Genomic DNA, 97,371 nt, shown 5'->3' with positions numbered 1-97,371 from the left:
TCTCCGAACGCGCTGGTACCTTCTCCAACTTCGCGGGCACCCCCATCAAGGATCCGATGGCACATTACCCGCACCGATTCAACGGACCGAGTCAACCCTTCAAGGACTGAAGACATGCCCCAGGCAAGCGGACTGCAGTTCACCGCCCGTGTCGGTGACTTCCCCTCTGATCATTTCGCCGTGGTCGCCTTCGCGCTGACCGAGAGCCTTTCCGAGCTGTTCCAGGGTCGGCTGGAACTGGCCAGCACCGACCCCGACGTCTCTGCCGAATCCATGCTGGAACACCCTGTGGACCTGGTGGTCTGGCAGGACGGCCAGCCCCTGCGCCGCTTCACCGGCGTGGTCAACGAATTCGCCCGGGGTGACACCGGCCATCGCCGCACCCGTTACGAAGTCATCTTCCAGCCCCCGCTGTGGCGTCTGGGCCTGATGCACAACAGCCGCATCTTTCAGGGCCAGAGTCCCGAGGCCATTATTCGCACCCTGCTGGAAGAGCGGGGCATCGTGGATACGATTTTCGATCTCAAGCGAGCTCCGGAAGAGCGGGAATACTGCGTCCAGCACCGGGAAAGCGACCTGGCTTTTGTCGAGCGCCTGGCGGCGGAAGAAGGTTGGCATTGCCGCTACCAGCACGGGAGCGTGGACGGGGAAGAACAACCGGCGTTGGTGTTTGCCGATCACCACGGTGATGCCCCGAAGCTGGAGCCGGCCCCCTACAACGGCCGGGGCGGGGGCAGTACCCGCGAGCCCTGCATCTTTCGTTTCCGATATGAGGAACGGGTGAGGGCTGCGTCTGTCGCGCTCAAGGATTACACTTTCAAGAATCCCGCCTACGCCCTGATGCACGAGCACAATGCGGGTGACATCCATCACCGCGGAGACTACCAGCACTACGACTACCCAGGCCGCTACAAGGCCGATGCCAGTGGCCAGCCGTTCACCCGGGCCCGTCTGGATGCCCTGAGGAATGATGCCAGTGCCGGCCACGGCGAAAGCAACCGGCCGGACTTCACACCCGGCGCCAAACTCTTGCTCACCGACCACGACAATGAAGCCCTGAACCGGGACTGGTTGCTCACCGCCGTCACCCACACCGGCAAACAGCCCCAGGCCCTGGAGGAGGAGGGTGGTCAGGAACCGACCACCTACCACAATTTCCTCAACGTGGTTCCGGCAGACAGAACCAGGCGCCCGAAGTGCGAGCAAAAGCCCCTCATGGACGGCCCCCAGATCGCCCTTGTCACCGGCCCGGAGGGTGAGGAAATCCACTGCGATGAACACGGCCGGGTGAAGGTTCGTTTCCCGTGGGATCGCTACTCGGAAAACAACGAACACAGCAGCGCCTGGTTAAGGGTCAGCCAGGGCTGGGCCGGCGGCCAGTATGGCTTCATGGCACTACCCCGGATCGGCCATGAAGTCATTGTCAGCTTTCTGGACGGGGATCCTGACCAACCCATCATCACGGGCCGAACCCACCACGCCACTAACACACCACCGTATTCACTGCCGGAGCATAAGACCCGCACCACCCTGAAAACCAAAACCCACAAGGGGGAGGGCAGCAACGAACTGCGCTTCGAAGACGAGGCCGAAGAAGAACAGATCTATTTTCATGCCCAGAAAGACCTGGACCTGCTCATCGAGCATAACCGCACCGAGGTCATCCGGAACGACAGTCACCTGACCGTGGAAAAAAACTTTCATAGCCACACCAAAGGCAGCAGTCATCACATCGTGGATGGGGAAAAGCGCGAACAGTCCGGAAAGGATCGCAGTTTCAACGTGACCGGTAACCTGCACCTGAAAGCGGGCACCGCCTGGCTCAGTGAATCCGGCACCGAGATGCACATCAAGGCCGGTCAGAAGGCGGTGATCGAGGCCGGTGCCGAGATCACGTTAAAGGCCGCAGGCAGCTTTGTGACGATCGACCCCGGTGGCGTTGCCATGGGAGGCGCAAGTATCAGAGTGAACGCAGGAGGTTCGCCGGGCAGGGGCAGCGGGCAAAAGGTGCAGATGCCGGATATGCCGGGATTGGTCAGGGATGGTGGCGTCGTCGTGGCGCCTGCTCAGCTTGCCACTATGGGCCAGCGACCGGGCGGGGTTGCCTCGACCAGCCACAGGGCTGCGCTGCTGACGGCTGCGTCGGAGCGAGCGCCTGCGCAGCAACTGTGTCAGAAGAAACTCGATGGAACCTGCGATGTCCGCGACTGCCCCTGTACCCCACATGCGTGAAACGGCCCCGGGTTTCCAGCACATCGTTGACCGTCATCGGATTGCCCGGGACCAACGCTGTCTGCTGATCATCGACGCCGCCCGGTATGAGGAGGGTGAAGTGCTCCGTGAGATTTATACTCTGGAGGATGACCCGGACTGGTACTGGCTGTTTGATCAGACGCCTTTTGAACGGGACAGAGACGCCGGTCCCATTGTGGTGGAGACCGGTCTCGAGAGCATGCTCTGTCAGCATGGTGTCACCCGATGGGTGGCGGATGAAGCCGTGTTGGTACTTGTGTCCGGCCGGGAACCGGATGCGGGACTGGCCGGCTTCCGAAAAAGCCTGATGGTTCAGCTGGAGCATTACGGGCCGTGTTTTCTGCGCCCCTACGATAGCCATTTTCTTGAGATGATGGCCACGTGCCGGCCTGAAGAGCTCGTCAGCCTGATTGAAAAAGGTGATCTGCTGATGTGGAGTATTGATCGCGGAGGCGGGCCTGATTGGTCGAGTATGGTCGGTATCAAGACAGACTTCCGTGGCCTTACCTATGAGCAGGATGCCTCCTTCGAACGCCTCTTGACCTCGGTGCGCGGGTTTTCCCGATAATCGCCAGGATCGGCCTGCGCAGGATAGTGCGGGCCCGAAGAAAAGGAACTTCAGCAATGTCAGCCATCAAGGCACCACCCTGTACACCGTCCAGGACGTTCTGGCTTGAACTCACCGGAGAGCAATCTCTGGCAGGCCATCACTACTGTCTCGAGGAGCGCAACGGCGATCAGGTAAACGTGATCCCCATGGAACCCTGCGCCGATCGTAGCGGTCGAAAGGGCCCCATCCTCGCTGGCCATCTGGAAGCAACCGGAAAGCGTTCACTTGTGCTGGAACTCCAGGATGCCAGCGAACGGATCGTCATTCCGGTTATCGAGAATGAAGAGTTTGGCCCGCTAACCCTGAGGCCACCTCAACGGGAATATCAGGACAATCTGATGGTTTCCGTCCATCCGACCCTGTTTTGCGATGCCGGCGAGCTCACCCGGCCCCGGCCGGTTAGTGGCTTTGATGAAGCCATCCCGGCGCCCATGCGCACCGGCTGGATCTATGTCTTCTTCCGCGGCCGACTGTGGCGTGAATTGGCCGTCATGGCTGTCGACAATGGATCGCCAGTCATGCGTGACGCGGATCTCGCCGCAGTGCGGGCGAGTGATGCCGATGGGGCGAACAACCGTGTGCCGGTCGGGCCGGAAATCGACGTGATCCACGTGCCCGCTCGACTGCTTGGCCGTGATGTTTACGATGAGGTGCAACTGGCGTTCAGTGAGACGCAGTGGTCCTGGAAATATGTCCTGGCTCTGGAGGAGGATCAGTCACTTCGAAACCAGCGATGTCGTGACGCCCGAGCGGTTCGGGCATTTCTGAGGCGTTATCCGGGACATCCCGGTACCGACTGGTGCCGGATGGATGACATGCCGCCCATGCGCTCTCGAGAGGATGCGATCGAGCGCGACCACACCTGCCCCGGACACTGGCTGGGTGATGTAAGGGGCCGGAAAACCGGCGCGGCTCAGCAGGCGTTGGTGGCACAACGAGACGCCATTGAGTCGGACGAGACGAGCGTTGACGCTGATTATTTCATTGAGACGCCGTCCCTGTTCCCGAAATGGCGCCATGACCATCTCCGGGGCATCGCCCTGCTTGAGATAATTGAAGGTGTCGACGCGTTCGAAGCACTCCGGAACCGTCACCTGCTTACCCTTCACCTGAGGGATCCTCTGCAGGCTGCCCGTCATCTCGTGAGTCAGATCAATGCCTCCCTCGCACTGTTGCTGGCTCTGGTGGATAACATCAAGAAACGCCCCTTTGGCGTCACCGCGGAGCTGTTCCACAACAACTTCCGGCGCAGCATGCTGCCAGACGGTCGTGATAATCCGCTCTACATCGACGGTGGCTGGTTCGACAACCGGCTGGATGACAGCGAGGAGGGGCGGCTCTGTCGAACCATGTATGACGTCGAACGCAGAGCGATCCGCGACTTTGTGAAAGAGGCACAGACGGCGTTGGTTCGCATGCTTGAAAATGAGCAACCTCAGGGCCTGACCGCGGTTCTCCGCGATCTGTTTGCCCTGGAGTCCGGCAATGCCGTGGCTGGTTTCTATCACGCAGTGCCCCTGCTTCAGGTGCTGTCTTTGCCCGCAGGGCGCATTGATCCGTTGCTCTTGCCTCAGGAGGCTGATGACGAAGTGGGGCAGAAAGCTGAGGTATTGGCGCTCAGTATCGCCCTCGGAGAGCACCCAATAGGAGCGATGTTGCTCCCGTTCACCAATAACACCCGGGCGTGTGTGGTGGGCAATGCGACTTCGGAAACTTTGGAAGCAATCGTTACTGCCCTGGATGATCGAGGTCAGGCTCTTCGGGTGCTGGAAGCCAACGTTGTCCGGGAAATTCACGATCATCAGCAGGATAGCCGAGCGCCTGAGGCTGCCGCCGTTCTTGCTTCGACAGGATCGGCAGCCAGTGCTTTTTCAGGTATCGCTGGTGGAATCGCCCAATGGTGGCTAGGCACGATCCAGAAAGCGCTCCAACAGAAAGGCGCCACATTCACTGCGGAAGTCACCCGGATCCAGGGAGCTTTCGAAGGGTTTGCCCAGACGGTGATTCCAGGCCACACCCGGGTTCAGTTGGAGGGCTCTGAGGAAGGCCGGGCGTTTGTGGTGCTCGAAGTTGTGGATGAAAGCGGTCAGACCCTGACGTCCGGAGCAGCTGTGGGTGCGTCTTTGAGACTGGCCGAGGCTGATGTTTTTGACGGCACGGTCAAGGACCAGAGAGTACGGCACTGGCTGCACCAAAGTACCACCAGTCCGGTGGGGCTGCCGGGCATTCTGGTGGTGTTTGATTTGTGGAATCTCTATCAGGCAGTGATCAGTGAGCCGAGGTCACTGCGCACACTCTTGGGTTCGGTGAGTGCCTTCACTGATTTAGCTTTGAGCTCTGCTCAACTGGTGACCCTCTTGCCGAATCAAACTACTCGTATAGCATCAGAAATATCCGAGTGGAAAAAAGAGGCTAAGTGGTTCACGAGCTTGGCAGCACAATTCAGTTCGAATGACCGTTTCGCCAATTCGGTTGTTCGTAACCACCTGGAAGCAGGTAGCTGGCTTGCCGGTATGTTTACCACCGCCCTGATTTTGGGTGATGCGGTGGCCTCATTCGTGAACCGTCGTTGGGGAATTGGAGCCGCCCACTTAATCCAGGCGTCTGGTGTGGCTACTATGACCAGCGCAGATATCATTGCGGCCCGCATATTGACCCCGGCGGGTCGTCGTGCCGTTGAACGGTCGTCGCTTCAGACCATTCAGGCTGCGTTAGGACGGTTGCTACCGGTTGCGGCGAGATGGGGTGGGACAGTCGCCTCTGGATATGTCACCGCAATGGGGTTTGCGATCTATGTCTTGGGAGAGGCCGTCTACTATCGACTCAAGGATGATGCCGTCAGCCAATGGCTCAGGGCAGGCCCCTTTTCGGGCGACCCTGAGGAAAGGGATGATGTGCTTGAGGATGAGGGCATTGCCTATATCGAACTGGTCAAGGCGATGACTCCCGTGGCCCTTCGAAGGATTGAAAACGAACGCATGTCCGAATGGCTGAGTGCGCATAGGCTAAACGCATGGGAGGGGCATGCACAGAGTGTCCTGACTTTTGCCAGTCCCGCCCTGGCGATAACCGGTGAGCCCGCCGACATTGAGCTGGATATCATCTTTGAATAGGAGTTGTATCGCATCCTCGGCCCGAATCCGGCCGGTGGGTGGCAAACTGAGACCCTGGCCACCCGTTCTGGTCGAATTGGCCGGGGAATTGAAGAGCGTTACGATCCTGATCGTCAGGCTATCGACTTCCTCATAGCTGATACCCAGTTGTCGGCTTTGACACCTGGAGGGCATTACGAGCGGCTAACTACCCGCTACCGCGTCAATCGGTTGTCATTCACCTTTACCCTGGATGTCTGGCATCAAGAAGCACAGAAGTACACAACCCGGAGAGTGACCCACACGATGGAGGACCTGGATGTCGAGTGGCAAAAGTAGTTTGTCGGAGCGGGTGGATGAGTATAACGACAACGCCTTCCGATCCGATGCCATCCCGTTACAAAAGCCACTTGAGGACCCTGGTGGTTTCGCCAAGGCATTGGAAGGCGGCGATTTCATAGAGCGTTTGCCTTGGGGGCATTACGCTGGACTCGATATTCATCTCAAGCCCAGCTCAGTCGCGATTTACCAGAAGAGATCAAAAGGCAATGGGCCCAAACAGCTCGCTGGGCCAACCTGGTCCCACCGGGTCATGCCAACGGATTTCATTAAAACCCGGTGGCAGATATTACTGATGTTTGCAGGAGGCTTCGCAGATTCGCGGATGTTTAAGTTTTGGCTCTTCTGCGCCCTTGGGTCCGGTGTGTTGGTTGCACTTGTCCATGGTTGGTATAACTATGTGCCATTCCTCTATGTCGGTCTTGGGATCTGTGGTCTACATATCTTCTTCCGCTACCCCTTCACCTGGTTCCTCGAACGCCACCCCGACTTCATCGTCAAGGATCTGGGTTGCGGCTTCTTTCGCCCGACCGGGATGGTGAAGTTCCGAACCTGGCGGGAGGAAACCTTCGAGGCGCCGTTTATCGAGTTTGATCCCTACATCTCCTTTCATGTGAACCCCAAGGGCCCCACCAGCTGCAAGCTCCAGTTGCGCCACCGGTACACCGGCTGGCAGACGGCGGTGGCGTCTGTGCATTCGACTCTCAAGCATGAACTCCATGCCCACTGGGACGAGTTGCAGCGTTATATGGATGTGAGCCAGCCGCTGCCCGATATTCCGGCTCTGGAACCATATCGGCGTCTGGATCCCACCACCGCAGAGTATGATGCCGCTGGCAACCGTGGTCGCCCGGCAGAGTACTGGGCCACGCTGGATCTTGAGTGGTGGGAGAAGGAAGGCTATCCGGCTCATCTCAACGCTATCCGGGAATTCCCGTGGCACCAGTTGCGGGACCGGATGCAGGACAGCGTACCTAACCTGAACGCCGGAGCCCTGGTGTGAGATCTGTTGCAAGCTGTGCCTGCCGCTGAGCTTTGTGGCAGTCAACGCCCACCCGGAGCCTCGGGTACTGCCGCTGGCAAACGTCTGCCAACAGGTTGCCACGCAGTGATGTTGACCGACGTCAAGATGGCACGGGACATGGTTTCCTAGACTGATCATGAGAACGTTATTCCACCATGGCAGGAGCCAAACATGTCCCTCGAAAAACACGATCTGGTGAGTGAGTTACCCGAATCCCGCGAAGCGATCCACGTGCTCAAGACCGGTAGCACGCACTTCGCCAAGCTCTTTGACGAGTACCACGAGCTGGATCATGAGATTCATCGTATCGAGAGCGGTGCGGAGAACACCTCGGATGAATACCTAGAGGACAGAAAGAAGCAGCGTCTGCATCTGAAGGACGAGCTTTATTCAATGGTTCGGGAGTATGAGGCCTCTTTGGCCAGTTGAATCGAACGGCGCTGAATCGGTCCAAACATGGGGTCAGAAGAACGCTTTCATCTGACCCCGGAGGGGGGCTTGTCCCTTTCGCTGTTTCTAGGGTTCTACTACATACATGGCGAGGTTGTCCGCCACGCAGGCGGGCTTGTCCTCGCCGCGGATTTCGATGGTGGTGTGGTAGGTTGCGAGCACTCGCCTGTTGTCGATCCGTGTCAGGTCCTTCAATTCCATTTTGCTGCGGATTTCTGCGCCGGCTTTCACCGCCGACGGGAATCGGAGCTTGTCCAGGCCGGAGTTGATGGTCGCAGCAGTGCCGGTGACCTTCAGGATCTGGCTGTTGAGCATGGGAGGCAGTGAGGTAGCCGTGAGCCACCGGACTTTTCCAGGCCGACTCCCGCTTTGCCCGTTCGACATCCACGTGGATCCACTGGTGATCACCGGTGGCGTCGGCGAATGCGTTGATCATGTCCTGGCTGATGGCGGTCCAGGGGCTATGGCCGATGACCATGCCTTTGTAGCTCTCCAGATCGTTGATCGCGACTGAAACCATTGGGCTCTCCTGGCAATCGGTTGAGGGTCTGGCTTACACCCCGTGACCAGGATTCTTGCTGTCCAGCAGGCGCACCAGCGCCGGCCAGGTCAGGCGGGCCGCCATGCCCAGGGACTGGGACTGTTCGGCGGTGGTCCGGATGGCTGCCTCCGAGGGCAGGTAAACCGGGCCGCAGCTTTGCGCCTTGACCTGGATCTCGCAGGCCTTCATCAGGAAATACAGGTAAGTGAAGGTTTCGGCCACATCCTTGCCGGCAGTCAGCACGCAGTGGTTGCGCAGTAGCATCATCGATTTGTCACCCAGGTCCCGGATCAGGCGCTCCCGTTCATCCAGGTTCAGGGCGACGCCTTCGTAGTCGTGGTAACTCAGGTGTTCCAGACACAGCATCGCCGTCTGGCTCAAGGGCAGAAGTCCGTCCCGGTGTGCCGAGACGGCCACGCCATCGGCGGCGTGCAGATGCATGACGGCACCGGCGTCCTCACGTCCCATGTGGACGGCACTGTGAATGGTGAAGCCCGCCGGATTGACGCGGCTGATACTGCCGGACTCCACCACCTCTCCATTCTGATCGACCTTCACCAGTGACGATGCGGTAATCTCGTGGAACAGAAGTCCATAGGGATTGATCAGGAAATGGTGGTCGGGGCCAGGAACCCGCGCGGACAGATGGGTAAAGACCAGATCATCCCAGCCAAACAGGGCAACCAGCCGGTAGGCGGCCGCGAGTTCGGTTCTTACGTTCCATTCGGCTTTTTTCAGGTCTGTGGTGTCTTGGGGTGCGGTGTCTGTTGTCATGGTTGACACCTCTGCAAGAGGACAGCAGTGTAAAGGCCTCTGACTGGTGGAGAGGCCCCAGGCTCACTGATGAAGGGTTTTAGCTGGCCTGTAACAGGGTGGCGTAACGCTCCAGGTGGAAATCGTCATCGCCGAGCTGGTGGTTGATCATGATCAGGCGCTTGGCATAGTGGGCAAAGTTGTATTCCCAGGTCATGCCGATGCCGCCGTGGGACTGGATGCCCTGCTCGGAAATGAACTGACCACTGCGACCGATCACGTTTTTGGCGGCGGCCAGGATCCGGCGCCGCTCGGCGCTCTGGGGCTCGTCCGCCATGCTGGCGGCCAGTATTGCCATGGAGCGGGCCTGCTCCAGTTCGGACATCATGTCCACCATCCGGTGCTGCAGCACCTGGAACCGGCCGATGGGTACACCAAACTGCTTGCGCTGCTTCAGGTACTCGAGGGTCAGGTCGCAGGCCATTTCCATTACGCCCACGGCTTCACCACACAGGGCGGCAATGGCACGGCCGGCCTGATACTCGATAACCTCAGAAGCCTGGCCTTCCTCGCCCAGCAGTGCGTCTTCGCCAACCGTGACGTTGTTCAGGAACAGGTCGCACCCCCTGGCGCCGTCGATGGTCGGGTAAGTGCGTCGTTCGAGGCCTTGGGCATCCGCTGGGACCAGGAACAGGCTGATGCCGTCGGCATCCCGGCTGTTTCCCGATGTGCGGGCTGAGACTACCAGTACATCCGCGCAGTGCCCGCCAATGACCACAGCCTTGCGACCGTTCAGGACATAGCCGTCACCCGATTTTTCGGCACGGGTCTCCACATCGTTCAGGTCATAGAAGCCCTGGGGCTCTTGCAAACCCACGGCCGCCCGGGTTTCGCCGCTGGCGATGCCGCCCAGCCACTGCTCCTTCTGCTGGTCGTTGCCGGCCTGGCTGATCAGCCCGCCCCCCAGGACGACCGATTGCAGGTAGGGCTCGATGCACAGACCGCGCCCCAGTTCAGTCATCACGCTCTGCACTTCAACACCGCTGCCGCCGAAGCCGCCCAGCTCTTCGGGGAAGGGTACAGCGGTGAGGCCCAGCTCACCCAGCTGTTTCCAGAAGTCCGCGCTGAAGCCCAGCTCGGATTCGCTGTACTCCAGTCGTTTTTCAAAACTGTACTCACCGCGTACCAGGCGGGCCACGGTGTCCTGCAGCATCTGCTGCTCTTCGTTGAGTCGGAAATCCATGGTCGCCTCCTTAGAGCCCCAGAATCATTTTCGACACGATGTTCTTCTGGATCTCGTTGGATCCGCCGAAAATCGACAGCTTGCGGTTGTTGAAGTACTGGGCGGTCAGCGGAGCGGCGTTCTCGTCCGAGAGGAAGTCACCGTCGTAATCGAGGTCCAGTTCTTCTTCCACGAACGGGATGGCATAGGGTCCGATCGCCCGGCGGGCCAGATCATTGATGGCCTGGCGGATTTCGGTACCGCGCACCTTGAGCATGGAACTCTCTGCCCCGGGAACACCGCCGCCCTCGACCGAGGCAACGATGCGGAGGTTGCTGATAGCGGCTGCCATCAGATCGATTTCCACCTGGGCAATGCGTTGACTGAAGGTAGTATCTTCGATCAGCGGCTTGCCGTTTTTCAGGCGGCGCGCGGCCAGCTCCTTGAGGTGCTGCAGGGCTGCCTTGGACAGACCGATCCCGGCCAGGCCGGTACGCTCGTAGGTGAGCAGATACTTGGCGTAAGTCCAGCCTTTGTCCTCCTCGCCCACCAGGTTTTCCACCGGCACTTTCACGTCTTCGAAGAAAACCTCGTTCACTTCGTGCTCGCCGTCCAGGGTAATGATCGGTCGAACGGTGATGCCTGGCGTGTTCATGTCGATCAGCAGGAAGGAGATGCCCTCCTGTGCTTTTACCTCGGTGTTGGTGCGTACCAGGCAGAAAATCATGTTGGCGTGCTGGCCCAGGGTGGTCCAGGTCTTCTGGCCATTGACGATGTAATGGTCGCCCTCGCGTACGGCGCGGGTTTTCAGGGACGCCAGGTCAGAACCGGCGCCCGGCTCGGAGTAGCCCTGACACCACCAGTCTTCGCCACTCAGAATTCGCGGGAGGTATCGCTGTTTCTGTTCTTCGTTGCCGAACTTGATGATAACTGGCGCCACCATGTTGACGCCGAATGGAATGGAGCGAGGTACCCCGTATCGGCAGGATTCTTCATCCCAGATATGTTTCTGTACCGGGGTCCACTTCACGCCGCCGTATTCCTCCGGCCAGTGGGTGGCGTACCAGCCCTGTTCGCTCAGGATTTTCTGCCAGCGCTGGTGGTCCTCTTTGGACAGCCGGCGAAAACCCTTCACCTTGGCGGCGATATCCGCCGGCAACTTCTCATCCAGGAACGCGCGCACTTCGTCACGGAAGGCCACTTCCTCGGCCGTGTAGTTCATGTTCATGGGATAACCTCTCTTGCATTACAGCAAAAATATATACCGCATAGCAGAATCGCTAAATGATCTGCAGTTTGCCGGCTTGTGTCAATGGTTGGTGGAATGTGAAAACGCCCAGCGAAATACCTATTTCATAAAAATAAGTTTCGATTCGTGTTGCCATCGAGACGTTTGTCTATATTGTCCCGCTCGGAAGCCGGCCCTGCTATGCGGAATCCAAAGTAAATACCGGTTCGCGGTGCAGAACGTTATTTGAGTTCTGCTGGTAGAGGCCGGTACCGGATAGATCAAGAACAACGACATCAACTGATTCCGATACGAGGTCAAGAGGTGACAACACTTATCTGTTGCGGGATGGTGACGGCATCAAGATCGGGGACACTACAATCTCATTCGGTGGTTTTATCAAAGCGGATGCCATCTTCGGTTCCGGCGGAAATGGCTCCCTGAACAACTACTTGATCGGCCTGCCGCGGACCTTTGCCAAAGCCGCCGCCGGAGAGGATAGCGACTGGAAGTCCGAGTTCAGTGCACGGGAATCACGAATCAGTATCGGCACGAAGATGGGGGATGTGGTTGGCCACGATCTGACCACCTACATCGAGATGGACTTCAACCAGCACCTGAACGATGGTTTCAGTGAAACCGGTAACGAAATCGTCTCCAACAGCTATGCGCCCCGCATGAGACAGGCCTACCCGGACCTGACCGCCCGTTACCAGATCCGTGGTAACCATGGCTTTTATTCCATCGCCGGTGTCCTGCGCAATATTGAAGATGATGCAGCCGATGAAACCAGGCTGACTGGTGCCGTGTCCCTGAGCGCGCGCATTCCCACCATCGGCCGCGATGACCTGCGCCTGCAATACAGCTATGGCGCACTGGGCTGCTATATGGGGCTGCTGACCTAACCGGACGTGGACCTTGGTGCTCTGGCCACTGGCGAGGTTGAGCTACTTCGACAGCTCCACGTCCGTTCACGCGAATCTGCTGTGGTCGGCCCACAAGAGCCTCACCCTGGGTGTGGAATACGCCTACTGGGACTTCGGGCGGATAGCTTCCAGTAGCAGTGGGCAGTATGAGCAGGTCATGGCCTCGGCGAAGCTGAGCTTCTGACCGCAACAAACCCCCTCTGAGGTGGACGCTGCCTCAGGTGCTTTGCAATCTCTTGCCCCGGCTCAAACTCCCCCCGAGCCGGGGTTTTTAATTGTTGCCTGAAGTCTTCCAAAAGAAAAAACCGCGATTCAATTTGGTAATCGTTCGAAAAACTCGAGGTATTGGGTCCAGAAACCCGTATTGGAGACTGTTCCTGATCGCGTGAAACTACCTACGACTTTCGTCATACCGTAGGACGCCCAAAGTAACGCCAGATTCCTCGCACCAGGATTTTTGATATTTCTGGTGCTGGTTTTCTTCTCCGGACTTTCTCTTCCCGCAGATGGTGGTCTCAACTCCGGCGCTGATCATCGAAGTCATGAAGATGGAAACTGAGGTAGAGGCAACCATTTCCGGATCGGTGAAGGGCGTGTTTATCGCCAAGGGTGATCGGGTCGCACCCGGAGAGGTACTGGTGGATATCGAGCAGGCCCACTGAGTCCCGAAGGGCTCACAGCAGCACGGTGACCCCCAGAGTGGCCGTGCTGCGCTCGTAATCGTAGCGGGGAATGTTGCTGTCATTGTGCAATCCCCGCCAACCGGCCACCACCGAGATAGTGTCGTTGATACGGTAGTCGGCATTCACGCTCAGCGATAGCCGCTTGTCGACCCGGTTGATGATCCAGGTGCCCTCGGGAATTCGCAGGCGGTGGGCGGTGCGATAGAAGCTGTAGCGGTATCCGAGTACCCCGCCGATTTCGAGGTCGGGGAGCGGGTAATAACGGGTGCTGAGTTCCAGGGTTTGGCCGAGGGGCGACACGCTGAAGTACTCCCGTTCCGTGGCCAGATTGCGGCGGTCGTCGTAATCCAGGTAATACCGCAACCCGCCGCCCCAGTCCCCGAGCCGCGCCTGATAACGGGCATCCAGGCGATAGTGCCGGCCGTCGTAAGCATCGTACCGGGAAGACGCCGACACATGCTCCGCGCGGGCCGACACCGAGCATCGGGCGCGCTCCTCTGCGATGGCGCACGCAGGTGTGCTCACTCCGCCAGAGACTCTGGCTCTTTCTTCACGGGGCTTGTCGCCGTACCACAGTTTGTCGCCGCCTATGCCGGCATACAGTCGGTAGTCATCCAGTCGGTACTCCCAATTGGTATCCAGGCGCACCAGCTGCGAGTTGAACTCATCCTCGGAGTCGTATTCACGGGCATAGGCCTGGCCCCGCAGCCTGAAACCGTGCTTGCCCTGCCGGTAGAGATAGCCAGACACGGCCGCCACCAACTCCAGAAAACTGTCCTCGATCGTGCTGGCTGCCTCATCGGGAAACAGACCGATGTTGTCTTCGTAGCCGGCCGCCAGAGAGCTCAGGGCCTGCCAGGGCGGCAGCGGCGCGCTCTCGCCCAACTTTTCCAGCTGGGCTGCGGCGAGGCGCGTGAGATTATCCGCGTCATTGGTATCTACTACCTCACGGAATGCGGCTCTGGCGCCGGCCTTATCTTCCTGTGCGAGTGCAATAAGCCCCAGATTGTAAAAGGCCAGGCTGCGTTGGCGGGTCTCGGTCAGCTGTCGGAACATGCGCTCGGCGTTATGCAAGTCACCGGTTTTGTAGTAGATGACGCCGAGGTTGTAGGTGAGGGCGCGGGATTGCAGGCCCAGATCCGCCGCTGATTCGAGAAGCGCCTGCGCCCGATCCAGGTTGCCGGCCTTGAAGGCGGCAATGCCCGCCCGCAACTGATTGGCCGCTTCCACGCCGGAATCGGCTTTAAGAGCCGGAGACAGTATGGCCAACCAGGCGACAAGCAGCAGGTTTACGGGGCGAAACAGCAAGCAGAATACCCTTGAAGCTGGAATAAAAACCGGAGCATCAAGGACAAGCTTAACTCAAGGGCGGAAAGAAAATCAGGTATTAGTTGTCAGTGCCGCTATTGAGCAGATCCCCACCTTTGTCGAGTAAATCATCTCCAGTGCCCAGCAGGTCGTCTGTCGGCTCGAGCAGATCCAGGTCGGGATCAAGTAGATCCGTCCCCGGCAGCTCTGTCTCGAGCAGATCGGTCCCATCTTCGCCGGGGAACTCGACGTCAAGGGCGTCCCGGGTTTCCCTGGACTCGGAGGCAAGTGTTTCTTCCAGTTCCCTGACTTCATTACTGATTTCGGTCACATCCAGTTCATTGACTGAGTCAGGCAGTTCCATCTCCTGAACGAACGAGGAGTCCAGGGTGTCTTCATCCTCGACCATTCTCATGGTGACTTCGAAGTCTGTCTCGGCCGCAGCCAATGTTGATGCCAGGGTAAGCCCCACGGCAAACATCAGCCGTATCAACAATAGTGATGCTTTCATGACGATGGCTCCAGCGTCGTGCCAATGTCGGTCCGGAAGGTCTTGCGTTTGCGGCCATCATCAAGATGAGCCACCAGGGTGCCTTCGCCCGGGAAAAGGATGTTCATGGGCAGCGCCAGCAGATTGTCCCCTGGTTTGAGGTTGACCTTCCAGCTTACGCGATGACGTCCGGGAAAGGGCGCCAGCTCCATGTTCGGGGGCAGCTCCAGCGTCAGAGTGACGTTGTCCACTGCCTCCTTCGAGGTGAACGCCAGCCTGACGGTTTTCTGCTCTGGCGAGACCGCAACATCCTGCACTCCGGATGTCCCGGACTGCGCCAAAGGTTCAGACTCCTGCTGCGGTCCGGAAAACTTGCTGCCGATAAAGATGCCGACAACCAGAGCTGCTGCCACAGCACCACCCCACATGGGAAGGCTCCAGTGCCGCTTGATGGAAGCCTGTTCTCCCTGCTTTGCCGCTGCCAGCATTCGGGCTTCGAAGTCTTCTCCCGGTTCGGGTGAGCGCTCCCTGGCGATTTCTTCCATCATCAACCTGGCCGAGGACAGGGCCCTGGCACAGGCTCCGCAGCGCTCGGCATGGCGGCGCATCTCAAGTTCCACCGGCTCTGCCAGTTCCCCGGCGGCCATGGCATCAACGTCTCGCAGAAAATGTTTGCAGTTCATCGCATTTACCTCATTGGAGTCCACGGAGTTGGTCTCCAAAAGGTTCCAACTCTTCCTGCAATTTTGTGCGGAGCAGGGCGCGAGTCCGGTGAAGCCGGGATTTGATGGTGCCGATGGGCACGTCGAGTACCTCTGCGATGTCTTCCTGACGCCAGCCATCGGCGTCGTGTAGCAATAAAAGGGTGCGCTGATCCGGGTGAAGCTCTCCGAGCAGCCGCTTCAGGGTCCGGCTTCGGATATCGCCTTCCACGTTCGCCAGCGGATCTGGCTCGTTACTGACTCTACTCTCCAGAAACGGTGTTTGCTCGTCATGCAGATCCAGGACGCTGGCATTGATTTCGCGTCCCGCCGGCCTTTTACGGATTGTATCGATGAAATGGCGGTAAAGCACTCGGTGTAGCCAGGGGCGGAGATGATCGACAGACTCCAGCTCTTCCAGGCGCGGATACAGCTTGACGACGACGTCCTGGACCAGATCCTCGGCATCGTGTTTGCGACCAGTCAATTGGTAGGCAAAGGAGAACATCGTCTTGAGGTGAGGCTGAACCAGACGATCGAACCGCTTCGATTTTGATTGGCGAAATGGAAGTAAGGCCAAACCAGTACCCCTGAAAACATCCTGCACGTTACTCACGCTGCATGAGCTTTGTGGTTTTTATCGCACTTTTAATGGTACCAGCGCACCTGCTCGGTAGGTATGTCTGTTTGTAAAAAAATGAAGATAAATTTTTGCTATGCCAGTCAATGGCTTGCGGGATTTTGTGGCTGAAATGACAAAAAATCGAACCCGGTTTTGGAACCTTTGCAATTAGACCTCCGTCGAGGGCAACCAAAGGCGAAGGATCGTCGAACTACAAAAAACCAGAGGTAACGAAGTATGTTGATTCGCACCGTATGCCTTGCTGCGTTGTCTGTGACGACACTGGGATTGACCGGTTGTCTGGAAGGCAGCAGCCAGACCAGCAAGAACGCCAGTCCCGACTACAACATCACCAGCAGCCTGATAGAGCGAGGTGTTCACCCGTTGTTCGATCCGCTGGCAACCGAATTCCCCATTCCGAGCGACGCCCTTTTCTATCTGAGTGAAGTGGATGATGGCACCATGCTTGATGGCACGGATCCGGCGAACCCGGTAACAACCGGTATCGGCTTCCTCGATGGTAATTCGGTCCTGGCGCCCGTCGATATCAAGATCAGCGCCAGCCTCGACAGCCAACAGATTCTGGATGCACGGGACTTCGTCGAGGTGGATGGCGAAGTCGTTCCTAACACGGACCAGAACGTGTTTTTCTTCCCGGTTGAATACGCCAGTGACGATACGATTGAGGTGCTGGATGCCGAAGTTGCCGGGCTGACACCCGCGATCCGTTACCGCCAGGCGCTCCGGCTCCGGGAACAGGGCAATATTGCCGAGGCTGACGCCATCTTCAGAGATCTGCTCCGCGAAAAGTTACGGGTGGAACTGCTGGACATCGACGGGGGGGAGAATAACCTGGTGCGGGTCCTGCCACAGGAGCCGCTCGCAGAAAAGACCCAGTACGTGCTTGTGCTCACCAACGATATCGTCGATGCCGATGGCGAGCCTCTGGTTGGTTCACCCACCTACCAGAGTGTTGTCGATCCGGAGCGGACCCTGTCCAATGCAGCCTTCCAGCCGTTCCGCGACGCTATGCTGCCGGCCCGACAGCTGGCAGCGGACTATTTCGACTTCAAGCGTGAGGTGACTGCATCGGCGGGCTTTGCCCAGACCTTTGAAGACATCACCTATTCGACCACGATTACCACGACCGCGGTCGATGACGTCCTGCTCGCCAATGCGGCACCGATTACCTTTTATCGCTCTATTTTGTCGATCGCCCAGCGCCAGCGGTCCCTGAACAGGCTGATTGAGGGTTTCTATAACCTCAGCGACCAGGCCCTCGGTGGAGATGCCACGGCTGAGGAGGAAGCACTCAACAGCCAGATTTACCAGACACTGACCGACCCCGGTTTCCGTCTTTATGACGAAGAGCTGGCCACGCTCCTCACCGAGGCTCGGGATAACGGAATGGCTGTGCTCTATACAGACCTGGTGTCCAATGCTCTGGCCGATCGCCAGCTGGCCTACACCTTGCAGGCCGCAAGCGCGCAGGCGGCGGATCTGAGTATGGATGTGGAGCCGGAAGCCGAAGCCCTTGCCTCGGCGACCGAAACCCTGGTTGATACGCCCAAGCCCCGGGCTGTGCGGGTGTTCAGTCAGCGAGATGGGGCGGACGTGAACCCGGCGCTGGCTCAGGAAATCCAGGGAACGCCTCTGAATGTCCATGTCTACGAGGGTGAAATTTCGCTGCCCTATTTCCAGTCTGTACCGGAGGGGGATAACGGTTTGGTCCTGACCTCTGGAAGCTGGTTACCGGCAGACCTCTCGGGTGACGATAGTCTCGACGGCGCGCCCTCGGACCGGATCACCTACCGCTTCCCGTTCGCCGGCAAGACCTCGGATACAACCGTGCCACTTGTGATCACGGCACCGGACACCAACAATGGAACCTTCCTGACGCTCAGTGGTGGTATTCCCGCAACTGGCTATCCGGTCATCATCTACCAGCATGCTGTGACCACAGACCGCTCCGCCACTCTGCCCCTGGCAACGGCTGCGGGCCTGTTGTGCGCGGACCCCGGCAACACCTATGACTGTTTCGTGACCATCGGGATCGATCAGCCACTGCACGGGATCTTTGGTGAAGGTTTCGTTGGCCTCAACCCGATCAGCGAGCAAGCAGGTGCGTCCCCCGATGCCACCGAGCGGCACTTTGGATTTGCGGCCGATGCCGATCTGAATCCGGTGCCCGCCAGCCAGCTGGAGGCGCCGGAATCCGGCAGCCTGTTCCTGAATTTCGCCAACTATGCGAATACCCGGGACAACATGCGCCAGGGCACCCTGGATCTGCTCAACGTGAATGCGTCGTTGCAGGCTATCGAGGATGCCATCGCCGCCTGCGCCGAGTGTCCACAGGACCTCAACCTGGACCCGGATCGTGTCTATTTCCTCAGTCATTCCCTGAGTGGCATGGGCGGTGCTGCCTTCCCCCATGTCAATAATGCTGCCATCAAGGCGGGCAACGCTGATCTCAATCCGATCCTGGCCGCCAACCTGTTCAATACCGGCGGCAGCTTCGGGCGCCTGATCGAAAACTCCCGGTCGGTGGCTCCGCAAGTGCTGTCGGGACTCGATGCCGCCTCGGATGGTCTGCTCGCCCAGGGTCGCACAGAGCTCAATATCTATTTCAATGTGTACCAGGGTTTGCTCGATTCCGCAGATCCGGTGGCGTTCGCTCCGCTCTATAAGGAAGCGCCAATCCTGCTGACCGAGATTGCTGGCGTTCCCGATGACCCCGATCGCCCGACCGATAACACCGTACCCAATGCGGCCGACGATGTGTTGTACCCGCTCGGACCGTTGTCCACCACGATCCCGGAGACCGGCTTCGTGATTGAGGGTGAGAACATGCCGCTGGCGGGAACCGATCCCCTGGCTGCAGCCATGGGTGCCGAATCCACGCCCTTGCAGACCGACGGCCTGCCGCTGATCACGCGTTACCTGGAAGGCTCCCATGGCAACCCGATTTCCGCGGGCCAGAAAGCGGCCGATCCTTTCTCCTCACGGGCTGTCTTCGACGAAATGACTGCACAGATGCTTGAGCTGTTCACTGACGGAACGGTGTCCGTCAATAACCCCTGCGTCGTCAAGGACGCCGATACCAGCGGCACTGACTGTTCCGACAGCGGTGGCAACACTGACGCCGGTGATACCCCGAGCGGTGGTGATGGCGGCGGAGATGGTGGCGGTGACGACGGTCTCCTCGGAGGGGGCGGCCTGCTCTGATCCTAATCCGATTCTGATCCAGGGCGCCGATTACGGGCGGGTGCCCTGACGCAACCATAGAGTTCAACAAAAACATGGCGTTAGCCTCGCCGTACAGGGGAGGCTACGCCTGAAACTTGCGGAGTAACACGCAATGAAAACAACAAAACCGACCTCGCTTACACCCCTGCGGCTTGTGCTGGCTATCCAACTCGCTGGCTTCTCAATGACTGCGTCGGCCTTCGATTTCAGCATCTACGAAATTGACGCCTCGTTCAGCACTACCCTGACGGCAGGTATCGCCTACCGTCTAGAGGATCAGGACAAGGACCTGATCTCCCAGGGCAACCTGGGACAGGAATTCGCGTTCAGCAACACCGGTGCCTCATCCAACAACTTTGACGACGGCAACCTGAACTTTGAAAAGGGTGAACCGTACTCCCAGATCCTGCGGGGGCGTTCCGAGCTGTTCCTCGATTACGCGCCCGACAGCGATACCCTGACCCGGGTCGGCGCTCTGGTCCGTGGCACCTACTACTACGACTTTGAGCTGAAGGATAACCCGCGGGCCGTGGATCCGGTCGGCCAGCGTCGGGAGCTCAACGAGGAAGCGCTGGATAATGCGGCCGGCGCCGACTTGCTGGATGCCTATGTCTTCACCGACTGGTATTTCGGGGAGACCCCGGTCTCGGTTCGCTATGGCCGGCAAGTGGTGAACTGGGGTGAGAGTACCTTCATCCTCGGCGGCATTAACGCGGTCAACCCCATTGACGTGCCTGCTTTTCGCGCACCGGGCGCAGAGCTGAAGGACGTGCTTCTGCCGGTGGAAATGCTCTACAGCTCGGTCGGCATTACGCCGGAGGTCACACTGGAGGCGTTCGTACAGACCGAGTGGGAGCCGTTCCGCATCGACGATTGCGGTACTTTCTTCTCCACGGCAGATGTGGCGGCTGACGGATGCGGACCGGTATTGCTGGCTGGTCAGGTGCCTGACTCCCAGGCTTTCGAGGAGGGCTTTATCGCGCCGCGCCTCGGCGATAAGGAGCCAGGTGACACCGACCAGTATGGTATGGCGGCCCGGTGGTACGTGACCGATCTGGGGGCCGAGTTGGGCTTGTTCTACACGCGTTACAACAGCCGGTTGCCCTATATCAGCGGCGTGGTGAACAATCCTTCGGATGCCGACGACACCCAAATGCGGGACCCGGACCTGCCGGATGCCCGTTTCCCCAGTTACTTCATCGAGTACCCGCAGGATATCGAGCTTTACGGTGTCAGCGTCAACACCACGCTTCCCACCGGAACCTCGCTCGGGGCCGAGTACAGCTACCGCCCCAACATGCCGATCCAGTGGAACACCTTCGAGCTGATCTATGGTGGCCTGCAGCAGCGCGGTCCGGACGGCCAGGTGATCAGCAAGCTCGAGCAGCGTGAAATCGAGAAAGGCTACAACTACGCCGGCAAGGCGGTGGAGGGATACGACCGTTTCGGGGTTTCTCAGGCCCAGGCGACCTTTATCCACTTCATTGACCGCGTGATGGGCGCGGCCCGCTTCATCATTGTTGGCGAGGTTGGCGCTACCTATGTGCACGATCTGCCCGGCAAGTCCGAAGCCCGGTACGGCCGTTCCGGCATATATGGTGTTGGTCCGGTTCCACTGGATGGCGAGAGTTTCACCGGTGATTTCTGCAGCCAGGGCACGGATGACGTCCCAAGGCTGAACATCAACCCGACGAATTGTGGCGGGGATGGTTTTACCACCAGCTTCTCCTGGGGCTACCGGACGCTGTTTGTCTGGGATTACCCCAGCGCAATGGCTGGGGTCAATCTCCGTCCCAAGCTGTTCCTGACCCACGATGTCAAGGGCTATGCGCCGGATCCGGGGGGCAACTTCAAGGAGGGAAACAAGTCCGTCGGTCTGGGACTCGATGCGACCTACCAGAACTCCTACAAGGCATCCCTTAGTTACACCACCTACTTCGGCGGTGACTACAACGAGACCAATGACCGGGATTTCGTTGCTGCCTCTGTTTCCTATTCCTTCTGAATCAACACGTGAACCCAAAGGTGAGTACCATGACTACCACAAGAACCCTTATCTACGGAGCTGTAACCGCCGCGATAATGGCGTCTGCCAATGCGGGCGCCGCGGTATCGGCTGGAGAGGCCGCCAAACTCGGCGACACACTGACCCCGGTTGGCGCCGAAAAGGCGGGCAATGGCGACGAGATCCCGGCCTGGACCGGCGGGCTGACCGAAGCCCCGGCCGGCTACAAGGGCGACGGGCGCTACGTTGACCCGTTCTCCGGTGACCAGGAACTGTTCCGGATCGATCAAAGCAACGTGGATCAGTACAGCGATAACCTGACGCCGGGTCAGGTTGCCATGATCCGGAAGTACGACGACTATTTCATTCCGGTGTTCGAAACCCGGCGCACGGCGACCTACCCGGAGTTCATCCAGGAAAAGAGCAAGGAAAACGCGACCACCGTAGATCTGGTCGAAAGCGGCAATGGCCTGCAGAACTATCAGACAGCCATTCCATTCCCGATTCCCCGGAACGGCCTCGAGGCCATCTTCAACCACATTACCCGCTATCGGGGTGGTTCCTTCACCCGCAATGTGGCCCAGGTGACACCGCAGCCCAACGGTGATTTCAGCCCCGTGAAGTTCACCGAGTCTTTCACCGAGCGGGTAACACTGAAAGACTACGATCCCTCCGAAGATCCCAACGTGATGTTCTACTTCAAACAGACTATCACCGCACCTTCCCGGCTTGCCGGTAACGTCCTGTTGGTGCATGAGACCATCAACCAGGTCAAGGAGCCCCGTCGGGCCTGGCTGTACAATTCCGGTCAGCGCCGGGTGCGCCGGGCGCCGAACGTGGCGTATGACGGTCCGGGTACCGCGGCGGATGGTCAGCGTACCTCTGACAACCTGGACCTCTATAACGGCGCACCGGACAAGTACAACTGGGAGCTGGTAGGCAAGAAGGAACTCTATATTCCCTATAACTCCTACCGCATGGCCGGTGCCGATCTGGGCTACAAGGACATCATCAAGCCGGGACATGTGGATCAGAACCTGGCCCGCTACGAGCTCCACCGTGTCTGGCATGTTCGCGCCACCCTGAAGGATGGCGAGCGCCACATCTACCAGAAACGCGATTTCTACATCGATGAAGACACATGGCAGATCGCCGTGGTCGACCACTATGACGGCAAGGGCAACCTCTGGCGGGTGGCCGAGGCCCACGCCATGCAGATCTACGATGCAAAAATCCCGGCTTACGCTTTCGAAACCCTCTATGACCTGCTCTCGGGTCGCTATCTGGTGATGGGCCTGACCAATGAAGAGGAGAATCCGTACGAGTACGCCACCGAGCGCAGTTCCCGGGAATACACACCGGCAGCGCTTCGGCGTGCGGGTGTCCGCTGAACCTGACTCGTAAACCGTCAGACCTGGCTCCCCGGCTCAATGTCGGGGAGCCTTTTCGAGAGGATCTTCGGATGATTGATGTTCTGACCCAGATAGGATTGCTCGAGATCAACAACCGACTGGTATACCGGGAAGGTAAGTGGTTCGTCAGAACCCGTGAAATCCCCGAACGGGGCCCCTACGACACCCGCCTGGAGGCCGTGGAGGGCTTATACCGCCATGTCGCCATCTGCACCGGCAGACTCAGTCATTGCGACCATGACGAAGCGGCGGCGTTCATGCAGCACTCGGTTCAGAAATGCTGCCAGCCGGCCTGCGACCTGTGCGCGGACCTGCTGGCAGTGCTTCCGGTCGAGACCGCGATTCAGCTGAACGCCTGAATGCCGGTCTGGCCGCGGCCAAGAATCAGGGCGTGAACATCGTGGGTACCCTCGTAGGTGTTCACCGCCTCCAGGTTCATGACGTGGCGGATCACATGGTACTCGTCAGCAATGCCGTTGCCGCCGTGCATGTCCCGCGCTACCCGGGCAATGTCCAGGGCCTTGCCGCAATTATTGCGCTTGAGCAGTGACACCGCGTCCGGAGTGGCGATTCCGGCATCCATCATGCGACCGAGCTGAAGTACGGATTGCAGGCCGATGGTGATCTCTGTTTGCATATCCACCAGCTTCTTCTGGATCAGCTGGTTGGCGGCCAGAGGCTTGCCGAACTGCTTGCGCTCCAGGGTGTAGTTGCGGGCCGCGTGCCAGCAGAATTCCGCCGCACCCAGGGCGCCCCAGCCGATGCCGAAGCGGGCCTTGTTCAGACAGCTCAGAGGGCCTTTCAGGCCTTCCACTTCCAGACGGTTCTCCTCGGGTACGAACACCTCATCCATGAAAATGGAGCCGGTGTCGGAGGCTCGCAGGGAAAACTTGCCCTGGATCTTCGGGGTGTCCAGTCCCTTGGCACCTTCGCGTTCGATGACAAAGCCGTTCACCTTGCCGTCCAGCTTGGCCCAGACCACGCAGATGTCGGCAATGGGTGAGTTGGTGATCCAGGTCTTGGAACCATTCAACAGGTAACCACCGTCGACCTTTTTCGCGCGGGTTTCCATGCCGCCGGGATCGGAACCATGGTTGGGTTCGGTCAGGCCGAAGCAGCCCACGTATTCCCCGGAAGCCAGCTTGGGCAGGATCCGTTGTTTCAGCGCTTCCTTGCCGTAGGAAAAGATCGGGTACATGACCAGGGAGGACTGCACACTCAGGGCCGAGCGGTAGGCGGAATCCACGCGCTCTACTTCCCGGGCAATCAGGCCGTAACAAACGTGGTTCAGACCAGGGCCGCCATATTCCTCCGGCAGGGTGGCGCCGAGCATGCCCAGTTCGCCCATCTGGTTGAAGATGTTGCGGTCGAATTTCTCGTGCCGGTTGGCTTCGATGATGCCGGGCATCAGCTGCTGGTCACAGAAGCTGCGAATGCTGTCGCGGACCTGACGCTCGGTCTCGTCCAGTTGTGAGTCAAAATTCAGCAGGTCATTCCAGGATGCGGAAGCCATTCGTTTTCTCCTGCAGGCAATGAGCGGGAAGCCCGACCATGAGATTTCCCGGCAATGTGTGTTAATATAGTTTCGGTACGCGAAACTAAGTTTTGTAACTGAATGCAAAAGACTAATCCGGGTATTATGGAAATGCAAGTAGTGATCAAGCGTCGTCGCTCAGGGCGGCCATGAACGCGGTTCTGCAATGGCTCGTATCGCTGGCGGTGTTGACTGAACTGGTCGCCATCTGCCTTGGTAACCGGGAATTGAGCGCGTTTGCCGGGGGTATCTTTGTTGCTGCCTTCCTGATCGGCGCCGGGCGTCTGCAGGGCTATGCCCGCATGCTGCTGGTGCTCTCCCTTGCGGTACTGGGTGGCCTTGCCGCCTTTGGCGCTCTGGGAACCGGGCAGTTGGTAAAGGCCGCGTCGGATGCGGCGTTCTATTCGGCGTTCCTGGGCAGCCTGGGGATGATGCAGTGCCTGGTACGCCGGTTCGAGGTGTTACGCCGGATCCACGATGTGTTGCTGGGTGGCCGGCCTGGCTGGCTTTATCCGAAATATGCCCTGGTCAGCTGTGGCATCGCCTCGGTGTTGAGTTTCGGCATGATGAGCCTGCTCTGTGGCACTCTCTCGGAGACCCTGCGTGAGCGCGGTATTACCGGTGAATCGCGCCTGCAATGGTTGCGCAGTGTTCTGATCAGCGCCCTCAGGGGCTTTGCCCTGGTGCCACTGGTGGCGCCGACCAGTGTGGCGGTGGCCATCCTTACCCGGGAGTTGCCCCAGCTGAGCTGGTCGCTGTTGTTGCCATTCGGAGTGATTGCCGCGCTGCTGCTGGTGTCGGTCGGCTGGGTGCTGGAGCGGCACCGGTTCCGTCAGGTCAGCAGTGAACGGAAGGCGCTGGAGAGCTGGCCGGCGGGTACCGGGCGTTTACTGCTGCTCATTCTGGTGGTCTTTGCGGTGATGGCGGCTCTGGTGGCGAGCACCGGGCTCAAGGTGTCGGTGGCGGCCATGCTGACGGTGCCTTCCGTGACCCTGCTTTACATGTTCGGGCAGGAGTGGAGGTTGGTACCGGTTCTGCGGGAAAGTGCGGAGCAGGTGTGGACCATGAACAACGAAATGGCCATTTTTGCCGCCTCAGCCATTCTCGGGGTGGCCCTGTCAGCAGTGATTCCCGCCGATGCGCTCGCCGGCCTGCTCCAGAGCGGGGGCGGTGTTTTCCTGCTGGCGGTGGTGGGGATGCTGATGATGCCCATGTTTTCCATGATCGGAGTCATTCCGATCACGGTGTTGAGTGTTCAGGCAGGATTGCTGCCGGACTTGGTGGCCGGCGGGATGAATCCGCTGCCGGTTGCCGTGGCCCTGGTTATCGGCTTTTCCCTGGCCATGATGCTCTCGCCCTTCGGTCCTTCGGTGATGCTGCTTTCCCGGTTTGGACAGGTGTCGCGGTGGGTGGTGGCGTTTCGCTGGAACGGGCGGTTCGTGTTGATCGCCGTGCCCCTGCTGCTGGTACTGACGGCCCTGGTGGCCTGGCTGGCACCGACCGTGGCATGATCGGTGCCGGCCGTTCAGATCAGTAACCGCGGCTGGTATCGACGATCCCGGTAATGGCGCGGTCCTGGGCATGATCCCGGATCTTGCCGGTGATCTGTTCCAGGGTGGCATCCCGCAATGTTCGGGCGGAGATATGCGGGGTGATGGTGATTTCACTGCGTTGCCAGAACGGATGCCCTTCAGGAAGCGGCTCCTTACGGAACACGTCGAGGGAGGCCCGGACCAGTTTGCCCTCATCCAGGGCTCTTAGCAGGTCTTCCTCGACCAGGTGCTCGCCCCGACCAACATTGATCAGCACCGCGCCCGGCTGCAACTGGCTGAGCAGTTCATAGTCGATGAGATCCCGGGTTTCATCGGTCAGAGGCAGGGTGTTGACCAGAACCCGGGTGGATTTCAGGAATTCACCGAGCTGGTCCGGACCGGCATAGGTGCTGACACCTTCGAGGTTATGCTCCCCACGGGCCCAGCCATTCACCCGGTAATCCAGGTCTGCCAGGGTGCGGGCCACCCGCTTACCGATATGCCCGAGACCCATGACGCCCACCGGCCACTCGCTGCGCTTGATCGGACGATGAATCTTCCAGCTGCCCTGGCGTTGCTGTTCCCGGTAGGTTTCCATCCCGCGGCTGGATTCCAGCAATTGGTGCAGCACGTACTCGGCCATCTGCACCGACATGCCGGCGTCTTCCAGGCGTACCACTGTCAGGTCTTCGGGCAGATTGGGGACTTTCAGAAGCCCGTCTATACCGGCACCGAGGTTGAACACCGCCTTGAGCTGCTTCTCCCGCTCGAACAGTTTCGCCGGTGGCTGCCAGACGATGGCGTAGTCGGCGTCGATAGCCGGACCGTCGGGATCCCAGACGTGAACCTCCGCCTCCGGCAACAGTTCCTTGATGGGAACTGTCCAGCGTTCCGGCTTGGGGTCACCTGCTACAAATAGAACCTTCATTTGGCCTCCCGGGTCGTAACTGGATACTCAGACTGCTATTTTGTTTTGCAGTGCAGAATGAAGTATCGATTAAATATGGTAAAGGGGATATCTGGTATCGCCCTGCGAGCTTAGTTTTGAAACATAACTGGAGAGTGTTTCATACATGGCGCGGGTTATAAAAAGACTTTCTGGTACTTGATTTGCTCAGCGATTAAAATGGCGCATCTTTGATCATTCATCAGATTGATACCCCGGACACCGGAGCAGGCGACGCGGTTGGAGGACGCCCGATTATGGCAAGAACAAAACAGAGGTCACCGGAACTGAAAGTGGCATCCGGTGATGGCGAGCCCGTCAAGCCGGAAAAGGATCGCAAGTTTGTCGAGGCCCTGTCCCGTGGCCTGGATGTACTCCGCGCGTTCAGTCAGGGGTCGGTTATCCTTGGTAATCAGGATATTGCCCGCATCACCGGCCTGCCCAAGCCGACCGTGTCCCGGATGACCTACACCCTAACCAAACTCGGTTACCTGAGCTACAACACCCAACTGGAAAAGTACCAACTCAGCTCCGGGGTGCTGGCGCTGGGTTATGCCTACGTATCCAACCTCAAGGTGCGCCAGCTGGCCAAGCCGTACATGGATGAGTTTGCCCGCCAGACCAACATGTCCGTCGGCCTGACCTGCCGGGACCGCCTGCACATGATCTACGTGGAAAACCGGCTGCCGCCGGAGGCCTCCCTGCTGCGCATGGAGATCGGCCTGAAGCTGCCCATGGCGACCACCTCCGCCGGTCGCGCGTACTACTGCGCCATCAGCGACAAGGCCCGTGATTTGATCGATGAGGCCATGGCCGACAAGTACGGCGATGCCTGGCCGGAAAAGAAAGAAGGCCTGGAGCAGGCCATGAAAGACTACAATGAGCACGGCTTCTGCCTGTCCCTGGGCGAGTGGGACCGCAACATCAACTCCGCGGGCGTTCCGATCCACCTGCAGGACGGCACCATCATGGCCCTGACCTGCGCCGCGCCGTCTTACCTCGTATCCGGTGAAAAGCTCCGTGGCTCCATCGCCCACCAGTTGGCGATGCTGGCGGGTGATATTGAATCACTGGGCGTTTGATGACTGACTGCGAGGGCGCGAAGGGAGGCAGCGAGTAGGTCCTTCCGAAACCTTGCGGAGCCAGGGATGGCGGAGCAGAGCGTACATGGTCGTATTCACAGCGTGTTTCGGAAGGACCTACTCGCTGCCTCCCGACGAACTCCGAATCAAAAAACCGCAGAGGAAATTCTGCGGTTTTTTTGTGTCTGTAGTTTAATGGACGGTTGAAACCAACCAGAAACTTGTATTAAATCGTACACATGTTTCGCTAGTTAAAATGGCATTTCAATTAAGTCGAGGAGAGAGTATGTCTGAGGTCGTTAGCTATAACCGGGAAGGCAGTGTCGGCGTTATTACCGTGAATTATCCGCCGGTCAATGCCCTCGGCCATGCTGTTCGCTCTGGTCTGCTTGCAGCCCTGGAGCAAGGCCGGAAGGACACAGACGCCAAGGTACTCTTGCTGGTGTGCGAAGGACGCACTTTTATTGCCGGCGCCGATATCCGGGAATTCGGTAAGCCAATGCAGGATCCGTCCCTGCCGACGGTGGTCAATACCTATGAGAACAGTGACAAGCCCCTGATAGCCGCGATTCATGGCACCGCGCTGGGTGGCGGCCTGGAAACCGCGCTGAGCTGTCATTACCGGGTCGCCCTGAGCAGCGCCAAAGTGGGCCTGCCGGAAGTGAAACTCGGCCTGTTGCCGGGTGCGGGTGGCACCCAGCGCCTGCCGCGCCTGACCGGGGCCCAGAAAGCACTGGAAATGATCACCACCGGCGAATTTGTCGGTGCCAAAGACGCCCTGGCCCTGGGTATTGTCGATGCAGTGGAAGATGGCGACGACATCCGTGCCGTGGGTCTCGGCTTTGCCCGGAAGATCGCGGATGAAGGCAAGCCGGTACGCCGGGTGCGTGACATCACCGACAAGATCGAGGCCGAGAAGGGTAGTGATGTCTTCGACCAGTTCCGTGAAGGCCTGAAGAGGCGGGCCCGCGGTCTGTTTTCCCCGTTCAAGTGTGTTGATGCCGTGGAAGCTGCCTTCAACCTGCCCTTCGAGGAAGGCATGAAGCGCGAGCGGGAGCTGTTCATGGAGTGCATGGAATCGCCCCAGCGCGCGGGCTTGATTCACTCATTTTTCGGTGAGCGCGAGGTTTCCAAGGTCAAGGGTCTGGCCAAAGATACGCCGGTTCGTGATGTGAAGCGTGTGGGCATCATCGGTGCGGGCACCATGGGTGGCGGTATCGCCATGAACTTCGCCAACGTGGGCATTCCTGGCACCATCGTTGAGGTGAAGCAGGAAGCGCTGGACAAGGGCCTGGCCATCATCCGCCGCAACTACGAGAATTCCGCGAAGAAAGGCAAGCTGACCCAGGAGCAGGTGGAGCAGCGCATGGCGCTGATCACCCCGAGCCTGACTTACGACGATTTCCGGGACGTTGACCTGGTGATCGAGGCCGTGTTCGAGAACATGGCCATCAAGAAGGAGATCTTTGCCAAGCTGGATGAGGTCTGCAAGCCCGGCGCCATCCTGGCTTCCAACACCTCCACCCTGGACATCGACGAGATCGCTTCTGCCACCAAGCGTCCGGAAGACGTGGTGGGCATGCACTTCTTCAGCCCTGCCAACGTCATGAAGTTGCTGGAGAACGTGCGTGGCAGCAAGACCTCCGATGAGGTGAAGGCCACAGTGATGGCGGTTGCCAAGAAGATCAAGAAAGTGGGCGTCATGGTCGGCAACTGCTACGGCTTTGTTGGTAACCGGATGCTGCACAAGCGCGGCACCGAGGCCATGTCCCTGGTGGACGAAGGCGCCACTCCGCAGCAGGTGGACAAGGTACTGACTGACCTCGGTTTCCCCATGGGCCAGTTCGCCATGTCCGACCTGGCCGGTATCGACGTGGGTTACCGCATCCGTGAAGAGCGCCGCAAGGCCGGTGAGGATATCCCGGCCAGCTGGATGGACAAGCTGGCGGAGCAGGGCCGTCTTGGCCAGAAGACCCAGGCGGGCATCTATAAATATGAAGAAGGCAGCCGCAAGCCGATTCCTGATCCCGAGGTGGAAAAACTGATCGAGGAGTTCCGTAAGGAGCAGGGTATTACCCCGCGCGAGATCAGCGACCAGGAAATTCTCGAGCGCTGCATGTACGTGATGATCAACGAAGGTGCCAAGATCCTGGAAGAGGGCATCGCCGACCGTCCTATCGACATCGACATCGTCTGGATCTACGGCTACGGCTTCCCGGCCTACCGCGGCGGCCCCATGTTCTGGGCCGATCAGGAAGGTCTCTACAACATCCTGACAGCTGTCAAAAAGTACCAGGACACCGTCGGTGGTGAGCAGTGGCAGCCGGCGGCATTGCTGGAGAAGCTGGTCAGCGAAGGCAAGAAATTTGGCGATCTTTGATTTGAGTGCGGAGTCGGCTTGAAGACGGGGTCAGAAGAAGGCTTTCTTCTGACCCCAATTTCACACCTCTTCCTCGGAGTCTCATGAAAACGGGGTCGGATGAACGCTTTCATCTGACCCTACCTTAACCGGAGCAGAATCATGTCCGAAGCAGTCATCGTCTCCACCGCCCGTACCGGCCTTGGCAAATCCTACCGGGGCTCCCTCAACAATACCCACAGCGTCGATATGGCCGGCCATGTCATCAAGCACGCAGTCGAGCGAGCCGGCATTGATCCAGCCATTGTTGAAGATGTCATCATGGGGGTCGCCTACCCAGAAGGTACTCAGGGCCGGAATGTCGCCCGTCTGGCGGCTATTCGTGCCGGTCTTCCGGTCACCACCGCCGGTCTGACCATTAACCGGTTCTGTAGCTCCGGCCTGCAGTCCATCGCCATGGCAGCCCAAAGGGTTGTGTCCGAGAAAGTGCCCGCCATGGTGGCGGGGGGCGTCGAGTCCATTTCCCTGGTTCAAAACGAACATGTGAACAGCTTTCATGCGACCAATGACTGGCTCATGAAGAACAAGCCCGAGCTGTATCTGCCGATGATTGAAACGGCTGACATCGTGGCAAAGCGGTACAACGTGAGCCGGGAGTCCCAGGACGAATACTCCCTGATCTCCCAGCAGCGCACGGCGGCTGCCCAGCAGGCCGGCAAATTCGACGATGAAATCGTGCCTTTCGACACCACCATGCTGGTCAAGGACAAGGAAACCGGCGAGGTTAGCGAAAAGCAGGTCACGCTGAACCGCGACGAGTGCAACCGCCCGAACACCACTCTCGAAGGACTGGCAGGTCTGGAGCCGGTACGTGGCCCGGACCAGTTCATCACCGCCGGTAACGCCAGCCAGCTATCTGACGGCGCGTCGGTGTGTACCGTCATGAACAGCACTTACGCCGAGAAGCACAACATCGAGCCCATGGGGATCTTCCGTGGTTTCGCAGTGGCCGGCTGTGAGCCCGATGAGATGGGCATTGGTCCGGTTTTCGCCATTCCCCGCCTGCTTGAGCGCACTGGCCTGAAAATGGACGATATTGATCTTTGGGAGCTCAATGAGGCTTTTGCGTCCCAGGTTGTGTATTGCCGTGATCGCCTGGGAATCCCCATGGAGAAGCTGAACGTGAATGGCGGTTCCATCTCCATTGGTCATCCCTTCGGCGTTACCGGATCTCGCCAGACCGGCCATGCCCTGATCGAAGGTAAGCGTCGCGGAGCCAAGTACGTGGTGATCACCATGTGCATCGGTGGCGGCCAGGGCGCTGCCGGTCTGTTCGAAGTGGTGTAAACCCGGGGGAGCGTCGCCATGCAGCAGAAGATCATCAATGCCCGGGATCTGGAGTTCCAGCCCTATAAGCTGCATGACGTGGAGCAGGTGCTTGGCGGCTATGACTACACCCGGGAGTATCCGGTGGAGCAGTTCTATCGGGATAACCGTCTGAAACCGATTCAGGAGGGGACCCATGGGATTCAGGGCCTGGAAAACCCGGACCGGCAGGACCATGCGTTCTACGAGGGTAAGCTCAGGGCCTGTGAGTATTTCGCCCGATATGAATTGCCGGGTGTGGTGAGTACGGCGGAGCTTTTGAAAGCGACCAACGAGACTGCACTGAGCATGGCCGATGAGGCGTTCTAGGGCCCTAAGACGGGGTCAGAAGAAAGCTTTCTTCTGACCCCACTTTCACCTCCAGTAACCCCCGGGGTCAGATGAAAGCCTTCATCTGACCCCTCCTTAAACAAAAAGGGGAGTAAAAATGGATCGAAAAGCCAAAGCCGTGGTCTGCCGGGAATGGGGCCAGCCCGTCCAGGTCGAGACCATCACCGTGGAAGGCCCCAAGCGGGGCGAGATCACCATCAAGATTGCGGCCTGTGGTGTGTGCCACAGCGATCTGTCCGCCACCACCGGCAAGATTCCCTATCCGCCGCCCCTGGTCCTCGGCCATGAGGCTGCGGGCGTTGTGGTGGAAGTAGGTGAAGGGGTGACCCACTTTCAGGAGGGGGACCACGTGGTCAGCTCCTTCATCTCCATGTGCGGCAAGTGCCGTCAGTGTGTCCGCGGCCGGCCGGTGTTGTGTGAGAACGCCCGCAAGGCCATGTTCACCCTGCCGGATGGCACCGTGCGCACCAAAGGCGCCAGTGGCGAGTCGCTGAACGTGTTCGGGGCCTGCGGCGTGATGGCGGAATACGCCACCATGCATGTGGATAACTGCGTCAAGGTGGATAATACCGTGCCCATGCAGAACGCCGCCCTGGTCGGGTGCGCGGTAATGACTGGCGTTGGCGCCGTGTTCAACACCGCGAAACTGGAACCAGGCTCCCGGGCCGCAGTATTCGGAATCGGTGGTGTGGGTCTCAACGCGATTCAGGGCTGCGCCACTGCTGGTGCCGAGATGATCGTGGCGGTGGACAGCAACCCGAAGAAGCTAGAGATGGCCCGGGAATTCGGTGCAACCCATACGGTCAACATCAACGAGGTGGATGACGCCGCGAAGGCCGTGAAGAAACTGACCGGTGGCGTGGACTACGCCTTTGAATGCGTGGGTGCCGGTCCGGTGGTGGAACAGGCCTACAAGTGCCTCGGCCGTGGGGGCACCGCCGTGGTGGTGGGGGTGGCTGACCCGAAGGACAAGACCTCATTGACCACTCTGACGCTGCCCGCGGATGAGCGCACCCTGAAAGGCAGCTGGCTGGGTTCAGCCCGTCCGCAGCATGATTTCCCCAGGATCCTGGGGCTTTACAAGGCCGGTAAACTCAAGTTGGATGAACTGATTACCCGGACCTACCCCATTGAAGAGGCTGCCCAGGCTTTCGATGATATGGTGGCCGGCAAGAACGCCCGTGGCGTGATCGTATTTGATTAAGGGGGAGAACATGAATGAATTGAGCAAGAACTACATCAACGGTCAGTGGGTTGACTGGAACGGCGAGCTGATCGACGTCCACGAAGCCGGCACCGGTGAGGTTATTGCCCGGGTGCCCGCCTCGGGTCGTGAGGAGATGGAGCAGGCCATCGCCGCAGCGGATGCCGCTTTCGAGAGTTGGTCGGAAAGCACCCTGGAGCAGCGCCTGAAAGTGCTGGAGCAGCTGCACGCGGGGCTGAAGGAGCGGGCGCCGGAGATTTCCGAAACCGTGAGCCGGGAAGTAGGCATGCCGATCAAGCTGGCCACGCCCATCCAGGCCGGTATGCCGGCGGCTGTGACCAAGACCTACCTGAAACTGCTGCCGGAGTTCCCGTTCACCGAGCAGTCCGGCAACTCCGAGGTGCAGTACGCGCCGGTGGGTGTGGTCGGCTGTATCACTCCCTGGAACTACCCGTTGCACCAGGTGATCCTGAAGATCGTGCCGGCCATTGCCGCGGGTTGTACCGTGGTGCTCAAGCCCTCGGAAATCGCCCCCCAGACCGCCTACATCCTGGCGGAAATCCTTGACGGCACCGATCTGCCCAAGGGCGTATTCAACATGGTGTGCGGTCTTGGCCAGACCGTGGGTGATACCCTGATCAAGCATCCGGACGTGCGCATGGTGTCCTTCACCGGCTCCACCCGCACCGGTCACCTGATTGCCCATGCTGCGGCCGATGATTTCAAGCGTATTGCCCTGGAGATGGGCGGCAAGTCAGCGTCGGTCATCCTCCCGGACGCCGACCTCGCCGGCGCGGTCAAGGGCACGGTGAACAACTGCCTGCTCAACTCCGGCCAGACCTGTACCGCTCTGACCCGTATGCTGGTGCCGGCGGACAAGCACGATGAGGCCTGTGAGCTTGCAGCGGCCGCGGTGGCCAAGATGACACCGGGCAATCCACTCGAGGAAACCACCCGCCTGGGCCCGCTGTCTTCTGCCCAGCAGCGTGACCGGGTGATCGACTATATCAAGCTCGGTATCGAGGAAGGCGCCACCTTGGTGGCGGGCGGGCCGGAAGCGCCGGAGGGGTGCGATAAGGGTTACTTCGTCAAGGCCACGGTATTCGGCAATGTCCGTCCGGACAGCCGCATCGCCCAGGAAGAAATCTTCGGGCCGGTGCTGAGCATCATTCCCTATAACGACGAAGCCGAGGCGATCCGTATTGCCAATGGCACCCCTTACGGCCTGTCCGGAGCCGTCTGGTCTGCCGACGATGCTCATGCCAAGCGGGTAGCGGGCGAGCTGCGTACCGGGCAGGTGACCGTCAACGGCGGTGCCTTCAATGCCCTGGCCCCGTTCGGCGGCTTCGGTCATTCCGGTCTCGGCCGGGAGTTTGGCAAATGGGGGCTGGAGGAATTCCTGGAGGTGCGGTCGCTGCAGCTGTGAGGCGAAGTGGGCGCTGAACCTGGGGATTGAACAAGGGGGCAGATGAAAGCATTCATCTGACCCCGGACTTCACGCCAAAGCCTGGGGAATACCCCCGGGGTCAGAAGAACGCTTTCTTCTGACCCCACCTTCATCGCCAAAGCCTGGAGGATCCTTTCTCAGGCCTTGCCCCCAAGCAGAATCCTTACCGCCGTACAGGCATCCTCCAGCTCCTCATCCCGGGGTTCGCGCCCGCCGATGATGTCGCTGTAGAGGCAGGATTCCGCGAGGCGGACCATGAAGTAGGACAGGCTATCCACGCTCATGGGCGGATTGATCTTGCCCTGGGCGACCTGGTCCTTGAGGGTGCGGGTGTTTGCTTCCACGGTCCGGGCGTGCAGGGTGGACTGGGAAGAGGTCAGGATCCTCAGGGCATATTCCGGATCCTGGTTGATGAACCGCCTCAACGGCTCGAAGTGCAGGATCGTGGAATTGATTTTCCGGTAGACACCGACAATGTAATCGACTCCCTCGCCCGGGGTTGTGGCGAGAGCTTCCAGGCGCAGCGGTTCGTACAGGGACCACAGCACTTCACCGATCAACAGATCCTTGTTGCCCACCCAGCGGAACAGGGTAGCCCGGCCGATATTGAGTTCGTCCGACAGGGACGCAAGGTGGACACGCTCGCCCTTCAGCCACATTCGCCGCGCCCGTTTGAAGGCATCGGCCGGCGTCGCTCTCGTTGTTGTTCTGGCTGTCACTGGAACCTCTTATCCAAATTCGATTTCATTCTAACGACAAAAAGAGAATGCCGCTATGAAGACACGAATTACCAAACTGTTTGGCATTGAACATCCTATTATTCAGGGCGGCATGCACTGGGTTGGTTACGCCGAGTTGGCAGCGGCAGTATCCAATGCTGGCGGCCTGGGCATCCTGACGGCCCTGACCCAACCGACGCCCGAGGATCTTGCGCGCGAGATTGCCCGTTGCCGGGAGATGACGGACAAACCCTTTGGCGTCAATCTGACCTTTCTGCCCTCGTTCAAGGAACCACCCTATCCCGAGTACATTCAGACGATCATCGATGGTGGGGTGAAGATTCTGGAAACCGCTGGCCGCAGCCCGGAAAAGTATATGGAGCAGCTGAAAAGCGCGGATATCAAGGTCATTCACAAGTGCACCTCGGTTCGCCACGCGTTGAAGGCGGAGCGTATTGGCTGTGACGCGGTCAGCGTCGACGGCTTCGAATGCGCCGGTCACCCCGGCGAGGATGACATTCCCAATTTCATCCTGTTGCCCCGGGCGGCTGAGGAACTGGCCATTCCCTTGGTGGCCTCAGGGGGCATGGCCGATGGCCGCGGCCATGGCTCTGGGTGCGGAGGGTATGAACATGGCTACCCGCTTCCTGGCCACCCGCGAAGCCCCGATACACGAGCGGGTCAAACAGACTGTTGTCGACTCGGACGAATTGCAGACCCGACTCATCATGCGGCCGCTCCGGAATACCGAGCGGGTCCTTCGTAACCGTGCCGTGGATGAAATCATCCGCATTGAGGCCGAGAAGGGCGGTGAAACAACCATCGACGACATCCGCCATCTGGTGACGGGTGCCAAGGGCAAGCTGGTACTGCATGAAGGGCGAATGGACGAGGCGGCCTGGAGTTGCGGTATGGTGGCCGGACTGATCCACGATGTTCCCAGCTGTGACGAACTGATCGACCGAATCATGACTGAAGCCCATGTCATTGTTCGAGAGCGACTGGCGAACTTCCTTTAGTCATTGGCTGGCGTGATTATTTTGTGATATTTCCGCGATAGACTCTTTACCTGCGCGTGACGCTGCCGTAAAGCAGCGTTGAGAATCTGCTCCGTGAGGCGGGCCACTCGTGCCCGCGTTCCCGACAACAGCACGGAGAGATTCCCATGCAATCACTGACACGAATGTTCGTAGCCGTCATGCTTTGCCTTGGCGCATCCCTGGCCTTTGCCGACGGGATGGAGTCGTCGGCCGAGACGATGAAAGACGACGGCATGATGGCGGAAGAGTCTATGGAAAAGGGCATGGAAAAGGATGACATGACCGCTGACATGGACCAAGGTATGAAAGAGGACACCATGGGTGACATGGACGACATGGACGACATGGAGGAGGCAAACGACATGGAAACGATGCCCATGGAGGACGACACCATGAACAAGGACACCATGGAGTAACCGTTGCCGGAGCCGCCCACCCGGGCCAGGAAACCATGACGCGAACCGTACTGATCATTGAGGATAACCCCGGTATCGGCGAGCTGGTGCGTATGCAGGTGTCAGACCTGGGCATGCGTGCCATTCTCGTCGGCCGGGGCGACGAGGGGCTGGAGCGTTTCCGCCAGGGCGGGATAGATCTTGTGATCCTGGATCTGATGCTCCCCGGGATGGACGGGCTCGCGGTATGCCGGGAGATCCGTTCTGGCACCGGGTATGTTCCGGTGCTGATGCTCACGGCCAAGAGTTCCGAGCTGGACCGGGTGCTGGGCCTTGAGATGGGGGCGGATGATTATCTGACCAAGCCATTCAGCGTGGCGGAACTGGCGGCCCGCATCAAGGCTCTGTTCCGGCGCGTCGATGCCATGTCCTCGGGAACGTCAGAGCAAACCGAGGCGGAGGAGCTGGTTATCGAGGAGCTTCGCATTGATCCGGTGCGACACCGCGTCTTTGTCCGGGACCTGGAGGTTGACCTGACCGCCAGGGAATTTGATCTGCTCTGGCATTTTGCCCGCCACAGGGGCCGTGTATTCAGCCGCGCCCAGCTGCTGGATGCAGTCTGGGGGTACAATCATGAAGGCTACGAGCATACCGTAAACACTCACATCAACCGCCTTCGTAACAAGGTCGAGGCTGACCCCTCGGCGCCCCGGTATATCCAGACGGTGTGGGGTGTCGGTTACCGGTTTATGGACTGACGCATGGCCCTGTCACTGTTCCGCACACTCTACGCCCGGCTGGCGCTGGGTCTGTTTCTGCTGCTGGTTATTGTCGGTGGTCTGTTTACAGTCCTGAGTCTCTATTCCGTGCGCGAGTACACCGCTGCAGTCAATCAGGAACTCAATCGCGACCTGGCCCGGAATCTGGTTGCCGACCGCAACCTGGTGACGGGTGGCCAACTCGACCAGGAGGCCCTGAAAAGACTGTTCGACCTGTACATGACCATTAATCCCGGCATCGAGATCTACCTGCTGGGCCCGGAAGGCCGGATTCTTTCCTACTCCGCCGACCCGGACAAGATCAAGCGTAATCGGGTTTCGCTGGGGCCGATCCGGACGCTGCTTGCACAACCCGACGCATTTCCACTCCCGGGGGATGATCCCCGCAGTCATGATCGCCGAAAGGTGTTCTCGGTAACTACTGTACCTTTTGAAAATGACCGTTCGGGCTATCTGTACGTGGTACTCCGGGGTGAGGAATATGACCTGGCCGAGAGCATGGTGCATAGCAACCAGCTGTTGCAGATGGGAGCCGGTGCTCTGCTGATCAGTCTGGTCGTTGGCCTGATGGCAGGGCTGGTGTTCTTTCACCTTTTGACCCGAAGGTTGTCCCGGCTGACCGAGCGGGTGGAAAATTTCGAAATCAGCGGCGAGGTGCTGGTTCCGGAGAACAGGGAAACCCTTGTCTCCCCCGGGGACGACATCGACTACCTGGCGGCACGGTTTGAACATATGGCCAGCCGTATCGCCGCCCAGGTCGACCTGCTGAAAGAAAAGGATCACCAGCGTCGCCAGATGGTGGCCCAGGTCTCCCACGACCTGCGCACGCCGCTGGCGTCGATTCAGGGCTACCTCGAGACCCTGAAGATGAAACAGGCGGATCTGGAGCCTTCAGAGCGAGCCCGGTTCCTCGACGTGGCACTGGCGGAAACCTGGCGACTGGGCCGGCTGGTGGAGGAATTGTTCGAGCTGGCGGCGCTTGAAGCCCGGGAGAAACAGCCGTCGCCGGAACCCTTTATGATGGCTGAACTGGTACATGATGTGGTTCAGAAACACCAGCCCGAGTCGGAGCGTACATCGGTACGGCTGCGAATTACCCATGCTGACGGGGTCATGGCGCAGGCGGACATTGCCATGACGGAGCGTGTCCTCGACAACCTTATCGGCAATGCGATTGCCCATTCTCCCGCCAATGGTGACGTCAATCTCGCAGTCCGGCAGGACGAAGACGCTGTACTACTGACTGTCGCGGATGCCGGTCCCGGCATCCACCCGCAAGATCGAACCCACCTGTTCGAGCCTTTCTACCAGGGTGCCGGGGCAGTAAATGCCGGTCATGCGGGCCTGGGCCTGGCCATCGCCCGTCGTATGGTGGAACTTCAGAAAGGCCGTATCGACGTCCGTAACCTTGAGCCAACCGGTGCCGAGTTCCAGGTCTGGTTGCCGGCTGCCGATATCAGGTAATGCCCCGAAAATCCACGCTGTTATAGATTCGTAATACTCTGTGAACGGTTTCGTGAAGCCACGGGTTCAGACTGACAGCATGGTCCAGTACAGGAGAAATACCATGAAACGCAGTATTCCAGGTTTTGCCCTCGTGCTGTCGCTGGTTTTGGCAGGAGCAGCTTATACGTCTCTTGCCACGGCAGACAAGCACGATACCGAGTTTGCCCCCAACGATCCGAATCTGGCCGTGGCCACGTTCGCCGGCGGCTGCTTCTGGTGCGTGGAAGCGGGCTACGAGAAGGTGCCGGGGGTTGTCGAGGCCGTCTCCGGTTATGCCGGTGGCAGTGTGGAAAATCCCACCTATAAGCAGGTCTCTTCTGGCAGCACCGGTCACACGGAGGCGGTCCAGGTCTACTATGATCCGGATGAGATGACCTACGAGGGGCTTTTGCAGGGCCTGTGGCGGATGATGGATCCCACCGACGCCAATGGCCAGTTTGTCGATCGGGGCAAGCAGTACCGGCCGGCGATCTTCTACCACAATGACGAGCAGAAGCGTCTGGCCGAGGCCGCCACGCAGGAACTGGAGGCTTCGGGTATCTATGACAAGCCGGTGGTGATTGAAATCGTACCGTTGGAAACCTTCTATCCGGCGGAGAAGTACCACCAGGACTATTACAAGAAGAACCCGCTGCGCTACAAATTCTACACCTTCAACTCCGGCCGCTATCAGTTCATCGAGAAGGTCTATGGCGAGGATTATGAGCTGGATTTCTCGAAGTTCCGGCCCGCAGCCATGGAGTCGGATGCCGAGGACAAAGGTTTTGACCCGCAAGCCTTTGTGAAACCCGATCAGGAAACCCTGGAAAAGCGTCTCACTGATATCCAGTACGAGGTCACCCAGGAAGACGGGACCGAAAGGGCCTTTAACAATCCCTACTGGGATAATAAACAGGCCGGTCTTTACGTCGATATTGTGTCAGGGGAGCCGTTGTTCTCATCCCGGGACAAGTACAAATCGGGTACTGGCTGGCCCAGTTTCACCAGGCCGATTCACGAGGATGCGGTGGTGGAAAGGGAGGACAGGATACTGTGGATGACCCGCACCGAGATCCGTAGCCGGTATGCCGACTCGCACCTGGGGCATGTCTTCAATGACGGGCCGGCCCCTGCGGGGCTGCGCTATTGTATGAACTCTGCGGCGCTTCGGTTCATTCCCCTGGAACAGATGAAGGCCGAGGGCTACGGGGACTACATTGACGAAGTCACCGGCGGTAACTCCTGACGGTGCGGTCAGAGCCACAGGTCCTTGATCGGGGTATTCGGCCCGAAATGGTGGTGAATCTGGGCCTGGAGAAGCTCCGCGGTGGCAATGGCGTCAATCAGCGCATTGTGGGAGGCATAGTGGGGCAGGCCGTAGCGCTGTCGGCTGTCTGCCAGACGAATCGACACCGTTCTCTTGCCCAGCAAGCGCCGCCAGCGGCCGGGCCGCCGGTCAGGGTGCAGGTGGGCTTCGATGGCCATGGTATCAATGACCGGAAACCGGATGCCTTCGCCCAATCGCCACTGCAGCGCCACGTTGAGGAACGGTCGTTCAATGTCCCGGTAATGGACCACGGGAATGCGGCCTTTCAGGTAACTGAACAGCTTATCCATTACTTCGGCAAGGTCCGGGGCATTGTCGATGTCGGAGTGGGTGATGCCATGTACTTCGATGGACGTCTGGTGCAGCGGCAATTGCGGGCGCACCACCTGATGCCAGCAGCGACCCAGCTGAATGCCGCCCAGGGTGAAGGGCACCAGTCCGACGCTGACGATGGAGTGCTCGTTCGGATCAAGTCCCGTGGTCTCGAAATCCATCGCCAGCAGGGGAACGTCTGACATCGGCATGTCAGGGTCGACGCAGCCGGCTTCGTAGAAAGCCTTGAGCAGCGGCGACGTCGCCTGGTGGGCGAGCTCTCGATATTGCTCCGGCCAGGTCGCTTTGGCGCTTGTTGCGTCCTCACGTTCGGGATTATTGGGCATTGCGGCCTACCTGGGCGTTGTAGCGGAAACGCAGGAACTTCTGGGCGTTGCTGACCACCTGGAAGGCGTCCTTCAGGTGACTGCGCTCGAACGGCGACAGATCTTCAGGTTGCACGTTATTGTCGGGATTCCTGCCATCCTCAATGGCCAGGGCCTGGTGCCTGATGCGAACGATGGAGATGAACTCCAGAGCATCCCGGAGGTTGCCGAGGTCATCTTCCAATAGCAGCTTGGTCTGGCCGATGGCCTTGAGGCGCTCGAACGAGTTCTGGGCCCGGGAGCCGCAGGCCAGGGCATGGATCCGGATCAGGTCGGAAAGCGGTGCAGTGCCACGCCGTTTCAGGTTGAAGGTCTTGCGGTGCCGACCATCCTCTTCCAGTACGAAGGTGCGGAAAAAGCCCAGAGGCGGTGTCCGGTTCAGGGCGTTGCGCGCCATCAGGGTGAGGAAGCGCTGACTGTGGCTGGCCTTCTCCGCCACTAACGCCTTCAGCTCCTCGGCAAACCCGATGTTGCCGTGGATGCCGTCCAGGTCAAAGAAGATGTTGCTGTTCAGCAGCGCCTCGGCCTTGGGGTTCTCGATCCAGTCGGTGAAATAGCCCTTCCACACCCGCAACGGCTGGCGCCATTTCGGGTTGGTAGCCATGATCTCGCCGGTGCAATACTTGTAGCCGCACTCCGCCAGGCCGTCACTGACCAACTTGGCCAGCGCCAGGAAATACTCGTCGTGCTCTTCGGGTACGAAACTGTCGTCCAGGATCATCGCATTGTCCTGGTCGGTCACCACCAACTGCTCATCCCGGGCCATGGAACCCAGCGCCATAAAGCAGTAGGGAATCGGGGGCGGCCCAAGCTTTTCCTCGCCCAGCTCCAGCAACCGCTGGGTGAAACTCCGACCGATCCCTGCCATGGCACTGCCGATCATGTGGGAGTTGGCGTCCTCATTGACCATGCGTACAAACGTGTCCGGCACATCCCGGCTGATATTCTTGAGACCTTTGACGTTGTTCTGGTGGTAGATATTACTCACCAGGTAGAGGCTGCTCTGGCTTTCGTATTTCACGATGTCCGACAGGGCAATCACGCCCCGCACCTCGTCTTTATCCATGACCGGCAGGTGGTGAACGTTGTTGTGCAGCATCATGAGCATCGCCTCGAATATGTAGGCGCTGGCGCGAATGGTGATCAGACCCTCGGACATGATGTCGCTGATCGGGGTTTCCGAAGGCAGGGCCTCGGTAACGGCGCGGGTGCGCAGGTCCCGGTCGGTAATGATGCCCTTGAGTCTGGTATGGTCGTCGGTTTCATCCATCAGTAGCAGAGCTGAAACGCCCTGATCGGTCATGATCCGGGCTGCCTCCTGCAGCCGCACCGTGCAGGGTGCCGAAACCGGAGCGCGGGAAATCAACCGGGTGACCTTTGAGGTCATCAGTTCATTGGATTTCTCCCGTCGGGACAGGGCAGAACGCAGGCGGCTCCGGTCCTCTGTCTCGACAAAGTCGGCAAAACCGTCATCGTTTTCAAACAGGTACTGGAAGGTGGCCTCCGGGATGCGATAGACGAGAGTATCCTCCAGCGCTTTGGCGGGGAACCGCACACTCTTGTTCATCAACAGGCCGAACTGGCCAAAGATGTCACCCTCGCCGATCCGATTGTAAAGTTCACCGGAACGCCGGTAGATTTCCACGGCGCCACTGCGAATATAGTAGAGCCAGGAGTTGTCCTGCCCGAATTCCAGGATCTGCGTGCCGGCCCGGAAATACTGGACCTCAACGCCACCGACCACATGATCGAGCAGTTCCTCCGGCATCTCATCGAACGGGGGGAACTGGGCCATGTGGTTCCGGATATCAATGAGTTCCGCCTGCATACCGCTCCCCGCTGCGCATTGAGTGAAGTCTGAAAGTTGTTGTTAATCAAGGACTATAGCAACCGGAGGGGGAACTGGCCACGGCGGGGGAAGCGATGGCGGCCCGAAGGCCGCCATCGTTGGTGGGTAGGTCGAAGTTATTGGTTCAGGGACTGGAAGATGCTCTGGTTGCCACAGGCATCGCCGTTTTCATAGTCGGTGTCCACAACGGTGTTGATCCAGTAGTTCAGGAGTTCCACCCCTTCGGTATGGGTCACGCTGCGAGCAATGGGTGGCATGCGCCGCTGTGGATCGCTGTCGGCCGCCAGTCGGCAGGCAACAATCGAACTGTCGGCATCCCCGGGTACCACGATATGCTGGCGACCGCAGGAGCCTCCGCCGGTAGCCGTCGGTTTCTTGCAGATTCCGTAACCCGCATCCACCGCCCGGTAGTGATCGAGGTAATAGCCGGTATTGGATGCGGCGCCCCGATCGTTATGGCAATGTTGGCAGTTCACTTCCAGGTATGCCCGCAGACGGGTTTCAACATCGGCGTCGGAGCCGGCGGTTTCACCGCTGTCACCGGGCAGGTTCCAGTGGGGCAGACGCCCGATGTTGGTGGCAACCCCCCGTCCGTCAATCTGAAGATCCGGTACATTGGTGAGAATACCCTGATCCTGCCAGTATTTGAGCTGGTTGACCCGGGGGAAACCACCCTGTCCCCGGGTGCCCATGAACGCCGATTCCGGCGCGTAGGCGCGGTTCAGGTTGCGGGGTTTCGGGCCGATGGGGGCACTGCCGGATTCCACGTCATCGTTGCTGTGGCAGGTAATGCACTGGTTGGCATTGGGAATGGCATAGGCATCCGTGCTTCCGGCCAGCAGCTGGCCTGTGACCGGGTCCTGGTAATGCCAGCTCACGGCCCGGGTACCGCCACCGAGGGCCAGTTTTGCCACGGGATTGCCTTCGCTGTCCTTTTCCCAGATATAGGTGGGCCCATCCCAGAACGCCTTGCCGCTCTCGCTCACCCGTTTGATCAGCAGGCGGGTTTCCACCAGTTCCTCGTTACCCAGGCTTTCATCGGTAAAGGCGAAGGTCTTGGCAATCACCGTGCCGGTGGGGAAGTGGATAGTGCCGTTCACGTTACCCCCGTCCTGGCCGTCCATGTAGACTGCCTTGGTGCCTGGCGGTACGAACACGACCCGGTACTTGGTGGCGTAGTCGGAGAACAGTTTGCTGTTGAGTACGAACGGAACGCCACCGTCGTTGGGCATGCTGCGCGGATCATGGGGATCGGCGAACGGATTGTACTGGTCGAGCCTGGGACAATTTACTGCCAGGGCTTCCCGGTTGACGCTGCCGGGTTTGCCTTTCCTGGTGCAGAGCTTATTGATGTAGTCCTCACTCGGTGCCGGGTCAATGGTACCGCTGGGTTCGAACGGCGGGATCTCGATGCGGGGCAGCGCTGGCAGGACTTTCCCGAAACGCGCCTGGCAGTCGTGGACTGACTTGTCGGTGTCGGCCACCACACCGTCCAGCCCGTCCAGCACTGATTGCAGGCCTTCCAGGGTCAGGATGCTGGTGTCCTGCTCGGCCGCCGCCAGAACCAGTTCCAGACCCTCGGTACCATGGAAGTTCATGTAAGCCTGGCTGTCGGCAGACAGGTCGTTGTCATGGAAGCAGGAGCCCCACTGGGGCAGTTTGCGCTCGCCCTGGTTGTTGAACTTGTAGGCGTTGTAATGGCAGGACGGGTTCGGGTACTCGTTGGTGTGGATTGGCTTGCCGTTTTCATCAGCAGGCCGTGTTTCAGTTCGAAGAAACCGCAGCCGAACTCCAGGGTATCCCCCGGGCGCAGCTGGATCATGGCACTGACCATCTCGTGGGTGGCCTCTGCCCCCGGGTTTACCAGGAAGGTGCGCCCATCGCTGAAGCGTTCAACCTGATTGCCGGCAACGCTGTTGCTATCGCCAGCGCTTCCGCTGGTCGGTGCTGAATCCGATGAGCCACCGTCGCCGAAGCATCCGGCCAACAGGAAAACGATCGTCACGGCGGGCAGGAAGCGGAAACGTCGGCGTATCCGGCGGGTACCAATTGTTCTGTATGTCATGGTCTTGCTCCTGTCTTCACAGTGGCGCGTTTTCGATCCGCTCCCACATCCGCAGGTAGGCTTCGGCGGAGGTGAAAAGCTGGTTGATGGCATCGTCAATCTGCTCCGGATCGGCGGCGCTGTTGCGGATCATGTCCTCGATCTGATCCGGGTACAGGCCATAATGGGCCACCCCGCGACCGGCATAGAGGCTGAACTCCCGATCACCGGTGCGCTGGATATCGAATCGGACACGGCCATCGACAGAGGTGAACGGGTAGAGCGCGGCTTCATCCTCGGCGGTACCGGGATTGGCTGCCAGTTGCGCAATGCCGTTCACGTCCGAGGCGAAGCCGGCACCACCGAAGGGGCCGACCTTCTGGTCGTTGCTCCGGGTCCGGTTGCCATCGCGGGTCAGCTTGCGCACCCAGTCCTCGCGGGTTCCGCCGAACGAGGCGGTAATGCCACCCTGGACTGCAATGCGGTCACGGAGGGCTTCGGTGCCGCCCCAGCCGCCATGACTGTTGATCACCGGGTAGTCCAGCGGTTGTGTGATTTCCAGGATCCGGGCTGCCGCCTTGCGGCTGATGTGGTCGGTCTCGATCATCATCTTGCGACGTACCAGCTCCTCGATCAGGAAGTCCCCCAGATCACTGAGGCCGCGGCGATTACAGCGTTCGTCAGTGCCCCGGCGAGGGTCGAGTGCGGCCAGTTCCTCGGGGGTGTCCGGGAAGCGCTCGCCCAGGTAGTCCATCTGGTACAACAGCTGATCGACCAGCCCGAAGGGTTGGAGTGTGGCGTTCTGATCCGGCTCACCGCCGGTGTATTCAACGCTCTCCGGACATTGCTCGAATTCGACGGGGTGGCCGGTCTCCAGCAGGTTGCCTGCATAAAGGATCGGGCCGATACCAATGCCGGTTGAAAGGTCCGGTAGGTGCCCCCCGAAGGCATTATCAAACTTGTGGACCGGGAAGATGTTGCGCACACCCAGCTGGTACAGCTGATCCAGCCGCTCGACGATGTCCTCACGAGTGCATTCGGCTACCCCGAGGAATTCCCCGCACTTGAATACCTTGGACATCTCGATCCCTAGCACCACGGCCAGCTTGCCATCCCCGATGACCTCACGGGCCTCGCCCGGGCTGGAAACAATCCGGAACCAGCCTTCACCCGGGCCACCGTGCTGGGCATCAATGTAGTCCTGCATTTCATACATGCGCTGGATCTGCAACAGGATCGATTCCATGGGGTCGCAATCGTTCTTTTTCTGGGGATTGATGCGGCAAAGAATCTCGTTATGGACGAGGTGGTTCACCAGGATTTTCATGCCCGCCAGATGGGCCCGCTCCAGCCACCGGTAGTAGCTTTGGTGATGCTGCAGGGAGTTGTACCTCGGCCAGTCGTTGAAGGTTGGCCAGCCCTGGGTGTCGTGGAGACCGATGCCGCTGGTGGCCAGTTCGACAAACCCGGTCGCACCCCAGGGGCCGTGGACGGCCTCGCAGTCGTGCAGGGCGTGGGTGACGCCGAAGCGGTGGAAAGGCGCACCGTAGTTGACCCGGCCACCGATAAACTCATAGGCCGAGATATGGGAATGGGTGTCGACGAATCCGAATACGTCGCTTTTGTCGAGGCCCTGGACATTGCGGAAGCGATCTACCTCTTTCAGGTAGGTGGCCGGTCCCTTCTCATCAAGGATGTCGGCGTTCAGTTTCGCTTCGGGGTAGTCCTTGCACCCCTGTGCCTCCCGGAGGGTGAAGAGGCCGGACTCATCAATCATGGAAGGTGACGCAAGCGCCAGACCGTCCTCGGTGGTTGTCAGCATCAACCCGGTGACATCGGATGCCAGGGTAAACGCCGATTCCGGTCCCGGCCGCTGCAGTTGCCAGACCGCCAGATCACTGGGGGCATCGACCATGGCCAGGGCCGGATTGACCGTCACATCACCGATCTGGTCGCCGGAGAACTCCAGGCTCTCGCCAATGGAACGCAGGGCATCTCCCAAGGGCACAACCGGATCCAGGACGAGGTTGGTGGTATCCCCGAGTCCGGCCACCAGGTAGCTTATTTCACCAATGAAGTTGCCGGTCTCGTCGAGGAATTCGCCCGCCGGATCGCTGATGCCAAGCAGTTCAAAACGGCCCACTTCCCCGGTAGTGCGCTGGTAATCCGACATCAACAGGTAGGCACCAAGCCGGGTGGGGCGCAGCCTGAAAGCCGTCGCCTGACTGGCGTCGCCGGTGATGGAATACTGGCCGGATTGGACGTCGGCCTGAAGATACCGACCCTCGGCTTCCAGGGTGTAGCATCCGTTGGCAAAGTCGTAGCGGTCGAGTGTGGCGGACTTCCTGAAGGTGTCATTGTCAGGGCCAACAGCTGAGTTGCCGGGCGTTGCCGTGGGCTCCTGGCCGGGATTTGTGGTCGGGCCGTCGTCGGAGTCGCCACAGCCACTGATAAGCAGGGCACCGGCGAGAGCCCATGCCGTTCGGGTGGGCCATTGGTTGTTATACATGTGGACCCCTCTGTGAATCCTTTTGCCGGCTCTGGTCGGCAAATTGTTGTTATTGCTTGGCATGTTTCGTCGGCAGTGATTGCTGCGAACCAAACGTGAGAGGTTGTAGCATATTGCTGATAATGTGACGGGCATCACGTCAGGCCATTTTTTGATCGGCCAGGTATTTGACGGATTTCGTTGACCACTTTGTGCCGGGTTGCTAGCCTTGCCACACTTTTTTCAGGTGTCCGTCGCAAAGCGCGACGGGTGAAACGGGAAATCGGTGAGCCTGGTTCGCCAGGGCAATTCCGATGCTGCCCCCGCAACGGTAAGCAGGAAAACGGCAATCAAACGCGCCACTGTGCCTCTGGCATGGGAAGGTGATTGTCTGGGAACCGCCAGGGTTCCGCCTGCAAGCCCGGAGACCGGCCTGGAAAAACACCCGGAGTTGCGGTGGGCGGCTTGGGTGGGCGAATTCCGGTATCTCCATACGCCGTCCGTCTCCGCCTGCCCCTTGCCTTTTCCGCAACCGAAACCTGATTCCCGTGCGGGTGCGCGCGGTTCGCGGAGTAAAGTGATATGTTGAAATTCCCTTTTCCTGTTGTCCTGGCAGGTGTATCCCTCGCTGCAGTGCCATTGGCGGTTGCCGCTCAGTCTTCAGATGAAGATGCCCTGGATCCGATTGTGGTAACGGCAACGCTCGGTCCGGATACAGTGGGAGAGAGCCTGTCTTCCGTGACGGTCATTGAGCAGAAAGATATCCAGCGGCAACAACCCGCCGAGTTCCGCGACCTGCTTCAGGCGCAGCCGGGCGTCAACGTGGTCTCAGATGGCAGCTATGGCAAGACCACCAGTGTGTTCCTCCGTGGTGCGGGAAGTTCCGGAACCGTCCTGTTGCTGGATGGCATCCGTTTGCGTTCCGCTACGGCCGGCATTCCGCCCTGGCAGTTCCTGCCGCCGGAGCTGATGGGCAAGATTGAGGTGGTGCGCGGTGCCAAGAGCTCGCTTTATGGCGCCGATGCGGTTGGTGGTGTGGTCCAGGCCTTCACCCTGGAGCCCGAGGCTGCCCGACAGGGCTGGGCTGAGGTGTCCGGTGGATCCCACGATACCTTGGGAACGTCGGTTGGTGTGGCAGGCCGGGAGGGCAGTTCCTCAATTCTGGCGGGCGGTCTGTACTCGGATACCGACGGCACTGAATTGCGAGAAGGTGGTGAGGACCGGGGATTCCGCAATGCCGCCGGCCTGGCCAAAGTCAGCCATGACTTCGAGCAGGGCGGTGGCGCAGGCGTAACCATGTTCCAGTCCCAAGGCAATACCGAGTTCGAAGATGGTAACACTGACTTCATGGTCCGGGCCGCTGGCCTGTATCTGGAGGCGGTGGCCAGCGACTACTGGCGAACCCGTATCCAGTTTTCGGAATCCCGTGACGAACAGGAAACCTTTGGCACTTACCCCAGTGTCTTCGACACCGTGCACCGTTCAGCCCGCTGGGAAAATACCCTCACGGCCGGTGTGCACGAGTTGGTGCTCGGCTCTGAATTCATGGTCGACGAGGTGGACGGCAGCAGCCAGTTCGCCGAGGACAGCCGCACCAATGCCGCTGTTTTCGGCCAGGCCCGCCTCAACTTCGACGCCACCGATCTGATGTTCAGCATGCGGCTGGATGACAACGAAGCCTATGGCAAGGAAGAGACGGGTGGTATCGCCCTCGGTCACCAGTTAGACCGATCCCACCGGCTGCGCCTGAGCTACGCGACGTCGTTCCGGGCACCTACTTTCAATGACCTTTATCTGGAAGTGCCCTCCGACTTCGGCAGCTACTTCGGCAACCCGGACCTTGATCCTGAGCATGGCGAGATGGTCGAGGTCGGTTTTTCCGGTCGCTATGACATCTGGTTCTGGGACGTGGCAGTGTACCAGAATGACGTAGAGGACCTTATCACCTATGTTTATGATCCGGTCACTTACGATGGCACCATGGAGAACGTCGAAACCGCGAGAATCCGTGGTATCGAACTGGCTTCGGGATTCCAGACCGCTGACTGGGACATAAATGCGGCGATAACTTACGCCGACACTGAAAACCGGGATACCGGCAAGCGGTTGCCCCGGCGGGCCGAGAAGAACGTCCGGCTGGATGTCGACCGGCTGTTCCGCAACTGGTCGCTGGGTGCCAGCCTGATCGCCGAAAGTGATCGCTACAACGATGCCGGCAATACCAGCCTGCTGTCGGGCTACGGCACCATGGATGTCCGGGGGGCCTGGGAATTCCTGCCCGGCTGGTCCGCCGGCCTGAAAGTGGCGAACGTGTTTGACCGGCGTTACTCCACCAGTCTCGGGTACGACAGCACCACCTTCGAACCGTTTGAATATCTTGCCGCTGGCCGGACCTACATGGCATCGGTACGCTATGATTTCCGCCAGTAACAGCCTGACAGGAGCCGCGTGACGTAACAATGAGGGCATTCCGGTTTTGGGTAACCCTGGTGGTTGGTCTCGGGCTGGCGCTGGTCACGTCAGTGTCCGCGGCCGGACTGTGTGCGACCGATGCGCTCGATCGTGAAGTCTGCCTGCCGGAGCCCGCCGGTCGCGTGGCGTCCCTCTCGCCGGGTGCCACCGAGCTGCTGTTCTCGGCCGGTGCCGGCGATTCGGTGGTGGCGGTTAGCGCCTGGAGCGATTACCCGCCGCCGGCGGCTGATCTGCCCCGCGTGGGTGACAGTAACCGACTCGATCTCGAAGCCATCGTCGGCCTGGAACCGGATCTGGTGGTAGCCTGGACTGATGGCAATTCCCGGGCCCAGCTGGAGCGGATTGCCGATCTGGGCGTGCCGGTGTTCTGGCTCGCCCCCCGCACCTTCGAGGACATCGCCCGGGCCGCGGAAGTTCTGGGCCGGCTGACCGGCCACACGCCGGTTGCGGAGCGACAGGCCCGGCAGTTCCGGGACGGTGTGTCGGCGTTACGGGCGACCTACCGGGACAGGCAGGCAGTGCGGGTGTTCTACCAGGTATGGAATCAGCCGCTGATGACTGTGAACGGCGAGGAGCTGATCAGCAAGGCCATCGCCCTGTGTGGCGGCACCAACGTGTTTGCCGACCTGTCCAGGCTGGTGCCCAGGATTTCCGTGGAAACCGTGCTGGCTGCGGATCCGGAGGTCATTGTCACCGCCGGGCGCGACGACGCCGATCACGACTGGCTTGAACGCTGGCAGGCGTACCCGTCCCTGTCCGCCGTTGCCAGTGGCAACCTCTATCTGGTTTCACCCTCGCTTTTGCAACGTCCCACCTTCCGCATGTTGGAAGGCGCACGGGAGTTGTGTGGCATCCTGGAGCAGGCCCGTGGCCGTCCCTGAAATTTTCCGCCCCCTGTCCTTGCTGGCCATGCTGGGACTGGTGACCATGCTGCTGTCGGTGAGTGTCGGCAGTGCCGATCTTGGGCCCGGTGATACTCTGTCGGTATTGGCCGGCGGCGGCAGCGAGTTGCACAGGACCCTGATCCTCGACCTCAGACTTCCGCGAACACTCAGTGCCTTTGCCACCGGAGGGTTGCTGGCGGTGGCTGGCGCTCTGATGCAGGTGCTGCTTCGAAACCCCCTGGCAGATCCTTACGTACTTGGACTTTCGGGGGGTGCCGCCGTTGGCGCTTTGCTCGCCATGCTCGCCGGTGCTGCCGGTTTCCTCATTTCCGGTTCGGCCTTCGCCGGCGCCATGTTGGCCACCCTGTTGGTATTCGGTCTGGCCCATGGTAGTGGCAGCTGGACACCCTCACGCTTGCTTCTGACCGGTGTGGTGGTGGCCGCCGGCTGGGGCGCGGTGATTACCCTTATCCTGGCCATGTCACCGACCAGCCGGTTACCGGGCATGCTGTACTGGCTGATGGGAGACCTGTCCCACGCCGGCCAGCCCTGGCCCGGATTAACCGTGCTGGTTGCTGTCTGCTTGCTGGTATTTCCGCTGGGCCGCAGTCTCAATGTTCTCGCCCGTGGGTCACTACAGGCAGCTGCCCTGGGGGTGTCGGTCCGATCGCTGGAGTGGCTCATTTACCTGCTCGCCAGCCTGCTAACGGCCACCGCCGTGACCATGGCCGGCGCGGTCGGCTTCGTCGGGTTGGTGGTGCCACACATGCTCCGGCTGGCGCTGGGTAATGACCAGCGCCTGATTTTGCCGGCCTCTGCCCTGGCGGGCGGAACACTGCTGGTATTGGCGGACACTCTGGCTCGGGTGGTGATCGCTCCGGAACAGTTGCCGGTGGGGGTGATCACCGCGTTGATTGGCGTTCCCACCTTCCTGTACCTGTTGTACCGGAGCCGATGATGATCAGGCTGACCACCGACAATCTCATTATTGATATCCCCGGACGGGCGCCGGGTTCTCCCCTGAACCTGGAAGTGCAGCCCGGGCAGATCTGGGGTGTGCTCGGTCCGAACGGCGTGGGCAAGACCACACTGCTACACACCCTGGCCGGATTAAGGTCTGCCCACAGCGGCCAGGTTTTGCTGAATCATACAGCCCTGTCTACGTTGAAACGCAAGGCCATATCCCGACAGTTGGGCCTGGTGTTCCAGGACCGGCAGGATGGGTTTCCGGCGACGGTGCTGGAAACGGCCCTGATCGGCCGCCATCCCTGGTTGTCTTCCTGGCAGATGGAGACCGGAGAGGACATAGGGATGGCCGAAAGGGCGTTGCAGGCACTGGATGTCGGACACCTTCGGGACCGGCTGGTCAGTACCCTGTCCGGCGGTGAGCGCCAGCGGGTGGCCATTGCCACTCTGATGACTCAGGCGCCCGATATCTGGCTGCTGGACGAACCGAGTAACCACCTGGATCTGCATCATCAGGTGGCGGTGATGCGCCTGGTTGCCGGGCAGGCGGAAGCAGGCCGGTCGGTGTTCATGTGCCTGCACGATGTCAACCTGGCCGCCCGCTGGTGCGATCACTTGTTGCTGCTGTATCCTGATGGTGAAGCGTGTTGGGGACCTTCGGAAAACATGCTGGTTCCAGCGGCACTGGAACAACTCTATGGCCAGAAGCTGGTGACCGTCGAGGTTGATGGCGCGCCGGTTTTTGTGCCTGCCAGATAATTTTTCGGCCTTCGCAGAGGCCTCCTGAGTGTCGCGGATTACCCAGACGGGACACTAGTCCAGTCTTCACAAAAGGCACCCGGAACTTTGTGTTTCTGTCCGTTGGGCCTATATTTATAGAGTAAGGTGCACGGTAGGGATGCTGTGGCCATCGGTGGTGTATCTGAACAATTGTCACCGTTCAAACAGCATTCATAAATGAGGGGCCAATCGTTGGCGCCCACGTTGTTTTGACCCCCCCCGCAGCCGATTTCACACCCGGGATACCGATGCCAGGGACCGGGAAGGGGATATATCATGAATTGTAATTTACGCAATCTTTCTGGATTTATGATGGCGGTGACCGTCATTGCCTTCATGGCTGCTGGAAATCATGCGGTAGCAGCAACGGCTGAAGATCTGAACCGGGATGCCCGGCAGGCTTTGGAGAAGCTTACCAGTACAAACACGCTTGCCGAGACGCTTTCCGGAGAAGCCAAGGCAATCCTTGTTTTCCCCAATATTGTTAAAGCTGGCCTGGTCTTCGGCGGCAGCTATGGTGAGGGAGTTCTGATGAAAGACTCGGAGGTGGTTGACTACTACAACTCGGTTGCCGGGACTTTCGGATTTCAGGCAGGTGCCCAATCCTACGCCTATGTCATGTTTCTGATGACCGATGAGGCTGTCAGCTACCTTGAAACATCCAAGGGCTGGGAAGTTGGTGTCGGACCCACCGTTGTTCTCGTTGATGAAGGCGTGGCAAAAAACCTGTCTACGTCGTCCCTCAAGGACGATGCCTATGCTTTTATCTTCAGTCAGCAGGGGTTAATGGCTGGAGTAAGCATTGAGGGTACGAAGATTTCCCGCATCCAGCGATGAATCATTCGCCCCCAGGTAGTGGTTTGTTCCGTCAAGCCAGGCCCCGGGGGGCGGTTATGAACTGCTTTCCAGGTCCGGATTGTCTGTGGCCAGGATGTAACGATTGTCGTCCTAACCATGAGTACTATAAAGATTCCGTCATTCTCGGAGTTCCATGACCAGGCGCTGATGCGCAAGGGTGGTGAACAGACCCTGCAGGCATTGTTGCCAAAACTGCCGGAGCCTGGAGTGCTGGATGCAACCGGAGACGATCGTTACCTGTCCGAAGTGACCCGGTGCGTGTTCAAGGCCGGCTTTGTCTGGCGTGTTATCGAGAACAAATGGCCGGACTTCGAAGCTGCGTTCCACGGCTTTGTGCCGGCCTACTGGCAGCAGGTGCCGCCGGAAGTGCTGGAGGAACTGGCGGCTGATGAGCGCATCGTGCGCAACATGCAGAAAATCCGGACGGTGCCCGAGAATGCAAGGATGATCATGGACGCCGCGCGGGATCACGGCAGCTTCGGCAACTTCCTGGCCCAATGGCCCCATGACGATCAGGTCGGCCTGCTCATGTGGCTCAAACGCAACGGTGCCCGTCTGGGTGGTAATACCGCCCAGTACTTTCTCCGACGGGTTGGCTGGGACGGTTTCATTCTGTCCCGGGACGTGGTCACCGCACTGACTCGGGCTGGCATCCTGAACGCCTCGGCAACCAGCAGGAAAGGCTTGACGCAGGTACAGCAGGCGTTCAACCAGTGGCATCGGCAGACCGGTCTGCCGGTGAGTCACCTGTCCCGAATCGTGTCCTTTACAGTAGACAACTGAGCTTGCCTGAAAGGTACCTTGCCGTTTTCTGTCAGTCCATCCAGAGGCCGGGCCTTTTCGTTGTGAACTGGCGGACCTTCGCTGGCGGGCTGCAATCCGGTGCCATTTGATCCGGTCCGAGCAGCAGCCAGCGTTCACGGTGGGCAACGCCCAACTCTCTGCTGCCTTCCAGTGTAAAGCACTCCAGGTCCAGGTTGTCGGCGGTCAGTATGTAACGGTTGTCGCCCTCGCTCATCCATTTCCAGGCATTGCGCTCTTCTTCACGCAGCCCGCTGAAGAAGCTGAAATGCACGAAATCCAGTTTGGAGAACAGGATGAACTGTTCCCGGAAGTCGATCATGCCGAGTTGGGCGTCAGCGGGAAGTTGCTGTTCGGCAGCAGCCAGGATATTGCGTGGAGTGCGCAGGGGCTCAAGGATCCGGTAGCCCCAGGTGCTCAGCAGCATCCAGGTAGCCATCATCGCCACGAACAGGCGCCCCAACGCCCGTGAGCGCCAGAATCCGAACAGGCTGACCAGCCAGACCAGCCCGATGGAAAATACCAGCGTGCCGGCTTCGTGCAGACGCGCCGGGTCGCGGCTGTAGTCGCTGACCTTTTCCGCCAGCCTTGGGTGGTCGTTCCAGGCCAGCACACCAACCGTGATCAGGGCCAGAGCCAGAATCAAGTGTACGCCGGTCAGTAACGGTGGGAACCAGCCGGCGGGCCGTTGCGTGCTCAGCAGGGGCGCAAGACTCAGTGCGAGCATGGGCAGGGCCGGTAGCAGGTACACGCCCCGTTTGCCCGGGCTCAGGCTGAAGAACACAATCACCAGCGCAATCCAGACCAGTAGCACCGGAATTACAGGACGGTGGCGGAAGCTGTCGGTCAGGGGCCGCCATAGCGCCAGCAACAGTAGGGGCAGTGGAAACCACAGCGACGGAATCACGCTGGTGAGGTAGTAATACCAGGGCTGAAGATGCCCCCAGGAATCGGCGTAGCGCTCTCCGGTCTGCTTGAACAGGATGTTGTTCCGGTAAGCCAGCGCTTCGTCGGTGCCCAGCGCATTGACGTACAACACCATCGGAACCAGCCAGGCGGTAACAACCGCGAGCATGGCGGCTGGCCCGAGCGCGCTGCGCCAGGTCAACGTGTCGGCAAACAGGTTCCGGTCACGGAATTTCATGGCCGCGACAGGGATAAGCATCAGCGCTGGCAGGAATCCGACGCCCTTGGTGATAATCCCCAGGCCCATGAAGGTCCAGGCAGTGAAATACCAGCCCCAGGACGGACCGGTGAAAAAGTGTCTTAGCAGGCCATAGCAGGCCACCATGATCCAGCAGGCGACCATGGCATCGATCTGCGCCTTCTGGGCCTGGAGCAGGAACTGGGGTGCAAGTAACACCAGCATGACAGCGACGGCGCCGGTACGTTGGTTCCAGAGGCGGGTGCCGATATCAAAGACCAGCCCCAGGGTGAGCAGACTGCATAGGGCGTTCGGCAAGAGAAAGGCGACTTTCAGGTTGCCGGTGAGCCAGTAGAACAGGGCAATGCTCCACATGAAAACCGGTGGCTTGTCCGGGTAGAACTCGCCACCGCGCATGGGGATGAGCCACTGGCCCGAAGCCACCATCTCCCGGGCAACCTCGGCGAAGCGGGGTTCGTCGGCGGGCCAGGGCGAGCGGAGACCGATGCCGGTGAAAATCATGACTGCCGCGAAGCCCAAAAGCAAAAGCAAAAGCCGGTTTCGGGACTGATCGAACAGGTATGCCGGAAGGTGACGGACAAATGGTGATGCGGGCATGGTGCGTTCTCAGGACTGATCGGAAACGGAATTGGCGAGGGTGCGTGCCCTGTGGTTATGGTAGAGGAGAGCGCCAATCAACGAGGCAAGGATGAGCAGCACGACACTCAGTAACAGCTGGTATTGGTCGGCACTGCCAATGCCGGCACCGGCCAGGGCGAACACGAGCATTTGCGGGATGTAGCCAAGGGTGCTGCCAACCAGAAAGGGCGCAAAGCGGATACCGGAACAACCGGCAACGAGGTTGGTTACCAGGTTGCTCCCCACCGGCAACAACCGGACCATCAGTACTTTCATGAGGGTCTGGTCGCGGAATAGCTGGTCAAACTGACGCATGCGATGTCCAAAACGGCGTGTCAGGGATTCGCGCAGCAGCCATCGGGCAGTGAAGAAACAGCCAGCCGCACCGATCGCGGTTGCCAGGGACGATAGAATGGTGCCGTTGATGCCGCCCATGGCAAAGCCGAGCACAAACGCCAGCAGCTGGCGGGGTGCCCCGATTCCGGTAAATGCTGCACCAGCCAGGGTGACGACCAGGAGGCCGGTTATTCCTTGGCTGTGGAGATAACTGGCGACCTGGTTCTCGTTGGCCAGGAAGTCCAGCCAGCCGTAATGGATCGCCAGATAACTGACCAGTGCAAGCGCGGCAAAAAACAGCCATCGCGCCTGGTTGGGCATATCAGAGGCTCTCCGCGGTGGAAGCGACCGTATCAGCATCAGCAACCTGCGAAATGCCGGGCACCCTGGTTCGGTGCAGCAGCCACATCACTCCCAGCAGATCGAGAATGCCGGCCCAGGCCCGATTCCAGGCATTGTATTTCGAGGTGCCGGCTGTGCGGGGGCGATGATGGACCTCTACGACCGCGATCTCGCCACCGATTCCTCTCACCAGTGCTGGTATGAATCGATGGCCATGGTCAAACCAGGGCAGCCGGAGGAAGGTCTCCCGCGGGAACAGTTTGAGACCGCACCCGGTGTCCGGCACGCCATCATGCAGCAGGGCATCGCGAACGCGGTTGGCCAGTCGCGACTGGAAGCGTTTCCAGGCGGTATCCTTGCGGTTTATCCGGTAGCCTGCGATGCAGAAGTCGGGGTTCTTTATGGTATTCACCCTCTGGAGCAACGCTGGAATATCGGCGGGATCGTTCTGGCCATCGCCGTCCATGGTGGCGATGAGTGTGCCCCTGGCCCGGCGGATGCCGGTGGCCAGTGCGCCGCTCTGACCAACGCTTTGATCGTGACGAACCGTAACGAGTCGACCGCCAACCGACCGTGCGCTCCGCAGCGCGATATTCAGAGTCTGATCGCTGCTGCCATCATCCACCAGCACTACTTCAAAATCCGGGTAGTCGCGCATGACCCGGAAAATTTCGGCGATCAGTGCGGCTATATTGTCTTGTTCATCCTTGGCGGGAATGACCAGTGACAGTGTTCTTTCCTGACCCATACAGAGTTTCCCCTCGGCAGACAGAGCAGCAACAGGGCCGTCTATCCAACCCTGTTATTTCAGAGCCGGATTATCTGCCAGGAAGCTTAAACCAACCTTAAGACGTCCTGTTTCGAAGGGTGGGGCGGGCAGGGAGCCAGATGCTGACGCACAGTCCCGGGTGTCCGTCCGGCCGCCCGTTCAGGGTGAGTTGGCCACCGTGGAGTTCGGCAATTCGCCGGGCGATGGCCAACCCCAGTCCGGCGCCTCCCCCGAGTCGTTGGTCCAGGCGGACAAAGCGACTCAGGGCCCGTTCCCGTTCCTCCGGTGGAATACCCGGACCCTGATCGCACACGGTGATGTGGTAGCCGTCGCCGGAGGGGGCAAGTCGGGTTTCCACGACAGTGTGCTCGGGACTGTACTGGATGGCGTTGGCTAACAGGGATCGCATCAGGGTATTGATGAGGGCGCTGTGGCAACAGACCAGTGCCTGACTGGCGTCGTCCTGCAGCACCGGCTCGATATCCTTTTTCAGGGCCAGTGGCGCCACATCAGCAATGCTCTGCTCCAGGATAGCAGACAGGTTATGGTACTCGGGTGAAAAATCAGCCCCGGAATCAACGCGGTTCAGCAGCAGCATCTGCTCCACCAGGTGAACCATGCGATCCACCGACCGGATCAGGTCCCGATACTGCTCCGGGTTGTCCTCACAGGCTTTCTCCAGGTTCAGTCTGAGCGCCGTGAGTGGCGTGCGCAGCTCATGGGCGGCATCGGCCGAAAACCGGCGTTCCCGTTCCAGGGCCTGGTTGAGCCGTCGCAGCAAGCCGTTTACCGCCTGTACCAGCCCGGCTACTTCCTTTGGTGCCTGCCGATCATCCAGAGGGTGAATGTTCTCCGGCGCCATATTACGAACCGGCTTCTCCAGCTTTCTCAGGGGCTGGAAGCCGACCTGGATGGAGACAATTACCGCCATGGCCAGTAACGGCAGTACCACCAGAAATGGCAGTACATTACCCAGTGCGATCTCCTGACTCAGCTCATCCCTGACATCCTCCCTTTGGGCGGTGCGAATCCAGAAACCGGTGGCCGGATCCCGCAGGGTGAACGTGCGCCACTGATAACCCGTCACCTCCTGCCATGCGAACCCTGGCTCAAGACCTTGGGAATCGTTGGCGCGCAGGGTATCGAGGATGGGCTCCTTTTCGGGTGACCAGACTTCGAAAGCGATCTTCCGTTCATACTTGTGCCCCGCACCACCAGGAAGTATTTCGTCCTCTTCCTCATCGCCCCGGTAGACGCTTTCGGGAAGCTCCAGGGTTTTGGAGAGCGTGTGGGATAGCTGATCAACTGACTGTGTTGTTGACAGGTGCTCTACCAGACCCTGCACGATGCGGGTGCTCTGGGCCAGTTCGGCGTCAAACAGCTCCTCCAGTTGATGATCACTGACGTAGAATCCCCAGCCGGCCGCGATCAGGGTGATGAAAAAGACGGTGCTGGTGACGAGGATCGTGAGTTTGCGCGTCAGGCTCATTCGGTAGCCTCATGCGCAGCCGCTTCACTGTCCAGAAGGTACCCTACGCCCCGGACGGTACGGATGGTTTTCTTCCCGACCCGGCGACGGAGGTGGTGAACGTGCACCTCCAGCGCATTGCTCTCGGCACCATGCTCCCAGCCGTAAAGTTGCTCCTCCAGTCGCCGCCGTGTTGCGACCTGATCGGGATGGCGCATCAGGTAATGCAGAATCTGGAATTCGCTCCGGGGCAGGGTAACGGTGTCATTACCGACCTCGAGTTGGCCGGAATCGGTATACAGCGTCAGCCGGCCAACCTTGAGACCGGCAGTTCTGACGCCGCTGCCGCGCCGGGTGACCGCGCGGATCCGGGCTTTGAGCTCTGCCATGGCGAACGGTTTGGTGAGGTAATCGTCCGCGCCGGAGTTCAGTCCCTGCAATTTCTCATCCAGATCTGTGCGCGCCGTGAGAATGATCACGGGTGTCTCGATGCCCCGGTTACGGATGTTGCGCACGATATCCAGGCCATCGACTCGCGGCAGGGTCAGGTCGAGGATTGCGAGGTCAAAGTCCTCGTTCAGTAGCGCATTGAGGGCCTGCTGGCCATCATCCAGCCAGTCAACGGTGTTCTGGCCATCGCGAAGCATGTCCAGCATGGTATTGGCCAGCAGGTGGTCGTCTTCAATCAGCAGTATTCGCATTTAGCAGAAATCCGGTTGGTTTTCAGGTCCGTGGATGGCCTTAGCCTGGAGTGTAATCGATGCCGGCTCATTTGCTTGATCAGCAGAGTCCTCCGAAAGCGTCCGGACAACCGTATGCCACCGGATCTGACCTTACCACTCTGCCATTCAAGCATTATCCCGGTGAAACCTTAAGGCAGTCTTAAGGTTTCTGTCCCCGCGCCTTAAGGCTGACTTAAGGCTCCCTTTCTACTCTGGTAGTCGTGATTGAAGGGCCTCAGGGCCGTATTGCTGGAGAGCGCCTATGACAGACCCGCTGATGATGTCCACCTGTTGTTCCCCGGATTCGGGGGAGGTGGTTCCGGTCATCCGTTGTGCCGGTCGCTGGTTGAGTGAAATCCTTCCGGAAACGGCTATGGCTGATACCGTGGCCGGATTTATCCGCCGGCGGTTTCTGCACGCCTACGGCGCCGAACCCGCTCTGCGCATTCCGGCCCTGCTGGCCCTATCCACGGCGCAGGGTACCTTGCTGGCCGCAGTTGGAGTGCGCAATGCGGCTTTGGAACGCCTGTTTCTCGAGGATTACCTGTTGGTCCCGGTTGAGTCGGTAATGCCGGTTCCGGGTGTCGCCCGTCACAAGATCGCCGAGATCGCCCATCTGGCCGGTGTTGAGGCAGGAGTCAGCCGTTTCCTTTTTGCTTCCCTGTCGGTCTGGCTTGATAGCGCCGGATACGACTGGGTGGTGTGCACCGGCACTGATCAGTTGCGCAACAGTTTTCACCGGTTGGGAATTGCCACCGAAGTGCTGGCGGATGCGGATCCGTCCCGGCTGCCCGATCGGGGAGCCGGTTGGGGCCGTTACTACGACCACCATCCGGTGGTGATGGCGATCAAAGTTTCGGATGGCATATCAGCGCTTCGGGATGCCGGGTTGCTGCGGCTTGTTCAAACGGTAGACCGGCATGTTGCAGATGGTGACTCAACGTTGGGAGGCTGCTATGGCTGTACTGCCTGAATTGCTCCGGCGACAGGCGGCTGTCGATCCATCGCGCGTTGCCCTCCAGGGACCGGAGGCAGCCTTCAGTTATGCCCGGATGATGCAGTCGGCGCAGGCGCTGGCTGACCAGTTGAACCAGTTGGGCGTCAGGCGTGTCGGGCTGTGCGGCGATAACTCCCCGGCCTGGATCCTGGCGGATCTGGCTTGCCTTCTGGCGGACATTGTCTGCGTGCCGGTCCCGGTTTTTTTCTCTCCGTCCCAGACCGCACACCTGATCGAGAGGGCCGGGCTGGATTGTCTGCTGTCCTCTGAGAAGTGCCCTGACAGCGAGCACCTGGGCCATGGGGTCTGGTTCCGCCATCTGCCGGTGTCGGCCGCCAATGCATGGATGCCTGAGCGCACGGCCAAGATTACTTTTACCTCGGGTAGCACCGGCACACCCAAAGGTGTCTGTTTGTCAGCGGAACAGATGACGGCCACCACGCTGGCGCTGAAAGAGCGACTGGCAGACGTCGAGCTCACAGAGCATCTGTGCATCCTGCCGCTGGCGACTCTGCTCGAAAACATCGCAGGCGTGTACCTGCCGTTACTCATGGGCGGTACAGTGACCGTTGCACCTTTGCAAAGCCTGGGCATGACCGGCAGCAGCGGGCTTGATCTGGGTCGTCTGGTCGAGGGGATCAATCAATACCGGCCGCAGTCGCTGATCCTCGTACCGGAACTCGCCATGGCGCTGGTTAGCGCTGCAGAGGGCGGTCAGCTGAACAGGGCGCGATTCCGTTTTCTGGCTGTTGGTGGCGGTCGGGTCTCCTCCGAGTTGCTGACCCGGGGCTGCGCGGCCGGTCTGCCGCTTTTTGAGGGCTATGGCCTGTCCGAGTGCAGCTCGGTCGTTGCGCTGAATGTCCCCGGCCAGGAGAGCGCCGGGACGGTGGGAAAACCGCTGTCCCATGTCGACGTGCGCGTCGATGACGATGGCCACATTCTGGTACGGGGCAACACTCACCTCGGCTACCTGGGCGATGAGCCCGAGGGTGATGAGTGGCTTGATACAGGGGATCTGGGTGCGTTGGATCCGGCCGGTTTCCTGTCGGTCAATGGCCGCGCCAAGAACCTGTTGATCACCGGTTTCGGCCGTAATATCAGTCCGGAGTGGCTGGAGAGCGAACTTATCCAGGCGGTTGGCGCCCGCCAGGCCGTGGTGTTCGGAGACGGGGACCCGCATCCGTCCGCTTTGCTGGTCGTTCAGGATGGCCGCTCCCCGGACGAGCTTCGCTCTGCGCTGGCGGCAATCAATGCCAGCCTGCCCGACTATGCCCGGCTGGGGGCGGTGTACATCCGCCGCCAGCCCCTGACCCAGGCTACGGGCCACATGACCGGCAACGGTCGACCCGTGCGCCAGAAGATTCAGGCCGACCTGCCAACGCTGATGGCAGGTGCCTTTCCGATCTTCATGAATTTATCTGCAACCTCTTCAGCTCATCCAAACACGCCAGGAGACACTGTCATGACATTTTTCGATCGTCTGCAATCCGAAACCGCTGAAGCACGGGCCCATGTGACGGGCGCGCCGGTTATTGAAGCCATCCGCGAGGGCCGCTTCGATCTGACCGGCTACACCTGGTTCCTGACCCAGGCCTACCACCACGTCAAGCACACGGTGCCGTTGATGATGGCCTGCGGCAGCCGTCTGCCGGAGCGCCTGGAATTTGTCCGCAAGGCCCTGGTGGAATACATCGAGGAGGAATACGGCCACCACGAGTGGATCCTCAATGACCTCGAAGCCTGTGGCGAGGACAAGGAGGCGATCCGCAATGGTACCCCCGACACCTCCATCGAACTGATGGTCGCCTACCTGTATGACCGGATCCAGCGCGGCAACCCGGCGGCTTTCTTCGGCATGGTCCAAGTGCTGGAAGGTACCTCCATTGAGCTGGCCACGCCGCTGGGCGAAGCCATCCAGAAACAGCTGGGTCTGCCCGATGCGGCATTCAGCTACCTGTATTCCCACGGTGCGCTGGATCAGGAACACTTCGAGTTCTTCCGTAACCTGATGAACGAGATCACCGATCCGGATGACCAGCAGGCCATCATCGAGGCTGCCCGCATGGTGTACCGACTCTATGGTGACATGCTGCACAGCATTCCGCTCCCTGTCGGTCGCAAGGAGTCGCGCCATGAGGCTGCATGATCGGGTGTTCCTCCTGCTGGGAGGAACCGGAGGTATCGGCAAGGCGCTGGTGGACCCGCTGGTCCGGGCCGGCGCCAGGGTCATCGTCGCGTCCCGACAGCCGGACAGGCTGGGCCACCGGGAAGGGGTATCCGCGGTGCACCTGGATCTTGCCGCCCCGGACCTGGATCAGCAGCTGGAGCGCCTGAGCGACGCCTATCCGGATATCGATGGGGTTATTCACTGCGCGGGCCAGAACTGCTTTGCCGCTCTCGGAGCCATGGCCGTCAGTGAACTGGATGCCCAGCTGACCGTGAACCTGCGCTCTGCGATGCTGGTGGCGCGGCATTTTTCCCCCCGGTTCGAGAAGGACGGCTACGGAGCCCTGGTGTTTGTCGGCTCGACCTTCGGCAGCATCGGTTTCCCGGGCTATACCGCCTACTGTGCCAGCAAGTTCGGGCTGCGAGGCTTCACCGAGGCATTGCGCCGGGAGCTGGCGGATACGCCAGTGCAGGTGTTGTATGTCGCCCCACGGGCCACGGCAACCGACATGAACCCGGAACAGGTCAACGAACTGAACCGGGCGCTTGGCAATACCATGGATGCCCCCGAGGCAGTCGCTGCCGAGATTCTCAAGGCGATGGAAAACGACGATCGCCGGCGGTTCCTGGGCTGGCCGGAAAAACTGTTTGTGGTGATCAACGGCATCCTGCCACGGATCGTCGACAAGGCCATGTTGAAGCAACTGCCGGTGATTCGGCGTTTTCTGAATTCAGGAGTACTGTCATGAAGTGGATGATGTTTTTGCTTGCGTCGGTGATCGCAGCGCCACTCTGGGCGGGAGACATCGACTCCGACCTGGCCGGTATCCAGGCGCGCTGGGCGGAAATCCAGTACCAGTTGCCGGACGACAAAAAGGAAAAGGCCTTCGAGGACCTGGCCGGGCAGGCGCAGGGCTTTGTCGACGCCTATCCCAACCGCGCCGAACCCTTGATCTGGCAGGGCATCGTGCTCAGCACCTACGCCGGCGCCAAGGGCGGCCTGGGCGCTCTGGGTCTGGTCAAGGACGCCCGGAAATCTTTGGAAAAGGCTCTGGAAATTGATCCGGCAGCCCTGGAGGGATCGGCCTATACTTCCCTGGGCAGTCTGTATTACCAGGTGCCGGGCTGGCCCCTGGGGTTCGGAGATGATGACAAGGCCAGGCAGTACCTGCTCAGGGCCCTGAAGCTGAACCCGGACGGTATTGACCCCAATTATTTTTACGCTGACTTCCTGATTGAGCAGGATCAGCCGGAGCGGGCGAGGGAGTACCTGAACAAAGCTCTGAACGCGCCCGAACGACCGAGCCGTCCCCTCGCGGACTCAGGGCGCCGTCAGGAAATCCGGAGCAAGCTGGAGTCGCTGTGAACCGGAAATGAACAGGCCGGGCCTTCTCCCGGCCGGGTATCACGGAGGATACTGATAGAAGAAATTGGCATTTCACTCAATATTACCTTTTAATATATCCTTAGAATTAAATTTAAAGGATCGATGTTCGAGGTGAGTGTCATGAGCAATCCCGTCGTCCAGCATTTCTTCGACGAACCGACCAATACGTTCAGCTACGTGGTGCGTGATCCCGATAGTCAGGCGTGCGCAATCATGGACTCCGTCCTGGATTTCGATTATGCCGCCGGCCGCACGGATGTCCGCTCCGCGGACGAGATCATCCGCTATGTCCGGGATAACGACCTGACGGTGGAGTGGATCCTGGAGACCCACGTGCATGCCGATCACCTGTCTGCCGCGCCCTACCTGCACGAGAAGTTCGGTGGCAAGACCGGTATCGGCGAAAAGATCGTCGATGTCCAGGAGATCTTCGGCAAGGCCTTCAATGCCGGTACTGAATTTGCCCGGGACGGCAGCCAGTTCGATCGACTGTTCCGTGAGGGCGATACCTTCCGCATCGGCAACCTGGAAGGCCGGGTCCTGCACACTCCCGGCCACACCCCGGCCTGCCTGACCTACGTGATCGGCGATGCTGCTTTCGTCGGCGACACCCTGTTCATGCCGGATTTCGGCACAGCCCGCTGTGATTTCCCCGGCGGTGATGCCCGCACGCTGTACCGGTCCATCCAGAAAGTGCTGTCGCTGCCTCCGGAGACCCGGTTGTTCATGTGCCATGATTACGGTGCACCGGGCCGCGAAGAATTCCTGTTCCAGACCACCGTGGCCGAGGAGCGTGAAGCCAACATTCACGTCCACGAAGGGGTCAGTGAAGACGATTTCGTGAGGATGCGCACCGAGCGGGACGCCACCCTGGACATGCCACGGCTGATCCTGCCATCGGTGCAGGTCAACATGCGCGCCGGTCACATGCCGCCGGCCGAGGATAACGGGCAGGTTTACCTGAAAGTTCCGGTTAACCTGTTCTGAGTACTGCATGAATCAGATCAAGCGGTACCTGCCCATTCTGCAGTGGGCACCCAAGTATGGTCGTGATCAGGCCACCAGTGATCTGGTGGCCGCGGTCATCGTCACCGTCATGCTTATTCCCCAGTCCCTGGCCTATGCGCTGCTGGCGGGCCTTCCGGCCCAGGTGGGGCTTTACGCCAGTATCCTGCCGCTGGTGATCTACGCAGTGTTCGGCACCAGCCGGACCCTGTCGGTCGGCCCGGTGGCGGTAGCCTCGCTGATGACCGCCGCGGCCCTGGCGCCCATTGCCGAGGTAGGAACAGCTGCCTATGTCGCGGGTGCGGTGCTGCTGGCGGTGATGTCGGGCCTGATGCTGACCCTGATGGGTTTACTCCGACTGGGTTTCCTGGCCAACTTTCTGAGCCATCCCGTGATTTCCGGTTTTATCACCGCCTCCGGTATTGTCATTGCGGCCAGCCAGCTCAAACATATTTTCGGCATCCAGGCCTCCGGGCATAACCTGGTGGAGATCGTGGAGTCCCTGCTGGCCTCGATTGGCACCACCAACTTCCATACCCTGGCCATCGGTGTCGGTGCCCTGATGTTTCTGGTGGCGGCGCGCAAACATCTGAAACCGCTGCTGATGAAGCTGGGGATGCAGCCCAGGCTGGCGGATATCCTGACCAAAACGGCCCCGATTCTAGCGGTACTGGTGACTATGCTGGTGGCCTGGTACCTCCAGCTGGACCAGAAGGGTGTGCGCCTGGTGGGTGAGGTGCCTGCCGGGCTGCCGGAATTTACCATGCCTTCCCTGGACACCGGATTGTGGTCGCAACTGGCGGTCAGTGCCCTGCTGATCAGCATCGTGGGCTTTGTCGAGTCCGTATCGGTGGGCCAGACCCTGGCAGCGAAGCGCCGACAACGGATTGACCCGGATCAGGAGTTGATCGGACTCGGCACGGCGAATCTTGGTGCCGGATTATCGGGTGGCATGCCGGTAACCGGCGGCTTTTCCCGCTCCGTGGTCAACTTTGACGCCGGCGCGGAAACCCCGGCCGCCGGCGCCTACACCGCTGTCGGTATTGCCCTGGCGACCCTGTTTCTGACCCCGGCCATCGCCTGGCTACCCCAGGCAACCCTGGCGGCAACCATCATCGTGGCGGTGACCACCCTGATCGACCTGCCGGCCCTGTCCCGGACCTGGCGATACTCGCGCACGGATTTCGGTGCCATGCTGGCTACCATCCTGCTGACCCTTGTGCACAGTGTCGAGGCAGGTATCATCGCCGGCGTGGCGTTGTCCATCGGTCTGTTCCTGTACCGTACCAGCCGGCCGCACAGTGCCGTTGTGGGACGGGTTCCGGGCACCGAACATTTCCGCAACGTGCTGCGCCACGATGTCCAATTGTGCCCGAAAGTCACCTTTCTGCGGGTGGATGAAAGCCTGTATTTCGCCAATGCCAGGTTCCTGGAGGAAACGGTCATGGATTTGGTGACCCGGGAACCCGAACTCAGGGAGCTGGTACTGGTGTGCCCGGCGGTGAACCTCATTGATGCCTCGGCTCTGGAAAGCCTTGAGGCCATTAACGAGCGGTTGAAAGATGCGGGTGTGCGGCTGCACCTGTCCGAGGTCAAGGGCCCGGTCATGGACCGGCTCAGGGACACGGAATTCCTCACCCACCTCGGTGGTGAGGTATTCCTGAGCACCTTCGATGCCTGGACCACGCTTACCAATCACCGGCAACCGGTGGCACAGACTGCCTGAATCAAGCCCGCCTTGGTAACAGGGCGGACTTACCCGTTATCATTGTCCCAGTGTCTGTCCTGAACTGACTGTCCGGGGATGTGGTTGCCATGGGGATGACGGAAAACCTGTTATCGACCGGCCAGTGGCTGGTGACCGCAGTGCTGTTTCTGCTGATCCTGCTGGCGGCTGCCCGCACTGTCGATTGGAGGGCTTTCCGGAAGGATAACGCCCTCCAGCATTCCTTCTTCGGGGCGGCCGTGGCGTTGGGGTTCCTGTGGCAACTGAGGGCCGGAATCTCGCCCGGTCTCGCGATCCATATCTTCGGCATCACCGTCATCACCCTGATGCTGGGTTGGGCGCTGGCGGTGTTCAGTGGGCTGCTGGCGTTAGTAATCACGGTCATCACCGGGCGAGAGCCCGCGATGATGTTCGCGGCCAATGGGCTGGTGACTGTCATGGTGCCGGCACTGGTTAGCCATGCCATCATGGTGTGGGAACGCCGCCGCAACTTCAGCAATTTCTTCGCCTATATCTTTTTCTGCGGGTTTTTCGGGGCCGGGCTGGCGGTGGCTGCGGCCGGAGTCGTAATGTGCCTGATGCTTTGGTCCAGCGGGGTTTATACCTTTGACGAGCTGATCCACGAGTACCTCCGCTACCTGCCCCTGATCATGCTGCCGGAAGGCTTCGTCAACGGCACCTTCGTGACTGGCCTGATGGTGTTCCACCCGGACCGGCTCACGACCCTGGATCAGCGCCGCTATCGGCCCTAGATGCCCTCATTCTGGACGAGCCGGTCCAGCTCCGGTCGTTTCCGGGCGTGCCAGCCGCGGGCCCATTTCAGGACCTCTCCGGCCGGTATGGGTGGGGCAACGCCATAACCCTGAATCTGGTTGCAGCCCATACGGGAAAGGGTTCGGGCCTGGTCTCCGGTTTCCACCCCTTCGGCGAGTACCAGATGCTCGAAGCGCTGGGCCAGGAAGATCACGCTTTCGACGATTGCCTTGTCACTGGGACTGTCCATCATGTTGCGAACGAAACTCCGGTCGATCTTGATCATGTCGATGGGTAAGGTTCGCAGATAGCTCAGGGAGGAAAACCCGGTGCCAAAGTCATCCAGTGCCACCTGCAGGCCGAGCGCCCGGCACCGTGTCAGTACGTGATTGGCTTGCTTGGTATCCTCCAGTGCGGTTGACTCCAGCACTTCCAGGGTGACCCGGGCCGGGTCCAGCTCCGGGTGGCTGTGCAGGTAGCTCTCCAGGTAGTCGGCAAAACCACGGTCCAGTAGGTGCCGGGCGGTGATATTGATGCTGACGGTCAGGTTCTCGCCCGCCTGCTGCCAGGTATTCAGCTGGTGGATGGCTTCCTTCAGGACCCACTGGCCCAGGGGCACTTCCAGGTGGCTGTTCTCGACATAAGGCAGGAACTCCCCCGGGCTGACCAGTCCCGATTCGGGCCGATTCCAGCGGATCAGGGCCTCGAACCCGGCCAGGGAATAATCCGACATCCGGACCTGAGGCTGGAAGAACAGCTCGAATTCCTGGTTTTCCAGGGCCCGGGTGAGCTCCATCAGGTGTTGCCGGCGCTTTTGCCGGTGCTGATCAAGGTCCGGATCGAAGAAATGGAACTGGTTGCGGCCTTTTTCCTTGGCCGAATACATGGCCTGGTCGGCGTGCCGGATCAGGCCTTCGGCATCGGCCTGGTCTTCTGGATAACGGTTGATTCCCAGGCTTGCGGTCAGTTTAACCTGCTCGCCCCCGACGGCTACCGGCTCGCCGATGACGGACAGAATTCGGTGGTAAACCGCGTTGGTATCGTCGCTCTGCAACAGCAGGACGAATTCATCGCCGCCCACCCGGGCAACGGTATCGCCGCTGCGCAGGGTGTGGGTCAGCCGCTCGGCGAGGGTGCGTAATACCTGATCGCCGGCGCCGTGGCCAAGGCGGTCGTTGATTACTTTGAACCCGTCCAGGTCCAGGCAGCACACCGACAGCCGCCGGCCGTGGCGCTCGGCATGGCTGCAGGCCGAACGCAGACGCTCCTCGAGTAGCTGACGGTTGGGTAGCCCGGTCAGATCATCGTAGTTGGCGGCCCGGTCCAGTTCTCGCGCGTGATTCTTCAGGGCCGTAATGTCCGAAAAGGCTGCCACGTGATAGTACTTCCCGGGTTCTTCAAGGTGGACCCGGCTGATGGACAGCAGTTCGATGAACTCCTCGCCGCTCTTGCGTCGGTTCCAGATCTCACCCCGCCAGTGGTCGGTCTTTTCGATGGACCGCCACATGGATCGGTAGTACTCCTTCGAATGCCGGCCGGAGCTGAGAACGGTCGGGTTCAGGCCCAGGACTTCATCCCGACTGTAGCCGGTGATCCGGGAGAACGCAGGATTGACGTCGAGGATGCGGTTGTTGTGGTCAGTGATGATGATCGCTTCGTGGCTGCGGTCAAAGACACTGGCGGCGATCCGGAGCCCGCGCTCGCTGTGCTTGCGGTCGGAAATGTTATTCTGGATCACGATATAACCCGGGGCGACTCCCTGATCCCTGCCGATCGGTACGCAATAGCTGTGGACCCAGTAAGGGGTTCCGGACCGAGTGTAGTGCAGGATGTCTTGTGCAAAGGTATCGCCCCGGTGCAGGTGGCGGTTGATCCGGGCAATGGTCTCGGGATCGGTGTCCCGCCCATACAGCACGTCTCTGGGGTGCTTGCCCCGGATGTCGGCCAGCAGGTGGCCGGTGTGTTGCTCGAAGCTGGGGTTCACCCACTCGATGGTGCCGGCTTCGTCCAGAAACAGGACCAGGTTGGGGGTGGTGGCGGCCACCAGGGCCAGGCGTTCGGCATCAATACCCGTCGGGGGTTCCAGAGCATCCGTCATGTTTGGCATTTGGCAGTATTTGCTTGTCTGGCTGATTGATTATGAATACGCCTCCCTGTGACCTTCCTTCGCAAGTGTAGCAATACCGAATATGAAAGCTTCGGACACCCGACTGGATCAATCCGGGAGCATACCCGGCAGGTTGACCGGAAATTGCAAATTACGGTGCAAAGACTAGTGTCCCGTCTGGCTAATTCGTTAACCTACTGCGTGACGCTGAGGCTTCTGGCCAAGGCGACTGTCCGCAGGTGTGGTGGTTCCACATCAAGGGCAGGCAACACCGGCCAGAAGCCTCAGCGTTGCGCCCTTCGGGAGCCACTGAGAGCTTTGATAGCCGCGTTGCGCTGTCTCGATTTGGAACCACCAAACCTTCGCCACCGCGCCTAGCTCTCAAAGCTCTCAGTGGCTCAGTAGGTTAACGAATTAGCCAGACGGGACACTAGGGATGCTACCTGAAACTGAGGCCATTGGCACTGCCGCCCGCCGAAGCCCAATTGACGAAAGTCAAGTTTGATGTCGATTTACATCTGATGGTCAACTGCGCCAGCGGGAATGTTTCTGCAGTTTGCGCTGAAGGGTGCGCCGGTGCATGTTCAGGGCGCGGGCGGTGGCCGAAATATTGCCGTCGTGCTCATTGAGTACCCGCTGAATATGCTCCCACTCCATTTCTTCCACCGACGGAGGTTCCGGGCGTAACTCTGGTGGCGCGTCCAGTGGCTCGAAGCCGGTGACGAGCTGGTTTACGGTAACCGGCTTGCACAGGTAGTTGATGGCCCCCCGGCGCACGGCTTCAACCGCAGTGGCTATGCTGCCATAGCCAGTCAGAACCAGTATCTCCAGGTCCGGCCTGCGGGCCAATAGCTCTGGCAGTAACTGCAGACCGCTCTCGCCGGCCAGGTTGAGATCCAGCACGCAACGTCCGAAATCCCTTGCCTCGATCAGCGCCAGGGCTTCGGCCCCGGCGGTGGCAGGTACGGCCTCTATGTCCTGGCGTGCCAAGGAACGTTGCAGTATCTGAAGAAAGGCTGCGTCATCGTCCACAATCAACCAGAGGTTCTGTTGGCACATGCGCTGTCTCCGTTCAAGTTCGCTTCCGGCAGATCAATGACCATGGTAGTACCATTGTCATCGGCCCTGGCCCTGAGCGTGCCGCCCAGGCGCTGGATGGTGGCATTGGACAGGAACAGGCCGACACCGAGCCCGTTTCTGGAATCCACGATTTCCTCCCCCGGTGCGCCCTCAAAGGCAGCCTCCAGACCTTCGCCGTGATCCTCTACAACAATCTCGATCCGGCCGGGAGCACCGGGACGGGCTGCCACGCCAACCCAGGCCGGACTGGCGGTCAGGGCGTTGGCAAGAAGATTCAGCACCGCCTGGTCCAGGGTGGCGTCCACGGCCACCGGTACTTTCGGAAATGGTTGCCGCCAGTGGATCGGTCCGGAGGGCCATAGCAGAGTGGCGGATTCCCTCAGGCGCAACAGCCAGTTCTCCACCGTCAGTGTCTCTTGTTGCGCGGACCTGGCCTCCACCGCTGCCCGGGTGAGTTGCTGGAGATGCCGGCTGCACAGCTGAATCTGCTGTTCCATGGTGTCCAGGTCTTCCTGCAGCGCCCCGGAATCCGGGGCGGGACCGTTGTGACCGGTTTCCGAACGGATCTCGTCAAGCAGCAGTGTCATGGTGTTCAATGGCGTGCCCAGCCGGTGTCCCACAGCGGCGGCGGACAGGCCAAGCGCGATGATCTGTTCATCCCGAAGCCGGTTTTCCCGGAACTCTGCCAGCTGCAGTTGCTGGCTGCGAAGCCGCCGGGCCAGGGTGCCAACCACCAGTAACAGGATGGCCGCTGTGAGGGCAAAGGTTGCCCACATGCCAACCAGGTGTAATTGGGCCAAGTTGTCATTGTGTTGGCTGTGGGAAATCGGGGTGTGCCAGAGCACCAGTGCCGTGTAGGTGGCAATGCCACTGGCGGTAATGGCGATGCTCTGGCGTAGGGGGACCAGGATGATGGCCACCGCAATGGGAAGCAGCAGCAGGGAAACCAGGGGGTTGGTGTAGCCGCCGGTCAGGAACAGCCAACCGCCAATCAGGGCAATATCCGCCAGTAACCCGGCACTGACCGCCAGGGTGGAAGCCGGTGGTCTGCGGATAAACCAGAGCCATCCCAAGGTGGCGAGTACCCCGTAACCGAGGCACAGCAACAGGGCCTCGGCCTCGTGCGCCAGGGTAATCATGGTTTCCGCAACGGCGAGTGCAACCAGCTGGATCGCAACGATGGCCAACCGCATGGCGAGCAGGTAGCGGGCTGCCTGGCGGATACCGGTCTGAGAGTGTGTGAGCCATTCCATGATCGGAATTCTACCAACAGTGGCGGCGTCCGGCAGATTTGTTTTCAGTGGGCTTGCCGCGGATCAATCCCCGAAGTAGCAGATCAGGCGATGGCTGATGACATCCGCGCGAAGGTGCAGGGACGGATCGTCCATGGTAGTGACGAGAATGGCATTTTCCGGCCGCGCTTCCGGCTCGGTCTCCCGGGATGCAGACTCCAAAAGACCAGGCTGGTAACGGCATTGCCCGTCGTCCGGGAACAGGGTCACGTAAGCCGTACCGGTTTCCACCAAATCCCGGAAGAAGTGGGAACCATAGGAGAGATCCGGCACCATATCCCCGGCTTTCTCCGATACTTCCACCAGCACCGATACCCCCGCGATATCGGCAAAACGCACCGGCACACCCAGCTCGGGGCTGCTGGTACCCCAGCGGCCCGGGCCGATCAGCAGGGTGTGACCCTCGCCCCGGCGCACGGTCTCTCCCACCAGTCGGGCGACCTCATAGCGCTGGCCGGTGGTCAGCCGTGAGTAGACCGAGGCGTCGATGCGAATTACCCGGTCCAGGGTCAGGTTGATATTGCCGCCCATGAAATGGCCTTCGGTCCGGAACAGCACCCGCCCGGGGTCCGGCTCTTCCGCCAGGGTCACCGGGCCGGTTTCACCGATGGTGGCCAGGGGGCGACACTGCACCAGATTGAACGAGGGCTCTCCCTGGCGATTCAGTTGCAGTGTGAACTCCACGTCCACCGGATGCCGGTAGCTGGACTCGAGGGTTCTCAGCAGCCGGGACAGGCGTTCGATGAACCGGGTCCGTTTCACCAGCGGCGTGAACGTCAGCCGCCAGACCGGTACGGCGAGCCCGAGCTGTTCTGCCCGTTCGGTGGTGGGACGGTCCACCTCGGCCAGCTGCTGTATGGGCAGCGCCGGCACGTGCAGTGCTGCTCGTTGTTGGCCAGGGCCCGGCCCGCTTCCTGAAACAGTTTGTCCCAGTAATCCAGCAGTGGCTGGCGGTGCAGGTAATCCCGCTCCAGACTAGCCTGGACGCGGGTTGCGTCGCTGCTGTCGGTGATGGGCTCGAACCGGCCATCCTGTTCCCGGTGCGTCAGGAACATGGTCGGCGACTGCCGGCGCCAGGCCTTGATGGGATGAATTTGTATCTCCGGGCCATCCCGATGCACGTCGATCATCACCTGAGTGGTTTCCCGGATCCGGTCCAGGGTCATGCGGGAGTGGCGTTCCGGGTGCAGGGTGAACCAGGCGACCGTATCCAGTTCGAACAGGAACGGACACACTACGCGGGAAAAATTGCCCACCATGGCATCGGTGGCCCAGGCATTGAGCAGTTCGCTCAGGCAGTCACACACATAGAAGGCGCCGCGGCCGTGTTCTTCAATCAGACGCCAGACCACGTTACCGCCGATTCCGAGGCCATCCAGAACCTCGTCCAGCCCGGCCAGGCCGGTAGAAACCCGGTCGGTCGGCTGGAGAGGCTCGTTGCTGGTCATGGCCGAATCAGATCACACCCATGGCGTTCATCGCCCTGGCAACACGGAGGAAACCAGTGATATTGGCCCCCAGCACGTAGTTGCCTTCCGCGCCGAACTTGGCGTCTTTACCGTTCAGCTCGTTCTGGGTGGCGCAGGGCAGGGCCACATCGCACGGAACGCTCCAGATATTGCCGCCTTCCACGTACCTGGCATCCTGGTGGAATTCAGTGTAGGCGCTGATACGACGGCGCTCCACTTCCTTGATGCGCTTGACGGTATTCAGGTCGATACCGTTTTCATCCACGATGATGCCCTGGGAGTCGGAGCAGGCAATCACCTTGGCGCCCAGCTCGTGGCATTTCTCGATGGCATAGATTGCCACGTTGCCGGAGCCCGAAACCACTACGGTCTTGCCCTCCAGAGAATCACCGCGGGCCTTGAGCATCTCCTGGGTGAAGAACACGGTGCCATAACCGGTTGCTTCGGTACGGGCACGGCTGCCACCCCAGTCCAGACCCTTGCCGGTGAAGACACCGGATTCATATCGGTTGGTGATGCGCTTGTACTGGCCGAACAGGTAGCCAATCTCTCGGCCGCCCACGCCGATGTCACCGGCGGGAACGTCAGTGTACTCGCCCAGATGGCGGTAGAGTTCGGTCATCAGACTCTGGCAGAAACGCATGATCTCGTCGTCTGATTTGCCTTTCGGATCAAAGTCACTCCCGCCCTTGCCGCCCCCGATGGGCAGGCCGGTCAGGGCATTTTTGAAGATCTGCTCAAAGCCCAGGACTTTGATGATGCCCAGGTAAACAGAAGGGTGGAAACGCATGCCTCCCTTGTAGGGGCCCGGGGCGCTGTTGAACTCGACGCGGAAGGCGCAATTGATATGAATCTCGCCCTTATCGTCCTGCCAGGGTACCCGAAAAATGATCTGGCGCTCGGGTTCACAGATTCGCTGGATGATTTTCTTGTCCGCGAATTCCGGGTCTTCACCAGGACGGGGCCCAATGGTTCCAGTACCTCGTGAACGGCCTGATGGAATTCGCTTTCGCCCGGATTACGGTGGAGTACGTCCTGGAAGATTGGTTCCAGTTTTTCGTCGAGTTTTGCCGTCATTGTGTTACCTGTTTCGGAACTGCTCGTTGAAAACGGCACGGGAAATTGGCCGTCCGGTCAGAAAATGGCATTGATTGCACCACAGTCGTTCAGTTTCTGGCAGGTTGCGCCCGGGATTCGTGCATAAAATCTCACCATAAATACCCATTAGGGGGTGCGGCATTGTGTCCCAAGCCCGCGACCAGGTTTGTCTTTATCATTGCCGGTAATCAACCCGATTTTCCCAGTCCCGTATTGGTGAGGAACTCTCAGGCATGACCGAGAAGCCCTTGGCACGCATTGTCGGCCTGATTCTGGCCGGATGTGCCACTACTTCCGCATTTTCCCAAGAACAGGATGGTGACCAGTTGTTGATCCGGGTTACCGAAGGCCAGTCTGCCGAGGCGGCCCGACTTTCAGAGGCCGCTATCCAGACCGAACCAGTGCAACGGTTATCTTCTGATGCCTCGGTATCGCTGTCGCGCATGGGTGGTCGGGGCCTGGATCCGGTTATCCGTGGCCAGAACGAAAATCGGGTTGACGTATTGCTGGACGGTATGCGAGTTGAGGGCGCCTGTCCGAGCCGTATGGACCCGCCCACCAGCCGCTTGAGCACGGCCTTGGCGCCAGTGCTGGAAATTCGCACCAGTAACCGAACCCTGCGCTGGGGCCCAATTACCGGTGGTCAGGTGGTAGCCACCACGGCGGCTCCCGAGTTCGCAGGCGATAACCGCACAACCGGCCACCTGACCCTGGGCGGTTCCGATAATGGCGAAGGTAAGCTGGTTAACGGCAGCGTGGCGGCCGGCAGCAAGGATGCTTTTATCCGATTTGCCGGAGGCTATGACGAGTCCGGCGATTACGAAGACGGCGACGGCAATGAAGTGCGCAGTTCCTACGAAAATGCCGAAGGCCGGGTAGACGGTGCCTGGACAGCCGACAACGGCTTTTACATCAAGGGCATGGTCAGCCGTCAGGAAGAGCGGGATGTGAAATTCCCTGGCCAGGGTATGGATGCACCGAAAACCGACACCGATCTGTATCGGCTGGAATTGGGTGCACCCGTGGCTGATGGTAATTGGAACCTGATGACCTGGCAGGCGGATGTGGACCATGTGATGGATAACTTCAGTCTGCGTGAGCAAACGGCATCCATGAAAATGCTGACTGCGTCCGAAACCCGTACCCAGGGTGTGCGGTTGACGCTGGACCAGCGTGCAACGGAGTACACAGACTGGGCTCTCGGCGTAGATTACGAAACGAATGAATGGGATGCGGCGTTAAACAGTGTAGATAAAGACGTTGTGGCATCTTACATCTGGCCGGGCGTGGAGCGGGATCGCGTGGGTGTGTTCTACGAGCAGTTCACCCGTATTCAACCCAACCTGCAGCTCGGCGCCGGTATTCGTTATGACCGTGTAGAGATGGAGGCGACAAAAGCCGACGAAACATACACGCTGAAGCAGCCGGACGGAACCGTGGTACCGATGAGTGCCACCAAGGCTTATGAGCAGGTTTATGGCACCACAAATACCGACGTTGCCGATGACAATATAAGTGGTTTTGTCAGCAGCGAGTGGCGTTATGCTCCGAATCGCAGTCTGGACGTGGTGGCCAGCCATAGTGTTCGCAGCCCGGGGGTTACCGAGCGTTATGTGAACAAGACGCTCGGCTGGGTGGGAAACCCGGATCTGGACACCGAGAAGCACAACAAGTTGGAAATCAGCTTGTCTGGTCGCGAAGGCAACTGGAGCTGGCGCCCGGCAATCTGGGTGGATCAGGTAGATGACTACGTTCTGCGCTCCCAGGATCGTTATTACAACATTGATGCCCGTCTGTTGGGCGTTGAAGGCCACCTGGGATGGAGCAACGGTACCTGGAGCACCAACAGCAAGCTGGCGTCTGTAAGGGGTGAAAACCGGGATGCCGACAAGGCCCTGCCTAGGATTCCGCCCATCCAGTTTATCCAGATGGTGGGCTGGCATTATCAAGGCCACGCCCTCGAAGTGGAATGGCAATTGGCGCGCCGGCAAGATCGGGTAGATCTGGAATCTGGTCTGGATCCGAGCACATCGCCGGGTTATGGCGTGTTTAATCTGTCCGGTACCCATCCTTTGATGGCGAACCTGAGCCTGACCTGGGCGGTGGATAACGTGTTCGACAAGACCTGGGCGGCGCACGTGAGCAAAGCAGATGCCTTGGGTGAGGAGTTTTTCAAGGTCAACGAGCCCGGCCGCACCGTGCGCACAGCGCTCACGGCCCGGTGGTAACGACTGATTATGGCGGTTACCCGCTTCTCATAGCCGGCGGGTGACATTCGGCCCTGCATGGATCCAACTCCTCCATGCAGGGCTTTTTTTGTGTCATATCAAAGCACTCCGGCGGCCATGGACTATGCTTGTGTACGATTACATTCCTGTGTGGTGCAACGATTGTTACCATGTAGTTATGAGCAAATAACCCAAAGGAATCAGGTGCCCATGGTTACCCGTTTACGTTTTCAACCCTGGCTGGCCGCCGTTTTATTGCTGATGCCCGCGCTGGTACTCGCCCAGCAGGGGGAGCTGGACATTGTCGAGGTCGAGCGTGCGCCCATCGAGGAGACGGTTCACCTGGACGGCGTCATCGAGGCGGTCCAGCAAAGCACTGTCTCTGCCCAGACCAGTGGCACCGTCCTGAAGCTTCCATTCGATGTGGACGATTCGGTGGCGGCGGGAGACCTGATTGTTCAGCTGGAAGACAGTGAACAGCGGGCGCGGCTGAGTCAGGCCCGGGCCGGACTCGAGGAAGCCACCGCGGCGCTGGCCGATGCCCGGCAGCGGTTTGAACGTATCGAGGTGGTCCATGAGCGGGGCCTGGTGTCGCGGCAGGAATTTGATCAGGCCCGGAACAACCTGACCGCGGCCCGAGCCCGGGTGGAACGTGCACAGGCTTCGATTGCCGAGGCCGAGGAACAACTGAGCTATACCCGCATCGTGGCCCCATACGGCGGCATCCTGACAGAGCGGCACGTGGAAATCGGGGAGGCGGTCAATCCCGGCCAGCCGCTGCTCAGTGGACTTTCCCTGGAGCAGTTGCGGGTGGTGGTCGATCTGCCCCAGAAATACGCGGACCTGGCCCGCTCCGAGCGACGGGCCACTGTGGCACTCTCGGACGGCCGGTTACTGGAAACCGGCGAGATGACGTTCTATCCCTACGCCGATCCGGCGACCCATACTTTCCGGTTACGGATGCGTCTGACCGAGCCGAACGGTTCGCTGTTTCCGGGAATGCTGGTCAAGGTCGGTGTGCCCGTTGGCGAGCGTGAGTCGCTCTGGATCCCGGCCAGCAGCCTGGTCCGCCACAGTGAGCTGAGGGCGGTGTTCGTGCTGGATGAGCAGGACCGGCCCCGCCTGCGTCAGGTGAGGGTGGGCACCCTGGACGGGGAGCGACTGGAGGTTCTCGCGGGACTGAGCGAGGGCGAGCGGATTGTACGCAACCCGGAGGTCCTGGTAGGCAGTGACCGGCTGAGCCTGTCCCGTGCCGCGGATGCTGGCGGGGAGGCAGGCCAGTGAGCGAGGAACTGCCGGGCGTCGGACCTTCCGGCGCCATTGCCCGGGTTTTTCAGGACAACAAACTGACGCCGTTGCTGGCGATACTGGCGGTTGTCCTGGGTGTGTTGGCGGTGATCATCACGCCCAAGGAGGAGGAGCCCCAGATCGACGTTACCATGGCGGATATCATGGTGGGCTTCCCGGGCGCGAGTACCCGGGAAGTGGAGAGCGCCATTGCCACACCGGCCGAACAGGTGATGAGCGAGATCCAGGGAATAGAGCATGTCTATTCCGTCTCCCGTCAGGGCCAGGCGGTGATCACCGTTGAGTTCGAGGTCGGGGTGCCCCGGCAGGAAGCGCTGGTGCGCCTGTACAACCAGGTCTACTCCAACCAGGACTGGCTGCCCGCAAATCTGGGTGCCACCCAGCCGGTAGTCAAACCCAAGGGCATTGACGATGTGCCGGTGATGACCCTCACTCTGTTCGATCCCGCCGGGCGCCACGCGGGCGAGGAGCTGACCCGGCTGGCACACATGCTGGAAGTGGCCCTGAAACGGGTGCCCGGTACCCGGGATGTCTACACTGTCGGTGGCGTGCCCGATCGGGTGGATGTACTGTTTGACCCGGCTCTGCTGGCGGGTTTCCAGCTCACTGTCGCGGATATCCAGAATGCCCTGCAGTCAGCCAACACCAGCAGTCAGGAATCCCGGATTACCCGTAACAATCTATCGATTCCGGTGCAGGTTGGCACCTTGCTGGAGACGGTGGAGGATGTCCGTAGCCTGGTGGTGGGCATGCACAACGGGGCCGCCGTTCACCTCCAGGATGTCGCCGAGATTCGCCGGGGTGGCACGGTGGTGGACCAGAGCGTCATGACCGGCTTCGGACCCGGCCGGCAGACCGGGCCTGTCGGAGAACCCGGAGAGGTCTACCCGGCGGTGACCCTGGCAGTGGCGAAAAAACCGGGTGAAAATGCTATTGATATCACCACGGCGATCCAGGAACGGCTGGAATTGCTCCGCAATCGCGCCCTGCCCATGGGAGTGGAGGTGCTGGTCACCCGGGATTATGGCGAGACCGCCTCCCAGAAAGCGCGCAAGCTGATTACCGACCTGATCTCCGCCACCCTGGCGGTGATGATCCTGGTGCTGGCCGCCATGGGCTGGCGCCAGGCGCTGATCGTCGGGATCGCGGTTCTGATCACCCTGTTGCTGACCCTGGTGTTCTCCTGGGCCTGGGGCTTCACCCTCAACCGGGTGTCCCTGTTTGCACTGATCTTCTCCATCGGGATTCTGGTGGATGATGGCATCGTCATTACCGAGAATATAAACCGGCGCATCCAGAATTCCCGAAGGGCGGTAAAGGACATCATTCCGGTGGCCGTTGACGAGGTTGGCACCCCCACCATCATGGCGAGCCTGACCATCATGGCTGCGTTGATCCCCATGGCCTTTGTCAGTGGCCTGATGGGGCCCTACATGAGCCCGATTCCGATCAATGCCTCCGCCGGGATGGTGATCTCCCAGGTCGTGGCCTTTGTGGTCGCACCCTGGCTGGCGTTCCGGCTGCTGCGGCACAAGAAGGGCCAGGCGGCCTCCGAGGCGACAGAGGCTTCGAATTCTGCGGAAGGCGTCAGCCCACTGAGCCTGAAGATTTTCCGCACCCTGTTGTCACCGTTCCTCGGCGATCATTCCTGGCGGCGCCGGTTCCTGGCCCTCGGGGTGGTACTCCTGACGGCCGGGGCCGCTTCCTTGCCGGTGTTCCAGGCGGTGATCCTGAAAATGCTGCCGTTCGACAACAAGTCGGAATTGCAGATCGTGGTGGACATGCCCGAGCGCACGCCCATGGAGAAAACCCAGCGGGTGTTGCTGGAGATGGGCCATTACCTGGAAACCGTGGACGAGGTGGCCAATTGGCAGACCTACGCCGGCACCTCCTCACCCATCAATTTCAACGGGTTGGTGAGGCAATATTACCTGCGTGGTGACCCGTACCACGGGGACATCCAGGTCAACCTGATGGGCGAAGAGAACCGGGAGCGGCAATCCCACGCGATTGCCCAGTCCCTGCGTGGTCCGCTGACGGACATCGGCGACCGGCATGGTGCCGAGGTCAAGATTGTCGAGGTGCCCCCGGGGCCGCCGGTGCTGTCGCCGGTGGTGGCTGAGATCTATGCTGTGGATAACGAGCGCCGGGCTGCGCTAGCGACCCGGGTGGCCGAGGGTATGACCAAAATCGAGGGCCTCGTGGATATCGATACCACGCTCGAAGCGCCCACCCGGCAGTGGGAGGTGGTGGTTGACCGCGCCCGTGCAGCGCGGCTTGGCGTTGCGCAGGCTCAGGTAGTGAGTGCCTTGCAGACCGCGCTGGGTGGCCGGGGTGTCAGCTTCCTGCACGATGACCATGCCAAATACCCGGTGCCGATCCGGATCATCCTCGGAGAGGGCGACAAAGCCCAGCCCTCGGCGCTGTTGTCGGTGAAGGTGCGCGGCCGCAGTGGTCAGCTGGTGCCGCTGACAAGTTTCGCCGAAATCCGGGAAGCGGACTGGATGGGGGCGATCTACCACAAGGACCTGCTGCCGGTGACGTATGTGACTGCGGATATGGCCGGGGAGATCGATTCGCCCCTGTACGGTATGTTTGCCATGATGGACCGGCTCAAACAGGACCCGGATGCGCCGGAGCAGTTTTTGATCAGTCAGCCTCCGCTGCCGGAGAAGGGCACGCTGAAATGGGACGGCGAATGGCAGATCACCTACGAGACCTTCCGGGATATGGGTGCGGCCTACAGCGTGGGCATTTTCATGATCTTCGTGCTGCTGGTGGCCCAGTTCCGGTCCTACATGCTGCCCCTGGTGGTGATGGCGCCGATTCCGCTTACCCTGATCGGCATTATGCCAGGGCATGCGTTGCTGGGGCGGGAGTTCACCGCCACCAGCATGATCGGCATGATTGCGCTGGCCGGGATCATCGTGCGCAACTCCATCCTGCTGGTCGTATTCATCCGCCAGTTGCTGGATGAGGGCGTAGATCTGGGTGAGGCGGTGATCCTCGCGGGTGCCGTGCGTATCAAGCCCATTGCCCTGACCGCGATTTCTGCAATGGTGGGCGCTTACTTCATCCTGAACGACCCGATCTTCAATGGTTTGGCCATCTCGCTGGTGTTCGGCCTGGCCATGTCGACCCTGTTTACCGTCATCGTGGTGCCGCTGCTGTACTACAACCTGGCCCGCTGCAAATGGCTCTAATGTGATTAGCGGGCGGGCCAGTAGCGCTGCATTTCCACGAACAGGAACGAGGCGCTCCAGGTGATCAGTACCAGCCCGGTCAGGCCCTCGATCCCGGTCAGATAACGTAACGGGCCGAGGGCTTCGATGTCACCGTAGCCCAGGGTGGTGAAGGTGGTGAAGGAGAAGTAGACGCAGTCCAGAAAACTGCCGTTGAAGTTGCCCAGCAGCTCACCCCAGCCATCGGCTTGATGCATGAGATAGTAGGGCACAGCGAAGAGCCAGACTTCCAGGGAATGGGCGGCCAGGCACCCCAGTACCGCAACAATGAGACGGAAATGTTGGCTCTGGCGCATTTTGGAGAGCAGTCCGCTCAGACGGACCAGCATGGCGTTGTGCAGCACGACAACCAGGCATACGATTACCACGTTTATTAATGTCACCAGGACCAGGTTGACGTGGGATTCCATGATCAGCCGCTCCACCACGCAAAAAAATTGACGCACCCACTATTCTGGGGGATCTGAAAACACCTTCAGATTGTATAGTAGATTCAATACCTTCGCGCGTCGCCCCGCGATCAACCTGACAGGCTAGTTACCGATGCTAAAACGTCTTTTGCCGCTGATCATTCTCGCCATCGGCATTGCCGGTTTTGTCTTCCTGAAAGCAACCCGGCCGGAGCCGACCGAAGTCAGTGTCTCCGAGCGCAGCTGGCAGGTGGATGTGCAGACCGTGCAACCAGGTGCTCACACGCCGGTTTTGCCTTTATATGGCGAGATCGTGGCTCCGGAGCAGGTGGACATCACGGCAACCCTGTCCGGTCGAGTCGCGGAGCGGCCGGTGGCCGAGGGGCAGGATGTCCGGGAGGGGGACCTGCTGTTGACCCTGTCCGAGGAAGATATTGCTCCGGTGCTGGCCCAAGCGCGGGCCCAGGTGGCGGACCTCGAAGCCCAGATTCGTTCCGAGCAGGTGCGTTTCCGTAATGATCTCAGGGCCCTGGAAAGCGAACAGGCGATTCTCGAGAATGCCCGTCGGCAGTTTGAACGCATACAGTCGCTGGTGGCGAGGAACCTGGCTTCCCGTGAGAATCTGGAAGCGGCCACCGATGGTCTGGCCCGGGCGGAACTCACCGTCAGCATCCGGCAGCGGGCGATTGACGAGCATCCGGCGAGGCTTCAGAGCCTCGAGTCGAAGCTCGAGCAGACACAGGCCAATCTGACCTCGGTGCAACGGGATGCCGAGCGGGCGCGGGTGGTTGCGCGCTTCGATGGCGTGGTCACCGGTATCCAGGTAGCCGCCGGCGACCAGGTCGCCCGTAACGAGCGGCTGTTATCGATCTATCCGGTGAAGGGGCTGGAGCTGCGGGCGCGGGTCCCGGAAGTTTTCCGGGCGGAGCTGCTCGACGCCCTTGCGAGGGGCGACCGGCTGGTGGCGACCGCCGGGACCGGCCACCGGTTCCGGTTGGTCCGGTTTGCCGGCCTGGCGGACCCGGCCGGGACCGAGGCCATTCTGGAGCTGATCGGTGAGCCCGGCGGGCTTAGGCCGGGCGGCCTGTTGCCGGTGACCCTGCAACGGCCGCCGAGACCCGATTCGGTAGCGGTGCCATTCAGTGCCCTCTATGGCGCGGGCAGTGTCTACCTGATGGGCGATGATGGCCGGATGCAACGGGTGGAGGTACAACGGATTGGCGAAGCCCGCAGCAGCAATGGCGAGCGCCAGCTGCTGATTGCCGGTGACGGCCTGGTGCCCGGAAGCCGGCTGATCACCACCCATCTGCCCAATGCCATTACCGGCCTGAAAGTGACTGTGGCGGAGCTGGCCGGGGAGTCGGGTCAATGAAGCGCAGGAAGGGGCTGATCGGCTTTTTTGTCCACCACCGGGTGGCGGGCAATCTGGTCATGCTGGTGATGCTGCTCGGTGGCGCCCTGGCGCTAACCCGCATGAATATCCAGTTTTTCCCGACCTTCGCCCTGGACGTGGTCAGTGTGCGGGTAGTCTGGAGCGGCGCATCGGCGGAGGATGTGGAACGGGGTATTACCGATCCCCTGGAGCAACGCCTGCGCAGCGTCGATGGCCTGAAAAAAATGACCTCCACCTCGGTCCAGAGTGTGTCGTCGATCACTCTGGAATTCCACGAGGGCACCAATCCGATCCAGGCACTGGACGATGTGCGTCAGCAAGTGGATGAATTCAATAACTTCCCCGCCGATGCCGAGGAGCCTCAGGTTGCCCGGGTGGAACGGTACGAACCTGTGGCGCGCCTTCTGGTGTACGGCGATGTGGATCGCAGTGAATTGCGCCAGCTGGTTTACCGTTACGAGGACGAGCTGCTGGAGCGGGGCATCGATCGGATCAACATCCGCGGCCTCCCGGAACAGCAGATCAGCATCGATGTGCCGGTGGAGCGCCTGGAATCTCTCAACCTGTCCCTGGACCAGATCGCCGACCGGGTCGCCGCCATCTCCCGGGATCTTCCCGCCGGCCTGCTGGCACAGCAGGACGCCACCCGCGAACTGCGTTCCGTCGAGCAGCGGCGCAGTCCGCAGGCCTTCGAGACCATTCCGGTACTCAGTGGTGACCGCATTCAGCTGAGACTGGGTGACATCGCCATCATCCGTCAGGAATCACAGGATAACCAGACAACGCTGCAAAACGAGGGCATGCCGGCGGTGGAGCTCCAGCTCCAGCGTGCGGAAAATGGCAACTCCCTGGCGGCGGCACAGGTGTTGGAAGGCTGGCTGGCCGATACCCGGCCGGTCCTGCCGCCCTCGGTGAAGATCGAGGTATACGATGAAACCTGGCAGCTGCTGGACGACCGCATCTCGCTGCTGGTGAACAACGGTCTCGGTGGCCTGGTGCTGGTGATCTGCCTGCTGTACCTGTTTCTGCCGGGGCGGGTGGCCTTTTGGGTGGCGGTGGGCATTCCAACGGCGTTCCTGGCGGCATTGGCGGTGCTCTGGCTGGCCGGTGGCTCCATCAACATGATCTCCCTGTTTGCCCTGATCATGGCGCTGGGGGTTATTGTCGACGATGCCATCGTGGTGGGGGAGGATGCCGACGCCCATGCCCGCATGGGCGAGCCGTCGATCTATGCCTCCGAAGGCGCCGCCAAACGCATGGTGTGGCCGGTCCTGGCCTCGTCCCTCACCACGGTGGCGGCCTTCATGCCGCTGCTGGTGGTGGGCGGTGTGATCGGCAATATCCTCGGGGATATTCCGATAGTGATGATCTGCGTGCTGGTGGCCTCGCTGGTGGAATGTTTTATCGTCTTGCCGGCGCACCTGCGCCATGCCTTTATCCCGCGCCAAACGACAACCGGCTCCGAAGAAACGGGTACTCGCAAGCCGAATTCGGTGGCGCGCTTGCGCAAGGGTTTCGAACAACGTTTCGATGCGTTCCGTGAGGGCCGCTTCCGCCGCTTTTCCCGTCTCAGCCTCAAGTACCGGGGGGTGACCGTCGCCAGTGCCCTGGCCCTGGCGACGGTCACCGTGGGCCTGCTGGTCGGTGGCCGGCTCGGGTTCAACTTCTTCCCGACCCCGGAGCCCTCGGTGTTTTATGCCAATGCCAGTTTCGTGGCCGGTACCGACGAGCACACGGTCGACCGGTTTTTGGAACAGATGCAGCGGGCCCTGAACGAGACCGAAGAGTCCTTTGGCAGTGAATTGATCCTGCATGCGGTGACTACCCTGGGGGCGACCCAAGGCGCCGAGGGCACCTCCCGCAATGGTGACGAGCTGGGCTCCATGCTGGTGGAACTGGTGCCGTCGGATCAGCGTTCGATGCGTAATCCGGGATTCATCGAGGCCTGGCGCAGCCGGCTGTCTCTGCCCGCGGGGATCGATAACCTGACCATTTCTGAGCGCCAGGCGGGGCCCCCCGGCCGGGATGTGAATGTCCGTCTGACCGGCGATGATGCCGAACGCCTCAAACGCGCCGCCGACGAACTGGCCCAGGCACTGGCCACCCTGCCGGGGGTGCTCGATGTGGAAGACGACATGCCCTGGGGTCGGGAGCAGCTGATCTATCAGGTCAGCTCCTACGGGGAGGCCCTTGGCCTGACCACCGCCGACCTGGGCCGGCAGCTGCGGGCGGCCTTTGACGGTCGTATTGCCCAGATCTATCAGGACGGGCGGGATGAAGTGGAAGTGCGGGTACAGTTGCCGCGGGATCAGCGGGAACGGTTGTCGACCCTTGCCCGCATGACCATCCGGATTCCCGATGGCCGCTTCGTGCCGTTGTCCCAGGTGATGAACCTGGATCATCGCCAGGGCTTCCAGGCCCTGCGCCACGCCGAGGGCAAGCTGGCAGTGGAAGTCACTTCCGCCCTGAACACCCGAGTGGCCACCACTGACCAGATTCTGGACAGCCTGCAGGCCGAAGCGCTTCCGGATATTGCCAGCCGCTATGGGGTGCGATATAGCTTCGAGGGCCGCGCCGCCGATCAGCGGGAGACCATGGCGGACATGAAGACCGGCTTGATGATCGGCCTGGCCCTGATGTACGTGGTGCTGGCCTGGGTGTTTGCCTCCTGGAGCCTGCCGTTGATCGTGATGGCGATCATCCCCTTTGCCCTGGTCGGTGCGCTGCTGGGCCACTGGATCATGGGCCTGCAACTGACCATCCTGTCCCTGTTCGGACTGTTTGGCCTGTCCGGAATCGTAGTCAACAACGCCATCATACTGGTGGCCTTCTACAACCAGCAGCGGCAGAAGGGCCTGGAGATCCAGGAGGCCCTGAACGAGGCGGCGGTACAGCGGGTGCGGGCGGTGTTGCTGACCTCCCTGACCACCATCGGGGGGCTGCTGCCGCTGCTGTTTGAAACCTCGCTCCAGGCCCAGTTCCTGATTCCCATGGCGACGTCCATTGCCTTTGGCCTGGGGTTGTCGACACTGTTGGTCCTGCTGGTGATCCCGGCGCTGCTGTCCTGGCTGGAGCAATTCCGTGAGTGGCGGGCCCGGCGTCATGGTGAGCACGCCGAACCCCTCGGGTCCCAGTCATGAATACACAGGAGGGAGCATGAACCAGCCGGTGCTGGAAGCCAGGGATCTGAGCAAGACTTTTACCAGCGGTACCGAACGGATCGCGGTTTTTTCCGGCCTGTCCATCTCTCTGGACGTGGGGCAGTCCCTGGCGCTGATGGGCCGCTCGGGCTCCGGAAAGAGTACCTTACTTAATCTGTTCTGTGGTCTGGAACGCCCCGACAACGGTGTGATTTCCCTGCTGGGCGAGCGCTTTGATTACCGGGAGGCAGGAGCCGCAGGGCAGCAGGAAAGGCGCTGGGCCCGGCTCCGGCGTCGCCAGATCGGGGTCATGTTCCAGGAAGCGAACCTGATGCCGGCATTGTCGCTGCTGGACAACGTCCGGCTCCGGGCTCGCCTGGCGGAGCAGCCCCTGGAGCAGTGCCAAACCTGGTTGGAGCGCCTGGGCATCAGTGAGCTCGCGGAGCGGTATCCGGACCAGGTATCCGAAGGCCAGCGCCAGCGTGCCGCACTTGCCATGGTTTTCGCCATGAACCCCGACCTGATCCTGGCAGACGAGCCCACCGGCAGTCTGGATCGCCGGACGGCCGAGGAAGTCACTACAGAGCTGTTCCGGTTGCAGGCACAGACCGGTGTCGCGCTTGTCCTGGCCACCCACGATCCGGAGTTGGCCGAGCAGTGCGAGGAAACCCTCGACCTGGCACACGGAGAGCCCGCCGGGCAAACACCATGAATCTGGGTACGGCACTATTCAGCCATTACCGTCGTCATCCCCTGCAGCTGATGGCCCTGGCGCTTATGATCCTGGTGGCGACTACCCTATGGTCGGGCGTGCGACAATTGACCGAGCAGGCGCGGTCCAGCCTGATCCAGAGTGAACAGGTGATTGCCGGACGGCAGCAAGTGGTGCGGGTGGACGGCGCCAGGCTGGCTGTCGGCGACTTTGTGACCCTGCGACGGGTCGGTCTCTGTGTGATGCCCTGGCTGGAAGTGCCCGTGAAGGGTGATGTGGGCCTCGTCATTGGAGTCGACCCACTTGCGGCGGCCTGTTTCAGCGGTGGTGGCAACCCCTTTGGCAGCGGGGACGTCCGGCTGGAAGGCGAACCCTTTGTCGATATCAGTGAAGCTGGTCGGCTGGCCCGGGTGTTACCGGAAACCGGACGAGCCGTTTCTCTGGTGCTGATTGCCTCCGACAGTGTAACGGCCGATGCTTTGCCTACCGGCTACCGACTCACCGCATTCAGCAAAGGCCCGGATACCGGCGAGCTGGGTGAGAGTTTCCTACTCAATCTGGATGCCCTGGGCATCCTGGTTTTGCTGATCACAGCCCTGCTGCTGCGCTCGGTCTATCGCCTGGGCATTGTCCAGCGCCGGGACAGCTTCGCCCTACTGCATCGTTTCGGTGTACCTCCGGCTCAGATTGTTCGCCGGCTGGTGCTGGAAATTCTGGTGCTGTCCGCGCTCTGTATCCTGCCGGGCCTCTGGCTCGGCAGTTGGTTGGCGGGACTGCTCGGTCAGGGCTTCGGGCGTTCCCTTCAGGGGCTGTTCGACGCGCCTTTGTATGCGATGCCCGGTCAGTGGCTGGCGCCGGCGCTCACCATGATGGCGGTGGTCCTGGTGGCCTGCCTGGTAGATTTCCTGCTGCCTGGAGCCTGGCGCGTTGCGGCCAGCCGGAGCAATGGCAAACTGGCCGTCGGGTTTCTGGTCACTGGTCTGGTTCTGGCGCTGCTGAGCCCGTCCCTGATCTGGGTGTTCGCAGCCGTCGCCATCGTCTTTGCCGGTGCCGGCCTGCTCACCCCGGCCCTGATCAACCGGCTCGCCGAACGCGCCGCGTGCGCCAGCGTTGACCCACTCAGTCGGTGGCGTTACCGCGAGCTGGCAGTCATGGCAAGGCAGCTGGCGTTGCCGGTTGTCGCTTTACAATTCACCCTGGCCATGGTGCTTGCGATCCAGACCCTGGTTACCACCTTCGAGGACACCTTTGATCGCTGGCTGGGGCAGCGCCTGGAGGCCGAGCTGTATGTTCCGGTGCCCGAAGGGCGGTCGGCCGAGGCCGCGGCCCGGTGGCTGGCGTCGCAGCCTGAGCTGGCAACGAGTGGTGCCTGGCACCGGGTGATCCGTGGCCGTGGCAGCGTGTCTGTCTCCGGCAGCGTCCCGGCGCCGGTGGACCTGTTCGCCGTGTCACCGGTTTCCTCCCTGGTAGCCGGTTGGGATTTACTCGTTTCTGGCGATGATCCCTGGGCTACCCTGACCCGCGGGGAAGCTGTGCTGGTGAACGAGCAGCTGGCGCGCCGGCTGGAACTTGGCGTCGGGGACCGCATCACACTTGAAGTGGCCGGCCAGCGACTGAATTTGCCGATTATCGGGATCTATGCCGACTATGGCCGGCCCGCCGGCGAGATACTGATCAGCGGTACGTTGCTTGTGGAGCATTTCCAGCCGGACTTCGAAAGTTTCTCCATTACCCCCGGAGCCTTGTCCCGGGCGGAGCTGATCAGCGGTCTTGAAGCGGTGTGGCAGGTTTCCGACCTTACCGTTCGCGACAACGAGGAAATCCGTTCCCTGGCGACTGGGGTGTTCGACCAGACCTTCCTGCTGACCCGAGCCATGACCGTCCTCACCCTGGCCCTGGCCGCCCTGGCGTTGCTGATCATGGGCTGGGTATTCTTCACCGGCCGCAACTGGTACTTCCGGCTGCTGGCCACCTGGGGCCTGTCCCGTCGAGAGGTGGCGGCCCAGCTGACCCGCCTGTCCGTCGGGCTGACCGGAAGCGTGGCATTGCTTGCACTGCCGCTGGGCATCTGGCTTACCTGGGTACTGGTGCATCGGATCAACCCCCTGGCCTTTGGCTGGTCGCTGCCGATGGCGGTCTACCCGGGATTCTGGGTGGAGCTGATCGGGCTCAGCCTGCTGATCGGCCTGGGCATCGCGCTGCTCATGGGGCGTCAGTTACGAGCAGGAGCGGCCTTGCCGGTATCGGCCAACAGCGTCGCAGGAGGAGAGCGATGAGACGGACGATTCTGGTCTTGCTGCCGATGGTGCTGGCGGGTTGCTCGCAGGAACCGGAACAGGCCGGTTTTGCCGGCCTGGCCGAACGTGCGGGTGAGCGCGGACAGCTGCCATACCTGCAGCCCGGACCGGACACCGGTCTGGCTTTCCCGGAGGATCTGGGCCCCCATCCACGCCACCGGATCGAGTGGTGGTATCTGACTGCAAATCTGAGAACCGAATCCGGTGAGCCGCTGGGACTGCAATGGACCCAGTTCCGACAGGCACTGGTGCCGAGAGCACCGGGGGCGGCACCCGAGCCTGGAGCCTGGCCACTGGAGGCGGCCTGGATGGCCCATGCAGCCGTGAGCTGGCAGGGGAAGCACGTCTTTGCCGAGCGCCTGGCCCGAGGGGATGTCGGTAATGCGGGGGGCGAGGCCCGGCCCTTTTCGGTGTGGCTGGATCACTGGCAGCTGGAGGCCGTCGCGGATAATCGCTGGCTGCTTCAGGTGCAGGCCGAAAACTTCGGTTACGACCTTGCCCTGGCCATTAACGATCAGCCGGTGGCCCACGGCATCAACGGTTTCAGCGCCAAATCCGACAGTGGTCAGGGCTCGATGTATTTCAGCTACGTGGATATCGCCATCAGCGGCACCGTCAGGTTTCAGGATCAGGCCGTGGAAGTGTCGGGGCACGGGTGGTTCGACCGCGAGTGGAGCAGCCAGTTTCTGAAGACCGGCCAGCAGGGCTGGGACTGGTTCGCCCTGCACCTGGATTCGGGGGACAAGCTCATGGCCTTCCGGTTGCGGGAGGAAGGTAATCCGTTTGTCTCGGGTAGCTGGATTCCGGCATCCGGCCAGGTACAGCCTCTGGATTCCGGGCAACTGGCCTTGTCAGTGATCGAGCAACGTGACGGCGTGCCGGTGCGCTGGCGAATTGAAGTGCCGGAGCAGGGTGTGAGCGTCGAGCTTTCCGCTCCTCCGGGGGACTATATGAATGAGGGGCTCTACCCGTATTGGGAGAGCCCTGTCGATGTCTCCGGCAGTCATACCGGAGAGGGTTACATGGAACTCACCGGGTACCGGTGAGTGCTCAGTCCAGCGAGGTGGCGCCAATCTTGTGGATGCTCACGTCCGCGCCGTTGAACTCTTCCTCTTCGCTCAGGCGCAGGCCGGAAACCGTCTTCACGATGCCGTAGACGATCAGGCCGCCGCCGAATGCGATAATCACGCCTCCCAGGGTGCCGACCAACTGGGACATCAGGCTGACGCCGCCGAGACCGCCAAGGGCTTGCTGGCCGAAGATGCCACAGGCAATGGCACCCCAGACACCGCAGACACCGTGCAGCGGCCAGACACCCAGAACGTCATCCAGGCGCTCAATCCTGTCCTGTGCCCACTCGAACAGAAACACAAAGATGGCTCCGGCAACACCGCCGGTAATCAGGGCGCCAACCGGGTGCATCAGGTCGGAGCCAGCACAGACGGCCACCAATCCGGCCAGCGGACCGTTGTGGATAAAACCCGGGTCCTTCTTGCCCAGCACCATGGCCACCAGAATGCCGCCGACCATGGCCATCAGGCTGTTGACCGCGACCAGGCCGCTGATGCCGTCAAGCGTCTGGGCGGACATGACGTTGAAGCCGAACCAGCCCACGGTGAGAATCCAGGCGCCCAGCGCCAGGAACGGGATGTTCGAGGGTGCAATGGCGACGACCCGACCGTTGCGATAGCGCCCTTTTCGGGCACCCAGCAGCAGGATGGCCGCCAGGGCCACCCAACCGCCGACCGCATGCACTACCACAGAGCCGGCGAAGTCGTGGAAGGATGCTCCAAACTGGCTCTCCAGCCAGGCCTGGAAGCCATAGTTGCCGTTCCAGATCAGTCCCTCGAAGAAGGGGTAGACCAGGGCCACGATCAGGCCGGAGCCGATCAGCATCGGATAGAACTTGGCGCGCTCGGCGATACCTCCGGAGATGATGGCGGGAATGGCAGCAGCGAAGGTCATTAAAAAGAAGAATTTGACCAGTTCATAGCCATTACCGGCGGTCAGCTCACTGGCCCCGGTCATGAAGTGGCTGCCGTAGGCAATGTAATAACCGACAAAGAAGTAGAGCACGGCTGAAACACCGAAGTCGGTCATGATCTTGACCAGCGCATTGACCTGGTTCTTGTGGCGCACGGTGCCGACTTCCAGGAAGGCGAAGCCGGCGTGCATGGCCAGCACCATGATGGCACCAATAAGGATGAACAGCGTGTTGGCGCTCTCCGTCAGGGTATGTACTGCACTCGTGATGTCCACGGGTTGATGCTCCTGATGTTGTATTTCCGGTCTCTGCGGACCGCTTTTGCATTGGCAGGGTGCATCTCAAGCAAGAGGTGTTCCAAAATAATGCAAATCAGGAGCAGGGCGGGGTTTGAGGAGGCGTGAGAGTTGGACCTCCCGGGAGATTGCAGAAAATCGCACTATACGGGTGCATCCCCCGGGAAAGTGCACCTATCTGGTGACATCCGCCCCTGGTGCCGACTGTGCTTCCTGGTGTTCCTTCCAGGCGGCGTAGCGGTGCAGGTCGGACTCAACCAGCTTCAGGCACAGGGCGACCACGCCGGCGTCGTCCAGGAAGCCAACCGCGAGAATCATGTCCGGAATGAAGTCCAGCGGGTTGAGGACGTAGAGCAGGGCACCGGCGACCGCGGCAATGGTTTTCCAGGGTACCGAGCGATAGTTGCCGTACCAGTAGTCCCGGATCATCGAGAACATCAGTTTGATGTCCGCACCGAAGCGTTCGAGTTTACCGCTGCCTTTGACCTTCTCTTCAATCGCCCGTTGCCGGTCCAGCAGGGTTTCCAGATCTTCCCGGTGGACTTTCGATGCCTCGGCATCCAACTGTTGGCGGGCCTTCTTTTCGCTGAACAATGCCATTCCTGTTCCTTGACCGGTTGAGCGTTTGGAAATTATCCCACAAATATCCGCTTGGCCAAGGATGCTCCGCGCCAGCCCCGGATGGCCAGGGTCGTGATGAGTCCACCAATCATTGCGCCCACGACACCGCAGGTGAGGATGTCCTGGCCCGTCAGGTAGAGCCCCGGGATGGGGGTTTTTGGCCTCAGCCAGTCCTGTTCGAAGCGCTCGGGGTTGTGGTCCAGACCATAGAGTTCGCCGCGGCCGTAGCGGCAGAACCAGGCCGTGGACAGCGGTGTGGAGGTCTCCACATAGTCCACCTTGCCTCGCAGCTGGGGCAGCTTCTGGTACATGATCTCCAGCAGCTGGTCGGTGATCCTGGCTTTCAGGGCCTCGTAATCCTCGCCCCGCTTGCCCCAGATGGTGTCTTGCCAGGGCTCGAACATGTCCCAGGTGGTCGGCGCCACAATCTCGATGGTGGACGTACCCGGCCAGCGGTTCTGGTAATCCGGATCCTTGGCGGCAGGGAAGGAGATATAGACCACAGGGTACTCGCTGTGGTCCGGGTCCTTCAGGAACCGTTCCACGTTGTCGTCGTGACAGGCGCTCGGGTAGATCCAGTAGTTGGTCCGGGGCAGGCCCAGCTCCTCCGGTGTGCCTGTCAGACCGATGTAAAGGCCAATGTGGGGCATGGACGGCGTGATGTGCTCACGCTTGCGTCGGTAGCCGGTGATCTCCCGACCCTCCTCCGGCAGCAGCTTTTCGAAGGTATTGATGATACCCGCGTTGCTGATGACCCGGGAAGCCCGGATTTCCTCACCGTCTGCCATGCGCACGCCGACGGCGCGGCCCTTCTCCAGCAGGATCTCGGTGACATCGGCGTAGGTGAAGACCTCACCGCCGGAGGCCTGGATCACCGGAATGATCGTTTTGGCAATCTCGGAAGCACCGCCGACCGGGTAGAAACCGCCATACAGATAGTGCTTGGCGATCAGGGCGTGGACCATGAAGCTGGAATGGCTTGGCGTGACGCCGCAGTCGCCCCACTGGCCGGTGATAGCGCCGATCAGTTCCTCGTTGTCGGTGAGTTCGGCGAGGACTTCGCGGGTGGTGCGGTTGAAACAGTCCGGCAGGGCGACGTTGAGCCCCTTATGGATCAATGGGTCCAGGATGCCGGGCGTCAATTTGGACAGGGTATACCACTGCATGCCGTCGGAGACTTTGCCCAGCAACCGGATATAGCCGTCAATCGCCTCCTGTTCGTACGGGAAGGCTTCCAGCAGGGACTGGCGCAGCCCTTCCTTGCCGGCGCGCAGGTTGACTACCTTCTCACCCAGGTAGAAACGGTCGTAGACCTCGTCCATGGGCGCCCACTGCAGCTTGCCGTCGGTGATGTAATCGAACAGGCGGCGGCCGAGGGTGTGGGGCGAGCCCATGTCGCCGATGTAGTGCACTCCCACGTCCCATTCATAGCCGTTGCGGGCGTAACTGTGGGTGTAACCGCCGGCGGTGTAGTGCTGTTCCAGTACCAGGACTTTCTGACCGGCCTTGGACAGGCAGGCAGCGGTGGTAAGACCGCCGATGCCGGAGCCAATAACGATGGCGTCGTAGGGACCTTCGAGCCGGTTGGCCCGGTAGCGCCGGCCGATGCGGATGGTGCTGGGTTTGAGTTTGTCAGATGACGGACTGGTTACCACCACGCCTTCCCCCACATTTCCGGATTGGCCCAGTTGTCGGGATTGTTCCACGCCCGTTTGTGGTTGTAGGTGTCCAGGTTGTAGGTGTAGAGCGTGAGTGTGCCGTTATCGGTCTCGATCTCGGCGTGGCGACGGAAACCCAAGCCGATGAAGTCGGTAAAGGCCCAGCCGGGTGTCTCGCCCACCAGCACCGCAATCTGGTGGGTGCCGTAGTTGCGCAACTGGCCGAGCAGAAGGGCCCCTTCGTCGAAGGGCAGGTGCTCCAGGGTGTCGGTCACCAGGGCGAGGTCCTTGACCGAATCCGGCGGCAGTTCCGCGTTGGGATCTGTCATGTCCAGGAGTTGCAAATGGGTATCCGGCTTCTGGTCGCACCAGAGCCTGGCCACCTGCAGGGCGGTCGTGCCACAGCAGAGCAGGCTGTCGGGCTGTGCGGTATCCAGGATACGGGCCAGGATCGCGGCGGCATTCGGTTCAGGGTTCGTCATGACAGGGGCCAGTCAGCTGCGTCAACGGTATGGAGTCCCACGGGTTGTTCGGCATGGCCACCCCAGCGATCGATGAAGGTGCCGCAGGGGTCGTACTGGTTCGCCTGTTTTTCCAGGTTGAACTGGCGCAAGCCCCGGGGATCGGAGCCGACACCAGCCAGATACTGCCAGTTGCCGTAGTTACTGCCTACATCATAGTCGATAAGTTGCTCCTGGAACCATGCCGCGCCGTAACGCCAGTCCAGTCCCAGTTCGTTCACGAAGCAGCTGGCCACCAGTTGCCGGGCCCGGTTGCTGATATAGCCGGTCTCCCGCAACTGGTTCATGGCGGCATTGACGATCGGGTACTCGGTGTTGCCCTCGCACCAGGCCCTGAAACGGTGGCCATAGAAGGTCGCAGGCCGGCGTTTGCGTTGTACGCCATCCCGGCGAAACAGGTTGGCACCGTGTTTCAGGGCGTACCAGAAGAAATATTCCCGCCACAGCAGCTCGAACCAGAGCCAGTAGGTGGACTCGTTGCTGGTTTCACGACGCTCGTATCCGGCAATGCTCTCGGCCACTTCCCGCACCGACAGGCAGCCATTGGCCAGCCACGGTGAAAGCTTGGAGGAGGCGTCCCAGCTGTCCAGGGCATTGCGGGTCTCCTTGTAGCGGGCAATGCCGTGGTTGATGAACAGGAACTCCCGGAGGCGATTCAGGGCCGCATCCTCGCCACCGGTGAACTGCAGCGCATGCACCGGTTCCGGAATGGGCGGGCACTCACCCCGGTTGTCCTCGGGAAAACCGGGGGCCGGCGGTAACGCCGTCAGGGTGCGGATGCGCATCTGCTCGCTGTACCGGTGCCCGGTTTTCTCCACTTGTTTGCGGAACTGGGAGAAGGTGTCGGGCAGTTCCGCCAGGGGCATCGGCAACGCCCCTTCGGTGAACAGGGACAGGGTCTCGAATTGCTGGAACACCGTGCCCGGCAGCGCCTCCTTGAGGACCTGCCACTGCGCTGCTTCCTCGGTGCCGGGCAGGCGCGAACGCACCACCCGGCCAATGCCATGGGCGTGGACCAGCCCCGGAATGACCTGTTCCGGCTGGCCGAAGGCAATGTGCAGGCGCTGTCCCATGGGCCTAAGGCTTCGTTCCAGGGCCATCAGGCTCTGCCACAGGAAACGCCAGCGATGACTGCCCATGGCCTTCCTCTGGAGGCCGCCAGTGGCAAACCAGCGCGGATCCACCACGTAGACACACAGCAGCATGCCCGAGCGGGCGGCGGCCAGCAGGGCAGCGTTGTCATGCAGGCGCAGGTCCCGTGTAAACCAGTAAAGTGTCTGCAACGTTTTGCTCTCCCTCCTACGGTGCACTCTACGTTGGAATGTCCCGTAATTACGGTGATCACGTCAAACAGGATTGGCCGTGGCAGTAATGGTGCTAGAGTAAGCTGACCTCAACCGGAACAAGGAGCCCAGATATGATCAAATCCCGCGCTGCGGTGGCTTTTGAAGCCAACAAGCCGCTTGAAATCGTCGAAGTGGACGTGGAACCGCCGAAAGAGGGCGAGGTTCTGATACGAATCGTGGCGACCGGTGTCTGTCACACCGATGCCTACACCCTGTCCGGAGCCGATCCCGAGGGCCTGTTCCCGACTATCCTGGGTCACGAAGGCGGCGGTATTGTTGAGGCGGTCGGTCCCGGTGTCAAAGACCTTCAGGTCGGTGACCATGTGATTCCGCTCTATACCGCCGAGTGTGGCAAGTGCAAATTCTGCACCTCGGGCAAGACCAACCTGTGCGGCGCCGTGCGCGAGACCCAGGGCAAGGGCGTGATGCCGGACGGCACCTCCCGCTTCTCCTACAAGGGCCAGCCGCTGTACCACTACATGGGCTGCTCCACCTTCTCCGAGTACACCGTGCTGCCGGAAATCTCCCTGGCCAAGATTCCCAAGGAAGCCCCCTTGGACAAGGTCTGCCTGCTCGGTTGTGGCGTCACCACCGGCATCGGTGCCGTGCTGAACACCGCGAAAGTGGAGGAAGGTGCGACTGTCGCAATCTTCGGTCTCGGCGGCATTGGTCTGGCCGCCATCATCGGCGGCAAGATGGCGAAGGCTGGCCGCATCATCGGTGTCGACATCAACCCGGGCAAGTTTGACATCGCCAAACAGCTGGGCGCCACCGACGTGGTCAACCCCAACGACTACGGCAAGCCGATCCAGGAAGTGATCATCGAGATGACCGACGGCGGTGCCGACTACACCTTCGAGTGTGTGGGCAACGTCAAGCTGATGCGCGCGGCGCTCGAGGCCTGCCACAAGGGCTGGGGCGAATCCACCATCATCGGCGTTGCCGGTGCCGGCGAGGAAATCAGCACCCGCCCGTTCCAGTTGGTTACCGGCCGGGTCTGGCGCGGTTCCGCCTTCGGTGGTGTGAAGGGTCGCACCGAGCTGCCGGGCTATGTGGAGAAGGCCGAGAAGGGTGAGATTCCGCTGGATGTGTTCATCACCCACGAGATGAAGTTGGAAGACATCAACAAGGCCTTTGACCTGATGCATGAGGGTAAGAGCATTCGGTCTGTGATTCATTTTTGATGGTTAGACGGATCGATGACTCAATGAATCACCGATCCGTCAGCTTCAGCTCAATCCTCCGGTTCTTCTGTAACGCCTCCGGACTGGTGCCTTCCGCCACCGGGAAGAATTCACCGAAACCGGCGGCCACCATCCGCCGCTCGGGTACCCCTTGGGCGGCCAGGTAGCGAACCACCGCCACCGCCCGGGCGGTGGACAACTCCCAGTTGGAGGGGAATTTC

General features: G+C 60.4%; 78 protein-coding genes, 4 pseudogenes and 1 riboswitch. Of the genes and pseudogenes, 47 read left to right on the top strand and 35 right to left on the bottom strand.

The annotated features are described in order from the left end of the window. Window positions 1–114: 114 nt before the first annotated feature. The 6 genes from R6W86_RS15395 to R6W86_RS15370 all read left to right on the top strand — a co-directional run bounded on the left by R6W86_RS15395 (window position 115) and on the right by R6W86_RS15370 (window position 7,747). Window positions 115–2,232 (top strand): type VI secretion system Vgr family protein, encoded by a 2,118-nt coding sequence (locus R6W86_RS15395; RefSeq protein WP_410330239.1) that lies wholly within the window; start codon window positions 115–117, stop codon window positions 2,230–2,232. Continuing rightward, window positions 2,198–2,821 carry a DUF4123 domain-containing protein gene (locus R6W86_RS15390; RefSeq protein ID WP_410330238.1) on the top strand — a complete coding sequence of 208 codons (624 nt, stop codon included), beginning with the start codon at window positions 2,198–2,200 and terminating at the stop codon, window positions 2,819–2,821. The genes R6W86_RS15395 and R6W86_RS15390 overlap by 35 nt, the downstream gene beginning before the upstream one ends. 56 nt (window positions 2,822–2,877) lie before the next feature. Further along, on the top strand, window positions 2,878–5,976 hold the full coding sequence (locus R6W86_RS15385) for a hypothetical protein (RefSeq protein WP_410330236.1): 3,099 nt from the start codon (window positions 2,878–2,880) through the stop codon (window positions 5,974–5,976). A 3-nt stretch (window positions 5,977–5,979) separates the two neighbouring features. Next, window positions 5,980–6,294, top strand: a complete 315-nt coding sequence (locus R6W86_RS15380) for a hypothetical protein (RefSeq protein WP_410330235.1) — start codon at window positions 5,980–5,982, stop codon at window positions 6,292–6,294. 325 nt (window positions 6,295–6,619) lie between these two features. Beyond that, entirely contained in the window at window positions 6,620–7,297 is a 678-nt protein-coding gene (locus R6W86_RS15375) for a hypothetical protein (RefSeq protein WP_410330234.1), read from the top strand. A gap of 192 nt (window positions 7,298–7,489) precedes the next feature. After that, window positions 7,490–7,747, top strand: a complete 258-nt coding sequence (locus R6W86_RS15370) for a YdcH family protein (protein ID WP_410330233.1) — start codon at window positions 7,490–7,492, stop codon at window positions 7,745–7,747. 87 nt (window positions 7,748–7,834) lie between these two features. Here R6W86_RS15370 and R6W86_RS15365 read toward each other — a convergent pair whose 3' ends face one another. The 5 genes and pseudogenes from R6W86_RS15365 to R6W86_RS15345 all read right to left on the bottom strand — a co-directional run bounded on the left by R6W86_RS15365 (window position 7,835) and on the right by R6W86_RS15345 (window position 11,512). Further along, window positions 7,835–8,083, bottom strand: a complete 249-nt coding sequence (locus tag R6W86_RS15365; protein WP_410330232.1) for an acyl dehydratase — start codon at window positions 8,081–8,083, stop codon at window positions 7,835–7,837. 55 nt (window positions 8,084–8,138) lie between these two features. Beyond that, a pseudogene (locus R6W86_RS15360) lies at window positions 8,139–8,204 on the bottom strand (MaoC family dehydratase); the annotation flags it as partial. Window positions 8,205–8,321: 117 nt separating this feature from the next. Continuing rightward, window positions 8,322–9,083, bottom strand: a complete 762-nt coding sequence (locus R6W86_RS15355; protein WP_410330231.1) for a class II aldolase/adducin family protein — start codon at window positions 9,081–9,083, stop codon at window positions 8,322–8,324. Window positions 9,084–9,162: 79 nt separating this feature from the next. Beyond that, complete coding sequence (locus R6W86_RS15350; protein ID WP_410330230.1) at window positions 9,163–10,305, bottom strand: acyl-CoA dehydrogenase family protein; 1,143 nt, start codon at window positions 10,303–10,305, stop codon at window positions 9,163–9,165. Window positions 10,306–10,315: 10 nt separating this feature from the next. Beyond that, complete coding sequence (locus R6W86_RS15345; RefSeq protein WP_410330229.1) at window positions 10,316–11,512, bottom strand: acyl-CoA dehydrogenase family protein; 1,197 nt, start codon at window positions 11,510–11,512, stop codon at window positions 10,316–10,318. A 341-nt stretch (window positions 11,513–11,853) separates the two neighbouring features. Between R6W86_RS15345 and R6W86_RS15340 the strand changes: the two genes are divergently transcribed. The 3 genes and pseudogenes from R6W86_RS15340 to R6W86_RS15330 form a co-directional block, all read left to right on the top strand. Continuing rightward, a complete protein-coding gene (locus R6W86_RS15340; protein WP_410330228.1) occupies window positions 11,854–12,417 on the top strand; it encodes a hypothetical protein in 564 nt (187 codons plus the stop codon). 13 nt (window positions 12,418–12,430) lie between these two features. Further along, entirely contained in the window at window positions 12,431–12,622 is a 192-nt protein-coding gene (locus tag R6W86_RS15335; protein WP_410330227.1) for a hypothetical protein, read from the top strand. Between the two features lie 343 nt (window positions 12,623–12,965). After that, window positions 12,966–13,100, top strand: a pseudogene (locus R6W86_RS15330) (biotin/lipoyl-containing protein); the annotation flags it as partial. A gap of 12 nt (window positions 13,101–13,112) precedes the next feature. Here the strand turns inward: R6W86_RS15330 and R6W86_RS15325 are convergent. From R6W86_RS15325 to R6W86_RS15310, 4 genes are all read right to left on the bottom strand, one after another. Continuing rightward, window positions 13,113–14,429: a tetratricopeptide repeat protein gene (locus R6W86_RS15325; protein WP_410330226.1), complete on the bottom strand. Its 1,317-nt coding sequence runs from the start codon at window positions 14,427–14,429 to the stop codon at window positions 13,113–13,115. 79 nt (window positions 14,430–14,508) lie between these two features. Further along, the gene (locus tag R6W86_RS15320; RefSeq protein WP_410330225.1) at window positions 14,509–14,940 is read right to left on the bottom strand and encodes a hypothetical protein; all 432 of its coding nucleotides are present in this window, start codon (window positions 14,938–14,940) and stop codon (window positions 14,509–14,511) included. Then, entirely contained in the window at window positions 14,937–15,602 is a 666-nt protein-coding gene (locus R6W86_RS15315; RefSeq protein WP_410330224.1) for an anti-sigma factor family protein, read from the bottom strand. The genes R6W86_RS15320 and R6W86_RS15315 overlap by 4 nt, the downstream gene beginning before the upstream one ends. Before the next feature lie 10 nt (window positions 15,603–15,612). Next, entirely contained in the window at window positions 15,613–16,200 is a 588-nt protein-coding gene (locus tag R6W86_RS15310) for an RNA polymerase sigma factor (RefSeq protein WP_410330223.1), read from the bottom strand. A gap of 279 nt (window positions 16,201–16,479) precedes the next feature. On the opposite strand from R6W86_RS15310, the gene R6W86_RS15305 reads away from it, so the two are divergent. The 4 genes from R6W86_RS15305 (at window position 16,480) to R6W86_RS15290 (ending at window position 23,264) form a co-directional block, all read left to right on the top strand. Further along, the gene (locus R6W86_RS15305; protein ID WP_410330222.1) at window positions 16,480–19,467 is read left to right on the top strand and encodes a hypothetical protein; all 2,988 of its coding nucleotides are present in this window, start codon (window positions 16,480–16,482) and stop codon (window positions 19,465–19,467) included. A gap of 133 nt (window positions 19,468–19,600) precedes the next feature. Continuing rightward, window positions 19,601–21,493 (top strand): DUF1302 domain-containing protein, encoded by a 1,893-nt coding sequence (locus R6W86_RS15300; RefSeq protein WP_410330221.1) that lies wholly within the window; start codon window positions 19,601–19,603, stop codon window positions 21,491–21,493. A 29-nt stretch (window positions 21,494–21,522) separates the two neighbouring features. Continuing rightward, window positions 21,523–22,884 (top strand): DUF1329 domain-containing protein, encoded by a 1,362-nt coding sequence (locus tag R6W86_RS15295; RefSeq protein ID WP_410330220.1) that lies wholly within the window; start codon window positions 21,523–21,525, stop codon window positions 22,882–22,884. 71 nt (window positions 22,885–22,955) lie between these two features. Next, the gene (locus tag R6W86_RS15290) at window positions 22,956–23,264 is read left to right on the top strand and encodes a DUF6316 family protein (RefSeq protein WP_410330219.1); all 309 of its coding nucleotides are present in this window, start codon (window positions 22,956–22,958) and stop codon (window positions 23,262–23,264) included. Here R6W86_RS15290 and R6W86_RS15285 read toward each other — a convergent pair. Then, entirely contained in the window at window positions 23,249–24,418 is a 1,170-nt protein-coding gene (locus R6W86_RS15285; protein WP_410330218.1) for an acyl-CoA dehydrogenase, read from the bottom strand. The genes R6W86_RS15290 and R6W86_RS15285 overlap by 16 nt on opposite strands. 170 nt (window positions 24,419–24,588) lie before the next feature. On the opposite strand from R6W86_RS15285, the gene R6W86_RS15280 reads away from it, so the two are divergent. Continuing rightward, on the top strand, window positions 24,589–25,950 hold the full coding sequence (locus tag R6W86_RS15280; RefSeq protein WP_410330217.1) for a hypothetical protein: 1,362 nt from the start codon (window positions 24,589–24,591) through the stop codon (window positions 25,948–25,950). A gap of 19 nt (window positions 25,951–25,969) precedes the next feature. On the opposite strand, the gene R6W86_RS15275 is transcribed toward R6W86_RS15280, so the two are convergent. Next, entirely contained in the window at window positions 25,970–26,899 is a 930-nt protein-coding gene (locus R6W86_RS15275) for a 2-hydroxyacid dehydrogenase (protein ID WP_410330216.1), read from the bottom strand. Window positions 26,900–27,174: 275 nt separating this feature from the next. On the opposite strand from R6W86_RS15275, the gene R6W86_RS15270 reads away from it, so the two are divergent. The 6 genes and pseudogenes from R6W86_RS15270 to R6W86_RS15245 all read left to right on the top strand — a co-directional run bounded on the left by R6W86_RS15270 (window position 27,175) and on the right by R6W86_RS15245 (window position 34,704). After that, window positions 27,175–27,999, top strand: a complete 825-nt coding sequence (locus R6W86_RS15270; RefSeq protein WP_410330215.1) for an IclR family transcriptional regulator — start codon at window positions 27,175–27,177, stop codon at window positions 27,997–27,999. Between the two features lie 286 nt (window positions 28,000–28,285). Next, window positions 28,286–30,379 carry a 3-hydroxyacyl-CoA dehydrogenase NAD-binding domain-containing protein gene (locus R6W86_RS15265; RefSeq protein WP_410330214.1) on the top strand — a complete coding sequence of 698 codons (2,094 nt, stop codon included), beginning with the start codon at window positions 28,286–28,288 and terminating at the stop codon, window positions 30,377–30,379. A 141-nt stretch (window positions 30,380–30,520) separates the two neighbouring features. Next, window positions 30,521–31,705: an acetyl-CoA C-acyltransferase gene (locus tag R6W86_RS15260; protein WP_410330213.1), complete on the top strand. Its 1,185-nt coding sequence runs from the start codon at window positions 30,521–30,523 to the stop codon at window positions 31,703–31,705. Between the two features lie 84 nt (window positions 31,706–31,789). Beyond that, window positions 31,790–32,053: pseudogene (locus R6W86_RS15255) on the top strand (acyl-CoA dehydrogenase); the annotation flags it as partial. 118 nt (window positions 32,054–32,171) lie between these two features. Further along, entirely contained in the window at window positions 32,172–33,278 is a 1,107-nt protein-coding gene (locus R6W86_RS15250) for a zinc-binding dehydrogenase (protein ID WP_410330212.1), read from the top strand. Between the two features lie 10 nt (window positions 33,279–33,288). Next, window positions 33,289–34,704, top strand: a complete 1,416-nt coding sequence (locus R6W86_RS15245) for an aldehyde dehydrogenase family protein (RefSeq protein ID WP_410330211.1) — start codon at window positions 33,289–33,291, stop codon at window positions 34,702–34,704. Between the two features lie 158 nt (window positions 34,705–34,862). Here R6W86_RS15245 and R6W86_RS15240 read toward each other — a convergent pair whose 3' ends face one another. Further along, window positions 34,863–35,444 (bottom strand): QsdR family transcriptional regulator, encoded by a 582-nt coding sequence (locus R6W86_RS15240; RefSeq protein ID WP_410330210.1) that lies wholly within the window; start codon window positions 35,442–35,444, stop codon window positions 34,863–34,865. A gap of 55 nt (window positions 35,445–35,499) precedes the next feature. Here R6W86_RS15240 and R6W86_RS15235 point away from each other — a divergent pair. The 5 genes and pseudogenes from R6W86_RS15235 (at window position 35,500) to msrA (ending at window position 40,389) form a co-directional block, all read left to right on the top strand. Then, window positions 35,500–36,463, top strand: a pseudogene (locus R6W86_RS15235) (NAD(P)H-dependent flavin oxidoreductase). A gap of 146 nt (window positions 36,464–36,609) precedes the next feature. Next, window positions 36,610–36,900, top strand: coding sequence for a hypothetical protein (locus tag R6W86_RS15230; protein WP_410330209.1), 291 nt, complete (start codon window positions 36,610–36,612; stop codon window positions 36,898–36,900). 35 nt (window positions 36,901–36,935) lie between these two features. Further along, entirely contained in the window at window positions 36,936–37,637 is a 702-nt protein-coding gene (locus tag R6W86_RS15225) for a winged helix-turn-helix domain-containing protein (protein ID WP_410330208.1), read from the top strand. Between the two features lie 3 nt (window positions 37,638–37,640). Then, window positions 37,641–39,122: an ATP-binding protein gene (locus R6W86_RS15220; protein ID WP_410330207.1), complete on the top strand. Its 1,482-nt coding sequence runs from the start codon at window positions 37,641–37,643 to the stop codon at window positions 39,120–39,122. A 103-nt stretch (window positions 39,123–39,225) separates the two neighbouring features. Then, entirely contained in the window at window positions 39,226–40,389 is a 1,164-nt protein-coding gene (gene msrA / locus R6W86_RS15215) for a peptide-methionine (S)-S-oxide reductase MsrA (protein ID WP_410330206.1), read from the top strand. An 8-nt stretch (window positions 40,390–40,397) separates the two neighbouring features. Here msrA and R6W86_RS15210 read toward each other — a convergent pair whose 3' ends face one another. The 5 genes from R6W86_RS15210 to R6W86_RS15190 all read right to left on the bottom strand — a co-directional run bounded on the left by R6W86_RS15210 (window position 40,398) and on the right by R6W86_RS15190 (window position 47,570). Beyond that, window positions 40,398–41,129 carry a 3'-5' exonuclease gene (locus R6W86_RS15210; protein WP_410330205.1) on the bottom strand — a complete coding sequence of 244 codons (732 nt, stop codon included), beginning with the start codon at window positions 41,127–41,129 and terminating at the stop codon, window positions 40,398–40,400. Continuing rightward, complete coding sequence (locus R6W86_RS15205; RefSeq protein ID WP_410330204.1) at window positions 41,119–42,996, bottom strand: putative nucleotidyltransferase substrate binding domain-containing protein; 1,878 nt, start codon at window positions 42,994–42,996, stop codon at window positions 41,119–41,121. Before R6W86_RS15205 ends, R6W86_RS15210 begins: the two co-directional genes overlap by 11 nt. 137 nt (window positions 42,997–43,133) lie before the next feature. Next, complete coding sequence (locus R6W86_RS15200) at window positions 43,134–44,615, bottom strand: hypothetical protein (RefSeq protein WP_410330203.1); 1,482 nt, start codon at window positions 44,613–44,615, stop codon at window positions 43,134–43,136. Continuing rightward, window positions 44,612–45,082 carry a hypothetical protein gene (locus R6W86_RS15195; RefSeq protein ID WP_410330202.1) on the bottom strand — a complete coding sequence of 157 codons (471 nt, stop codon included), beginning with the start codon at window positions 45,080–45,082 and terminating at the stop codon, window positions 44,612–44,614. The genes R6W86_RS15200 and R6W86_RS15195 overlap by 4 nt, the downstream gene beginning before the upstream one ends. A gap of 16 nt (window positions 45,083–45,098) precedes the next feature. Further along, entirely contained in the window at window positions 45,099–47,570 is a 2,472-nt protein-coding gene (locus tag R6W86_RS15190; RefSeq protein WP_410330201.1) for a hypothetical protein, read from the bottom strand. A gap of 207 nt (window positions 47,571–47,777) precedes the next feature. Further along, window positions 47,778–48,001: riboswitch (cobalamin riboswitch) on the top strand. Between the two features lie 130 nt (window positions 48,002–48,131). Between R6W86_RS15190 and R6W86_RS15185 the strand changes: the two genes are divergently transcribed. The 6 genes from R6W86_RS15185 to R6W86_RS15160 all read left to right on the top strand — a co-directional run bounded on the left by R6W86_RS15185 (window position 48,132) and on the right by R6W86_RS15160 (window position 54,292). Next, window positions 48,132–49,979, top strand: a complete 1,848-nt coding sequence (locus tag R6W86_RS15185) for a TonB-dependent receptor plug domain-containing protein (RefSeq protein ID WP_410330200.1) — start codon at window positions 48,132–48,134, stop codon at window positions 49,977–49,979. A 29-nt stretch (window positions 49,980–50,008) separates the two neighbouring features. Then, window positions 50,009–50,902, top strand: coding sequence for a cobalamin-binding protein (locus tag R6W86_RS15180; RefSeq protein ID WP_410330199.1), 894 nt, complete (start codon window positions 50,009–50,011; stop codon window positions 50,900–50,902). 28 nt (window positions 50,903–50,930) lie between these two features. Then, window positions 50,931–51,863, top strand: coding sequence for a FecCD family ABC transporter permease (locus R6W86_RS15175; RefSeq protein WP_410330244.1), 933 nt, complete (start codon window positions 50,931–50,933; stop codon window positions 51,861–51,863). Then, window positions 51,863–52,630: an ABC transporter ATP-binding protein gene (locus tag R6W86_RS15170; RefSeq protein ID WP_410330198.1), complete on the top strand. Its 768-nt coding sequence runs from the start codon at window positions 51,863–51,865 to the stop codon at window positions 52,628–52,630. Before R6W86_RS15175 ends, R6W86_RS15170 begins: the two co-directional genes overlap by 1 nt. Window positions 52,631–52,960: 330 nt before the next feature. Then, window positions 52,961–53,488, top strand: a complete 528-nt coding sequence (locus tag R6W86_RS15165; protein WP_410330243.1) for a YSC84-related protein — start codon at window positions 52,961–52,963, stop codon at window positions 53,486–53,488. Between the two features lie 117 nt (window positions 53,489–53,605). After that, window positions 53,606–54,292, top strand: coding sequence for a DNA-3-methyladenine glycosylase I (locus tag R6W86_RS15160; protein WP_410330197.1), 687 nt, complete (start codon window positions 53,606–53,608; stop codon window positions 54,290–54,292). Window positions 54,293–54,323: 31 nt separating this feature from the next. Here the strand turns inward: R6W86_RS15160 and R6W86_RS15155 are convergent, their stop codons facing one another. From R6W86_RS15155 to R6W86_RS15135, 5 genes are all read right to left on the bottom strand, one after another. Next, the gene (locus R6W86_RS15155; protein ID WP_410330196.1) at window positions 54,324–56,072 is read right to left on the bottom strand and encodes an ArnT family glycosyltransferase; all 1,749 of its coding nucleotides are present in this window, start codon (window positions 56,070–56,072) and stop codon (window positions 54,324–54,326) included. Between the two features lie 9 nt (window positions 56,073–56,081). Further along, window positions 56,082–56,750 carry a TVP38/TMEM64 family protein gene (locus R6W86_RS15150; RefSeq protein ID WP_410330195.1) on the bottom strand — a complete coding sequence of 223 codons (669 nt, stop codon included), beginning with the start codon at window positions 56,748–56,750 and terminating at the stop codon, window positions 56,082–56,084. A gap of 1 nt (window position 56,751) precedes the next feature. Then, a complete protein-coding gene (locus R6W86_RS15145) occupies window positions 56,752–57,519 on the bottom strand; it encodes a glycosyltransferase family 2 protein (RefSeq protein ID WP_410330194.1) in 768 nt (255 codons plus the stop codon). Between the two features lie 97 nt (window positions 57,520–57,616). Continuing rightward, window positions 57,617–59,029 (bottom strand): ATP-binding protein, encoded by a 1,413-nt coding sequence (locus R6W86_RS15140; RefSeq protein ID WP_410330193.1) that lies wholly within the window; start codon window positions 59,027–59,029, stop codon window positions 57,617–57,619. Next, window positions 59,026–59,709, bottom strand: coding sequence for a response regulator transcription factor (locus R6W86_RS15135; protein ID WP_410330192.1), 684 nt, complete (start codon window positions 59,707–59,709; stop codon window positions 59,026–59,028). The genes R6W86_RS15140 and R6W86_RS15135 overlap by 4 nt, the downstream gene beginning before the upstream one ends. A gap of 283 nt (window positions 59,710–59,992) precedes the next feature. Here R6W86_RS15135 and R6W86_RS15130 point away from each other — a divergent pair, with 283 nt between their 5' ends. The 7 genes from R6W86_RS15130 to R6W86_RS15100 all read left to right on the top strand — a co-directional run bounded on the left by R6W86_RS15130 (window position 59,993) and on the right by R6W86_RS15100 (window position 67,763). After that, window positions 59,993–60,703, top strand: a complete 711-nt coding sequence (locus R6W86_RS15130) for a thermostable hemolysin (RefSeq protein ID WP_410330191.1) — start codon at window positions 59,993–59,995, stop codon at window positions 60,701–60,703. Further along, window positions 60,687–62,873 carry an AMP-binding protein gene (locus R6W86_RS15125; protein ID WP_410330190.1) on the top strand — a complete coding sequence of 729 codons (2,187 nt, stop codon included), beginning with the start codon at window positions 60,687–60,689 and terminating at the stop codon, window positions 62,871–62,873. Before R6W86_RS15130 ends, R6W86_RS15125 begins: the two co-directional genes overlap by 17 nt. Further along, window positions 62,860–63,642, top strand: coding sequence for an SDR family oxidoreductase (locus R6W86_RS15120; RefSeq protein WP_410330189.1), 783 nt, complete (start codon window positions 62,860–62,862; stop codon window positions 63,640–63,642). Before R6W86_RS15125 ends, R6W86_RS15120 begins: the two co-directional genes overlap by 14 nt. After that, entirely contained in the window at window positions 63,639–64,259 is a 621-nt protein-coding gene (locus R6W86_RS15115) for a tetratricopeptide repeat protein (protein ID WP_410330188.1), read from the top strand. The genes R6W86_RS15120 and R6W86_RS15115 overlap by 4 nt, the downstream gene beginning before the upstream one ends. A 141-nt stretch (window positions 64,260–64,400) precedes the next feature. Further along, the gene (locus tag R6W86_RS15110) at window positions 64,401–65,267 is read left to right on the top strand and encodes an MBL fold metallo-hydrolase (protein ID WP_410330187.1); all 867 of its coding nucleotides are present in this window, start codon (window positions 64,401–64,403) and stop codon (window positions 65,265–65,267) included. Between the two features lie 7 nt (window positions 65,268–65,274). Beyond that, entirely contained in the window at window positions 65,275–67,011 is a 1,737-nt protein-coding gene (locus tag R6W86_RS15105; RefSeq protein ID WP_410330186.1) for a SulP family inorganic anion transporter, read from the top strand. Window positions 67,012–67,100: 89 nt separating this feature from the next. After that, window positions 67,101–67,763 carry an energy-coupling factor ABC transporter permease gene (locus tag R6W86_RS15100; protein ID WP_410330185.1) on the top strand — a complete coding sequence of 221 codons (663 nt, stop codon included), beginning with the start codon at window positions 67,101–67,103 and terminating at the stop codon, window positions 67,761–67,763. Here R6W86_RS15100 and R6W86_RS15095 read toward each other — a convergent pair. The 6 genes from R6W86_RS15095 to R6W86_RS15070 form a co-directional block, all read right to left on the bottom strand. Continuing rightward, complete coding sequence (locus R6W86_RS15095) at window positions 67,760–69,871, bottom strand: putative bifunctional diguanylate cyclase/phosphodiesterase (protein WP_410330184.1); 2,112 nt, start codon at window positions 69,869–69,871, stop codon at window positions 67,760–67,762. The two genes, R6W86_RS15100 and R6W86_RS15095, sit on opposite strands and share 4 nt — an antisense overlap. A gap of 525 nt (window positions 69,872–70,396) precedes the next feature. Then, on the bottom strand, window positions 70,397–70,930 hold the full coding sequence (locus R6W86_RS15090) for a response regulator transcription factor (RefSeq protein ID WP_410330183.1): 534 nt from the start codon (window positions 70,928–70,930) through the stop codon (window positions 70,397–70,399). Next, complete coding sequence (locus R6W86_RS15085; RefSeq protein WP_410330182.1) at window positions 70,906–72,204, bottom strand: sensor histidine kinase; 1,299 nt, start codon at window positions 72,202–72,204, stop codon at window positions 70,906–70,908. Before R6W86_RS15085 ends, R6W86_RS15090 begins: the two co-directional genes overlap by 25 nt. A 63-nt stretch (window positions 72,205–72,267) precedes the next feature. Continuing rightward, window positions 72,268–73,116, bottom strand: coding sequence for a PEP/pyruvate-binding domain-containing protein (locus tag R6W86_RS15080; RefSeq protein WP_410330181.1), 849 nt, complete (start codon window positions 73,114–73,116; stop codon window positions 72,268–72,270). Beyond that, the gene (locus R6W86_RS15075) at window positions 73,020–73,691 is read right to left on the bottom strand and encodes a hypothetical protein (protein WP_410330180.1); all 672 of its coding nucleotides are present in this window, start codon (window positions 73,689–73,691) and stop codon (window positions 73,020–73,022) included. The genes R6W86_RS15080 and R6W86_RS15075 overlap by 97 nt, the downstream gene beginning before the upstream one ends. 7 nt (window positions 73,692–73,698) lie before the next feature. Next, entirely contained in the window at window positions 73,699–74,559 is an 861-nt protein-coding gene (locus tag R6W86_RS15070) for a Glu/Leu/Phe/Val dehydrogenase dimerization domain-containing protein (protein WP_410330242.1), read from the bottom strand. 484 nt (window positions 74,560–75,043) lie between these two features. Between R6W86_RS15070 and R6W86_RS15065 the strand changes: the two genes are divergently transcribed. The 3 genes from R6W86_RS15065 to R6W86_RS15055 all read left to right on the top strand — a co-directional run bounded on the left by R6W86_RS15065 (window position 75,044) and on the right by R6W86_RS15055 (window position 81,549). After that, window positions 75,044–77,038 (top strand): TonB-dependent receptor domain-containing protein, encoded by a 1,995-nt coding sequence (locus tag R6W86_RS15065; protein ID WP_410330179.1) that lies wholly within the window; start codon window positions 75,044–75,046, stop codon window positions 77,036–77,038. A gap of 210 nt (window positions 77,039–77,248) precedes the next feature. Further along, window positions 77,249–78,322 carry an efflux RND transporter periplasmic adaptor subunit gene (locus R6W86_RS15060; RefSeq protein WP_410330178.1) on the top strand — a complete coding sequence of 358 codons (1,074 nt, stop codon included), beginning with the start codon at window positions 77,249–77,251 and terminating at the stop codon, window positions 78,320–78,322. After that, entirely contained in the window at window positions 78,319–81,549 is a 3,231-nt protein-coding gene (locus R6W86_RS15055; RefSeq protein WP_410330177.1) for an efflux RND transporter permease subunit, read from the top strand. The genes R6W86_RS15060 and R6W86_RS15055 overlap by 4 nt, the downstream gene beginning before the upstream one ends. A 5-nt stretch (window positions 81,550–81,554) precedes the next feature. Here the strand turns inward: R6W86_RS15055 and R6W86_RS15050 are convergent, their stop codons facing one another. Beyond that, window positions 81,555–81,980, bottom strand: a complete 426-nt coding sequence (locus R6W86_RS15050) for a potassium channel family protein (protein ID WP_410330241.1) — start codon at window positions 81,978–81,980, stop codon at window positions 81,555–81,557. A gap of 151 nt (window positions 81,981–82,131) precedes the next feature. On the opposite strand from R6W86_RS15050, the gene R6W86_RS15045 reads away from it, so the two are divergent. Genes R6W86_RS15045 through R6W86_RS15025 form a run of 5 tightly spaced genes read left to right on the top strand, consistent with a single transcriptional unit; the run spans window position 82,132 to window position 90,586 of the window. Beyond that, window positions 82,132–83,370: an efflux RND transporter periplasmic adaptor subunit gene (locus R6W86_RS15045; protein WP_410330176.1), complete on the top strand. Its 1,239-nt coding sequence runs from the start codon at window positions 82,132–82,134 to the stop codon at window positions 83,368–83,370. After that, window positions 83,367–86,531, top strand: coding sequence for an efflux RND transporter permease subunit (locus R6W86_RS15040; protein ID WP_410330175.1), 3,165 nt, complete (start codon window positions 83,367–83,369; stop codon window positions 86,529–86,531). Before R6W86_RS15045 ends, R6W86_RS15040 begins: the two co-directional genes overlap by 4 nt. A gap of 16 nt (window positions 86,532–86,547) precedes the next feature. Then, window positions 86,548–87,243 carry an ABC transporter ATP-binding protein gene (locus tag R6W86_RS15035; RefSeq protein WP_410330174.1) on the top strand — a complete coding sequence of 232 codons (696 nt, stop codon included), beginning with the start codon at window positions 86,548–86,550 and terminating at the stop codon, window positions 87,241–87,243. Then, window positions 87,240–89,519, top strand: coding sequence for an FtsX-like permease family protein (locus R6W86_RS15030; protein ID WP_410330173.1), 2,280 nt, complete (start codon window positions 87,240–87,242; stop codon window positions 89,517–89,519). The genes R6W86_RS15035 and R6W86_RS15030 overlap by 4 nt, the downstream gene beginning before the upstream one ends. Continuing rightward, window positions 89,516–90,586 carry a lipocalin-like domain-containing protein gene (locus R6W86_RS15025; protein ID WP_410330172.1) on the top strand — a complete coding sequence of 357 codons (1,071 nt, stop codon included), beginning with the start codon at window positions 89,516–89,518 and terminating at the stop codon, window positions 90,584–90,586. Before R6W86_RS15030 ends, R6W86_RS15025 begins: the two co-directional genes overlap by 4 nt. Before the next feature lie 4 nt (window positions 90,587–90,590). Here the strand turns inward: R6W86_RS15025 and R6W86_RS15020 are convergent, their stop codons facing one another. The 5 genes from R6W86_RS15020 to R6W86_RS15000 all read right to left on the bottom strand — a co-directional run bounded on the left by R6W86_RS15020 (window position 90,591) and on the right by R6W86_RS15000 (window position 95,903). After that, window positions 90,591–91,799 (bottom strand): ammonium transporter, encoded by a 1,209-nt coding sequence (locus R6W86_RS15020; RefSeq protein WP_410330171.1) that lies wholly within the window; start codon window positions 91,797–91,799, stop codon window positions 90,591–90,593. 195 nt (window positions 91,800–91,994) lie between these two features. Continuing rightward, a complete protein-coding gene (locus R6W86_RS15015) occupies window positions 91,995–92,420 on the bottom strand; it encodes a YkvA family protein (protein WP_410330170.1) in 426 nt (141 codons plus the stop codon). A gap of 32 nt (window positions 92,421–92,452) precedes the next feature. After that, window positions 92,453–94,096, bottom strand: coding sequence for a phytoene desaturase family protein (locus R6W86_RS15010; RefSeq protein WP_410330240.1), 1,644 nt, complete (start codon window positions 94,094–94,096; stop codon window positions 92,453–92,455). After that, window positions 94,090–94,581 (bottom strand): DUF6231 family protein, encoded by a 492-nt coding sequence (locus R6W86_RS15005; RefSeq protein WP_410330169.1) that lies wholly within the window; start codon window positions 94,579–94,581, stop codon window positions 94,090–94,092. The genes R6W86_RS15010 and R6W86_RS15005 overlap by 7 nt, the downstream gene beginning before the upstream one ends. Then, window positions 94,578–95,903 (bottom strand): DASH family cryptochrome, encoded by a 1,326-nt coding sequence (locus R6W86_RS15000; protein ID WP_410330168.1) that lies wholly within the window; start codon window positions 95,901–95,903, stop codon window positions 94,578–94,580. Before R6W86_RS15000 ends, R6W86_RS15005 begins: the two co-directional genes overlap by 4 nt. A gap of 134 nt (window positions 95,904–96,037) precedes the next feature. On the opposite strand from R6W86_RS15000, the gene R6W86_RS14995 reads away from it, so the two are divergent. After that, window positions 96,038–97,150, top strand: a complete 1,113-nt coding sequence (locus tag R6W86_RS14995) for an S-(hydroxymethyl)glutathione dehydrogenase/class III alcohol dehydrogenase (protein ID WP_410330167.1) — start codon at window positions 96,038–96,040, stop codon at window positions 97,148–97,150. A gap of 28 nt (window positions 97,151–97,178) precedes the next feature. Here R6W86_RS14995 and R6W86_RS14990 read toward each other — a convergent pair. Next, a partial coding sequence (locus tag R6W86_RS14990) for an OmpA family protein (protein ID WP_410327983.1) occupies window positions 97,179–97,371 on the bottom strand: 193 nt, incomplete at its 5' end.

The organism is Marinobacter sp., assembly GCF_046484525.1.
GTDB lineage: Bacteria > Pseudomonadota > Gammaproteobacteria > Pseudomonadales > Oleiphilaceae > Marinobacter.
Note: the sequence above shows the minus strand (reverse complement) of the source record. Positions and strands in the feature narration are given on the sequence as shown.

What these genes read in the sequence shown, in the direction of transcription:
- R6W86_RS15395 (WP_410330239.1), top strand. Translation starts at nt 115, where the DNA reads ATGCCCCAGGCAAGCGGACTGCAGTTCACCGCCCGTGTCGGTGACTTC.
- R6W86_RS15390 (WP_410330238.1), top strand. Translation starts at nt 2,198, where the DNA reads ATGTCCGCGACTGCCCCTGTACCCCACATGCGTGAAACGGCCCCGGGT.
- R6W86_RS15385 (WP_410330236.1), top strand. Translation starts at nt 2,878, where the DNA reads ATGTCAGCCATCAAGGCACCACCCTGTACACCGTCCAGGACGTTCTGG.
- R6W86_RS15375 (WP_410330234.1), top strand. Translation starts at nt 6,620, where the DNA reads ATGTTTAAGTTTTGGCTCTTCTGCGCCCTTGGGTCCGGTGTGTTGGTT.
- R6W86_RS15370 (WP_410330233.1), top strand. Translation starts at nt 7,490, where the DNA reads ATGTCCCTCGAAAAACACGATCTGGTGAGTGAGTTACCCGAATCCCGC.
- R6W86_RS15365 (WP_410330232.1), bottom strand. Translation starts at nt 8,083, where the DNA reads ATGCTCAACAGCCAGATCCTGAAGGTCACCGGCACTGCTGCGACCATC.
- R6W86_RS15355 (WP_410330231.1), bottom strand. Translation starts at nt 9,083, where the DNA reads ATGACAACAGACACCGCACCCCAAGACACCACAGACCTGAAAAAAGCC.
- R6W86_RS15350 (WP_410330230.1), bottom strand. Translation starts at nt 10,305, where the DNA reads ATGGATTTCCGACTCAACGAAGAGCAGCAGATGCTGCAGGACACCGTG.
- R6W86_RS15345 (WP_410330229.1), bottom strand. Translation starts at nt 11,512, where the DNA reads ATGAACATGAACTACACGGCCGAGGAAGTGGCCTTCCGTGACGAAGTG.
- R6W86_RS15320 (WP_410330225.1), bottom strand. Translation starts at nt 14,940, where the DNA reads ATGAAAGCATCACTATTGTTGATACGGCTGATGTTTGCCGTGGGGCTT.
- R6W86_RS15315 (WP_410330224.1), bottom strand. Translation starts at nt 15,602, where the DNA reads ATGAACTGCAAACATTTTCTGCGAGACGTTGATGCCATGGCCGCCGGG.
- R6W86_RS15305 (WP_410330222.1), top strand. Translation starts at nt 16,480, where the DNA reads ATGTTGATTCGCACCGTATGCCTTGCTGCGTTGTCTGTGACGACACTG.
- R6W86_RS15300 (WP_410330221.1), top strand. Translation starts at nt 19,601, where the DNA reads ATGAAAACAACAAAACCGACCTCGCTTACACCCCTGCGGCTTGTGCTG.
- R6W86_RS15295 (WP_410330220.1), top strand. Translation starts at nt 21,523, where the DNA reads ATGACTACCACAAGAACCCTTATCTACGGAGCTGTAACCGCCGCGATA.
- R6W86_RS15290 (WP_410330219.1), top strand. Translation starts at nt 22,956, where the DNA reads ATGATTGATGTTCTGACCCAGATAGGATTGCTCGAGATCAACAACCGA.
- R6W86_RS15285 (WP_410330218.1), bottom strand. Translation starts at nt 24,418, where the DNA reads ATGGCTTCCGCATCCTGGAATGACCTGCTGAATTTTGACTCACAACTG.
- R6W86_RS15280 (WP_410330217.1), top strand. Translation starts at nt 24,589, where the DNA reads ATGAACGCGGTTCTGCAATGGCTCGTATCGCTGGCGGTGTTGACTGAA.
- R6W86_RS15275 (WP_410330216.1), bottom strand. Translation starts at nt 26,899, where the DNA reads ATGAAGGTTCTATTTGTAGCAGGTGACCCCAAGCCGGAACGCTGGACA.
- R6W86_RS15270 (WP_410330215.1), top strand. Translation starts at nt 27,175, where the DNA reads ATGGCAAGAACAAAACAGAGGTCACCGGAACTGAAAGTGGCATCCGGT.
- R6W86_RS15265 (WP_410330214.1), top strand. Translation starts at nt 28,286, where the DNA reads ATGTCTGAGGTCGTTAGCTATAACCGGGAAGGCAGTGTCGGCGTTATT.
- R6W86_RS15260 (WP_410330213.1), top strand. Translation starts at nt 30,521, where the DNA reads ATGTCCGAAGCAGTCATCGTCTCCACCGCCCGTACCGGCCTTGGCAAA.
- R6W86_RS15250 (WP_410330212.1), top strand. Translation starts at nt 32,172, where the DNA reads ATGGATCGAAAAGCCAAAGCCGTGGTCTGCCGGGAATGGGGCCAGCCC.
- R6W86_RS15245 (WP_410330211.1), top strand. Translation starts at nt 33,289, where the DNA reads ATGAATGAATTGAGCAAGAACTACATCAACGGTCAGTGGGTTGACTGG.
- R6W86_RS15230 (WP_410330209.1), top strand. Translation starts at nt 36,610, where the DNA reads ATGCAATCACTGACACGAATGTTCGTAGCCGTCATGCTTTGCCTTGGC.
- R6W86_RS15225 (WP_410330208.1), top strand. Translation starts at nt 36,936, where the DNA reads ATGACGCGAACCGTACTGATCATTGAGGATAACCCCGGTATCGGCGAG.
- R6W86_RS15220 (WP_410330207.1), top strand. Translation starts at nt 37,641, where the DNA reads ATGGCCCTGTCACTGTTCCGCACACTCTACGCCCGGCTGGCGCTGGGT.
- msrA (WP_410330206.1), top strand. Translation starts at nt 39,226, where the DNA reads ATGAAACGCAGTATTCCAGGTTTTGCCCTCGTGCTGTCGCTGGTTTTG.
- R6W86_RS15210 (WP_410330205.1), bottom strand. Translation starts at nt 41,129, where the DNA reads ATGCCCAATAATCCCGAACGTGAGGACGCAACAAGCGCCAAAGCGACC.
- R6W86_RS15205 (WP_410330204.1), bottom strand. Translation starts at nt 42,996, where the DNA reads ATGCAGGCGGAACTCATTGATATCCGGAACCACATGGCCCAGTTCCCC.
- R6W86_RS15200 (WP_410330203.1), bottom strand. Translation starts at nt 44,615, where the DNA reads ATGAACTTCCATGGTACCGAGGGTCTGGAACTGGTTCTGGCGGCGGCC.
- R6W86_RS15195 (WP_410330202.1), bottom strand. Translation starts at nt 45,082, where the DNA reads ATGACATACAGAACAATTGGTACCCGCCGGATACGCCGACGTTTCCGC.
- R6W86_RS15190 (WP_410330201.1), bottom strand. Translation starts at nt 47,570, where the DNA reads ATGTATAACAACCAATGGCCCACCCGAACGGCATGGGCTCTCGCCGGT.
- R6W86_RS15185 (WP_410330200.1), top strand. Translation starts at nt 48,132, where the DNA reads ATGTTGAAATTCCCTTTTCCTGTTGTCCTGGCAGGTGTATCCCTCGCT.
- R6W86_RS15180 (WP_410330199.1), top strand. Translation starts at nt 50,009, where the DNA reads ATGAGGGCATTCCGGTTTTGGGTAACCCTGGTGGTTGGTCTCGGGCTG.
- R6W86_RS15175 (WP_410330244.1), top strand. Translation starts at nt 50,931, where the DNA reads ATGCTGGGACTGGTGACCATGCTGCTGTCGGTGAGTGTCGGCAGTGCC.
- R6W86_RS15170 (WP_410330198.1), top strand. Translation starts at nt 51,863, where the DNA reads ATGATCAGGCTGACCACCGACAATCTCATTATTGATATCCCCGGACGG.
- R6W86_RS15165 (WP_410330243.1), top strand. Translation starts at nt 52,961, where the DNA reads ATGATGGCGGTGACCGTCATTGCCTTCATGGCTGCTGGAAATCATGCG.
- R6W86_RS15160 (WP_410330197.1), top strand. Translation starts at nt 53,606, where the DNA reads ATGAGTACTATAAAGATTCCGTCATTCTCGGAGTTCCATGACCAGGCG.
- R6W86_RS15155 (WP_410330196.1), bottom strand. Translation starts at nt 56,072, where the DNA reads ATGCCCGCATCACCATTTGTCCGTCACCTTCCGGCATACCTGTTCGAT.
- R6W86_RS15150 (WP_410330195.1), bottom strand. Translation starts at nt 56,750, where the DNA reads ATGCCCAACCAGGCGCGATGGCTGTTTTTTGCCGCGCTTGCACTGGTC.
- R6W86_RS15145 (WP_410330194.1), bottom strand. Translation starts at nt 57,519, where the DNA reads ATGGGTCAGGAAAGAACACTGTCACTGGTCATTCCCGCCAAGGATGAA.
- R6W86_RS15140 (WP_410330193.1), bottom strand. Translation starts at nt 59,029, where the DNA reads ATGAGCCTGACGCGCAAACTCACGATCCTCGTCACCAGCACCGTCTTT.
- R6W86_RS15135 (WP_410330192.1), bottom strand. Translation starts at nt 59,709, where the DNA reads ATGCGAATACTGCTGATTGAAGACGACCACCTGCTGGCCAATACCATG.
- R6W86_RS15130 (WP_410330191.1), top strand. Translation starts at nt 59,993, where the DNA reads ATGACAGACCCGCTGATGATGTCCACCTGTTGTTCCCCGGATTCGGGG.
- R6W86_RS15125 (WP_410330190.1), top strand. Translation starts at nt 60,687, where the DNA reads ATGGCTGTACTGCCTGAATTGCTCCGGCGACAGGCGGCTGTCGATCCA.
- R6W86_RS15120 (WP_410330189.1), top strand. Translation starts at nt 62,860, where the DNA reads ATGAGGCTGCATGATCGGGTGTTCCTCCTGCTGGGAGGAACCGGAGGT.
- R6W86_RS15115 (WP_410330188.1), top strand. Translation starts at nt 63,639, where the DNA reads ATGAAGTGGATGATGTTTTTGCTTGCGTCGGTGATCGCAGCGCCACTC.
- R6W86_RS15110 (WP_410330187.1), top strand. Translation starts at nt 64,401, where the DNA reads ATGAGCAATCCCGTCGTCCAGCATTTCTTCGACGAACCGACCAATACG.
- R6W86_RS15105 (WP_410330186.1), top strand. Translation starts at nt 65,275, where the DNA reads ATGAATCAGATCAAGCGGTACCTGCCCATTCTGCAGTGGGCACCCAAG.
- R6W86_RS15100 (WP_410330185.1), top strand. Translation starts at nt 67,101, where the DNA reads ATGGGGATGACGGAAAACCTGTTATCGACCGGCCAGTGGCTGGTGACC.
- R6W86_RS15095 (WP_410330184.1), bottom strand. Translation starts at nt 69,871, where the DNA reads ATGCCAAACATGACGGATGCTCTGGAACCCCCGACGGGTATTGATGCC.
- R6W86_RS15090 (WP_410330183.1), bottom strand. Translation starts at nt 70,930, where the DNA reads ATGTGCCAACAGAACCTCTGGTTGATTGTGGACGATGACGCAGCCTTT.
- R6W86_RS15085 (WP_410330182.1), bottom strand. Translation starts at nt 72,204, where the DNA reads ATGGAATGGCTCACACACTCTCAGACCGGTATCCGCCAGGCAGCCCGC.
- R6W86_RS15075 (WP_410330180.1), bottom strand. Translation starts at nt 73,691, where the DNA reads ATGACCAGCAACGAGCCTCTCCAGCCGACCGACCGGGTTTCTACCGGC.
- R6W86_RS15065 (WP_410330179.1), top strand. Translation starts at nt 75,044, where the DNA reads ATGACCGAGAAGCCCTTGGCACGCATTGTCGGCCTGATTCTGGCCGGA.
- R6W86_RS15060 (WP_410330178.1), top strand. Translation starts at nt 77,249, where the DNA reads ATGGTTACCCGTTTACGTTTTCAACCCTGGCTGGCCGCCGTTTTATTG.
- R6W86_RS15045 (WP_410330176.1), top strand. Translation starts at nt 82,132, where the DNA reads ATGCTAAAACGTCTTTTGCCGCTGATCATTCTCGCCATCGGCATTGCC.
- R6W86_RS15040 (WP_410330175.1), top strand. Translation starts at nt 83,367, where the DNA reads ATGAAGCGCAGGAAGGGGCTGATCGGCTTTTTTGTCCACCACCGGGTG.
- R6W86_RS15035 (WP_410330174.1), top strand. Translation starts at nt 86,548, where the DNA reads ATGAACCAGCCGGTGCTGGAAGCCAGGGATCTGAGCAAGACTTTTACC.
- R6W86_RS15030 (WP_410330173.1), top strand. Translation starts at nt 87,240, where the DNA reads ATGAATCTGGGTACGGCACTATTCAGCCATTACCGTCGTCATCCCCTG.
- R6W86_RS15025 (WP_410330172.1), top strand. Translation starts at nt 89,516, where the DNA reads ATGAGACGGACGATTCTGGTCTTGCTGCCGATGGTGCTGGCGGGTTGC.
- R6W86_RS15015 (WP_410330170.1), bottom strand. Translation starts at nt 92,420, where the DNA reads ATGGCATTGTTCAGCGAAAAGAAGGCCCGCCAACAGTTGGATGCCGAG.
- R6W86_RS15005 (WP_410330169.1), bottom strand. Translation starts at nt 94,581, where the DNA reads ATGACGAACCCTGAACCGAATGCCGCCGCGATCCTGGCCCGTATCCTG.
- R6W86_RS14995 (WP_410330167.1), top strand. Translation starts at nt 96,038, where the DNA reads ATGATCAAATCCCGCGCTGCGGTGGCTTTTGAAGCCAACAAGCCGCTT.